Source organism: Enterobacter cloacae, from assembly GCF_013375935.1.
Classification (GTDB): Bacteria; Pseudomonadota; Gammaproteobacteria; order Enterobacterales; family Enterobacteriaceae; genus Enterobacter; species Enterobacter pasteurii.
On record NZ_CP056117.1, the window covers coordinates 288,358 to 401,527 of the forward strand.

Annotated in this window: 109 protein-coding genes, 3 tRNA genes, 7 pseudogenes and 1 other annotated feature (2 of these 120 running past the window's edge); of the genes and pseudogenes, 59 read left to right on the forward strand and 60 right to left on the reverse strand. The window is 57.7% G+C overall.

What is annotated here, in order from left to right; translation table 11 throughout:
- The 6 genes and pseudogenes from ispH to HWQ14_RS23180 all read right to left on the reverse strand — a co-directional run.
- Window positions 1–94, reverse strand: partial view of a 4-hydroxy-3-methylbut-2-enyl diphosphate reductase gene (gene ispH, locus HWQ14_RS01280; RefSeq protein WP_148420040.1) — the start only. The gene continues 857 nt to the left of window position 1, outside the view; only the first 94 of its 951 coding nucleotides appear in the window; the start codon lies at window positions 92–94; its stop codon lies beyond the left edge, outside the window.
- 1 nt (window position 95) lies between these two features.
- The gene (fkpB, locus tag HWQ14_RS01285; protein WP_148420039.1) at window positions 96–545 is read right to left on the reverse strand and encodes an FKBP-type peptidyl-prolyl cis-trans isomerase; all 450 of its coding nucleotides are present in this window, start codon (window positions 543–545) and stop codon (window positions 96–98) included.
- A 96-nt stretch (window positions 546–641) separates the two neighbouring features.
- Window positions 642–1,142, reverse strand: a complete 501-nt coding sequence (lspA, locus tag HWQ14_RS01290) for a signal peptidase II (protein WP_176608737.1) — start codon at window positions 1,140–1,142, stop codon at window positions 642–644.
- A complete protein-coding gene (gene ileS, locus HWQ14_RS01295) occupies window positions 1,142–3,958 on the reverse strand; it encodes an isoleucine--tRNA ligase (RefSeq protein WP_176608738.1) in 2,817 nt (938 codons plus the stop codon). Before ileS ends, lspA begins: the two co-directional genes overlap by 1 nt.
- Before the next feature lie 45 nt (window positions 3,959–4,003).
- Entirely contained in the window at window positions 4,004–4,930 is a 927-nt protein-coding gene (gene ribF, locus HWQ14_RS01300) for a bifunctional riboflavin kinase/FAD synthetase (RefSeq protein ID WP_148420037.1), read from the reverse strand.
- A gap of 7 nt (window positions 4,931–4,937) precedes the next feature.
- A pseudogene (locus tag HWQ14_RS23180) lies at window positions 4,938–5,143 on the reverse strand (DUF2575 domain-containing protein); the annotation flags it as partial.
- A gap of 115 nt (window positions 5,144–5,258) precedes the next feature.
- Between HWQ14_RS23180 and rpsT the strand changes: the two are divergent.
- Window positions 5,259–5,522: a 30S ribosomal protein S20 gene (gene rpsT, locus HWQ14_RS01310; protein WP_003856458.1), complete on the forward strand. Its 264-nt coding sequence runs from the start codon at window positions 5,259–5,261 to the stop codon at window positions 5,520–5,522.
- 58 nt (window positions 5,523–5,580) lie between these two features.
- Here rpsT and nhaR read toward each other — a convergent pair whose 3' ends face one another.
- From nhaR to dnaK, 4 genes are all read right to left on the reverse strand, one after another.
- Window positions 5,581–6,480, reverse strand: a complete 900-nt coding sequence (nhaR, locus tag HWQ14_RS01315; RefSeq protein WP_176608739.1) for a transcriptional activator NhaR — start codon at window positions 6,478–6,480, stop codon at window positions 5,581–5,583.
- Between the two features lie 57 nt (window positions 6,481–6,537).
- On the reverse strand, window positions 6,538–7,713 hold the full coding sequence (gene nhaA, locus HWQ14_RS01320; protein WP_176608740.1) for a Na+/H+ antiporter NhaA: 1,176 nt from the start codon (window positions 7,711–7,713) through the stop codon (window positions 6,538–6,540).
- A 173-nt stretch (window positions 7,714–7,886) separates the two neighbouring features.
- Window positions 7,887–9,032, reverse strand: coding sequence for a molecular chaperone DnaJ (dnaJ, locus tag HWQ14_RS01325; protein WP_148420034.1), 1,146 nt, complete (start codon window positions 9,030–9,032; stop codon window positions 7,887–7,889).
- 87 nt (window positions 9,033–9,119) lie between these two features.
- Entirely contained in the window at window positions 9,120–11,033 is a 1,914-nt protein-coding gene (gene dnaK, locus HWQ14_RS01330; RefSeq protein WP_176608741.1) for a molecular chaperone DnaK, read from the reverse strand.
- Between the two features lie 294 nt (window positions 11,034–11,327).
- Between dnaK and satP the strand changes: the two genes are divergently transcribed.
- Window positions 11,328–11,894 (forward strand): acetate uptake transporter, encoded by a 567-nt coding sequence (gene satP, locus HWQ14_RS01335; protein ID WP_148420032.1) that lies wholly within the window; start codon window positions 11,328–11,330, stop codon window positions 11,892–11,894.
- Here the strand turns inward: satP and HWQ14_RS01340 are convergent.
- The 3 genes and pseudogenes from HWQ14_RS01340 to tal all read right to left on the reverse strand — a co-directional run bounded on the left by HWQ14_RS01340 (window position 11,871) and on the right by tal (window position 14,970).
- Window positions 11,871–13,194 (reverse strand): annotated as a pseudogene (locus tag HWQ14_RS01340) (MFS transporter). The gene satP and the pseudogene HWQ14_RS01340 sit on opposite strands and share 24 nt — an antisense overlap.
- A gap of 122 nt (window positions 13,195–13,316) precedes the next feature.
- Window positions 13,317–13,904 (reverse strand): molybdopterin adenylyltransferase, encoded by a 588-nt coding sequence (gene mog / locus HWQ14_RS01345; RefSeq protein ID WP_176608742.1) that lies wholly within the window; start codon window positions 13,902–13,904, stop codon window positions 13,317–13,319.
- Between the two features lie 112 nt (window positions 13,905–14,016).
- Complete coding sequence (gene tal / locus HWQ14_RS01350) at window positions 14,017–14,970, reverse strand: transaldolase (RefSeq protein WP_148420029.1); 954 nt, start codon at window positions 14,968–14,970, stop codon at window positions 14,017–14,019.
- 262 nt (window positions 14,971–15,232) lie between these two features.
- Here tal and HWQ14_RS01355 point away from each other — a divergent pair, with 262 nt between their 5' ends.
- Together HWQ14_RS01355 and yaaA are read left to right on the forward strand one after the other, a co-directional pair.
- On the forward strand, window positions 15,233–16,663 hold the full coding sequence (locus tag HWQ14_RS01355; RefSeq protein WP_176608743.1) for an alanine/glycine:cation symporter family protein: 1,431 nt from the start codon (window positions 15,233–15,235) through the stop codon (window positions 16,661–16,663).
- Between the two features lie 66 nt (window positions 16,664–16,729).
- Window positions 16,730–17,503: a peroxide stress protein YaaA gene (gene yaaA, locus HWQ14_RS01360; RefSeq protein ID WP_176608744.1), complete on the forward strand. Its 774-nt coding sequence runs from the start codon at window positions 16,730–16,732 to the stop codon at window positions 17,501–17,503.
- Window positions 17,504–17,534: 31 nt separating this feature from the next.
- Here yaaA and HWQ14_RS01365 read toward each other — a convergent pair whose 3' ends face one another.
- The 7 genes from HWQ14_RS01365 to yjjY all read right to left on the reverse strand — a co-directional run bounded on the left by HWQ14_RS01365 (window position 17,535) and on the right by yjjY (window position 24,341).
- Window positions 17,535–17,822 carry a DUF2502 domain-containing protein gene (locus HWQ14_RS01365; protein ID WP_176608745.1) on the reverse strand — a complete coding sequence of 96 codons (288 nt, stop codon included), beginning with the start codon at window positions 17,820–17,822 and terminating at the stop codon, window positions 17,535–17,537.
- 247 nt (window positions 17,823–18,069) lie between these two features.
- Complete coding sequence (thrC, locus tag HWQ14_RS01370) at window positions 18,070–19,356, reverse strand: threonine synthase (RefSeq protein WP_148420025.1); 1,287 nt, start codon at window positions 19,354–19,356, stop codon at window positions 18,070–18,072.
- Window positions 19,357–19,359: 3 nt separating this feature from the next.
- Window positions 19,360–20,289 carry a homoserine kinase gene (thrB, locus tag HWQ14_RS01375; RefSeq protein ID WP_148420024.1) on the reverse strand — a complete coding sequence of 310 codons (930 nt, stop codon included), beginning with the start codon at window positions 20,287–20,289 and terminating at the stop codon, window positions 19,360–19,362.
- A gap of 1 nt (window position 20,290) precedes the next feature.
- On the reverse strand, window positions 20,291–22,753 hold the full coding sequence (gene thrA / locus HWQ14_RS01380; RefSeq protein WP_176608746.1) for a bifunctional aspartate kinase/homoserine dehydrogenase I: 2,463 nt from the start codon (window positions 22,751–22,753) through the stop codon (window positions 20,291–20,293).
- A 25-nt stretch (window positions 22,754–22,778) separates the two neighbouring features.
- Window positions 22,779–22,896, reverse strand: a sequence feature (Thr leader region).
- Window positions 22,835–22,903: a thr operon leader peptide gene (thrL, locus tag HWQ14_RS01385; RefSeq protein ID WP_015572623.1), complete on the reverse strand. Its 69-nt coding sequence runs from the start codon at window positions 22,901–22,903 to the stop codon at window positions 22,835–22,837. Its footprint overlaps the feature before it by 62 nt.
- A gap of 211 nt (window positions 22,904–23,114) precedes the next feature.
- A complete protein-coding gene (locus HWQ14_RS01390; protein ID WP_176608747.1) occupies window positions 23,115–23,801 on the reverse strand; it encodes a tRNA/rRNA methyltransferase in 687 nt (228 codons plus the stop codon).
- Between the two features lie 399 nt (window positions 23,802–24,200).
- On the reverse strand, window positions 24,201–24,341 hold the full coding sequence (gene yjjY, locus HWQ14_RS01395) for a protein YjjY (protein WP_001303782.1): 141 nt from the start codon (window positions 24,339–24,341) through the stop codon (window positions 24,201–24,203).
- A gap of 95 nt (window positions 24,342–24,436) precedes the next feature.
- Between yjjY and arcA the strand changes: the two genes are divergently transcribed.
- Window positions 24,437–25,153: a two-component system response regulator ArcA gene (arcA, locus tag HWQ14_RS01400; RefSeq protein ID WP_176608748.1), complete on the forward strand. Its 717-nt coding sequence runs from the start codon at window positions 24,437–24,439 to the stop codon at window positions 25,151–25,153.
- A gap of 50 nt (window positions 25,154–25,203) precedes the next feature.
- Here arcA and creA read toward each other — a convergent pair whose 3' ends face one another.
- On the reverse strand, window positions 25,204–25,674 hold the full coding sequence (gene creA, locus HWQ14_RS01405) for a protein CreA (protein ID WP_148420021.1): 471 nt from the start codon (window positions 25,672–25,674) through the stop codon (window positions 25,204–25,206).
- A gap of 214 nt (window positions 25,675–25,888) precedes the next feature.
- Between creA and robA the strand changes: the two genes are divergently transcribed.
- Window positions 25,889–26,758, forward strand: coding sequence for an MDR efflux pump AcrAB transcriptional activator RobA (gene robA / locus HWQ14_RS01410; RefSeq protein ID WP_148420020.1), 870 nt, complete (start codon window positions 25,889–25,891; stop codon window positions 26,756–26,758).
- Here robA and gpmB read toward each other — a convergent pair.
- A complete protein-coding gene (gene gpmB / locus HWQ14_RS01415) occupies window positions 26,755–27,402 on the reverse strand; it encodes a 2,3-diphosphoglycerate-dependent phosphoglycerate mutase GpmB (protein WP_176608749.1) in 648 nt (215 codons plus the stop codon). The genes robA and gpmB overlap by 4 nt on opposite strands.
- A 49-nt stretch (window positions 27,403–27,451) precedes the next feature.
- Between gpmB and yjjX the strand changes: the two genes are divergently transcribed.
- Window positions 27,452–27,967, forward strand: a complete 516-nt coding sequence (gene yjjX, locus HWQ14_RS01420) for an inosine/xanthosine triphosphatase (RefSeq protein WP_176608750.1) — start codon at window positions 27,452–27,454, stop codon at window positions 27,965–27,967.
- On the opposite strand, the gene trpR is transcribed toward yjjX, so the two are convergent.
- Window positions 27,958–28,287, reverse strand: coding sequence for a trp operon repressor (gene trpR, locus HWQ14_RS01425; protein WP_176608751.1), 330 nt, complete (start codon window positions 28,285–28,287; stop codon window positions 27,958–27,960). The genes yjjX and trpR overlap by 10 nt on opposite strands.
- A gap of 55 nt (window positions 28,288–28,342) precedes the next feature.
- On the reverse strand, window positions 28,343–30,280 hold the full coding sequence (gene sltY, locus HWQ14_RS01430; RefSeq protein ID WP_176608752.1) for a murein transglycosylase: 1,938 nt from the start codon (window positions 30,278–30,280) through the stop codon (window positions 28,343–28,345).
- 226 nt (window positions 30,281–30,506) lie between these two features.
- On the opposite strand from sltY, the gene ettA reads away from it, so the two are divergent.
- Complete coding sequence (gene ettA, locus HWQ14_RS01435; protein ID WP_006810191.1) at window positions 30,507–32,174, forward strand: energy-dependent translational throttle protein EttA; 1,668 nt, start codon at window positions 30,507–30,509, stop codon at window positions 32,172–32,174.
- 92 nt (window positions 32,175–32,266) lie between these two features.
- Here ettA and HWQ14_RS01440 read toward each other — a convergent pair whose 3' ends face one another.
- Window positions 32,267–33,166 (reverse strand): LysR family transcriptional regulator, encoded by a 900-nt coding sequence (locus tag HWQ14_RS01440; RefSeq protein ID WP_176608753.1) that lies wholly within the window; start codon window positions 33,164–33,166, stop codon window positions 32,267–32,269.
- Between the two features lie 108 nt (window positions 33,167–33,274).
- Here HWQ14_RS01440 and HWQ14_RS01445 point away from each other — a divergent pair, with 108 nt between their 5' ends.
- Window positions 33,275–34,276, forward strand: a complete 1,002-nt coding sequence (locus HWQ14_RS01445; protein ID WP_176608754.1) for a zinc-binding alcohol dehydrogenase family protein — start codon at window positions 33,275–33,277, stop codon at window positions 34,274–34,276.
- 114 nt (window positions 34,277–34,390) lie between these two features.
- Here HWQ14_RS01445 and nadR read toward each other — a convergent pair whose 3' ends face one another.
- The 3 genes from nadR to serB are packed head-to-tail and all read right to left on the reverse strand — an operon-like array spanning window position 34,391 to window position 38,024.
- On the reverse strand, window positions 34,391–35,623 hold the full coding sequence (gene nadR, locus HWQ14_RS01450) for a multifunctional transcriptional regulator/nicotinamide-nucleotide adenylyltransferase/ribosylnicotinamide kinase NadR (protein WP_148421962.1): 1,233 nt from the start codon (window positions 35,621–35,623) through the stop codon (window positions 34,391–34,393).
- 35 nt (window positions 35,624–35,658) lie between these two features.
- Window positions 35,659–37,044, reverse strand: a complete 1,386-nt coding sequence (gene radA / locus HWQ14_RS01455) for a DNA repair protein RadA (RefSeq protein ID WP_176608755.1) — start codon at window positions 37,042–37,044, stop codon at window positions 35,659–35,661.
- A gap of 11 nt (window positions 37,045–37,055) precedes the next feature.
- Window positions 37,056–38,024 carry a phosphoserine phosphatase gene (gene serB / locus HWQ14_RS01460; RefSeq protein ID WP_148421964.1) on the reverse strand — a complete coding sequence of 323 codons (969 nt, stop codon included), beginning with the start codon at window positions 38,022–38,024 and terminating at the stop codon, window positions 37,056–37,058.
- A gap of 117 nt (window positions 38,025–38,141) precedes the next feature.
- Here serB and HWQ14_RS01465 point away from each other — a divergent pair, with 117 nt between their 5' ends.
- From HWQ14_RS01465 to HWQ14_RS01475, 3 genes are all read left to right on the forward strand, one after another.
- Window positions 38,142–38,786 carry a YtjB family periplasmic protein gene (locus tag HWQ14_RS01465; RefSeq protein WP_148421965.1) on the forward strand — a complete coding sequence of 215 codons (645 nt, stop codon included), beginning with the start codon at window positions 38,142–38,144 and terminating at the stop codon, window positions 38,784–38,786.
- 39 nt (window positions 38,787–38,825) lie between these two features.
- Window positions 38,826–39,842 (forward strand): lipoate--protein ligase LplA, encoded by a 1,017-nt coding sequence (gene lplA, locus HWQ14_RS01470; protein ID WP_176608756.1) that lies wholly within the window; start codon window positions 38,826–38,828, stop codon window positions 39,840–39,842.
- 152 nt (window positions 39,843–39,994) lie between these two features.
- Window positions 39,995–40,684: a DUF1120 domain-containing protein gene (locus HWQ14_RS01475; RefSeq protein WP_176608757.1), complete on the forward strand. Its 690-nt coding sequence runs from the start codon at window positions 39,995–39,997 to the stop codon at window positions 40,682–40,684.
- 52 nt (window positions 40,685–40,736) lie between these two features.
- Here the strand turns inward: HWQ14_RS01475 and deoD are convergent, their stop codons facing one another.
- From deoD to deoC, 4 genes are all read right to left on the reverse strand, one after another.
- Complete coding sequence (gene deoD, locus HWQ14_RS01480) at window positions 40,737–41,459, reverse strand: purine-nucleoside phosphorylase (RefSeq protein ID WP_032643987.1); 723 nt, start codon at window positions 41,457–41,459, stop codon at window positions 40,737–40,739.
- Between the two features lie 129 nt (window positions 41,460–41,588).
- A complete protein-coding gene (deoB, locus tag HWQ14_RS01485) occupies window positions 41,589–42,812 on the reverse strand; it encodes a phosphopentomutase (RefSeq protein ID WP_148421971.1) in 1,224 nt (407 codons plus the stop codon).
- Between the two features lie 53 nt (window positions 42,813–42,865).
- Window positions 42,866–44,188: a thymidine phosphorylase gene (gene deoA / locus HWQ14_RS01490; RefSeq protein ID WP_176608758.1), complete on the reverse strand. Its 1,323-nt coding sequence runs from the start codon at window positions 44,186–44,188 to the stop codon at window positions 42,866–42,868.
- A gap of 100 nt (window positions 44,189–44,288) precedes the next feature.
- A complete protein-coding gene (gene deoC / locus HWQ14_RS01495) occupies window positions 44,289–45,068 on the reverse strand; it encodes a deoxyribose-phosphate aldolase (protein WP_032644972.1) in 780 nt (259 codons plus the stop codon).
- A 262-nt stretch (window positions 45,069–45,330) separates the two neighbouring features.
- Here deoC and HWQ14_RS01500 point away from each other — a divergent pair, with 262 nt between their 5' ends.
- Together HWQ14_RS01500 and HWQ14_RS01505 are read left to right on the forward strand one after the other, a co-directional pair.
- Window positions 45,331–46,866, forward strand: coding sequence for a YjjI family glycine radical enzyme (locus tag HWQ14_RS01500; protein WP_176608759.1), 1,536 nt, complete (start codon window positions 45,331–45,333; stop codon window positions 46,864–46,866).
- Complete coding sequence (locus HWQ14_RS01505; protein WP_176608760.1) at window positions 46,841–47,701, forward strand: YjjW family glycine radical enzyme activase; 861 nt, start codon at window positions 46,841–46,843, stop codon at window positions 47,699–47,701. Before HWQ14_RS01500 ends, HWQ14_RS01505 begins: the two co-directional genes overlap by 26 nt.
- Here the strand turns inward: HWQ14_RS01505 and HWQ14_RS01510 are convergent.
- The 8 genes from HWQ14_RS01510 to HWQ14_RS01545 all read right to left on the reverse strand — a co-directional run bounded on the left by HWQ14_RS01510 (window position 47,696) and on the right by HWQ14_RS01545 (window position 54,066).
- Window positions 47,696–48,478, reverse strand: coding sequence for a TatD family hydrolase (locus HWQ14_RS01510; RefSeq protein ID WP_176608761.1), 783 nt, complete (start codon window positions 48,476–48,478; stop codon window positions 47,696–47,698). The two genes, HWQ14_RS01505 and HWQ14_RS01510, sit on opposite strands and share 6 nt — an antisense overlap.
- Window positions 48,475–49,527: a patatin-like phospholipase family protein gene (locus HWQ14_RS01515; RefSeq protein WP_176608762.1), complete on the reverse strand. Its 1,053-nt coding sequence runs from the start codon at window positions 49,525–49,527 to the stop codon at window positions 48,475–48,477. Before HWQ14_RS01515 ends, HWQ14_RS01510 begins: the two co-directional genes overlap by 4 nt.
- Window positions 49,528–49,649: 122 nt before the next feature.
- Entirely contained in the window at window positions 49,650–49,811 is a 162-nt protein-coding gene (locus HWQ14_RS01520; protein ID WP_003856556.1) for a DUF1328 domain-containing protein, read from the reverse strand.
- Between the two features lie 127 nt (window positions 49,812–49,938).
- Window positions 49,939–50,556 (reverse strand): molecular chaperone OsmY, encoded by a 618-nt coding sequence (gene osmY, locus HWQ14_RS01525; RefSeq protein WP_148421982.1) that lies wholly within the window; start codon window positions 50,554–50,556, stop codon window positions 49,939–49,941.
- Window positions 50,557–50,860: 304 nt separating this feature from the next.
- Entirely contained in the window at window positions 50,861–52,450 is a 1,590-nt protein-coding gene (gene prfC / locus HWQ14_RS01530; protein ID WP_176608763.1) for a peptide chain release factor 3, read from the reverse strand.
- 92 nt (window positions 52,451–52,542) lie between these two features.
- Window positions 52,543–53,220, reverse strand: coding sequence for a pyrimidine 5'-nucleotidase (gene yjjG / locus HWQ14_RS01535; protein ID WP_176608764.1), 678 nt, complete (start codon window positions 53,218–53,220; stop codon window positions 52,543–52,545).
- A gap of 20 nt (window positions 53,221–53,240) precedes the next feature.
- Entirely contained in the window at window positions 53,241–53,684 is a 444-nt protein-coding gene (rimI, locus tag HWQ14_RS01540; protein WP_176608765.1) for a ribosomal protein S18-alanine N-acetyltransferase, read from the reverse strand.
- Window positions 53,653–54,066: a DNA polymerase III subunit psi gene (locus tag HWQ14_RS01545; RefSeq protein ID WP_148421989.1), complete on the reverse strand. Its 414-nt coding sequence runs from the start codon at window positions 54,064–54,066 to the stop codon at window positions 53,653–53,655. Before HWQ14_RS01545 ends, rimI begins: the two co-directional genes overlap by 32 nt.
- A gap of 102 nt (window positions 54,067–54,168) precedes the next feature.
- Between HWQ14_RS01545 and rsmC the strand changes: the two genes are divergently transcribed.
- The 4 genes from rsmC (at window position 54,169) to HWQ14_RS01565 (ending at window position 55,665) form a co-directional block, all read left to right on the forward strand.
- The gene (gene rsmC / locus HWQ14_RS01550) at window positions 54,169–55,197 is read left to right on the forward strand and encodes a 16S rRNA (guanine(1207)-N(2))-methyltransferase RsmC (protein ID WP_176608766.1); all 1,029 of its coding nucleotides are present in this window, start codon (window positions 54,169–54,171) and stop codon (window positions 55,195–55,197) included.
- A gap of 148 nt (window positions 55,198–55,345) precedes the next feature.
- A tRNA-Leu gene (locus tag HWQ14_RS01555) sits at window positions 55,346–55,432 on the forward strand.
- 28 nt (window positions 55,433–55,460) lie between these two features.
- Window positions 55,461–55,546 (forward strand) — tRNA-Leu (locus HWQ14_RS01560).
- 32 nt (window positions 55,547–55,578) lie between these two features.
- Window positions 55,579–55,665, forward strand: a tRNA-Leu gene (locus HWQ14_RS01565).
- A 41-nt stretch (window positions 55,666–55,706) separates the two neighbouring features.
- Here the strand turns inward: HWQ14_RS01565 and HWQ14_RS01570 are convergent.
- The gene (locus HWQ14_RS01570) at window positions 55,707–55,937 is read right to left on the reverse strand and encodes a DUF1435 domain-containing protein (RefSeq protein ID WP_176608767.1); all 231 of its coding nucleotides are present in this window, start codon (window positions 55,935–55,937) and stop codon (window positions 55,707–55,709) included.
- Window positions 55,938–56,193: 256 nt separating this feature from the next.
- Here HWQ14_RS01570 and HWQ14_RS01575 point away from each other — a divergent pair, with 256 nt between their 5' ends.
- Window positions 56,194–57,258 (forward strand): GGDEF domain-containing protein, encoded by a 1,065-nt coding sequence (locus tag HWQ14_RS01575; protein ID WP_176608768.1) that lies wholly within the window; start codon window positions 56,194–56,196, stop codon window positions 57,256–57,258.
- A gap of 95 nt (window positions 57,259–57,353) precedes the next feature.
- Window positions 57,354–58,142 (forward strand): siderophore-iron reductase FhuF, encoded by a 789-nt coding sequence (fhuF, locus tag HWQ14_RS01580; protein WP_176608769.1) that lies wholly within the window; start codon window positions 57,354–57,356, stop codon window positions 58,140–58,142.
- 68 nt (window positions 58,143–58,210) lie between these two features.
- Here the strand turns inward: fhuF and HWQ14_RS01585 are convergent, their stop codons facing one another.
- On the reverse strand, window positions 58,211–59,557 hold the full coding sequence (locus tag HWQ14_RS01585) for a PTS sugar transporter subunit IIC (RefSeq protein ID WP_176608770.1): 1,347 nt from the start codon (window positions 59,555–59,557) through the stop codon (window positions 58,211–58,213).
- 328 nt (window positions 59,558–59,885) lie between these two features.
- Here HWQ14_RS01585 and HWQ14_RS01590 point away from each other — a divergent pair, with 328 nt between their 5' ends.
- Window positions 59,886–60,344, forward strand: coding sequence for a YbaK/EbsC family protein (locus HWQ14_RS01590; protein WP_148421999.1), 459 nt, complete (start codon window positions 59,886–59,888; stop codon window positions 60,342–60,344).
- A gap of 37 nt (window positions 60,345–60,381) precedes the next feature.
- Here HWQ14_RS01590 and bglJ read toward each other — a convergent pair whose 3' ends face one another.
- Together bglJ and HWQ14_RS01600 are read right to left on the reverse strand one after the other, a co-directional pair.
- On the reverse strand, window positions 60,382–61,017 hold the full coding sequence (bglJ, locus tag HWQ14_RS01595; protein ID WP_176611138.1) for a DNA-binding transcriptional activator BglJ: 636 nt from the start codon (window positions 61,015–61,017) through the stop codon (window positions 60,382–60,384).
- Complete coding sequence (locus HWQ14_RS01600; RefSeq protein ID WP_148422001.1) at window positions 61,014–61,751, reverse strand: helix-turn-helix transcriptional regulator; 738 nt, start codon at window positions 61,749–61,751, stop codon at window positions 61,014–61,016. The genes bglJ and HWQ14_RS01600 overlap by 4 nt, the downstream gene beginning before the upstream one ends.
- Before the next feature lie 389 nt (window positions 61,752–62,140).
- On the opposite strand from HWQ14_RS01600, the gene HWQ14_RS01605 reads away from it, so the two are divergent.
- The 17 genes from HWQ14_RS01605 to HWQ14_RS01685 all read left to right on the forward strand — a co-directional run bounded on the left by HWQ14_RS01605 (window position 62,141) and on the right by HWQ14_RS01685 (window position 76,636).
- Window positions 62,141–62,917 (forward strand): threonine/serine ThrE exporter family protein, encoded by a 777-nt coding sequence (locus HWQ14_RS01605; protein ID WP_176608771.1) that lies wholly within the window; start codon window positions 62,141–62,143, stop codon window positions 62,915–62,917.
- Window positions 62,908–63,381: a threonine/serine exporter gene (locus HWQ14_RS01610; protein ID WP_176608772.1), complete on the forward strand. Its 474-nt coding sequence runs from the start codon at window positions 62,908–62,910 to the stop codon at window positions 63,379–63,381. The genes HWQ14_RS01605 and HWQ14_RS01610 overlap by 10 nt, the downstream gene beginning before the upstream one ends.
- A gap of 44 nt (window positions 63,382–63,425) precedes the next feature.
- Window positions 63,426–63,878: a MarR family winged helix-turn-helix transcriptional regulator gene (locus HWQ14_RS01615; protein ID WP_148422006.1), complete on the forward strand. Its 453-nt coding sequence runs from the start codon at window positions 63,426–63,428 to the stop codon at window positions 63,876–63,878.
- A gap of 84 nt (window positions 63,879–63,962) precedes the next feature.
- Window positions 63,963–64,391, forward strand: a complete 429-nt coding sequence (locus HWQ14_RS01620; RefSeq protein WP_176608773.1) for an organic hydroperoxide resistance protein — start codon at window positions 63,963–63,965, stop codon at window positions 64,389–64,391.
- Window positions 64,392–64,515: 124 nt separating this feature from the next.
- Window positions 64,516–65,061 carry a primosomal protein DnaT gene (gene dnaT / locus HWQ14_RS01625; protein WP_176608774.1) on the forward strand — a complete coding sequence of 182 codons (546 nt, stop codon included), beginning with the start codon at window positions 64,516–64,518 and terminating at the stop codon, window positions 65,059–65,061.
- The gene (dnaC, locus tag HWQ14_RS01630; RefSeq protein ID WP_148422010.1) at window positions 65,058–65,795 is read left to right on the forward strand and encodes a DNA replication protein DnaC; all 738 of its coding nucleotides are present in this window, start codon (window positions 65,058–65,060) and stop codon (window positions 65,793–65,795) included. Before dnaT ends, dnaC begins: the two co-directional genes overlap by 4 nt.
- Before the next feature lie 84 nt (window positions 65,796–65,879).
- Complete coding sequence (locus HWQ14_RS01635; RefSeq protein ID WP_176608775.1) at window positions 65,880–66,362, forward strand: DUF2501 domain-containing protein; 483 nt, start codon at window positions 65,880–65,882, stop codon at window positions 66,360–66,362.
- A gap of 272 nt (window positions 66,363–66,634) precedes the next feature.
- On the forward strand, window positions 66,635–68,926 hold the full coding sequence (opgB, locus tag HWQ14_RS01640) for a phosphatidylglycerol--membrane-oligosaccharide glycerophosphotransferase (RefSeq protein WP_176608776.1): 2,292 nt from the start codon (window positions 66,635–66,637) through the stop codon (window positions 68,924–68,926).
- 179 nt (window positions 68,927–69,105) lie between these two features.
- Window positions 69,106–69,744, forward strand: coding sequence for an EAL domain-containing protein (locus HWQ14_RS01645; protein WP_176608777.1), 639 nt, complete (start codon window positions 69,106–69,108; stop codon window positions 69,742–69,744).
- Window positions 69,741–70,283, forward strand: coding sequence for a helix-turn-helix transcriptional regulator (locus HWQ14_RS01650; protein ID WP_176608778.1), 543 nt, complete (start codon window positions 69,741–69,743; stop codon window positions 70,281–70,283). Before HWQ14_RS01645 ends, HWQ14_RS01650 begins: the two co-directional genes overlap by 4 nt.
- Window positions 70,284–70,315: 32 nt before the next feature.
- A complete protein-coding gene (locus tag HWQ14_RS01655) occupies window positions 70,316–70,813 on the forward strand; it encodes a Csu type fimbrial protein (protein WP_176608779.1) in 498 nt (165 codons plus the stop codon).
- 2 nt (window positions 70,814–70,815) lie between these two features.
- Window positions 70,816–71,592 (forward strand): fimbrial biogenesis chaperone, encoded by a 777-nt coding sequence (locus tag HWQ14_RS01660; protein WP_148422020.1) that lies wholly within the window; start codon window positions 70,816–70,818, stop codon window positions 71,590–71,592.
- Complete coding sequence (locus HWQ14_RS01665; protein ID WP_245166431.1) at window positions 71,513–73,807, forward strand: fimbria/pilus outer membrane usher protein; 2,295 nt, start codon at window positions 71,513–71,515, stop codon at window positions 73,805–73,807. The genes HWQ14_RS01660 and HWQ14_RS01665 overlap by 80 nt, the downstream gene beginning before the upstream one ends.
- The gene (locus HWQ14_RS01670) at window positions 73,798–74,754 is read left to right on the forward strand and encodes a Csu type fimbrial protein (RefSeq protein WP_176608780.1); all 957 of its coding nucleotides are present in this window, start codon (window positions 73,798–73,800) and stop codon (window positions 74,752–74,754) included. Before HWQ14_RS01665 ends, HWQ14_RS01670 begins: the two co-directional genes overlap by 10 nt.
- A gap of 130 nt (window positions 74,755–74,884) precedes the next feature.
- Window positions 74,885–75,625, forward strand: coding sequence for a winged helix-turn-helix domain-containing protein (locus HWQ14_RS01675; protein WP_148422023.1), 741 nt, complete (start codon window positions 74,885–74,887; stop codon window positions 75,623–75,625).
- A 1-nt stretch (window position 75,626) separates the two neighbouring features.
- Window positions 75,627–76,100 (forward strand): hypothetical protein, encoded by a 474-nt coding sequence (locus HWQ14_RS01680; RefSeq protein WP_148422025.1) that lies wholly within the window; start codon window positions 75,627–75,629, stop codon window positions 76,098–76,100.
- Between the two features lie 29 nt (window positions 76,101–76,129).
- Window positions 76,130–76,636 (forward strand): GNAT family N-acetyltransferase, encoded by a 507-nt coding sequence (locus HWQ14_RS01685; RefSeq protein WP_176608781.1) that lies wholly within the window; start codon window positions 76,130–76,132, stop codon window positions 76,634–76,636.
- Window positions 76,637–76,706: 70 nt separating this feature from the next.
- Here HWQ14_RS01685 and tsr read toward each other — a convergent pair whose 3' ends face one another.
- Both tsr and hpaR read right to left on the reverse strand, forming a co-directional pair.
- Window positions 76,707–78,371, reverse strand: a complete 1,665-nt coding sequence (gene tsr, locus HWQ14_RS01690) for a methyl-accepting chemotaxis protein (protein ID WP_176608782.1) — start codon at window positions 78,369–78,371, stop codon at window positions 76,707–76,709.
- A gap of 84 nt (window positions 78,372–78,455) precedes the next feature.
- Window positions 78,456–78,896, reverse strand: a complete 441-nt coding sequence (hpaR, locus tag HWQ14_RS01695; RefSeq protein ID WP_176608783.1) for a homoprotocatechuate degradation operon regulator HpaR — start codon at window positions 78,894–78,896, stop codon at window positions 78,456–78,458.
- Between the two features lie 268 nt (window positions 78,897–79,164).
- On the opposite strand from hpaR, the pseudogene hpaG reads away from it, so the two are divergent.
- The 13 genes and pseudogenes from hpaG to yjiA all read left to right on the forward strand — a co-directional run bounded on the left by hpaG (window position 79,165) and on the right by yjiA (window position 93,026).
- Window positions 79,165–80,443: pseudogene (gene hpaG / locus HWQ14_RS01700) on the forward strand (4-hydroxyphenylacetate degradation bifunctional isomerase/decarboxylase).
- Window positions 80,440–81,906 (forward strand): 5-carboxymethyl-2-hydroxymuconate semialdehyde dehydrogenase, encoded by a 1,467-nt coding sequence (gene hpaE / locus HWQ14_RS01705; protein ID WP_176608784.1) that lies wholly within the window; start codon window positions 80,440–80,442, stop codon window positions 81,904–81,906. The pseudogene hpaG and the gene hpaE overlap by 4 nt, the downstream one beginning before the upstream one ends.
- Window positions 81,907–81,908: 2 nt before the next feature.
- Complete coding sequence (hpaD, locus tag HWQ14_RS01710) at window positions 81,909–82,760, forward strand: 3,4-dihydroxyphenylacetate 2,3-dioxygenase (RefSeq protein WP_176608785.1); 852 nt, start codon at window positions 81,909–81,911, stop codon at window positions 82,758–82,760.
- Window positions 82,761–82,769: 9 nt separating this feature from the next.
- Window positions 82,770–83,150 (forward strand): 5-carboxymethyl-2-hydroxymuconate Delta-isomerase, encoded by a 381-nt coding sequence (locus tag HWQ14_RS01715; protein ID WP_176608786.1) that lies wholly within the window; start codon window positions 82,770–82,772, stop codon window positions 83,148–83,150.
- A 122-nt stretch (window positions 83,151–83,272) separates the two neighbouring features.
- Window positions 83,273–84,076 (forward strand): 2-oxo-hept-4-ene-1,7-dioate hydratase, encoded by an 804-nt coding sequence (hpaH, locus tag HWQ14_RS01720; protein ID WP_176608787.1) that lies wholly within the window; start codon window positions 83,273–83,275, stop codon window positions 84,074–84,076.
- A 10-nt stretch (window positions 84,077–84,086) separates the two neighbouring features.
- Entirely contained in the window at window positions 84,087–84,881 is a 795-nt protein-coding gene (gene hpaI / locus HWQ14_RS01725; RefSeq protein WP_176608788.1) for a 4-hydroxy-2-oxoheptanedioate aldolase, read from the forward strand.
- Between the two features lie 21 nt (window positions 84,882–84,902).
- Window positions 84,903–86,246, forward strand: coding sequence for a 4-hydroxyphenylacetate permease (gene hpaX, locus HWQ14_RS01730; RefSeq protein WP_176608789.1), 1,344 nt, complete (start codon window positions 84,903–84,905; stop codon window positions 86,244–86,246).
- A pseudogene (gene hpaA, locus HWQ14_RS01735) lies at window positions 86,218–87,105 on the forward strand (4-hydroxyphenylacetate catabolism regulatory protein HpaA); the annotation flags it as partial. The gene hpaX and the pseudogene hpaA, both read left to right, overlap by 29 nt.
- Window positions 87,106–87,231: 126 nt before the next feature.
- Window positions 87,232–88,794, forward strand: a complete 1,563-nt coding sequence (gene hpaB / locus HWQ14_RS01740) for a 4-hydroxyphenylacetate 3-monooxygenase, oxygenase component (RefSeq protein ID WP_176611140.1) — start codon at window positions 87,232–87,234, stop codon at window positions 88,792–88,794.
- Window positions 88,795–88,811: 17 nt separating this feature from the next.
- Entirely contained in the window at window positions 88,812–89,321 is a 510-nt protein-coding gene (locus HWQ14_RS01745) for a 4-hydroxyphenylacetate 3-monooxygenase reductase subunit (RefSeq protein ID WP_148422047.1), read from the forward strand.
- Between the two features lie 283 nt (window positions 89,322–89,604).
- Window positions 89,605–91,758, forward strand: coding sequence for a carbon starvation CstA family protein (locus tag HWQ14_RS01750; RefSeq protein ID WP_148422049.1), 2,154 nt, complete (start codon window positions 89,605–89,607; stop codon window positions 91,756–91,758).
- 100 nt (window positions 91,759–91,858) lie between these two features.
- Entirely contained in the window at window positions 91,859–92,062 is a 204-nt protein-coding gene (locus HWQ14_RS01755; protein ID WP_003856610.1) for a YbdD/YjiX family protein, read from the forward strand.
- A gap of 10 nt (window positions 92,063–92,072) precedes the next feature.
- Complete coding sequence (yjiA, locus tag HWQ14_RS01760) at window positions 92,073–93,026, forward strand: GTPase (protein ID WP_176608790.1); 954 nt, start codon at window positions 92,073–92,075, stop codon at window positions 93,024–93,026.
- A 78-nt stretch (window positions 93,027–93,104) separates the two neighbouring features.
- Here yjiA and HWQ14_RS01765 read toward each other — a convergent pair whose 3' ends face one another.
- A complete protein-coding gene (locus tag HWQ14_RS01765) occupies window positions 93,105–94,463 on the reverse strand; it encodes an esterase-like activity of phytase family protein (RefSeq protein ID WP_176608791.1) in 1,359 nt (452 codons plus the stop codon).
- Window positions 94,464–94,874: 411 nt separating this feature from the next.
- Here HWQ14_RS01765 and HWQ14_RS01770 point away from each other — a divergent pair, with 411 nt between their 5' ends.
- On the forward strand, window positions 94,875–95,420 hold the full coding sequence (locus HWQ14_RS01770) for a YfaZ family outer membrane protein (protein ID WP_176608792.1): 546 nt from the start codon (window positions 94,875–94,877) through the stop codon (window positions 95,418–95,420).
- Window positions 95,420–95,740: a hypothetical protein gene (locus HWQ14_RS01775; protein ID WP_176608793.1), complete on the forward strand. Its 321-nt coding sequence runs from the start codon at window positions 95,420–95,422 to the stop codon at window positions 95,738–95,740. The genes HWQ14_RS01770 and HWQ14_RS01775 overlap by 1 nt, the downstream gene beginning before the upstream one ends.
- A 47-nt stretch (window positions 95,741–95,787) precedes the next feature.
- Here HWQ14_RS01775 and HWQ14_RS01780 read toward each other — a convergent pair whose 3' ends face one another.
- Window positions 95,788–97,158 carry an NAD-dependent succinate-semialdehyde dehydrogenase gene (locus HWQ14_RS01780; protein WP_176608794.1) on the reverse strand — a complete coding sequence of 457 codons (1,371 nt, stop codon included), beginning with the start codon at window positions 97,156–97,158 and terminating at the stop codon, window positions 95,788–95,790.
- Window positions 97,159–97,296: 138 nt separating this feature from the next.
- Between HWQ14_RS01780 and HWQ14_RS01785 the strand changes: the two genes are divergently transcribed.
- The 3 genes and pseudogenes from HWQ14_RS01785 (at window position 97,297) to HWQ14_RS01795 (ending at window position 100,017) form a co-directional block, all read left to right on the forward strand.
- Window positions 97,297–98,049 carry an AraC family transcriptional regulator gene (locus tag HWQ14_RS01785; RefSeq protein WP_148422058.1) on the forward strand — a complete coding sequence of 251 codons (753 nt, stop codon included), beginning with the start codon at window positions 97,297–97,299 and terminating at the stop codon, window positions 98,047–98,049.
- A gap of 38 nt (window positions 98,050–98,087) precedes the next feature.
- The gene (locus HWQ14_RS01790) at window positions 98,088–98,741 is read left to right on the forward strand and encodes a LysE family translocator (protein ID WP_148422060.1); all 654 of its coding nucleotides are present in this window, start codon (window positions 98,088–98,090) and stop codon (window positions 98,739–98,741) included.
- Between the two features lie 3 nt (window positions 98,742–98,744).
- Window positions 98,745–100,017: pseudogene (locus tag HWQ14_RS01795) on the forward strand (DUF445 domain-containing protein).
- Here the strand turns inward: HWQ14_RS01795 and HWQ14_RS01800 are convergent.
- The 7 genes and pseudogenes from HWQ14_RS01800 to HWQ14_RS01830 all read right to left on the reverse strand — a co-directional run bounded on the left by HWQ14_RS01800 (window position 100,014) and on the right by HWQ14_RS01830 (window position 104,744).
- The gene (locus HWQ14_RS01800) at window positions 100,014–101,090 is read right to left on the reverse strand and encodes a DUF2955 domain-containing protein (RefSeq protein ID WP_148422064.1); all 1,077 of its coding nucleotides are present in this window, start codon (window positions 101,088–101,090) and stop codon (window positions 100,014–100,016) included. The pseudogene HWQ14_RS01795 and the gene HWQ14_RS01800 overlap by 4 nt on opposite strands.
- Window positions 101,080–102,147: pseudogene (locus HWQ14_RS01805) on the reverse strand (HlyD family secretion protein). The gene HWQ14_RS01800 and the pseudogene HWQ14_RS01805 overlap by 11 nt, the downstream one beginning before the upstream one ends.
- Window positions 102,144–102,614 carry a MarR family winged helix-turn-helix transcriptional regulator gene (locus HWQ14_RS01810; RefSeq protein WP_176608795.1) on the reverse strand — a complete coding sequence of 157 codons (471 nt, stop codon included), beginning with the start codon at window positions 102,612–102,614 and terminating at the stop codon, window positions 102,144–102,146. Before HWQ14_RS01810 ends, HWQ14_RS01805 begins: the two are co-directional and overlap by 4 nt.
- A 136-nt stretch (window positions 102,615–102,750) precedes the next feature.
- Window positions 102,751–103,446 (reverse strand): ArsR/SmtB family transcription factor, encoded by a 696-nt coding sequence (locus HWQ14_RS01815; protein ID WP_176608796.1) that lies wholly within the window; start codon window positions 103,444–103,446, stop codon window positions 102,751–102,753.
- A complete protein-coding gene (locus HWQ14_RS01820) occupies window positions 103,421–103,816 on the reverse strand; it encodes an amino acid-binding protein (protein ID WP_176608797.1) in 396 nt (131 codons plus the stop codon). The genes HWQ14_RS01815 and HWQ14_RS01820 overlap by 26 nt, the downstream gene beginning before the upstream one ends.
- Window positions 103,809–104,132 carry an antibiotic biosynthesis monooxygenase family protein gene (locus HWQ14_RS01825; RefSeq protein WP_148422074.1) on the reverse strand — a complete coding sequence of 108 codons (324 nt, stop codon included), beginning with the start codon at window positions 104,130–104,132 and terminating at the stop codon, window positions 103,809–103,811. Before HWQ14_RS01825 ends, HWQ14_RS01820 begins: the two co-directional genes overlap by 8 nt.
- 132 nt (window positions 104,133–104,264) lie before the next feature.
- Window positions 104,265–104,744: a carboxymuconolactone decarboxylase family protein gene (locus HWQ14_RS01830; protein ID WP_176608798.1), complete on the reverse strand. Its 480-nt coding sequence runs from the start codon at window positions 104,742–104,744 to the stop codon at window positions 104,265–104,267.
- 102 nt (window positions 104,745–104,846) lie between these two features.
- Here HWQ14_RS01830 and HWQ14_RS01835 point away from each other — a divergent pair, with 102 nt between their 5' ends.
- Window positions 104,847–106,235 (forward strand): PLP-dependent aminotransferase family protein, encoded by a 1,389-nt coding sequence (locus HWQ14_RS01835; RefSeq protein WP_176608799.1) that lies wholly within the window; start codon window positions 104,847–104,849, stop codon window positions 106,233–106,235.
- A gap of 39 nt (window positions 106,236–106,274) precedes the next feature.
- On the opposite strand, the gene HWQ14_RS01840 is transcribed toward HWQ14_RS01835, so the two are convergent.
- Entirely contained in the window at window positions 106,275–106,436 is a 162-nt protein-coding gene (locus tag HWQ14_RS01840; RefSeq protein ID WP_148422134.1) for a DUF1127 domain-containing protein, read from the reverse strand.
- A 176-nt stretch (window positions 106,437–106,612) separates the two neighbouring features.
- Between HWQ14_RS01840 and HWQ14_RS01845 the strand changes: the two are divergent.
- Window positions 106,613–108,029, forward strand: a pseudogene (locus tag HWQ14_RS01845) (PLP-dependent aminotransferase family protein).
- A gap of 63 nt (window positions 108,030–108,092) precedes the next feature.
- Here the strand turns inward: HWQ14_RS01845 and foxA are convergent.
- From foxA to HWQ14_RS01860, 3 genes are all read right to left on the reverse strand, one after another.
- The gene (gene foxA / locus HWQ14_RS01850) at window positions 108,093–110,201 is read right to left on the reverse strand and encodes a ferrioxamine B receptor FoxA (RefSeq protein ID WP_176608800.1); all 2,109 of its coding nucleotides are present in this window, start codon (window positions 110,199–110,201) and stop codon (window positions 108,093–108,095) included.
- A gap of 121 nt (window positions 110,202–110,322) precedes the next feature.
- Entirely contained in the window at window positions 110,323–111,273 is a 951-nt protein-coding gene (locus HWQ14_RS01855) for a helix-turn-helix transcriptional regulator (protein ID WP_148422082.1), read from the reverse strand.
- Window positions 111,274–111,423: 150 nt separating this feature from the next.
- Window positions 111,424–111,657 carry a DUF2171 domain-containing protein gene (locus HWQ14_RS01860; RefSeq protein ID WP_176608801.1) on the reverse strand — a complete coding sequence of 78 codons (234 nt, stop codon included), beginning with the start codon at window positions 111,655–111,657 and terminating at the stop codon, window positions 111,424–111,426.
- Between the two features lie 228 nt (window positions 111,658–111,885).
- Here HWQ14_RS01860 and HWQ14_RS01865 point away from each other — a divergent pair, with 228 nt between their 5' ends.
- Window positions 111,886–112,071: a DUF2767 family protein gene (locus HWQ14_RS01865; RefSeq protein ID WP_148422086.1), complete on the forward strand. Its 186-nt coding sequence runs from the start codon at window positions 111,886–111,888 to the stop codon at window positions 112,069–112,071.
- 38 nt (window positions 112,072–112,109) lie between these two features.
- Here HWQ14_RS01865 and HWQ14_RS01870 read toward each other — a convergent pair whose 3' ends face one another.
- On the reverse strand, window positions 112,110–113,170 hold the 3' portion of the coding sequence (locus tag HWQ14_RS01870) for a cupin domain-containing protein (protein ID WP_176608802.1). Its footprint extends 61 nt past the window's final position; 1,061 of the gene's 1,122 nt are visible here — the last part of the coding sequence; its start codon lies off the right edge, out of view — the gene reads right to left on this strand; the stop codon is at window positions 112,110–112,112.

Below are 113,170 nucleotides of genomic sequence, written 5' to 3' on the forward strand. Positions count from 1 at the left end.
GCGCGCCGTAAATCTCCAGCGCGTTTTCAACAATGCTGATAGCGCGGTCTACACCGGCGCAGAAGCCGCGCGGGTTAGCCAACAGGATCTGCATTTCAGGCCTCCAGTGCCGGATCGATCTCCAGCACTTCTACATCAAAATGAACGGTACGCCCGGCAAGCGGATGGTTGAAGTCAACGGTAATCGAGTCGCCGTTGATTTCGCGGATCACGCCAGGCATTTCGCTGCCGTCCATAGCGGTGAAGAGCATAATCGCCCCGATTTCCGGTTCGCCCGCGTCCATAAACTCACGGCGCGAAAAGTACTGAATCAGGTCCGGGCTTGGTACGCCGAATGCCGCATCCGGCTCCAGCGAGAACGCCTTTTTTTCACCCTCTTTCAGGCCGAGAAGCTGTTGCTCCAGCCCTTCAGAGAGGGAGGTGTCGCCCAGGCGAAACAGCGCGGGTTTACCGTTGTTGCGGGTGGACTCAGCAGTGGAGCCATCGTCCAGCTTCAGCGTGAAGTGAACGAGGAGTGCGCTGTTGCTCTGTACGGATTTAGACATGCAAATTGCTCGCTGGTTTTCGCCCGGCGGCGCTACGCTTGCCTGGTCTGCGATAACCGCAGGCCGGTGCAGGCGAAGCGCCGCCGGGCAGGTTTGTTACGCCTGCTCTTTCGCCGCCGGTTTAGGCAAGAAGCCTTCCAGCACGATTAACGCCGCACCGATACAAATTGCGCTATCGGCGAGGTTAAAGGTCGCGAAGTGCCAGTTGCCGACGTAGAAGTCGATCATGTCGACCACAAAGCCGTGCCACAGGCGGTCAAACAGGTTGCCCAGTGCGCCACCAATGATCAGCGCATAGGCGATATTATTCAGCTTTTGTGTTACCTTCGAGCGGTACATCAGCACCGCCAGCACGACGCAGATACCCATTGCGATACCTGCGAAGAACCAGCGCTGCCAGCCACCGCTGTCAGCAAGGAAACTAAACGCCGCGCCGTAGTTACGTGCATAGTGCAGGTTAAGCGACGGGAACAGCGGGACCGTATCCCCCAGAGCGAAATTCTGGAGGATCAGGAACTTGCTGCCCAGATCGATAATCAGCACCACCACAACCAGCCACAGCCAGCGCAGTCCTGTTGAACAGAGAGTTTTACTCATCAGGCAAACTTACGTTTTTCGCCGTCACCGGCGACGTTGCTTACACAGCGTCCGCAGATGTCTGCGTGTTCCGCCACCTGACCGACATCGGTAGTGTAATGCCAGCAACGCGGGCATTTCTCACCGTCGGCTTTGCTCAGCGCGACCTTCAGTCCTTTGAGCAGTTCGCTCTGCTGAGCATCAGCAGAAGCATCGGCATAATCCGCAACTTTCGCACCGGAGGTCAACAGGACAAATCGTAATTCATCGCCCAGCGCCGTCAGTTTTGCCGCCAGCTCCGGTTCGGCGTACAGGGTCACTGCCGCTTCCAGGGAGCCGCCGACTTTCTTGTCAGCTCGCGCCTGCTCGATAACCTTGTTCACTTCGCCACGCACCTTCAGCAGCTCGTCCCAGAAGGCGTCGTTCATCGCTTCAGTGCTGGAGAGATCGAACAGACCTTCGTACCACTCGCCGGTGAAGACATACTTCTCGCGGTCGCCTGGCAGGTAGCCCCAGATTTCATCCGCGGTGAAGGACATGATAGGCGCCATCCAGCGCACCAGCGCTTCTGCGATATGGTACAGCGCAGACTGACAGCTACGGCGCGCCACGCTGTCCGCTTTCGCGGTGTACTGGCGGTCTTTGATGATGTCGAGGTAGAACGAGCCCATCTCGATGGAGCAGAAGCGCATCAGGCGCTGCACCACTTCATGGAAATCGTAAGACTCATATGCCTTAACGATGTCTTCCTGCGCCGCTTTCGCGCAGCTGACCGCCCAGCGATCCAGCACCACCATCTCTTCCGGCTTCACCATGTCTTTCACCGGATCGAAACCGTTCAGGTTCGCCAGCAGGAAGCGCGCGGTGTTACGGATACGACGATAGCTGTCGGCAGCACGCTTCAGGATCTCGTCAGACACCGCCATTTCGCCGGTGTAGTCGGTAGACGCCACCCACAGACGCAGAATATCTGCGCCCAGCTTGTTCATCACGTCCTGCGGAGAAACGGTGTTACCGATGGACTTGGACATCTTGCGGCCCTGGCCATCAACGGTGAAGCCGTGAGTCAGAACCTGACGGTAAGGCGCTTTGCCCTTCATGGCGGTGGAGATCATCAGGGATGACATGAACCAGCCGCGGTGTTGGTCGGAACCTTCCAGATACATGTCGGCAGCGTGACCGGCAAACTCAGGGCGCACGTCAACCACGGAGGCGTGAGTCGATCCGGAGTCGAACCACACGTCCAGGGTATCGGGCACTTTCTCGTAGTTATCCGCGTCCGCGCCCAGGATGTCGCGGGCGTCGAGATCCCACCACGCCTGAATGCCGTCGATTTCGACGCGCTTCGCCACTTCTTCCATCAGCTCCAGCGTGTTTGGATGCAGTTCCTGCGTCTCTTTATGCACGAACAGAGACATCGGCACGCCCCAGGTACGCTGACGGGAGATACACCAGTCAGGACGGTTAGCCACCATGGATTCAATACGCGCCTGACCCCAGTCCGGGATCCACTGCACGCCCTTGATCTCCTTCAGAGACTGCTCGCGCAGGCCCTTCTGATCCATGCTCACGAACCACTGCGGCGTAGCGCGGAAGATGATCGGCGACTTGTGACGCCAGCAGCACGGATAGCTGTGCTGCATTTTCTCAACGTGCAGCAGCGCGCCGCGCTCACGCAGCATCTCAACGATGATGTCGTTCGCCTTGAAGACGTTGATACCGTCCAGCGCCGGGTAAGTACCTGGCAGGTATGAACCGTCCGGACCAACCGGGTTAGCGATTTCCAGACCGTATTTCAGGCTGATGTTGTAGTCGTCGGGACCATGGCCACCGGCGGTATGTACCGCACCGGTACCCGCGTCCAGCGTGACGTGGTCGCCCAGGATCGCCGGAACGTCGAAGTCCAGGAACGGATGTTTAAAGCGCATCAGCTCCAGCGCGTCACCTTTTACTGTGCCCAGCACGGCGTAGTCGGTGATGTTCGCGCGTTTCAGCACGCTTTCAACCAGATCTTTCGCCAGAATCAGCGCACGACCTTCAACCTGCACCAGCGCATATTCGAACTCAGCGGACAGGGAGATAGCGCGGTTCGCCGGCAGGGTCCACGGGGTGGTGGTCCAGATAACCAGAGAGATCGCGCCGTTTACGCCAGGCAGGCCGAATTTACCTTTGATCGCATCCTGATCGACCGCTTCGAACGCCACGTCGATTGAAGGCGAGGTTTTGTCGTAATACTCAACTTCCGCTTCTGCCAGGGCAGAACGGCAGTCCACGCACCAGTGCACCGGCTTCGCACCTTTGTGCAGGTGTCCGTTACCGATGATTTTGCCCAGCGCACGGATGATGTTGGCTTCGGTTTTGAAGTCCATGGTCAGGTACGGGTGTGACCAGTCGCCCAGCACGCCCAGACGGATAAAGTCCGCGCGCTGGCCGTCAACCTGGGTGGCAGCGTATTCGCGGCACTTCGCGCGGAACTCTGCGGCGGTGAACTTCTCACCCGGCTTGCCAAACTCTTGTTCCACCTTCAGCTCGATTGGCAGACCGTGGCAGTCCCAGCCCGGAACGTAAGGCGAGTCATATCCCGCGAGCCCTTTGGACTTCACGATAATGTCTTTCAGAATCTTGTTTACAGAGTGACCAATATGAATGCTGCCATTCGCATATGGAGGGCCATCATGCAGAATGAAGGTTTTTTTGCCTTTTTTGGCTGCACGAATGATGCCGTACAGATCATCATCGGTCCAACGCGCCAGCATTCCCGGTTCGCGCTTGGCGAGATCGCCGCGCATCGGGAACCCTGTTTCCGGCAAATTCAGGGTTGATTTATAGTCACTCATCAGATTCTCGGTTCCGTATTTATCACGTAGGCAGTTAAGCCGGTTCTAAAGCCCAAAAAACTCGCGGGCCGTTAATTCATCTCGCGCGATTTGCGCCTTAAGTTCATCCAGCGAAGCGAATCGCTGCTCGTTGCGTATTTTTTTACGCAGTATCACATCTATATGGCGACCGTAGAGGTCCATTACAACGTCCAGCAGGTGTACTTCTAACTGTTGACGTACACCGGCAACCGTTGGACGTGTGCCAATGTTGGCGACACCGTAGAAAGGCTTATCGCCCAGTCCTGCCACTTCCACCGCATACACCCCTTTCACCGGGGAGACCTGACGGCGCAGCGGTATATTCGCCGTCGGGAAACCTATCGTGCGGCCCAGCGCATCGCCATGAACCACACGGCCTGAAATCGTGAACGGATGGCCCAGCAGCGTTTCTGCCGTATCCAGTTCATCATTCGCCAGCGCCTGGCGTACCGCCGTGCTGCTGACGCGAACGCCGCCCTCGCAGAAGGTCATCGTACTGGTGACGTCAAACCCGTACTCCAGGCCAGCCTTCTGTAATAACAAGAAATCGCCCTGACGACCAGCGCCAAAGCGGAAATCATCGCCCACGGCGAGAAACTGCACGCCAAGCTGTCTGACCAGCAGGTCGCTGACAAAGTTTTGTGCGGTCAGTGCGGCAAAGCGACGATCGAATCGTACGCACAGGACGTAGTCCACACCTGACTCTGCCAGATAGCGTAACTTCTCGCGCAGACGGGTCAGGCGTGCGGGTGATTTTTCGCCTGCAAACAGCTCCAGCGGCTGCGGTTCGAAAATCATCACCACGACGGGCAGGCCACGCGCCTCGCCTTCTTTACGCAATCCCTGCAGCAGCGCCTGATGCCCACGATGCACGCCGTCGAAATTACCAATGGTCAGCACGCACCCGTGCGGGGCTTGACTGAGATTATGTATGCCGCGTATCAGCTTCATGACTGGCTCAAGACAGTGAAAATCGCCAAAGTATACCTTGTACAGCGGTTAAGGTTAACCGGCGATTGTTCACGCTAAACAGAAAGCCGTATGATTTCATCGCGCTGACCTTTCACAGCAAAAAAATCTGCCCGCGAACTGCGATTTTTACGCCGAAAAGCTGTATTCACGAACGACAAGCTGGTAGAATCCTGCGCCATCACTACGTAACGTAGCGTCGCCATATTAACGGCGCTTATTTGCACAAATCCATTGACAAAAGAAGGTATAGAGGGCATATTCCTCGGCCTTTGAATTGTCCACATAGATCATATTTGGGAGTTGGACCTTGGCTAATATCAAATCAGCTAAGAAACGTGCCGTTCAGTCTGAAAAGGCTCGTAAGCACAATGCAAGCCGTCGCTCTATGATGCGTACTTTCATCAAGAAAGTATACGCAGCAATCGAAGCTGGCGACAAAGCTGCAGCGCAGAACGCATTTAACGAAATGCAACCAATCGTGGATCGTCAGGCTGCTAAAGGTCTGATCCACAAAAACAAAGCAGCGCGTCATAAAGCAAACCTGACCGCGCAGATCAACAAACTGGCTTAATCGCTACTTGTTGTTGCTTGTTTGAAAGAACCCGCTTAACGCGGGTTTTTTTATGTCTTCAGAACGCCGGCGGCGTAAACAGCGACGAGTAGTCACGGTTGCAGATACGCTGCACCGCAGGATGCTGAATCATCCTTTCGGCGAATATGGCGTGATACTCCTCCATCACGTTATCCACTCTGCCAATCTCCGTAATTTTATCGTCTGAATAGAGATCGTGCGCGTACAGCGTCGGGGCAACGAAGATAGCGTTGTGCGCCTCGCCGAAGGCTTTCATCAGCGCGGCATCGTCGAACTCGCCGAGGATTTCCACGTTCAGCCCCTGCGAGTTAAACCAGTTCAGCAGCTTACGTCCGAGCATGGAGCGTCTTCCCGGCACCAGCAGGCGGCGCTCTTCCAGGCAGGCCGGGAACGGTTTTTCCGGCGGCGGATTAATGCACCAGAAGCTGACGCCGCACTCGCCAATTTTCACCGAGAACAGCCCTTCCTGCTGCGTGGAGTCGATCGGGCAGTCCGAGATAATCATATCCAGCTTGTGCTGGCTCAGCTGTTCCAGCAGCATCTCGTGAGTGGATTCGAAGCAGCGCAGATGAATCTGCTCATCTTCCACTACCGCCGCATCCAGCACGCCGCTTACCAGCCGTTTTGACAGCGCATCCGCCACGCCCACGTCAAACAGCAGGTTGGACTCTTTGCGGTAGTTGACGATATCCAGCATCTCCTGGCTTAGGGTGAACATTTTGTCCGCGTAGCGGAAAACCAGCTCGCCCAGCTCGCTCGGCTCAATCCCGCGCCCTTTCCGCTTGAACAGTTTTCCCTGCAGGCGCTCTTCCAGGGCCTTGATTTGCCCGGTGATGGTCTGCGGCGTCAGGTAGAGCGCCTCAGCGGCTCCCACGACGGATCCCTGCTTGTAGACATGCCAGAAGTAGTAGAGATGGTTGTAGTTCAAATGAGACATCACGTTTTCACTCCCTGATAGCCGATCGGGAGAAGGCTTCCCTTCTCCCGGCTCCCGTTATGCCCGGACAGCCTGTCCGGACAGCTTAACCTTCAATAAGGTATAACCCACCACCGCGGCCAGTAACGACCCGATAAGAATGCCCAGCTTCGCCCAGACGATAAGCTCGGGCGCGTTTGCGCCAAACGCCAGCGTCGAGATAAAGATCGACATGGTAAATCCAATACCGCACAGCACGCCGACCGCCATAATCTGACTAAACGAGGTCCCGTTTGGCAATGACGCCAGCTTCAGCTTCAGCGCCAGCCAGCAGAACAGGCTGATCCCCAGCGGCTTGCCGATAAACAGCCCGGCAATAATACCCAGCGGCAGCACGGAGGTGAGCCCCTCCAGCGTAACCCCGCCAAGGGAAACGCCCGCGTTGGCAAACGCAAACAGCGGCAGGATCATAAAGCCAACCCACGGGTGAAGCACGTGTTCCAGCTGTCCGGCAGGTGATTTGCCATCCTGCTCCTTCAGCGGGATAAAGAAACCAACGATGACGCCGGCCAGCGTGGCGTGCACGCCGGATTTCAGCACCGCCGTCCACAGCACCATGCCCACCAGAATATAGATACCGGTGCGTCGGACGTTAAAGATGTTCATCAGCGCCAGCGCCGCAATCGCCACTGCCGCCACGCTCAGCGACAGAATCGACAGCTCGCTGGTGTAGAACAGCGCGATAATCACGATAGCGCCCAGGTCATCGATGATCGCCAGCGCCATCAGGAAAATTTTGAGTGCTGCGGGGACGCGGCTTCCGAGCAAGGCCAGCACCCCAAGGGCAAACGCGATATCCGTTGCAGCCGGGATCGCCCAGCCGTCACGCGCAATCGGATCCTGCCAGGCAAACGCGAGGAACAGCAGCGCCGGCACCACCATCCCGCCAATCGCAGCGATCACCGGAAACGCCGCCCGCTGACGGCTGGCAAGCGAGCCAATCACCAGCTCACGTTTGACCTCCAGCCCCACCAGCAGGAAGAACACCGCCATCAGCGCATCGTTGATCCACAGCAGCATGTTCTTGTTAATCTCCAGCGGCCCGACCTTAAGCTCGACGGGGGTTTCCAGAAATGCGTGATAGAGATCGCGAGTCATGCCCATGTTGGCAAGCAACATGGCGGCCGCAGCAGCGATTATCAGGATAACGCCGCCGGATGCCTCACTGCTAAAGAAACGGTGTAGTAATTTCACGTTAATTCTCTCTTTTACAACAATACCTCGATAAAACCATAATATCAGCGCAAACAAATCGGTAAAAACAGATTAATATTGAAGATAAACTCAGTTTAACCGAGCATTTAATACAGAAATAAAAAAGCCCGGAATCGCTTCCGGGCTTTAAAGGATAGTAACCAGCTGGCGGTTTAGCGGGTCAAATCGTCGAAGAATTTTTTGACGCCATCGAAGAAGCTTTTGGAGCGTGGGCTGTTTTTCTCGCCCGTTGGGCCGCCAAAGCTCTCCTGTAGCTCTTTCAGCAGCTGTTTCTGCTTGTCATTCAGGCCGACCGGCGTTTCCACCACCACGCGGCATAGCAGGTCGCCCTGCGCGCCACCGCGAACGGATTTAACGCCTTTGCCGCGCATGCGGAACAGCTTGCCGGTCTGCGTTTCACCAGGCACTTTCAGGTTCACGCGCCCGTCCAGCGTCGGCACTTCGATTTCGCCGCCCAGCGCCGCCATCGCAAAGTTGATCGGCACTTCGCAGTACAGGTTGTTACCTTCACGCTCGAAAATGGCGTGCTGTTTCACCTGTACCTGAACGTACAGATCGCCTGCCGGTGCGCCGTGCTCGCCGGCTTCACCCTCGCCTGCCAGGCGGATGCGGTCGCCCGTATCAACGCCTGCCGGGATCTTAACGGACAGGGTTTTGGTTTTCTCAACGCGACCGTGACCGTGACACTTGTTGCACGGATCTTTAATCAGCGTACCGCGACCATGACAGTGTGGACAGGCCTGCTGTACCGCGAAGAAGCCCTGGCGCATCTGCACCTGACCGGAACCGTGACAGGTTGGACAGGTCTGTGGCTGAGTCCCCGCTTTCGCGCCGCTGCCGTGGCAAACGTCACACTCTTCCAGCGTCGGGATACGGATCTCTTTGGTGACGCCACGAACCGCTTCTTCCAGCGTCAGCTCCATGTTGTAGCGCAGGTCTGCGCCGCGCGCCGCGCGCTGACGACCACGGCCGCCGCCGAAGATGTCGCCGAATACATCACCAAATATATCGCTGAAATCAGCGCCGCCACCGAAGCCGCCGCCACCAAATCCACCGCCGCCCATGCCGCCCTGTTCAAAGGCTGCGTGACCGTACTGGTCATAGGCCGCACGTTTTTGTGAATCGGTCAGGACTTCGTAGGCTTCTTTAATTTCTTTAAATTTAGCTTCAGCCTCTTTATCACCCTGATTGCGGTCCGGGTGATACTTCATGGCCAGGCGCTTATATGCCTTTTTGATTTCACGCTCTTCCGCAGTTTTCGGAACGCCTAAAATCTCGTAATAGTCTTGCTTTGCCATTGGTTTTTTTAAGCCCCTTAACATGCGAGCACGGGCGTGGAGAGTTCTCCTACGCCCGTGCCGATTAATTACCCTGCATCAGGGCGATTATTTTTTATCTTTCACTTCTTCGAACTCAGCGTCGACAACGTCGTCGTCTTTCGCGTTGTTCTGGGAAGCATCAGCGCCCGCCTGCTGCTGTGCGTGCTGCTGCTGAGCGATTTCCATCAGCTTCTGAGAAACCTGTGCCAGCTCCTGCATCTTCGCTTCGATATCCGCTTTGTCTTCGCCTTTCAGAGACGTTTCCAGCGCGCTCAGTGCAGTTTCGATAGCCGTTTTGTCTTCCGCTGGCAGTTTATCGCCCGCTTCCTCAACCTGCTTACGGGTGCTGTGCAGCAGATGGTCACCCTGGTTACGGGCCTGAACCAGCTCTTCGAACTTACGGTCGGATTCCGCGTTAGCTTCGGCATCACGAACCATTTTTTCGATTTCCGCTTCGTTCAGGCCAGAAGATGCCTTGATGGTGATCTTCTGCTCTTTACCGCTGTTTTTGTCTTTCGCAGACACGTGCAGGATACCGTCAGCATCGATGTCGAAGGTCACTTCGATCTGAGGCATGCCGCGCGGTGCCGGGTTGATACCGTCCAGGTTGAACTGACCCAGAGATTTGTTATCCGCCGCACGCTTACGCTCACCCTGAATCACATGGATGGTTACCGCAGACTGGTTGTCTTCAGCGGTAGAGAACACCTGGCTGTGTTTCGTTGGGATAGTGGTGTTTTTGTTGATGAGCGGAGTCATCACACCGCCCATGGTTTCGATACCCAGAGACAGCGGGGTAACGTCCAGCAGCAGTACGTCTTTCACTTCACCCGTCAGTACACCCCCCTGAACCGCAGCACCGATAGCAACCGCTTCGTCCGGGTTCACGTCTTTACGCGGCTCTTTGCCAAAGAATTCAGCTACTTTCTTCTGAACCATTGGCATACGGGTCTGACCACCTACCAGGATAACGTCCTGAATATCAGACACGGACAGGCCAGCGTCCTGCAGTGCAACTTTCAGCGGCTCGATGGAACGGTTAACCAGGTCTTCTACCAGGCTTTCCAGTTTCGCACGGGTCACTTTAATGTTCATGTGTTTCGGACCGGTCGCGTCTGCGGTGATGTACGGCAGGTTCACGTCGGTCTGCTGAGCGGAAGACAGTTCGATCTTCGCTTTCTCAGCCGCTTCTTTCAGGCGCTGCATGGCCAGCGGGTCGTTACGCAGGTCAATGCCCTGATCTTTCTTGAACTCGTCAACGAGGTAGTTGATCAGACGAGTATCGAAGTCTTCACCACCCAGGTGGGTATCACCGTTGGTTGCCAGAACTTCGAAGGTTTTTTCGCCGTCAACGTCGTCGATTTCGATAATAGAGATATCGAAAGTACCACCACCCAGGTCGTAAACCGCGATAGTACGGTTGCCAACTTCTTTATCCAGACCGTAAGCCAGTGCAGCGGCGGTTGGTTCGTTGATGATACGTTTTACTTCCAGACCTGCGATACGGCCAGCATCTTTGGTTGCCTGACGCTGAGCATCGTTGAAGTAGGCTGGAACGGTGATAACAGCTTCAGTTACCGGCTCACCCAGGTAATCTTCCGCGGTTTTCTTCATTTTTTTCAGCACCTCAGCAGAAATCTGCGGCGGTGCAGTTTTGGTGCCTTTCACATCAAGCCATGCATCGCCGTTATCTGCTGCGATGATTTTGTAAGGCATGATAGAAACGTCACGCTGAACTTCTTCGTCCTGGAAGCGGCGGCCAATCAGGCGTTTGATCGCAAACAGGGTGTTTTGCGGGTTTGTCACTGCCTGACGTTTAGCCGGCTGACCAACCAGAGTTTCACCATCCTGGGTATAAGCAATGATAGAAGGCGTGGTGCGATCGCCCTCGGCGTTCTCCAGCACACGTGCAGTAGTGCCATCCATAATCGCTACACAAGAGTTGGTAGTACCCAGGTCGATACCAATAATTTTACCCATCTAAACGTCTCCACTAAAAATTCAGTCAACATGTGGTTGTGTACCTGTAATAAGGGCAGAACGTGCTTTTTCAACTGCCCAGATTTGATTTTTTTCAGGTCCACACACTGCGGTTGCTTACAAGATGGGGTCGCAACGTCATCCATCAAGGGGGAGACATAAAAAAATTTTAATTTCACCCTGATGAGATCATAGACGGCGTCGATGCCGCCCATTATGATGCCGCGCCCCGTCAGGGAGAATTGACGCGGGTTTAACCATTTCACCATTTTGATGATGATTTTTTGAGGACTTATGGGCAACACTAAGTTGGCTAATCCGGCTCCGCTGGGCCTGATGGGTTTTGGCATGACCACCATTCTGCTGAACCTGCACAATATCGGGATGTTCCCGATGGACGGCATTATCCTGGCGATGGGCATTTTTTACGGCGGTATCGCACAAATCTTCGCGGGGCTGCTGGAATATAAGAAAGGCAATACCTTCGGCTTAACCGCCTTCACCTCTTACGGTTCGTTCTGGCTGACCCTGGTCGCGATTCTGCTGATGCCAAAAATGGGCCTGGCGGATGCGGCAAACGCCCACTTCCTGGGCGTATACCTGGGCCTGTGGGGCGTGTTCACCCTGTTCATGTTCTTCGGCACGTTAAAAGGCAACCGCGCGCTCCAGTTCGTCTTCCTGAGCCTGACCGTACTGTTCGCCCTGCTGGCAGTTGGCCACCTGGCGGATAACGAAGGCATCGTTCACGTTGCCGGCTGGATTGGCCTGGTTTGCGGCGCAAGCGCTATCTACCTGGCAATGGGTGAAGTGCTGAACGAGCAGTTCGGCCGCACCATTTTACCGATTGGTGAAAAACACTGATCCCTCTGTCGTGTCCGCCTCGCGGGCACGACATCCCTCTGACTGGCGCAGCCAAATCCCCAATACCAGCCCCATCAGCGATAACGCCAGCACGTACCAGGCAGGCGCCAGGGGTGACACGCCCATCAGTACCGTGACCACAATCGGCGTCAGCCCGCCAAAAATGGCATACGAGACGTTATAAGAGAAAGAGATCCCGGTGAAGCGAACCTCAGGCGGAAACGCGCGCACCATCACGTACGGTACGGCGCCCACCACGCCCACGCACAGCCCCACGATGCCGTACAGCATGAACAGCTGTTCAGGATGGCTGCCCGCAAGATGGTAGAACGCCCAGCTCGACGCGGCCAGCAGCAGGCTGCCGACAATAAAGGTCACGCTGGCCCCGAAACGATCCGCCGCCAGCCCGGCGGCCAGACAGCCAAAACAGAGCATAACGGTGGCGATACTGTTCGCCTGTAGCGTCACGGCAGGGGCGAAGCCGTACTGCTTTTGCAGCCAGACCGGCGACATTAAAATCACCACCACGATACCCGCCGACAGCAGCCAGGTCAGCAGCATCGACACCACCACCGCTTTTTTATGCCGCACCACCACCGTCTTCACCGGCAGCTCCCGGGCCAGCGCCTTGCGCTGCTGCATTTCCAGGAATATCGGCGTCTCCTGCAGCCAGCGGCGCAGATACATTGCCACCAGGCCAAACACCCCGCCCAGCAGGAACGGAATACGCCAGCCCCAGTCGTGAACGGCCTGCTGCGTCATGCTGGTATTGATGATGGTTGCGACCACGGAGCCAAGCAGGATCCCAATCGTCAGCCCTGCGGTCAGGGTTCCGCAAGCAATACCGATGCGGCGCGCAGGGACGTGCTCGGCGACAAACACCCAGGCGCCCGGCACTTCTCCGCCAATCGCCGCCCCCCTGAAGAATACGCATCAGCAGCAGCAATAGCGGGGCGATAATGCCCATTGAGTCATAGGTCGGCAGCAGGCCAATGGCCAGCGTCGGCACGGCCATCAGCAGGATACTGAGGGTAAACATCTTCTTACGCCCCACCAGATCGCCGAAGTGCGCCATCACAATACCGCCCAGCGGGCGCGCCAGGTACCCGGCGGCGAAAATGCCGAAGGTTTGCACCTGGCGCAGCCATTCCGGTATGTCCGCCGGGAAGAACAGTGCTCCCACCACGGCGGCGAAGAAGACGAAGATGATGAAGTCGTAAAACTCCAGCGCGCCGCCCAGGGCGGCGAGCGTAAGGGTTTTGTAGTCCTGGCGATTCAGAGGTCGGGTGTTATGTGGCATAGCGAACCATTGTGCATGTATTGTGGATTATTTTTTACAGTAATCGTAAAGAAAAAATTACTATATCGTAAATCCATTTACACGCTACTGCGGCTGGCGCTAATGTCACATTTTAGTTAACTTCAGGAGATTGTCTCGCGGCGAGCGCTTTTAGGGCGAAATGCTGCTACCACCTTGTCGTCCGTTTCCACGTACGGCCCGTCGAGCAACTGTATACAATACGGTACACTCGCGAATATACCGTGAACAATGACGCTGCCATCCTCGGCTTTTAACCCTTCCAGCGTCTCTTTGATCGACTTCGGCTGCCCCGGCAGGTTCAGGATCAGAGCCTGCTTGCGGATCACCCCGACCTGGCGGGAAAGAATTGCCGTCGGGACAAAGTGTAGACCGATCTGCCGCATCTGTTCACCGAAGCCCGGCATTTCACGGTCGGCGATTGCCAGCGTTGCGTCCGGCGTCACGTCGCGGCGCGCGGGGCCGGTTCCGCCGGTCGTCAGCACGAGGTGACAGCTCATCTCATCCACCAGCTCACACAGGGTCTGCTCGATGATCGGCTGCTCGTCGGGGATCAGGCGAGTCTGGATCTCGAACGGGGTGGTCAGTGCGCTGCGCAGCCATTCTTCGAGAGCAGGGATGCCTTTATCCTGATAAACACCGCTGGAGGCGCGGTCAGAAATCGACACCAGGCCGATGCGTAAGGTATTCATATCCAATTCATCCAAAAAGTACTGATTAACGGGAATGATACACGCAGAGAGGAATTTCAGACAGAGGCGGAGGGAGAAGACGCGTGACCGGCAGCCCGGTCACGCGGAATGATTACAGCAGGTCGCCGATCATTTTTTCCAGTTTTTCCTGGTCGACAGCAAACTTACGGATACCGTCCGCCAGTTTGTCTACCGCCATTGGATCCTGGTTGTGCTGCCACAGGAACTCGGATTCGGTGATGCGCTCAGGACGCGCCTTCACTTCGCCGGTGTAGGACAGCTTGCGCTCGATAGCACCTTCGCTTTCCGCCAGCTCTTTCAGCAGAGCAGGGGCGATGGTCAGGCGGTCGCAGCCCGCCAGCTCGATGATTTCACCGACGTTACGGAAGCTTGCGCCCATAACAACGGTTTCATAGCCGTGCTGCTTGTAGTATTCGTAGATTTCAGTTACGGAAATCACGCCCGGATCTTCAGACGCAGCGTACTCTTTCTTGTCGGTGTTGGCTTTGTACCAGTCCAGAATACGGCCCACGAACGGAGAAATCAGGTATACGCCTGCTTCAGCACACGCACGCGCCTGCGCGAAGGAGAACAGCAGGGTCAGGTTACAGTTGATGCCTTCTTTTTCCAGCTGCTCAGCAGCGCGAATGCCCTGCCAGGTAGAGGCCAGTTTGATCAGGATGCGGTCGTTGCTGATGCCAGCATCGTTGTACAGTTTGATCAGACGTTTTGCTTTGGCGATAGAGGCTTCGGTGTCGTAGGACAGACGTGCGTCTACTTCGGTAGAGATACGGCCAGGAACGAGTTTCAGGATTTCCAGACCGATGTTCACTGCCAGTTTGTCAGTGGCATCCACAACCTGCTGCGCGCGGTCATTGCTCTGTGCTTTCGCCCAGGTCACCGCCTCGTCGATCAGTTTGCGATACTCAGGGATCTGCGCAGCGTTAAGGATCAGAGAAGGGTTGGTTGTGGCATCCTGCGGCTGGTACAGCTTCATTGCCGCGATATCTCCGGTGTCAGCGACGACAGTGGTGAACTGACGAAGGGAGGTCAATTTATCCGTCATGATAGTGTTTCTCTTTTAACGTTCCCTGGATAATTCACACTACCGACAGCTTGCCAGCAGCGGAAAAATGACAGGTTTACTTGTTAGGGGGATGTAACCGGTCTGCCCTGATGATAACACGAGTGAGAGGCAGCGCAACCGCAGACAGTGCGCTTAGGCAGAGTATGATAAACTCAGAATATTAACAGGCTGCTAAGTAACGGCATGCCCAATCAGTGGTAGCGCTTACATATTCACGTTGGCATCAACAAGAGGGACGTTAGTGCCTGATTTCTTTTTCTTTATCAATGAAGTTCTCTGGGGTTCGATAATGATATACCTGCTTTCAGGAGCAGGTATCTGGTTTACGTGGCGCAGCGGGCTGATTCAGTTTCGCTATATCCGCAAGTTTGGCAGAAGTCTGAAAAACAGCGTCACTCCACAACCGGGCGGTCTGACCTCCTTTCAGGCGCTCTGTACCAGCCTCGCCGCCCGCGTCGGTAGCGGTAATCTTGCCGGCGTAGCGCTGGCAATCGGCGCCGGCGGCCCGGGCGCGGTATTCTGGATGTGGGTCACGGCCATCATCGGCATGGCCACCTCCTTTGCCGAGTGCTCGCTTGCGCAGCTCTACAAAGAAAAGGACGACAGCGGTCAGTTTCGCGGCGGCCCCGCCTGGTACATGGCTCGCGGGCTGGGAATGCGCTGGATGGGCGTCCTGTTCTCGATCTTTTTGCTGATTGCCTACGGCCTTATATTCAACACCGTACAGGCAAACTCCGTCGCCCACGCGCTGCGCTTTGCCTTCAACTGTCCCGAGTGGTTGACGGGCGGCGCGCTTGCCCTTCTCACCCTGCTGACCATTGTGACCGGGCTGAAAGGGGTTGCCCGCCTGATGCAGTGGCTGGTTCCCGTTATGGCGCTGCTGTGGGTGTCCACCAGCCTGCTGGTGTGCGCGATCCATATCGATGAGGTGCCCAACGTCATCGCCACCATCTTCAAAAGCGCGTTCGGCTGGCGCGAAGCGGCCTCCGGCGCGCTGGGCTACACCATTAGCCAGGCGCTCACGGCGGGCTTTCAGCGGGGGATGTTCTCAAACGAAGCGGGAATGGGCTCCACGCCGAACGCTGCCGCCACGGCCGCATCCTGGCCTCCGCACCCCGCCGCGCAGGGCATTGTGCAGATGATTGGCGTCTTCACGGACACGATTGTTATCTGCTCCGCCAGCGCGATGATAATGCTGCTGGCCGATGCCGTTGAGCAACCGTCCGGCACGGCCGGCATTCACTGGGTACAACAGGCGCTGGTCAGCCACGTCGGCGGATGGGGCGCGGGCCTTGTCGCGCTCGTGCTGGGGCTTTTTGCCTTCAGCTCCATTGCGGTGAACTATATCTATGCCGAAAACAACCTTATCTTCCTGAACGTCAATTCCCGCGTTAGCCGCACTGTACTTCGCGCGGGGGTGCTGGTAATGGTGATCGTCGGCTCCATGCTCAGCATGCCGATGGTCTGGCAGCTGGCGGACGTCATCATGGCGCTGATGGCCATCACCAACCTGACGGCAATCTTGCTCCTGTCGCCCGTTGTGACGCTCATCGCGCGCGATTATCTTCGCCAGCGCAAGCTCGGCGTTCCGCCCGTCTTTGATGCCTCGCGCTATCCCGAAATTGAGTCGCAACTCGCTCCCGGCACCTGGGATGATTTGCCGCGGCAATAACAGCTATCGATCAATTCAGGGCGATTTTTTGTTAAAGTCGCTCTAAATTTCCTGCAAGGACTGGATATGCTGATTCTGATTTCACCTGCAAAAACGCTCGACTACCAGAGCCCGCTCGCCACCGAGCGTTATACCCAGCCGGAACTGCTGGATTATTCACAACAGCTGATCCGCGAGGCGCGTAAGCTGTCCGCCCCGCAGATCGCCTCGCTGATGGGCATCAGCGATAAACTTGCAGACCTGAACGCCACCCGCTTCCATGAGTGGCAGCCGGACTTCACGCCGGCCAACGCCCGCCAGGCGCTGCTGGCCTTCAAAGGTGACGTGTATACCGGCCTGCAGGCAGAAACGTTTAGCGAAGCGGACTTCGATTTTGCCCAGCAGCATCTGCGCATGCTGTCCGGCCTGTACGGCGTGCTGCGCCCGCTGGATCTGATGCAGCCGTATCGTCTGGAGATGGGCATCCGCCTCGAAAACGCCAAAGGCAAGGATCTGTATCATTTCTGGGGCGATATCATCACCGGGACGCTTAACGCGGCGCTCCAGGCTCAGGGCGATAACGTGGTGATTAATCTGGCCTCCGATGAGTACTTCAAATCGGTGAAGCCGAAAAAGCTGAATGCGGACATTATCAAGCCGGTGTTCCTCGACGAGAAGAACGGCAAATTCAAAGTCATCAGCTTCTACGCCAAAAAAGCGCGCGGCCTGATGAGCCGCTACATCATTCAAAACCGCCTGACGAAGCCGGAGCAGCTTACCGGATTCAACAGCGAAGGCTATTTCTTTGATGAAGCATCGTCAGGGAAAAACGAGCTGGTGTTTAAGCGCCACGAGCAGTAAAACCAAACCCCGCCAGCTGGCGGGGTTTGCATTAATGGTGTTTGCGGTCCGGCCCCGGACGACGCTCGTCATGACGGTGATGGTCGTGACGGTCGCGACGTTCATCGTGCGGACGCCAGCGGTTATCGCGCCAGTCATAGTGTGCCTTCCACCAGTCATGGTCGCACCAGCGGCCGCCATCCCAGTAGTGCCCGCTATTGTCCCGATCGCCAATCTGCAGTTTTACCGCAGGCACGAGGGTGATCTCGGCTGCCTGCACCGCCATGGGAACGGCCAGCATCAGTGAAAGCGCGATGAGTGCAGGTTTCAGTGTAGACATCGATGACTCCTTATTCTTTTTGCCCAGCGTGGGCCGATGTAAGGAGAGTACGTGAAGGGAACGGGGGATGTTATTCTCTGCAATCCTAAACGCTAAGTGACCGCATTTATTGGGAATTTCTGCTTTTTTCCTGCTTATTTCCTCCTTAATTTCTTCACAAAAAAAAAGCCGGGTAGCGCTGCGCTTGCCCGGCCTCTGTTCAGAGCTGATGTGGATCGGGTCAGGCGTAGCCGCCACCCAACAAAAATTATCCGCGCGTCATCATCAGCTTACGCAGCGCCGCGAAATCTGCCGGCAGCTCATGGGAGAGTAGCGGCAGGTCGGCGCGCTCGGCCAGCTCTTTTGGCAGCGGCAGCGTTTCGCCCAGAATAGCTTCCACGCTCTCTTTGAACTTGGCAGGATGCGCCGTGCCGAGGAACAGGCCATACTCCCCCGGTTGAAGACTGTCGCGCAGCGCACGGTAGGCAATCGCCGCGTGCGGCTCAGAGGTATAGCCCACCGCCTTCAGCTCGCGCATGGTCGCTTTAGTGGTTTCGTCCGTCACTGCCGCATAGCCGAGGTCGCTCAGGCGCCAGATCTTGCGGCGGAAGAGTTCTTCCACGCGCGGCCAGTTGTTTGGCTGTGACACATCCATCGCGTTGGAGAGCGTCGCCTGGGTGGCGTTTGGCGCCCACTTACCGTCCTTCAGGAAGCGCGGCACGGTGTCGTTGGCGTTGGTGGCGGCGATAAAGCGCTTCACCGGCAGACCGAGCGATTTCGCCAGCAGGCCCGCCGTCAGGTCACCGAAGTTACCGCTTGGCACGGAAACCACCAGCTGATTGCGCGCCTCCTGCGGAAGCTGGGCCACCGCCTCGAAGTAGTAGCAGATCTGCGCCAGCAGGCGGCTGATGTTGATGGAGTTGGCGGAGTTCAGCCCCAGCGCTGCCTTCAGCTCTTCATCATCGAAGGCCTGCTTCACCAGCGCCTGGCAGGCATCGAAGTCACCGTCGATCGCCACGGTTTCAATGTTGCCGCCGAGCGTGCAGAACAGTTTTTCCTGCAGAGGGCTGATTTTGCCTTTCGGATAGAGGATCACCACGCGCACGTTTTTCAGGCCGTAGAACGCATGGGCGACCGCCGCACCGGTATCGCCGGAGGTTGCGGTCAGGATGGTCACCGGTTTGTCGCCGCTGATGTGGGTCAGCATCTGCGCCATAAAGCGACCGCCGAAGTCTTTGAACGCCAGCGTAGGGCCGTGGAACAGCTCCAGGCAGCCGACGTCCGGCTCCACCTGCTTAACCGGAGCCGGGAAAGCAAACGCCGCACGCACGCGCTCTTCCAGCAGCTCCTGTGGGATTTCATCCCCGATAAACGCGGAGAGAATTTTGGTGCTGCGGGTGACAAAGTCCTGCTTCAGCAGCTCGTCAATGTCGGTCAGCTGAAATTCCGGCAGGTCATGGGGGAAAAACAGCCCCTGATTTTTGCCCAGCCCCTGAGTCACCGCCTGCGCGAAGCTGACCTGCTCGTTATGATCTTTAAGGTTGTAGAGTTTCATTCGTTATCCCAGTACTCGTGCGCCAGCCGTGTCCAGACGGCAAATATGAACAAAGCCTTCCTGATTTTGCAGGTAGTGTTTAGAGAGCCAGTCCGCCACGCGCTGCGCGGTGTCTGGCTTGTCGCATAAGGCAAACAGCGTCGGGCCGGAGCCAGAGATGCCGCACGCCTGCGCGCCGATATCCATAGACGCCTGTCGCGCCTCGTTAAAGCCGGGCAGCAGCTTAGTGCGGTACGGCTCGGCAATAACGTCTTTCATCAGCTTCGCCGCCAGCTGCGGCTGACGGGTATAGCAGGCGTGGATAAAGCCCGCCAGATGACGGCCGTGGGCAATGCAGTCCTGACGACGATACTGCGCGGGCAGGATCGCGCGCGCTTCGGCGGTAGAAACTTTAATTCCCGGATAGGCCAGCACCCACAGCCACTCATCAAACCCTGGCACCTGCTGGCTGATGATGCCATTTTCTTCGATCATCAGCTGCATGCCGCCGAGGAAGCAGGGGGCGACGTTATCATAATGAATGCTGCCGGAGATGCGCCCTTCCAGCTCGCCCATCAGCGCCAGCAGGCGGCTGTTATTTAACGGCTTGCCGCAATGCTCGTTCATCGCCACCAGCGCGGCGACCACCGAGCAGGCGCTGGAGCCCAGCCCGGAGCCAATCGGCATGCTTTTTTCCAGCGTCATGGTCACCGGCACGCTTTTGCCGATCTCCTGACAAAAGCGCTCCCAGCACTGATAAACGATGTTCTCGCGCGGGTCAGACGGCAGCTTGCTGGCGAAGCGGCCCACGTTATTCAGGCTGAAGCTGTCTGCCGCTTCCACCGTAACCGTATCGCCCAGCAGCGAACCATCAACCGGCGTCACCGCCGCGCCCAGCACGTCAAACCCAACGCTCATGTTAGCGCTGGAAGCCGGGGCATAAACTTTGACCATGTTAAACTCCTAACTTCCATGACAGGGTACGCAGCAGATCGGCAAACACGCCCGCCGCCGTCACATCATTCCCTGCACCATAGCCGCGAAGCACCAGCGGCAGTGGTTGATAATAGTGGCTGTAAAACGCCAGCGCGTTCTCGCCGTTTTTCACCTTGTACAGCGGATCGTTGCCGTCCACTTCGGCAATCTTCACGCGGCACACGCCATCTTCCTCAATGTTGCCAACATAGCGCAATACCTTACCGTCATCACGGGCTTTCGCAACGCGAGCGGCAAAGGCGTCGTCCAGCTGAGGGAGTTTCGCCATAAAGGCATCAACGTCCCCGCTGCCGTCAAACTCCGCCGGCAGTACCGGTTCAATCACAATGTCCGACAGCTCCAGCTCGCGGCCGGTTTCGCGCACCAGGATCAGCAGCTTGCGCGCCACGTCCATGCCGGAGAGATCGTCACGCGGGTCCGGCTCGGTGTAGCCCAGCTCGCGCGCGGCGCGGGTGGCCTCCGACAGGCTCATGCCTTCATCAAGCTTGCCGAAGATAAACGACAGGGAGCCGGAGAGAATGCCGGAGAATCGCTGCAGTTCGTCGCCCGCGTTCAGCAGGTTTTGCAGGTTCTCGATGACCGGCAGACCCGCGCCCACGTTGGTGTCGTACAGGAACTTGCGGCGGGACTTGCTCGCCGCCAGGCGCAGCTGGTGATAGTAATCCATCGACGAGGTGTTGGCCTTTTTGTTCGGCGTTACCACGTGGAACCCTTCGCGCAGGAAGTCCGCGTACTGATCGGCAACCGCCTGGCTGGAGGTACAGTCGACGATCACCGGGTTAAGCAGGTGATACTCTTTCACCAGCCGGATCAGGCGGCCCAGGTTGAACGGCTCTTTTGCCTCTTCCAGCTCCGCCTGCCAGTTTTCCAGGTTAAGGCCATGAACGTTAGTCAGCAAAGCCCTGGAGTTAGCGATACCGCAGACGCGCAGATCGATATGTTTCTTCTTAAGCCACTCCTGCTGGCGCTTCACCTGCTCCAGCAGCGCGCCGCCGACGCCGCCGACGCCAACCAGGAACAGCTCGATCACCTGATCGGTGTTGAACAGCATCTGGTGAACCACGCGTACGCCGGTGGTGGCATCATCGTTATTCACAACCACGGAAATTGAACGCTCAGACGAGCCCTGCGCAATCGCCACGATATTAATATTGGCCCGCGCCAGCGCGGCAAAGAATTTGGCAGAAATACCGCGCAGGGTGCGCATGCCGTCGCCAACGACGGAGATCACGGCCAGACGCTCCTGAATGGAGAGCGGCTCCAGCAGCTCCTCTTTCAGCTCAAGGTAGAACTCTTCTTCCAGCGCGCGGCGGGCGCGCAGGCAGTCGCCCTGCGGCACGCAGAAGCTGATGCTGTATTCGGAAGAGGACTGGGTGATCAGCACGACGGAAATGCCGTTGCGGGACATGGCGGCAAACACGCGGGCTGCCATGCCGACCATGCCCTTCATCCCGGGGCCGGAGACGCTGAACATCGCCATATTGTTCAGGTTAGAAATGCCTTTCACCGGCAGGCCATCTTCATCCGAGCTGGCGCCAATCAGCGTGCCCGGCGCCTGCGGGTTACCGGTATTTTTAATCAGGCAAGGGATCTGGAACTGGGCAATCGGAGAGATGGTACGCGGGTGAAGCACTTTAGCGCCGAAGTAAGAAAGCTCCATCGCTTCCTGATACGACATCGACTTCAGCAGCCTGGCGTCCGGCACCTGACGCGGGTCACAGGTATAAACGCCGTCGACGTCGGTCCAGATCTCACAGCAGTCTGCGCGTAAGCAGGCCGCCAGTACGGCAGCAGAGTAATCGGAGCCGTTACGGCCCAGCACCACCAGCTCGCCCTTCTCGTTTCCGGCGGTGAAGCCCGCCATCAGGATCATATGGTCAGACGGAATTTTGCTCGCGACAATGCGGCGAGTCGACTCGGCAATGTCGACGGTGGATTCGAGGTAGTGGCCGACCGCCAGCAGTTTTTCAACGGGATCGATTACGGTCACGCCGTGTCCGCGCGCTTCCAGCACGCCCGCCATAATGGCGATAGAGAGTTTTTCACCCCGGCAGATCAGCGCCGCGTTGATGCTGTCCGGGCACTGGCCCAGCAGGCTGATACCGTGCAGGACGTGTTTGATCTGGGCAAATTCATGTTCAACGGTGGTTTTCAGCTGCGCCAGCGGGAAGCCTGGCTGAGCGTCTGCCAGCCCCTGCAGCAGTTCTGCAAAAATACGCTCGGCGTCGCTGATGTTCGGAAGTGCACCCTGGCCACCGATGGTTTTTTCAATCATCGCCACCAGGTGGTTCGTGATTTTGGCCGGGGCAGAGAGCACGGTGGCAACCTGCCCCTGCCTGGCGTTACTTTCCAGGATATCGGCAACGCGCAGAAAACGCTCTGCATTTGCCACTGACGTACCGCCGAACTTCAACACTCGCATGGGTTCTACCTCATTTCCTTTAGCCGAAAAAAAAGCCCGCACTGTTCAGGTGCGGGCTTTTTTCTGTTTTTCCTGTACGCGTCAGCCCGCATCGTTACCTGTGGTAATGATGATGGTTGTGGTAATGGTGGTGATGCTGATGCGTTTCATGGATGTTGTGTACTCTGTCATTATTATCTGTCTGTGCTGTATTCTTTTAGGGTTAAAGGATCGGGCACCTTAAGTCAATGAATTTTTAATTCGATCACAGTTTGGGACGTTCTCACGTCCCGCTGCGCGCAGATTTATTTTCATCGGAATAACCCAGATGCAACCCTAGACATCAGCACGATCGGCCATAATAAAAACCTATGACACTATTTTACTCGGCCAATTTTTTTTCAATATCATGCAGCAATCGGTGCAACATTGCCGTGTCGCGCTGTTCAAGTCGGCCTAATCGCTGCTGCAGCCAGTCCACCAGTTTTTGATCGTCCGCTACGCCCAGCTGCCCAAGCAGGTTTTCCACGCGCGCGCGCAGCGCAGCCAGCTGGTTTTCATCCGTTGCCGTCACTGGCGGCTGAGAAATTTGTATTAAGGATGCCAATTGATAGCAATAGACCATAACCGCCTGCCCGAGATTTAGCGACGGATAATCCGCCACCATTGGCGCGCCCGTCAGCACGTCAGCCAGCGCCAGCTCATCGTTGGTCAGCCCGGAATCTTCGCGGCCAAAAACCAGCGCCGCTTTCTCCAGCCACTGGCTTTTCTCGCTCAGCATCGGCACCAGCTCGGCGGGCGTGGCGTAGTAATGAAACTTCGCCCGGCTGCGTGCGGTCGTGGCGACGGTAAAAGAAATATCGTGCAGCGCGTCGGCGAGCGTAGCGTAAGTGGTTATATTATCGAGAATATCTCCCGAACCGTGCGCCACCCAGCGCGCGGCAGGCTCCAGATGCGCCGTGCTGTCCACAATACGCAAATCCGTAAAACCCATGGTCTTCATGGCGCGCGCCGCAGCGCCAATATTCTCGGCTCTTGCTGGCGCCACCAGCACAATCGACAGATGCATTTATGCTCTCTTTTTAAGCAGTTAGCGGATAAAAATGTGATTCACTTCAACATATTACGCAGCACGAATTTACAAAATTGCAACACAAATCACCGAAATAGCGTTTCATAACAAATTAAAAACGCTACACTATTTTGTGACTGAACAATTAGTTAGAATGTTAACAGAACCTGATTATCCTTATGTTTTATAATGATAATGAGCCTGTGAATACTCATTCTCAATTGGATTCGTACCGTTTATCAATTAATGTCCGCAACTAGTTGGTTTATTGAAAAATTGTGACAAAGGCTAGCATTCGGCTACGATGATTTCATCAAACTGTTAACGTGCTACAATTGAACTTGATATATGTCAACGAAGCGTAGTTTTATTGGGTGTCCGGTGTCACTTAGCCTGTTATGTTGCTGTTAAAATGGTTAGGATGACAGCCGTTTTTGACACTGTCGGGTCCTGAGGAAAAGTACCCACGACCAAGCTAATGATGTTGTTGACGTTGATGGAAAGTGCATCAAGAACGCAATTACGTACTTTAGTCACGTTAGGCCGATCATGTTAATTTGCGACATGCATCAGGCAGATCAGGGACTTTTGTACTTCCTGTTTCGATTTAGTTGGCAATTTAGGTAGCAAACATGCAGACCCCGCACATTCTTATCGTTGAAGACGAGTTGGTAACACGCAACACGTTAAAGAGCATTTTCGAAGCAGAAGGCTACGATGTCTTTGAAGCGACCGATGGCGCAGAGATGCATCAAATCCTTTCTGAAAATGATATCAACCTGGTGATTATGGATATCAACCTGCCGGGCAAAAACGGCCTTCTTCTGGCGCGCGAGCTGCGTGAACAGGCGAACGTCGCGTTGATGTTCCTGACAGGCCGTGACAACGAGGTTGATAAAATTCTTGGTCTGGAAATCGGCGCGGATGACTACATCACCAAGCCGTTCAACCCTCGCGAGTTAACCATTCGTGCACGCAACCTGCTGTCCCGTACTATGAATCTGGGCACGGTCAGCGAAGAGCGTCGTAGCGTTGAAAGCTACAAGTTCAACGGCTGGGAACTTGATATCAATAGCCGTTCGCTGATTAGCCCGAACGGTGAGCAGTATAAACTGCCGCACAGTGAATTCCGCGCGATGCTGCATTTCTGCGAAAACCCGGGCAAAATTCAGTCCCGTGCAGAATTGCTGAAGAAAATGACCGGCCGTGAGCTGAAGCCACACGATCGTACCGTTGACGTGACCATCCGTCGTATTCGTAAGCATTTCGAATCTACGCCTGATACGCCGGAAATCATCGCCACTATCCATGGCGAAGGTTATCGTTTCTGCGGCGATCTTCAGGAGTAATCCGGCTCGTCACGCAGTAAAAAACGGCGCTTTTAGCGCCGTTTTTTTTATCAGTGCCACGGCATAATCGGCACCGCGCTAATCGCGTTTTTCGGTGAGCCTTCCACCACTTTGTCCGAGTAGGCCAGATAAGCCAGGGTGTTGCGTTTCGCGTCATAAAAACGCACCACCTGCAGCTTTTTGAACACCAGCGAGGTCCGTTTCTGGAACACGACGTCGCCCTGCGCTTTGCCGTTTTTGATTTTGTCGCTTAGCTCAACCGGACCAACCTGCTGGCAGGAAATGGCCGCGTCGGAAGTGTCTTCAGCCAGCCCCAGACCGCCCTTAATGCCGCCCGTTTTCGCCCGGCTGACATAGCAGGTGACGTTTTTCACGTCCGGATCGTCAAACGCCTCCACCACAATTTTGTGGTCCGGCCCAAACATTTTAAACACGGTATCCACGGAGCCAATTTGCTCCGCCTGCGCCGCGCGCCCGGCCATCAAAGCCAGTGCCGCAAAGAGTAAAGCCTTGTATTTCATATTGTTACCATTCATAAAAATTACGCTGAGCGATTATTCAACAGGTGAGGCAAAAATGTAGCAAGATCACAGGATTAGAATATATTTGCGTATAAATCACCACAAAAAGCATTAATGCGCAAAAAAAACACTGAATGCTAAAACGTCAAAAAATGCTATTATCCGCTAACCTGTAATCAGGCACCTGCAGCAGTTTTAAGGATGAGGATAGTATATGGATCAGGCTGGAATTATTCGCGACCTGCTCACCTGGCTGGAAGGTCATCTCGACCAGCCTTTGTCACTGGATAATGTGGCGGCAAAAGCAGGCTATTCCAAGTGGCATCTGCAACGGATGTTCAAGGATGTCACCGGTCATGCTATCGGTGCCTATATTCGTGCCCGTCGTTTATCAAAATCTGCCGTCGCGCTGCGTCTGACCGCACGGCCGATTCTGGATATTGCCCTGCAATATCGCTTCGATTCGCAGCAAACCTTCACCCGCGCCTTTAAAAAACAGTTCTCGTTAACGCCGGCGCTCTATCGCCGCTCGCCCGACTGGAGCTCGTTTGGCATGCGTCCGCCGCTTCGTCTGGGCGAGTTTGCGATGCCAAAATATGAAATCGTCACCCTGCCGGAAACGCACCTGATCGGCACCACGCAGAGCTACGCCTGCTCTCTGGAGCAGATCTCCGAGTTCCGTCATCAGATGCGGGTTCAGTTCTGGCGCGAATTTTTAAGCCACGCCCCGGCTATTCCGCCGATTCTGTATGGCCTGAACGAAACGCACCCGAGTCAGGAAAAAGACGACGAGCAGGAGGTGTTTTACACCACCGCGCTCACCCCTGACATGGCAAATGGCTACATTCAGGGCGCTAAGCCTGTCGTGCTGGAAGGCGGCGAGTACGTCATGTTCTCCTACGAGGGCTTAGGTACGGGCGTTCAGGAGTTTATCCTGACCGTTTACGGGACCTGCATGCCAATGCTGAATCTGAATCGCCGTAAAGGTCAGGACATTGAGCGCTACTATCCGGCGCAGGACGCTAAGCCGGAAGAAGGCCCTATCAATCTGCGGATGGAATTCCTTATCCCGGTACGGCGTTAACGCTGCAATTCGTCCAGCGCAGGGGCATCGAGATGCGAAATGTCCCCTGCCATCTCAACCACCCAACCCGACGCAAGCCAGGCGCTTTCCTGATAGTCGATGCGGGAAATGGAGCAGTTGCGCAGTCGCAGTCGGCGTTCGGCATATGCCGGCAGCCCCAGAATAGTGCTCACCAGGCAACCCAGCGCGATGCCGTGACTCACCAGCAGCGGACGGCTACCTGCCGGAAGCTTCAGGCACTCGGCCAGCGCGGCATGCATGCGCACGCTCAGCTCCTGCATGGACTCTCCCTCAGGGATACGCCCCTCTTCCGTACCGTTCACCAGCGCACGACGCCAGCCTTCTTCGGTTTCCGTCAGCGTATCGATAGGGCGTTTTTCCAGCACGCCCATGTCCAGCTCGCGCAGGCGCGGCTCGAGAGTGACGTCGCAGCCGCAGGCATCAGCGATAATGCGTGCCGTCTGCTGCGTGCGGCCTAAATCACTGGAAATAATGTGAGTGATACCCAGCGTTCTGGCGCGTTCCGCCACCTGCCACGCCTGTTGCACCCCCTTCTCGGTGAGAGGACTGTCTGACTGGCCTTGAATACGTCGCTCGGCGTTCCACTGCGTTTCACCGTGGCGAACAAGGTATACCTGTAACATGCTTTTTTTCCGTTATACTGCGATGAGTTTTTTTGAATCGAGCTTAATTATGCACCATGTTGTCTCTGCTACCACCAATCCTGCCAAAATTCAGGCAATTCTAAGGGCATTTGAAGAGATCTTCGGCGAAGGATCCTGCCATATTGACGCCATCGGCGTCGAGAGCGGCGTACCGGAACAGCCGTTTGGCAGCGAGGAAACGCGCGCTGGCGCACGAAATCGCGTGGCGAATGCCAAAGCCGCCGCACCAGGCGCTGACTTCTGGGTCGCGATTGAAGCGGGGATCGACGAAGGCGCAACCTTCAGCTGGGTTGTTATCGAAAGCCGCGAGCAGCGCGGTGAAGCGCGTTCAGCCACCCTGCCGCTGCCGGAAATCATTCTGAATAAAGTGCGCGAAGGTGAAGCGCTCGGGCCGGTGATGTCGCAGTACACCGGCATTGACGAGATTGGCCGTAAAGAAGGGGCAATTGGCGTCTTCACCAAAGGCGTTTTGACCCGCTCAGGCGTGTATCACCAGGCGGTAGTTTTAGCGTTGAGCCCGTTTCATAACGCGATTTATCGCTGAGCGCCCAAGAGGATCTGCTCCAGCCACTGGCGCAGCTCAACCGGCGCAGATTTCAGGCTATTCGATCCGCGGGTGATTGTCGCAATGCCCGCGCCTAGCTCGTTTTTCAGCTCGCGCTGGCTCATTTCGCCGCGCAGCAGCTCTTCAATAATGCGTACCCGCGTGCCCAGCGCTTCGCGTTCATCGGGCGTCAGCATAAGCTGTAATAGCGGTAGATGCAGATCCTTGTCATAAGACTGGCGGAGCAACTCCACAAAACGAAGCCACTCCTGATGACGCTGTTCGGCCATTGCCGAGGAATACGGGGAATGCTGGGTCATGTTATGCTGCCTCTTGTACTCATTAACGAGTACAGCATAACACAACCCGCGCCGATCAGTAACGTCTCTGCCACTCGGCATCGCTCATCAGCGCATCTTTCTCCCCCATGAAGTGGCGATAGTAAGCGTCATAAGCCAGCACGTTCTTCACGTAGCCACGCGTTTCGGAGAACGGAATACTCTCGACGAACGCTACGGCGTCGATACGCCCTGCGCTGTTGCCAAGCCAGGTGCGCACGCGCCCCGGCCCCGCGTTGTAGGCCGCTGACGCGAAGATGCGGTTATTGCCAAACTGCTGATAGACGTACTGCAGGTAGCTGGTACCGATGTTGATGTTGGTCTCCAGATCCAGCAGCTGCGACGGGCTGCTGTAGCCTGGGATATTAAACATCTTCACCGTGTGCGTCGCGGTGCCCGGCATGATCTGCATCAGGCCGCTGGCGCCTACCGGAGAACGGACTTTCGGGTTCCAGGCGCTCTCCTGACGGGCAATGGCCATCGCGTAGCTTTGCGGAATATCTTTGCCGCTGGTGTAGCGCTCAAAGAGATCGCTGTAAGCCAGCGGGAAACGCTCCTCAAGGTGATCCCACAGCTTGCCGGAGATCGTCGCCTGCACGCTCAGATCCCACCAGCGGTTATCGAACGCATAGCGGGCAAGCTGCGCTTTCTCGTCCGTGGTGCGGCTGGTGACCAGATTGGCCCACTCGCTGCGCGCGGTGTTATCCAGATTCCAGTACATCAGCTCGCGAACGCGCGCCATTTCCGCCCCCTGCGTCAGCGTCGGGTTCGCGGTGGCTGGCGCTTTGTCGATCTTAAGCGTGTACGTCTCGCCCAGACGCTGCGCCGCCGCCATCGGGTAGAATCCGCGCTGCTGCATCAGGGAGTGAAGGATATCTTTGGCTTCGTCTTCACGACCGCGCTCCAGCAGCAGATCCGCCTGCCAGTAGCGCCATTCGTCTTTCTCTTTGGCGTCCATCGGCAGGCGCGCCAGCCAGGTATTCAGGCCGCGGCGATCGCCCGTTCCCAGCGCCATACGCACGCGACGCTCGACCAGCGAGACAGAGTTTGAGCGCATGACCGCATCGTCACGCCAGCGGGCCTGCTCATCGGTGACGTCTGCTCCCATCAGTCGCCACACCACAATGTCGCGCAGCTCCTGGGTTTGATCGTCATTGAGCTGTTGGGCCTGCACCAGCTGCGGGATCATCAGCCGCGCGTTTTCCACATCATCACGCGCCACGCTGGCAAAGGCGACTGCCGCCATCTGCCGGGTAAAATCGGTCGCGCCAGTGGTGCGCGCAAACGTCAGGACGGTGTTCGGATCGTTTGCCAGGCCGATAACGGCAGAAGCAATGGTCTGATAATCCGCCGGCATTTGCCCCGCCAGCACGGTGACCAGCCGCGTGTTCCCGGCCTTCATAGCCAGGCGGATGCGTTCGAGGTAGGAGAGCGGATCCTGCTGCCCCGACGCGCGCCAGGCGCTGAAAAGCGGATCGCAGGCGTTGGGCTGGCTTTTGCCCGTCAGCCACAGCTCTTTTGCGCCGGCCCACGCTTCTTCCTGCTGGCCGGTAGCCCATTTCGCGTAATAGTAATTACACTGCGCTTCCGTCGCGCCCGGCTTGTCCGGGCTGAACGCCAGCAGGCCGCGCCAGTCTTCGCGACGGGCAAGCTCGTTCACGAACCGGGACTTCAGGGTGCGCGCAGGCGGCAGGGTCGGGTTCGCCTGAATGAAGTTGTTCACGGTGACGGTTGGTTGATTCATCAGATCGTCAGTAATCTGGCGATACTCCAGATACGGATACAGCGGATAATCCTTCAACGTCGGCATCAGCGCCTGCACGGTATCCATCTGCCTGTTGTCCCATGCCTGCTTAATCTGGGCATAGCGGCTACGTTGTTCGTCCAGTGAATCGGCATGCACCGCCTGGCTTACCGCCATTACGCATACGCTGGCAGCCAGCAGACGCCAGACCACCCGTTTGGCTTTTTCCACAAGCTCTTCCTCATTGTTTTTCGTTAGTTGCAGCGTCTTGCCACGTCAAAGTCACATCAACTTATGCTAACCAGGCATCCCGCAACGCGCCACGTCATGGACACTTTTTTACCTTTCTTGCGCGTTTTAACACTCCCGACGTTCCTGGCTGGGATTAGGGCGTGAAAAAGGCTACACTTCGAGGCTGAAATTCATTCTCATCACGATAAAAGAGGCGAAGTCCAACGTGGCTCAATTCGTTTATACCATGCATCGTGTCGGCAAAGTTGTCCCGCCGAAACGTCATATTCTTAAAAATATCTCGCTGAGCTTCTTCCCGGGCGCAAAAATCGGTGTCCTGGGTCTCAACGGTGCCGGTAAGTCCACCCTGCTGCGCATCATGGCCGGCATCGATACAGACATCGAAGGTGAAGCCCGTCCGCAGCCAGGCATCAAGATCGGCTACCTGCCGCAGGAACCTCAGCTGAACCCGGAACACACCGTGCGTGAATCCGTTGAAGAAGCGGTGTCCGAAGTGGTTAACGCGCTGAAAGGCCTGGATGAAGTGTATGCCAAATACGCCGAGCCGGATGCGGACTTCGACAAGCTGGCCGCTCAGCAGGGCAAATACGAAGAGATTATCCAGGCGCACGACGGTCACAACCTGAACGTGCAGCTTGAGCGCGCGGCTGATGCCCTGCGCCTGCCGGACTGGGATGCGAAAATCGCTAACCTCTCCGGTGGTGAGCGTCGCCGCGTGGCGCTGTGCCGCCTGCTGCTGGAAAAACCAGACATGCTGCTGCTCGACGAACCGACGAACCACCTGGATGCAGAGTCCGTAGCGTGGCTGGAACGCTTCCTGCACGACTTCGAAGGCACCGTGGTGGCGATCACTCACGACCGTTACTTCCTCGACAACGTGGCGGGCTGGATCCTGGAGCTGGACCGCGGTGAAGGTATTCCGTGGGAAGGCAACTACTCCTCCTGGCTGGAGCAGAAAGATCAGCGTCTGGCGCAGGAAGCGTCTCAGGAAGCGGCGCGTCGCAAGTCTATCGAGAAAGAGCTGGAGTGGGTGCGTCAGGGTGCGAAAGGCCGTCAGTCCAAGGGCAAAGCCCGTCTGGCGCGCTTTGAAGAGCTTAACAATACCGAATACCAGAAACGTAACGAAACCAACGAACTGTTTATTCCACCTGGAGCGCGTCTGGGGGATAAAGTGGTTGAAGTGACCAACCTGCGTAAGTCCTACGGCGACCGCCTGCTGATCGACGACCTGACCTTCTCCGTACCGAAGGGCGCTATCGTCGGTATCATCGGTCCGAACGGCGCGGGTAAATCCACGCTGTTCCGCATGATGTCCGGTCAGGAACAGCCTGACAGCGGCTCTATCACCCTGGGTGAGACCGTGAAGCTGGCGTCCGTTGACCAGTTCCGTGACGCAATGGATAACAGCAAAACCGTGTGGGAAGAAGTGTCCGGCGGTCTGGATATCATGCGTATCGGCAACACCGAGATGCCAAGCCGTGCCTACGTTGGCCGCTTTAACTTCAAGGGCACCGACCAGGGCAAACGCGTGGGCGAGCTGTCCGGCGGCGAGCGCGGTCGCCTGCATCTGGCGAAGCTGCTGCAGGTTGGCGGTAACGTTCTGCTGCTCGATGAACCAACCAACGACCTGGACATCGAAACCCTGCGCGCGCTGGAAAACGCCCTGCTGGAGTTCCCGGGCTGTGCAATGGTTATCTCGCACGACCGCTGGTTCCTGGACCGTATCGCAACCCACATCCTGGATTACCAGGACGAAGGTAAGGTAGAGTTCTTCGAAGGTAACTTCACCGAATACGAAGAGTACAAGAAACGCACGCTGGGCGCAGACGCGCTGGAGCCGAAGCGTATTAAGTACAAGCGTATCGCGAAATAAAAGCAGAACGGCAACTTCGGTTGCCGTTTTTTATGTTTGTTCCCTCAGCCCCGAGGAAGAAGGTCAGGGTGAGGGCATCAGGCCGCACAGAACTACCTTCCTACGTAGTACCGCCTCACCTCATCAAACTGCATCGCAAACTCGATATAGCTCATCAGCGCGGGCGAATTGAGCTTACGGCTCGGATAGGCCAGCCACAGGTCGTTCCCCTCCACGCTCCACTCCGGCAGCACCTTCACCAGCGCCCCCTTTTCAACCTTGTCTTCCAGCAGAAATGCGGGCAACAGCGTGATCCCCGCCCCGGCAATCGCACACTCGCGGGCGTACACCAGGTTATCGGTTAAATGCGCGTTGTCCGGCAGGTAGCGATAGTCTTCGCTCTCGCTTCGCAGCAGCCACTCAGACCAGGACCTGTGGGTAATGCAGCGATGCTCCACCAGCTGACGCGGATGGACTAACGGCTCACGACGCGCCAGATAATCGGGCGATGCCAGCATATAGCGCGGGCAGTGCCCGATCATCCGGCCAATCAGGGATGAATCCTGCGGCTTGCCGGTACGTAGCGCCACGTCAAAACCGGACTCGACCAGATCCACCACGTCGTCAGAAATTGATACATCGAGCGAAACGTCAGGGTAGCGAAGCTGAAATTCGGCATTAAGATGTGCCAGAAGCGTTGCGCCGATCCCCGCAGGACAGGTGATCCGCAGCCGTCCGCTGGGGTTGTCGCGCAGGCGCTGGATGGCATACTCCGCCCGCTCGCTGGCCGCCAGCATCTCGCGGCAGTGCACCAGATAATGCTCGCCGGCAAAGGTCAGGTTGATCCTGCGCGTCGTCCGATTGAGCAAGCGGATCCCCAGCTGCTGTTCAAGCTGGCTAATGCGCTGGCTGACGCTGGATTTAGGCAGCTCCGCCTTCCGGGCCGCCGCGGTAAAGCTTCCCGTCTCCGCCACCAGCGCAAACAGCGCCATATCCTGAAGCTGTTTAAACATGATTGTTCATCCTGTACGAACGCTGAGTTCTCGATTGTCCATCTTATCACGCGCGTGACCACTTAATAGACTAGTCTCATCAAAACGCATGCCATTGAGGAGCACACCATGTCCGTTAAAGCCATTGCCGTTAACCCCGCCAATCCCTCCGCTTTCATTGAAATCGCCCCGCCGATGCCGCAGCCCGGCGAGCACGATCTGCTGGTGGAAGTGAAAGCCGTCTCCGTTAACCCGGTGGATACTAAGGTGCATGCAGGCCTTGTCAAAAATGGGCTGAAAGCGCCACGTATTCTCGGATGGGACGCCAGCGGGATCGTCAAAGCCGTTGGGGCAGGCGTCACCGGGTTCAAACCGGGCGACGAAGTGTGGTACGCGGGCGACATTACCCGTCCGGGCAGTAATACCACGCACCAGCTGATTGACGCGCGCATTGTTGGGCGTAAGCCTGCAAGCCTGGGCTGGGATGCGGCTGCCGCATTGCCGCTGACCGCGCTGACCGCCTGGGAAGGGCTGTTCGAGCGTCTGAACATTCAGGATGCCGGATCGGACAACACGCTGCTGATCGTCGGCGGTGCTGGCGGAGTGGGATCGCTGGCGATCCCGTTCGCAAAACAAGGCAGCAAGGTTAAGGTGATCGCCACCGCGTCGCGGGAAGACTCCGCCCGGTGGTGCCGCGATCGCGGAGCGGATCTGGTGGTGGATTATCGCGATCTTAAAGGTGAGCTGGCAAAGCAGGGCATTAGCTTTGTGGATTACATTTTCATTCTTAATGATACCGATGGCCACTGGGATACGGTCAGCGAACTGATTGCGCCGCAGGGGCACATTTGCTCCATCGTCGAAAATGCGCATCCGCTGAACCAGGATAAGCTGAAATCTAAGTCCGCCGCGCTGCACTGGGAATTTATGTATACCCGCAGCATGTACCAGACCGCCGATATGGCGCGTCAGGGTGAGATCTTAAACGAGGTGGCGAAGCTGGTGGATAACGGCGTGGTGACAAGTTCGCTGAGCGAAACGCTGCACGGTCTGAGCGTGGAAAGCATTACCGAGGCGCACCGCAGGGTGCTGGAAGGGCATATGCGCGGGAAGGTGGTGGTTGCGTTCTGAGTGGTTTGATTCCCCTCACCCTGCCCTCTCCCCAAGGGGGAGAGGGTAAAGACAGCTCCGTGCGATCCCCTCTCCCTTTGGGAGAGGGTTAGGGTGAGGGGCAAACCTGTGAATTTACCCCTGCTCCCCCATCATCTCCTTCACCAGCTCGACGCAGCGCAGGAAGCGGGTGTCGTAATCCGATGCTTCCACGTGCACAAACTCAACGTTGTTCTCGTTAAGCATCTCCACCAGCATCGTCTGGAACTCTCGCCTGTCCACCGAGCTGCCCAGGCTGCGCATGCCGTCGGCCACCCATGGCGTGTTGTTTTCCAGCAGGATCACCAGGTCGAAGCGATATTCATCAATCAGCGCCTGCACAAACGGGTGCTCGCGGCCTTCGTACTTTTTACAGAACGCCTGAGTGGTGACGAAATCGGTATCGATGAACGCCACTTTATTGGCGTACTTCACCGCGAAATCAATGTACTGGGCATGGCCGAGCGCGATTTTGTCGTAGTCGGAATACTGCAATGCCATCTCGTCACCGCCGAGATGTGAGAAAACATAATCGCGGCCATACTCCCACGCGCTGGTGGTGTTGAAGATGTTCGCCAGCTTATTCACCAGCGTCGATTTTCCGCTCGACTCGCCGCCAAGAATGGCTACCGTACGCACGAAGAACGGCTTTACTTCGGTTGGAATGTAGTCCCAGTAGCGGAACGGGTTCTCGCGGATCTGCGCCCCGCTGATGTTCATGAAGGTACGCTTCGGATCGATAAGCACCGTCTCGATGCCCAGATGCTCGCGGAACTGCGGCGCGTCGGATTCTTCAGAGGTGTAGATCCAGTTAGGCGCAATGCCCTTCTCTTCCATAAACGCTTTGATGCCGTTACTCCACACGTCCCAGCCGTGCGGATACGGCTCCATGCCCTCCTCGTTAAAGGCATGAATGCGAATGTTTTTTTGATACTTAAAGGTCTGAAGCAGCCAGCGCAGACGATCCGGCACCGTGGGCTGCTGCGACATGGCGCTGTCTTCAAACAGCAGGCGATCGCGGGTTTCATCGTAACCCATGATGATGTGCAGTTCGTCCACCTGGCTACAGGCGCGCTGGATCAGGTAGATATGCCCGGTATGCAGCGGGTAGAACTTACCGAACACCACGCCGATGTTCTTTTGCATGCGTGGAAATTCAAGCCCCAGAAAGCGGTGCAGCGCTTCGAGCTTTTGCGCGCTGGGGCTTTTGATTTTGGCGTTAAGCAGTTGGCTCAGGTAGCCTTTGGTCATTCCGCTGGCGTCCGCCACCTGCTGCAGCGTGCAGCCCTTCTGGCGGATTGCGGTCTTGATGTAGTCAAATGATGACATAAATTACGGTGCCTCCTGCAAAATCGAATACGTAATTATAAGTCGTCAAAGACATTTAACGCATCTGCGAGTTTCTTAACGCCAAAGACCTGCATCCCTTCCGGGATTTTTTTCGGCACGTTGGCGGCAGGAACAATCGCGCGGCGGAAGCCATGCTTTGCCGCTTCGGAGATGCGCTCCTGGCCGCTCGGCACCGGGCGGATCTCGCCAGCCAGCCCCACTTCGCCAAATACAACCAGATCCTGCGGCAGCGGCCTGTCGCGCAGGCTGGAGACCATCGCCAGCAGCAGCGCCAGATCCGCGCTGGTCTCTGAAACCTTCACGCCGCCGACCACGTTGACGAACACGTCCTGATCCGCCATCTGCAGGCCGCCGTGGCGGTGCAGCACCGCCAGCAGGATCGCCAGACGGTTTTGCTCCAGGCCGACCGCCACGCGACGGGGGTTGCCCATCATGGAGTGATCCACCAGCGCCTGAATTTCCACGAGCAGCGGACGCGTCCCTTCCCACAGCACCATCACGGAGCTGCCGGAGGTGACCTCATCGCCACGGCTCAGGAAGATGGCCGAGGGGCTGCTGACCTCGCGAAGCCCCTGCTCGGTCATGGCAAATACGCCCAGCTCGTTCACCGCACCAAAGCGGTTTTTATGGCTGCGCAGGGTACGGAAGCGGGAGTCCGCGTCGCCGTCGAGCATGACGGAGCAGTCAATACAGTGCTCAAGCACTTTCGGCCCCGCCAGCGAGCCGTCTTTGGTGACGTGGCCGACCATCACAATCGCCACGCCGCGGGTTTTGGCGAAGCGCGTCAGGTAGGCGGCGGTTTCGCGCACCTGCGCCACGCTGCCCGGCGAGGACTGAATGTCCGCCATGTGCATGACCTGAATGGAGTCGATCACCATCAGCTTCGGCTGCTCTTCTTCGGCGATCATGCAGATCTGCTCGATGCTGGTTTCCGAAAGCATATTCAGGTTGCCCGTCGGCAGGCCAAGACGATGGGCGCGCATCGCCACCTGCTGGAGTGATTCCTCGCCCGTGACGTAAAGGGTTTTCATCTGCTCGGCAAGCTTGCAGAGCGTTTGCAGCAGGAGCGTCGATTTACCCGCGCCCGGGTTACCGCCGATCAGAATGGCGCTGCCCGGCACTACGCCGCCGCCGAGCACGCGGTCAAACTCCTTGAACCCGGTGGAGAAGCGCGGCAGCGCTTCCAGGCTAATATCAGAAAGTTTTTGTACCTTCGACACGCCTGCATTGCCCGCATAGCCGCTCAGGCGTTCGTTGCGGGCCACGCTCGGCGAAGCCGCCACACCACGCACTTCGGTGATGGTGTTCCAGGCATGACAGGCGCTGCATTGCCCCTGCCAGCGCGGATAATCCGCACCACATTCATTACAGACAAATGCGCGTTTTGGAGCTTTCGCCACGGTTTACCTCGTTATTTCTGGTTAATGCTGCCGGAGAGAATGCAGAACACCCCCATCAGATCGGCATGACGGACAGTGACTTCCGTCTTTTCATTCACTTTCGGCTTAGCATGGTAGGCAATGCCAAGACCGGCAACTTTAATCATCGGCAGATCGTTCGCGCCATCGCCGATGGCGACGGTCTGCTCGACCGGAATCTCATATTTCTGCGCCAGACGCGTCAGCGTGTTGGCTTTGTACTGCGCGTCCACGATGTCGCCGGTGACCTGTCCGGTCAGCCTGCCGTCCACGATCTCCAGCTCGTTAGCCACAACCGTGGTCAGGTGCAATTTTTCCCGCAGATAATCCGCGAAGAAGGTAAAGCCCCCGGAGGCGATGGCCACCTTCCAGCCCAGAGACTGGAGCTTTAATACCAGCTGCGTCAGCCCGGGCATCAGCGGCAGCTCATCGCGCACCTGACGCAGAATAGTGGCGTCGGCCCCTTTGAGGGTTGCCACGCGCTGCCTCAGGCTGGCGGTGAAATCCAGCTCGCCTCGCATCGCGCGCTCGGTGACTTCAGCCACCAGCTCACCGCTCCCCGCCAGCCTGGCGATCTCGTCGATACATTCGATCTGGATGGCGGTAGAGTCCATATCCATCACCAGCAGGCCCGGCGTTTTCAGGTGCGGGATCTTGCCGAGTGGCGCAACGTCCAGCCCAGCGTCGTGCGCCAGCCGCGTGGCACGCTGCGTCAGGGAACCCGCCAGGCGGATGACCTGGTAATCTTCCACGCACCAGGCGGCAACGATAACCATCGCCGCGCCGAGCGTGGTTTGATACTGGGTGAGACGTTGCTTATCCAGGCCGCGTCCATACAGCAGCCAGCCGCTACGGCCAGCGTGGTAATCCAGAGGCATCACCTCATCGCCACTTAACGAGAGCGGCAATCCTGGCCATAAAGAGACATCCGTTGGCAGGTCACACCAGGTAATGTTCGGCATTAAAGCTCCTGTAATTTGGTTCGCGCCGGAAGGTTCCAGAGGGAAAATAACGCATGAGGCTACCCTGTAACCATCACTTCTGGCAACATTAAGCCGTAAATTTTAAGCAGGTGGAATATGGCTCGCGCAAAACTGAAATTCCGGCTTCATCGCGCCGTGATTGTCCTGATCTGTCTCGCACTATTAGTGGCGCTGATGCAGGGGGCATCCTGGTTTAGCCAGAATCACCAACGGCAACGCAACCCGCAATTTGAAGAGCTGGCCCGCACCCTGGCGCGTCAGGTAACGCTCAATATTGCCCCGTCAATGCGTACCGAAACGCCGGACGAGAAGCGCATATCCCAGGTATTACGCCAGCTTACGGAAAACAGCCGCATTCTGGATGCAGGCGTGTACGATGAGCAGGGCGACCTGATCGCCCGCGCCGGTGAACATGTCGAGGTGCGCGATCGGCTGGCGCTGGACGGTAAAAAAGCCGGCGGCTATTTCAACCAGCAGATCGTCGAACCGATTCAGGGCAAGAATGGTCCGCTGGGGTATCTGCGCCTCACCCTTGATACCCATACTCTGCCCACCGAAGCCAAACAGGTGGACAATACCACCAATATTCTGCGCCTGATGCTACTCCTCTCGCTGGCAACAGGCGTGGTGCTGGCGCGCACGCTGCTCCAGGGCAAGCGCACCCGCTGGCAGCAGTCACCGTTCCTGTTGACCGCCAGCAAGTCGGTTCCCGAAGACGAAGAGAGCGAGAAGAAGGAATAGTGATAAAGTAGGCAGACGATTCGGAAAAGGAACTTTGCCATGACGACGTTACGCCTGCTTATCTCTGACTCTTACGATCCCTGGTTTAATCTCGCGGTGGAAGAGTGCATCTTCCGCCAGATGCCCGCCACGCAGCGCGTGCTGTTTCTCTGGCGCAACGCCGATACGGTGGTCATTGGCCGCGCGCAAAACCCGTGGAAAGAGTGTAATACCCGCCGCATGGAAGAGGACAACGTGCGTCTGGCGCGCCGGAGCAGCGGTGGCGGCGCGGTGTTTCACGATCTGGGAAATACCTGCTTTACCTTTATGGCAGGCAAGCCGGAGTATGACAAAACCATCTCAACGTCCATCGTCCTCAACGCGCTCAATTCGCTCGGTGTAACCGCCGAGGCCTCTGGGCGTAACGATCTGGTGGTCAAAACGCCCGACGGGGATCGCAAAGTATCGGGTTCTGCCTATCGCGAAACGATGGATCGCGGCTTCCATCACGGCACCCTGCTGCTTAACGCCGATCTGAGCCGTCTGGCGAACTACCTTAATCCCGACAGGAAAAAGCTTCAGGCCAAGGGGATCACCTCTGTGCGCGGCCGCGTGGCGAATCTGGTGGAGCTACTGCCGGGGATTACGCACGAGCAGATTTGCGATGCGATCCGCGAGGCGTTCTTTGCGCACTACGGCGAGCGCGTGGAGGCGGAGGTAATTTCTCCTGATAAAACCCCGGACCTGCCCAACTTTGCTGAAACCTTTGCCCGCCAGAGCAGCTGGGAGTGGAACTTCGGCCAGGCGCCGGCGTTCTCCCATCTGCTGGACGAGCGTTTTACCTGGGGCGGCGTGGAACTGCATTTTGACGTAGAGAAAGGCCACATCACCCGCACGCAGGTATTCACGGACAGCCTTAATCCCGCGCCGTTAGAGGCGCTGGCAGCGCGTTTGCAGGGCTGTTTGTATCGGGCGGATACGCTGCAGCAGGAGTGCGATGCGTTGACAGGTGATTTTCCCGGACAGGAAACCGAATTACGGGAATTATCGGCATGGATTGCAAGAGAGGTAAAATAATTGAGAATAATAATATTCTGTAAAGGCTTTTTTAAAAAAAGCACATTTATAATGTAAATAGATTAAATAGACGGAATAGCTCAGCGCGTAAGAAAATCCTGACGCAGGGGGAACAATTAATGTTCCCTTTAATTATACGTTAAGGATGAAACGTGAAAAAAATTCTATTAGCAGCGTCTGTTATTTTAGCGATGTCGTCTGCCGCTCACGCGGCGGGAACCGCAGAATTAAAGGTTACCGGGGTATTAACCAACTCCGCGTGTACGCCCACGTTAAGCGGTGGGGGTATCGTTGATTTTGGCACGACCAATATTGGTAATATGTCTGCCACAGCGACTAACCAGCTCGGCAATAAAGATCTTTCCCTCTCCATCAGCTGCGTTGCCCCGACAAAAGTAGGCTGGAGCATTATCGACGACCGTGCGGATTCTAAACAGAACCTGATCGTCGAAAATACCGACTGGAGCGGCTCAGGTTCCGTATGGAGCAGTAATAGCCTGTTCGGCGCGGGGAAAACCGCGGGCGGCGTCAATCTGGGCGCTTATTCCGTCACGATGCAGTTGAGCAACGTCACTGCGGACGGAAAAACCACCGGTATGATTTCGGGTGCCAATTCCACAGGAAGTTATTCATGGGGCCAGATGGTGGGCGACAGCGCACCCGTTCGTAATGACGGCATAGTTTACACGGTTGCGGGTGACGCAAGCGTCGATCCGCTGGCGTTTACCAGTGCGGTATTCCCGCTGCGCGTCGCGCTGGCCGTACAGGATACGACGACGCTTGCCCTGACCGATGACACGCAGATTGACGGACAGGCAACAATCAGTCTTGTTTATCTGTAAGGTGTGAACAGTAAAAAAGAGTGTAGCCAGGGCTACACTCTTTCTTTTTATATTACGCTTTGTCGCCCAGAAGAACGGATTCCAGCGCGATTTTGATCATGTCGTTGAAGGTGGTCTGACGCTCGGCAGCCGTGGTCTGCTCATGGGTACGGATGTGATCAGACACGGTGCAGATGGTCAGCGCTTTCGCGCCAAACTCAGCCGCGACGCCGTAGATACCTGCCGCTTCCATTTCCACGCCCAGGATGCCGTATTTTTCCATCACGTCGAACATCTCGCCGCCGTCTGGTGCGTAGAACAGGTCAGCAGAGAAGATGTTACCCACGCGCGCCTCAACGCCCAGCGCTTTTGCCGCGTCAACCGCATCACGCACCATGCCGAAGTCCGCAATCGCGGCGAAGTCATGATCTTTAAAACGCATGCGGTTAACTTTCGAATCGGTGCAGGCACCCATACCGATAACGATATCGCGCAGCTTAACGTCCATGCGCACCGCGCCGCAGGAGCCGACGCGGATGATTTTCTTCACGCCGAAATCGGTGATCAGCTCTTTGGTGTAGATGGAGCAGGATGGGATACCCATGCCGTGGCCCATAACGGAAATTTTGCGGCCTTTGTAGGTACCGGTGAAGCCCAGCATGCCGCGAACGTTGTTCACTTCACGCACGTCTTCAAGGAAGGTTTCTGCAATGTGCTTCGCGCGCAGCGGGTCGCCAGGCATCAATACGACGTCAGCGAAATCACCCATTTCTGCATTAATGTGAGGAGTTGCCATCTTCAGTTCCTTTTCATTTAGTATCTCCCTCTCCCTGTGGGAGAGGGTTGGGGTGAGGGCATCAGGCCGCACCCGTATCTCTCGAGGGAGAGGGTTGGGGTGAGGGCATCAGGCCGCACCCCTTATCATTCAGAACATAGCCTTGCCATATTCCATGTCAGACGTGCCAAAGTATTTCGCAATGGTCTGGCCGATGTCTGCGAAGGTGTCACGGTGGCCCAGCGAACCTGGTTTCACTTTCGGGCCGTACACCAGCACCGGAATATGCTCGCGGGTGTGGTCGGTGCCGGTCCAGGTTGGGTCACAACCGTGATCCGCGGTCAGGATCAGAATGTCATCTTCACCCACCAGCTCCATCAGCTCCGGCAAGCGGCGGTCGAACAGCTCCAGACCGGCAGCGTAGCCTGCGACGTCGCGACGGTGGCCCCAGGAGGAGTCGAAGTCCACGAAGTTGGTGAAGACAATCGTGTTGTCGCCCGCTTCCTTCATCTCTTTGACGGTAGCGTCGAACAGCGCGTCCAGACCGGTCGCTTTCACTTTTTTGGTGATGCCGCAGTTTGCGTAGATGTCCGCGATTTTACCCACGGAAACCACGTGACCGCCCTTCTCGTCGACCAGTTTTTGCAGCACGGTGGGTGCCGGTGGTTCAACGGCCAGGTCGTGGCGGTTGCCGGTACGCTGGAAGTTACCCGCTTTGTCGCCGATAAACGGACGCGCGATAACGCGGCCAATGTTGTAGCCGCCTTCGGTCAGCTCTTCACGGGCGATTTCGCACAGCTCGTAGAGTTTATCCAGACCAAACGTCTCTTCGTGGCAGGCAATCTGGAACACGGAGTCAGCAGAGGTGTAGAAAATCGGCTTGCCGGTTTTCATGTGCTCTTCGCCGAGCTGATCCAGAATCACGGTACCGGATGAGTGGCAGTTACCAAGGTAGCCCGGCAGGTTGGCACGCTTCACCAGCTTATCGAGCAGCTCCTGCGGGAAGCTGTTCTCGTGATCGGAGAAGTAGCCCCAGTCGAACAGCACCGGCACACCGGCAATTTCCCAGTGACCGGACGGGGTATCTTTACCGGAAGAGAGCTCGTGCGCCCAGGCGTAAGCGCCCACCACTTCCGCGTTGCCGTCCATACCGGCTGCGATTTTACCGGTAGAGCCTTCATGCGCTTTCACCAGACCGAGGCGGGTCAGATTTGGCAGGTTCAGAGGGCCTTTACGACCGTTATCCGCTTCGCCTTTTGCACAGGCTTCCGCGATGTGACCCATGGTATCGGAACCCACGTCACCAAAACGTTCTGCATCTTCGGTTGCGCCGATGCCGAATGAGTCCAGCACCATAATAAATGCACGTTTCATAATTGTTCTCCGTACTTAGTGCTTCATAAAAATGCGATCAGATCAGTATACCGCTATTCGGTGATACGACGATAGACCGTCGGTGTGGTTTCCGGTGCTTTATCGTCAAGAGATATTGCCGCTTTCACCGCTTTCGCCGCGTCCTGCCAGCTGGCTTCGTCTTTGGCGTGGATCACCGCCAGCGGACGTTGGCCGTCAACGCTGTCGCCCAGACGGGCCATATCGGTAAAGCCAACGCTGTAATCAATGGTGTCGGACGCCTGACGACGACCGCCGCCCATTGAGACCACCGCCATGCCGAGCGCGCGGGTATCCATTGCGGAGACAAAACCTTCGCTGTCCGCGTAGACCGCTTTGCTGAGCATCGCGGTTGGCAGATATTTGGCGTAGTTTTCCACGAAGTCGGTCGGGCCTTTCTGCGCCGCCACCATACGGCCAAAAATCTCCGCCGCTTTACCGTTGTCCAGAACCGCCTGAAGCTTCGCGCGGGCTTCCGTATCGTTTTTGGCAAGCTTGCCGGAGATCAGCATCTCCACGCACAGCGCCATGGTCACGTCGAACAGGCGCGGGTTGCGGTATTCACCCGTCAGGAACTGCACGGCCTCGCGCACTTCCACGGCGTTACCGGCGCTGGATGCCAGCACCTGGTTCATGTCCGTCAGCAGTGCGGTAGTGCGCACGCCCGCGCCGTTGGAGACGCCAACGATCGCTTCAGCCAGCGCTTCAGAGAGCTCGTAGGTCGGCATAAACGCGCCGCTGCCTACCTTCACGTCCATGACCAGCGCGTCCAGACCTTCCGCCAGCTTTTTGGCGAGGATAGAGGCGGTGATCAGCGGGATGGAGTCTACGGTTGCGGTAATATCGCGGGTCGCGTAGAAACGCTTGTCTGCCGGAGCAAGCGAGCTGGTCTGGCCGATAATCGCCACACCAACGTCTTTAATAATGTCGCGGAAGCGGTTGTCGTCCGGGAAGATATCGAAGCCCGGAATGGCTTCCAGTTTGTCGAGCGTACCGCCGGTATGACCCAGGCCACGCCCGGAGATCATCGGGATGTAGCCGCCGCAGGCTGCGACCATAGGGCCAAGCATCAGCGACGTCACGTCACCCACGCCGCCGGTGGAGTGTTTGTCCACAATCGGCCCGTTGAGGTTAAGGCTCTTCCAGTCCAGCACGGTTCCTGAATCTCGCATCGCCATGGTCAGCGACACGCGCTCAGGCATCGACATATCGTGGAAGAAAATGGTCATCGCCAGGGCAGCAATCTGACCTTCAGAGACGGTGTTGTCGCGAATGCCTTTGATAAAGAAGCGGATCTCTTCGTCGCTCAGGGCAAGACCATCACGTTTTTTACGAATAATTTCTTGTGCGAGAAACACGGTAACCCCCATGCGGAATCGGGTGAATTGTGGCGGGCAGCGCCCGCCCTACGTTCCTGTAGGCCGGATAAGCGAATCGCCATCCGGCATTTTTTAGCTATTAGTAGCTGCTTGCGCTCTTACCGTCGCCATGGCCCAGCGCTTTCAGCAGGCTCGCCAGCAGGCTGGAGGCGCCGAAGCGGTAGTGGCGGGAGTCCGCCCACTCTGCGCCGAACAGCTCGTCGGCAATCGCCAGGAACTGCTGCGCGTCTTCGGCAGTGCGTACGCCGCCAGCCGGTTTGAAGCCCACGGTTTTGGACACGCCCATATCGCGGATCACTTCCATCATGATGCGCGCGCTTTCCGGCGTGGCGTTAACCGGCACTTTACCGGTAGAGGTTTTAATGAAATCAGCCCCGGCTTTGATGGAGATTTCAGACGCTTTACGGATCAGCGCCTCTTCTTTCAGTTCACCGGTTTCGATGATCACTTTGAGCAGCACGTTTGCCGCCGCGCACGCGTCTTTACAGGCCTTCACCAGGTCAAAACCGACCTGCTCGTTGCCGGCGATCAGCGCGCGGTACGGGAACACCACGTCAACTTCGTCTGCGCCGTAAGCAATTGCCGCACGGGTTTCTGCCAGGGCGATCTCGATGTCGTCATTGCCGTGCGGGAAGTTAGTCACGGTTGCAATGCGCACGTCCGGCGTGCCCTGCTCTTTCAGCGTCTTGCGGGCAATCGGAATAAAGCGCGGGTAGATACAAACGGCGGCGGTGTTACCCACTGGCGTTTTCGCCTGATGGCACAGGGCGATGACTTTTTCATTGGTATCGTCATCGTTCAGGGTGGTCAGGTCCATCAGCTTCAACGCGCGCAGGCTGCTTGCAGTTAAATCGGTCATAACATTCTCCAACGGCAGTGCCGTATCAATTTTACCTTGCGGGTCTGTGAGTATTCTAACATTCACCCGCATCCACACTTCGACATTCATCACAGTTAATGAAAACTGCGTGCAAATTTGCATTACTGTAATGAGATCTTCTTCAAACTTTAGCGTACAGGTTGCTGACTAAAGCAGCGATACCCCCTGCCGGATCAAAAGCCCCGCCAGGCTGGCTTCCTACAATTCATTCACCATCCGCAGAATTATCCAGGAAGTGAACATGCCCGACGCCCTGCAACAACGTTGCCAGCACATTGTGACAAGCCCGGTGTTAACCCCGGAACAAAAACGTCATTTTCTGGCGCTGGAAGCAGAGAACAATCTGCCTTACCCTGCTCTGCCAGAGGCGGCACGCGCCGCGCTGGACGAAGGATTTATCTGCGACATGTTCGAAGGGCATGCGCCCTACAAACCGCGCTACGTGCTTCCGGACTACGCTAAATTCCTGGCAAACGGCTCAGAGTGGCTGGAGCTGGAAGGGGCGAAAGATCTGGATGATGCCCTCTCGCTGCTCGCTATCCTCTACCATCATGTTCCGTCCGTCACATCGATGCCGGTCTATCTGGGCCAGCTCGATGAAATCCTCACTCCATATGTTAAAATTCTAACACAGGATGAAATCGATAGCCGAATAAAACGTTTCTGGCGCTATCTCGACAGAACCCTGCCTGATGCCTTTATGCATGCCAATATCGGCCCGGCGGATACGCCCGTTACGCGTGCCGTTTTGCGAGCGGACGCAGAGCTGAAGCAGGTCGCGCCGAACCTTACCTTTATTTACGACCCGGACGTCACCCCTGACGATCTGCTGCTGAGCGTGGCGAAAAACATTTGCGAGTGCAGTAAACCGCATATTTCCAATGGCCCGCTGAATGATAAAATTTTCACAAAAGGCCGCTATGGCGTGGTGAGCTGCTACAACTCCCTGCCGCTGGCGGGCGGCGGCAGCACGCTGGTGCGCCTTAACCTGAAAGCGATTGCAGAGCACAGCCACTCTCCCGAAGACTTTTTCGCCCGTACCCTGCCGCACTACTGTCAGCAGCAAATGGCGATCGTTAACGCGCGCTGCGATTTTTTATATGAACAATCCGGCTTCTTTGAGAATAGCTTCCTCGTAAAAGAGGGGCTGATTGATGCCGATCGTTTCGTGCCGATGTTCGGCATGTACGGGCTGGCCGAAGCGGTGAACGTGCTGTGCGAAAAAGCAGGTATTGCGGGGCGTTACGGAAAAGACGAGCAGGCCAACGCGCTGGGCTACCGCATCAGTGAACAGCTTGCGGCATTTGTTGAGAACACGCCGGTGAAGCACGGCTGGAAGCACCGCGCGATGCTGCATGCCCAGTCTGGCATCAGTTCTGATTCGGGCACCACGCCGGGGGCGCGCCTGCCTTACGGCGACGAGCCGGATCCCATCAGCCACCTGCTGGCCGTGGCGCCACATCACCAGCACTATCACTCGGGGATCAGCGATATTCTCACCCTGGATGAGACGGTCAAACGCAATCCTCAGGCGGTGGTACAGCTTTGCCTGGGGGCGTTTCGCGCCGGTATGCGCGAATTTACCGCCAACGTCGCCGGAAACGACCTGGTGCGCGTCACCGGGTATATGGTGCGGCTCTCCGATCTGGAAAAGTACCGGGAGGCCGGTTCGCGCACCAACACCACCTGGCTCGGCGAGGAGGCCGCGCGCAATACCCGCATTCTGGAACGTCAGCCACGCGTGATTAGCCATGAACAGCAGATGCGCTTTAGTTAGTCAGGTTATTCCCTTCTCCTGCGTGGACGGGCCGGGCAGCCGCCTGGCGCTGTTCCTCCAGGGCTGTAACCTGCGCTGCAAAACCTGCCACAACCCGTGGACCATCGGGCGCTGCAACGACTGCGGGGACTGCGTGCCCCGCTGCCCCCACGATGCGCTGACCATGCAGGCTGGGCGCGTCTGGTGGCAGGAGAGCGACTGCCACCAGTGCGACACCTGCCTGCGCCTGTGCCCGCGGCAGGCCACGCCGATGGCGCAACGCTTTAGCGTAGAGGAGATCCTCATCCAGGTTCGCAAGTCCGCGCCTTTTATTGAAGGCGTGACCGTCAGCGGGGGCGAGGCCACCACGCAGCTGCCGTTTGTGGTTGCGCTATTCAGCGCAATGAAGGCCGATCCGGCCCTGCGGCATCTGACGTGTCTGGTGGACAGCAACGGCCTGTTAAGCGAAACCGGCTGGCAAAAGCTGCTGCCGGTGTTTGACGGCGCGATGGTGGATCTGAAGGCCTGGGGCAATGAGCATCACCGCTTTCTGACCGGGCGCGAAAATACGCAAATCAAGCAGAGCATTCGCTGGCTGGCTGAACATCATCGTCTTGCCGAGCTGCGCCTGCTGGCGATCCCCGAGCGGTGCGATTATCTGCAAAATCTGCCTTCACTGACCGCGTTTATCCATAGCCTGGGGAATATTCCGGTGCGGATTAACGCCTTTCACGCTCACGGGGTTTACGGGGAGGCGGCGCTCTGGCGGAGCGCCACGCCGGAGGATATCGAGCCGCTGGCGCTGGCCCTGGAACAGCAGCAGATTACGGTGATCCGCCCGGCGCTGTATCTATAGCGTGATGCCGAAGACCGCACGGGTATTTTCCAGTAGCGCGCCGGCAATGACGTCCTCAGGCTCCTGGCGCAGCTCACACAGCACGTCAAAAACGCGCGCCGCCTGCTCCGGTCGGTTCGGCTGGCCCTGAAAACCATTCAGCGGCATATCGGGCGCATCCGTTTCAAGCAGCAGCGAAGACAGCGGGAGTTGCGCCATCACGTCGCGGGTTTTGCTGGCGCGCGGGTAGGTAATGGTGCCGCCGACGCCAATTTTATAGCCCAGGTCGATAAAACGCTGCGCCTGCTGAAGGCTGCCTGCGAAACCGTGCACGACGCCCCTGCGCGGCAGATCGATGCGCTTCAGGTGCATCGCCAGCTTGTCATGGGTGCGTCGGGAGTGGAGGATCGCCGGCAGGTCGTGACGTTTTGCCAGCCTGAGCTGCGCGTCCAGGATCGCCTGCTGGCGTTCAAAGTGCGGATCCTCGCGATAGAGATCGAGGCCGATCTCACCGACGGCAACCAGCTTCTCACCCGCTGCCTGCAGCGCGGCATCAAGCCTGTCGAGGTGTTCATCAAGATGGTGCTCAATCACGATCGGATGCAGCCCCAGCGCCGCATACAGCGCGTCGTGATGGCGGGCGAGCGCCAGCACGGTATCAAACCGCGCCGCTTCAATGGCGGGCACAATTATGGCTTTTACGCCTGCCTGCGCCGCCCGTTCGATGGATGATGCTTCCTCGCCGCTGAACGGCGGAAAATCAAAGTGGCAATGGGTATCAATAAAGCCGTGCCTCACGCCAGATCCTCATTATCCAGTAAGCCATCGTTCGCCTGCGGAGCATCCACCAGCGGCATCGCCACCGCGTCATTAGCCACTACCGCAGGCGGCAAAATAATACGCTTATGCCGGTGAAGCGGCGGCTGGCCGGCCAGCATTTTACCCACCGTCGCGAGGAAGTAGCGACCGCAGAGCCGCCCCGTTTTGTAGTCCATACGCAACGCCGGCAGGCGGCTGCCCAGCGCCATGCTTAGCAGCGGCCTGGGCGGATAAATTTCAAAGATGCGCAGCTTGCCCGGCGGCTTTTCAATAAAGCGCTGCATCGCGCCGTAGGTCGTTTCATGCTGTTTTGCGATATTCACCAGCGGCTGCAGGCTGCTGTCGCCCAGCCAGCGCTCCATGCGCTTAAACCACTGCGGGGTGTAATACATCTGCGAAGGCACCGTGCGGATCACCACGATAGTTTTGGCCCCACGCCGCGCGGCCTCCTGCACCGGCACCGCGTCGCTGATGCCGCCGTCAAGATAGTTAACTCCCTCCAGCAGCGCGCCGGTACGGTAGAAACCGGGGATCGCGCTTGAGGCGCGAATGATATCCAGCCAGTTCTCTTTCTGCGGCGAAAAATAGCCCGGGGAATAGTCGTCGCCACGGCTGGCGCACATCCAGAACGACTTTCCGGCGTCGAACAGCCGCGACGCGGTATCCATTGCCAGCGGCATCTGGCTGGAGGTGGCATCCAGTAACCAGTCGAGATCGATCAGGTTCCCGCCGCGCACGAAGCGCACCGGGTTAAAAAATTCTTTGGACGTGGTGTAGCGCATAATAACTTTGCGCGCGTAGCCGGGCTGGTTGCAGACGTAGGCCGAAAGATTCTGCGCCCCGGCAGAGGTACCGAAATAGAGATCGAACGGGTTGAACTGTGCGCGCATAAATTCGTCGAGCACGCCAGCGGTGAAAATACCGCGCTGACCGCCCCCTTCACAGACCAGCGCAAGCTGGCCTGCATGAAACGGTTTTAACGTCAGCGGCGCAATATTGCCGAGCGTAACGGGAATTCGTTGCCCCACCTCTGCCTTCCTGTTTTCGTTATTTTGATAAGACACAGTAACGCACATCCCCGCCACTTCTCAAACGAGAAAAAGCCAGTCACAAGGACTGGCTTTAGTTTGTTTAATCAATATTGCGTTTGCTACGGGCGACGTCGGCCCGTAAACAGGCTGACCAGGAACAGAATAATACCTACGACGAAGACAATTTTAGCTGCCCATGCCGCTGTACCCGCCAGTCCACCAAAGCCCAATGCGGCGGCAATTAACGCGATAACCAGAAAAATAATGCCCCAACGAAACATAAGCCTCTCCTTTACCATAGTTAATGTCGGCCGCTAAACGTGAGCGCTCAGGTCACTCACCGGCGATTTTCCAGAGTCGTTTTTATTTCGCCCGCAGGGCTAAGCCTGACGGGCGAGTGGTGTTGCTTTACTTCGTTTTCAGATCGTTTTTAACGCTTTTCACACCATCAATCGCTTTCGCAATTGACTCAGCACGATCGCTTTGTGCCTGGTTCTCTACCGTACCGGACAGCTGTACCACGCCATCGGTGGTTTCAACTTTCACCATACGGGACGGCACGATGTCGTCAGCTAACAGTTTAGCTTTGATTTCGCTGGTGGTTGCTGCATCCCCGGCATAACCCTTCACCGAAGATTCTTTACTGTCACGTACGTGCAGTTTGTCGCTGACGGAGCTTACGCCTTCAACGCCTTTGGCCACTTTCACGGCCTCTTCAGCCTGGGTCTGGCTTTCAACGAAACCACTCAGGGTGACAACTTTGTTGTCGGTTTTGACGGAAATGTCGGTGCTCTTGATGGCTTCATGATCCACCAGTGCGGCTTTCACTTTTGCTGTGATAGAGCTGTCATCCATGAAATTACCGACTTTATTCATAGAGCTATCGATTTTTTCCCCTGCGGTATTAGCGGTGTTTTGCGCTTTATCCATGGTGCTGGTTTCCGCCAGAGCAGAACCGCTTACCAGGACGCTACCTAACGTTACAGCCAGCAGAGTTTTAGAAATCTTCAGTCTTGTCATATTCATCGATTTATTCCTGTGTTTTGCCCGTTATTTGGGCGACATACTTCCCTAAATCTTGGTTTTATATATTGCGAATTAACACACGGGCGAAATGGAGAACCAGTGGACATGCATTGAACAGTTAATTCATCCACGCCCGGTGCTAAACACTGAGTTAAATATAGATCACAATTACGGAGGTGCATTCAGAATTGGGGAAAAAACGAACGAATAGCGAAAAATTGCGTTGAATTAAGAACATTCCGCAAGGGTTTAATAACACAGGGATTAAAGCAGAGCACGGCGGCTGCCGTGCTCTGAGAGGGGATTAATGCTCGCGGGTTTTGCGGAACCGAACGTCAGGATAACGCTCTTGCGTCAGGTTCAGGTTAACCATGGTCGGGGCGATATAGGTCAGGTTGTCGCCGCCGTCCAGCGCCAGCTGAATTTCGTTCTTACGCTTAAATTCTTCGAATTTCTTCACGTCTGAACACTCAACCCAGCGCGCGGTCGCCACGTTCACCGATTCGTAAATCGCTTCCACGTTGTACTCGCTCTTCAGGCGGGCAACGACCACGTCAAACTGCAGCACGCCCACCGCCCCAACGATCAGATCGTTGTTGGCGATTGGCCGGAACACCTGGACTGCCCCCTCTTCGGAAAGCTGTACCAGGCCTTTCAGCAGCTGCTTCTGCTTCAGCGGATCGCGCAGGCGAATGCGGCGGAACAGCTCCGGCGCGAAGTTCGGGATACCGGTGAACTTCATCATCTCGCCCTGCGTGAAGGTATCGCCGATCTGAATGGTGCCGTGGTTGTGCAGGCCAATGATGTCGCCCGGATAGGCTTCTTCCACGTGCGAACGGTCGCCCGCCATAAAGGTCAGCGCGTCGGAGATCACCACGTCTTTACCGATACGTACCTGACGCAGCTTCATGCCCTTCTCGTACTTACCGGACACCACGCGCATAAAGGCAACGCGGTCGCGGTGTTTCGGGTCCATGTTGGCCTGAATTTTAAAGACGAAGCCGGAGAACTTCTCTTCCTTCGCTTCCACTTCGCGCGTGTCGGTTTTACGCGGCATCGGCTGCGGCGCCCACTCAACCAGACCGTCGAGCATATGATCGACGCCGAAGTTACCGAGCGCGGTACCGAAGAAGACCGGGGTGATTTCACCGCTCAGGAACAGCTCTCTGTCGAACTCGTGAGACGCGCCTTTAACCAGCTCAAGCTCGTCGCGCAGCTGCGCGGCCAGCTCTTCACCGACGGCGGCGTCCAGCTCCGGGTTATCCAGACCTTTTACAATGCGCACTTCCTGAATGGTGTGGCCTTTACCGGTCTGGTACAGATAGGTTTCGTCTTTATAGAGGTGGTAAACCCCTTTGAACAGCTTACCGCAGCCGATTGGCCAGGTGATTGGCGCGCAGGCAATCTTCAGCTCGTTTTCCACTTCATCCATCAGCTCCATCGGATCGCGGATGTCACGGTCGAGTTTGTTCATAAAGGTGAGGATCGGCGTATCGCGCAGGCGGGTTACTTCCATCAGCTTGCGGGTACGATCTTCAACACCTTTCGCGGCGTCGATCACCATCAGGCAGCAGTCGACCGCCGTCAGAGTACGGTAGGTATCTTCGGAGAAGTCTTCGTGACCCGGGGTGTCCAGCAGGTTCACCAGGCAGTCGTGATACGGGAACTGCATCACGGAGGTGGTAATCGAAATACCACGCTGCTTTTCCATCTCCATCCAGTCGGATTTTGCGTGCTGGCTGGAGCCACGGCCTTTCACCGTACCGGCGGTCTGGATCGCCTGTCCGAACAGCAATACCTTCTCGGTGATGGTCGTTTTACCGGCATCCGGGTGCGAGATAATGGCAAAAGTGCGGCGTTTGGCCACCTCTTGCAGATAAGGAGACAACGTCATAATCAAATCTTCTTAGGTAAGCGCGGCAGCAGGCCGCGCATCATGGAATACGAAAAATGCGGCTATTTTACCCATCAGCAGGGGGCAGGCAATCATTGTTTACACAGGAGCTGCTCCAGTTCGTTCAATGACGTAACGGTCCAGGTCGGCTCGATGCCTTCCGGCAGCACGCGACCGTGCGCGTTCAGCCAGACGGTCGACAGACCCGATCTCATACCACCAAGAATATCAGATTCTGCGGTATCCCCCACCATCAGCACGCGATCGCGGTCAGGATTTCCGGCCTGCGCCAGCGCATAATCGAAAATACGCGGATCCGGCTTCGGTACGCCTACCTCTTCGGAGATCACCAGCGCGTCGAAATGATCGCGCAGGCCGGTGCGCTCAAGGCGGATCTGCTGCAGGGCGGTAAAGCCGTTGGTGATGATCCCGAGCTTCACCTTCCCTTTCAGCGAATCCAGCAGAGAAACGGCACCGGGTAGCGGCGCGCAGATATCCGCCATTGCGTTGAGGAAGGCCTCGTTCAGCGCTCCCGGGCTGACCTTCAACCGTTCAGCCCACACGTCAAAACGCTGATGCTGAAGCTGTAACGCGGTGATGGCTCCATTCTGGTAATCCACCCAAAGCGGTTTGTTCACCGCCTGATAGTTCTGAAAATCTTCAGCGGTGAAGGTCACGCTATAGTCGAGAAACATCCGCTGCAGGCCACCGAACGAGTCAAACGTAAACAGCGTTTCGTCGGCGTCAAAGAAAATCCAGTCCCATTTCATCGTTACAACCTTATTTTTCGTTATCCAATCGGCAGAGCCATGATAATGGCGTCTTCACGTCCCTCTGCGGTGGGGTAGTAGTTACGGCGGATTGTCGCCTCGTTGAAGCCTAAGCTTTCATAGAGTGCGATGGCGGCGACATTCGACGCGCGCACCTCCAGCCACAGGGTGAAAACGTCACGGGTCTCAAGCTCGCGAATGAGGTGCTCAAGCAGTTCCCTGCCCAACCCGCGGCGTTGATAAGCAGGATCGACCGCGATATTAAACAGCGTCGCCTCGTCCAGAACGACCTGGGTTATGGCAAACGCGGCCATCGTACCGGCTACGTCCAGGCGGAGATTTAAATAGCGGTCGCCCTGATTGCTGGCAAACGTCTTTTCGCTCCACGGAAAGGCATGGGCGCGCGTTTCAATCGCGAACGCGGTGGACAGGTCAGCCGTCGTGAGGGAAGAAATCGTGTTCATATTCGCAAATTTGTTGCCATAGCGCGCAGCGCGCTTTTGGGTTGGCCTTCAGTTCATCCAGCGCCGGGGAGCTGATCTGGCTCCCTTCGAGGGGTAGCGCATCAACCGTCCCGATTCGCCAGCTGTTACAGCGGCTGTCAGGAGGAAGCATCGCGACGCTTTCGGGCGCCAGCTGTAGTACCTGATCGGCCGTCAACTTCAGGCTGCGAAGGACATCTCCGATAAGGGGGTCATTCAGGGCGGGCAGCGCTTCTGCCACCATCACCAGGCGGACATGCGCAGGGATGGAGATTGCGATTTCGCCGCGCAACGCCGTCGGGCGACGCAAAGCCCACTGGGTGATGCCCAGCTGCTGCAACTGCCAGTCTCGTCGGGATGTCATAGCGAAAACTCCTGTCTCTCAGGCGCGCAAATATAGCAAATGTGTCGAAACTGCGCCATCTACCTACTATAATCCCCGCCTGAGTTTATTGAGGAACAATTCATGTCTGCATTTACCCCGGCAAGTGAAGTCTTGCTGCGTCACAGTGATGATTTCGAAGAAAGCCGTATTCTGTTTGCCGGAGATATGCAGGATGACCTGCCCGCGCGTTTCGACTGTGCTGAAAGCCGTGCCCACACCCAATACTATCACCACTGGCAGGTGCTGAGCCGCCAGATGGGCGAGCGCGCGCGCTTTAGCCTGGCGGCGGAGCAGAGCGATATTGCTGACTGCGACACGCTGATTTACTACTGGCCGAAAAACAAACCGGAAGCCCAGTTCCAGCTGATGAACCTGCTTTCTCTGCTGCCGATCGGCTGCGACATTTTCGTTGTCGGTGAGAACCGCAGCGGCGTGCGCAGCGCAGAGCAGATGCTGGAGGAGTACGCGCCGCTGACCAAAATCGACAGCGCCCGCCGCTGCGGCCTGTATCACGGGCGTCTGGAAAAACAGACCGCCTTTGATGCCAACGCCTTCTGGGACGAGTACCAGCTTGACGGCCTGACCATTAAAACCCTGCCGGGCGTATTCAGCCGTGACGCACTGGATACCGGCAGCAAGCTGCTGCTTTCTACCCTGACGCCACATACCAAAGGCAAGGTGCTGGACGTGGGCTGCGGCGCGGGCGTGCTTTCAACGGTTCTCGCCAGCCACTCGCCAAAAGTCCGTTTAACCCTGTGCGACGTGAGCGCCCCGGCGGTAGAGGCCAGCCGCGCCACGCTTGCAGCTAACGGCATTGAAGGCGACGTGATTGCCAGCAACGTCTTCTCCGACGTGACCGGCCGCTTTGACATGATCATCTCTAACCCACCGTTCCACGACGGAATGGAGACCAGCCTGGAAGCCGCGCAGGCGCTGATCCGCGGTGCGACCCGCCACCTCAACAGCGGCGGTGAGCTGCGTATCGTGGCAAACGCCTTCCTGGCCTACCCGAAAGTGCTGGATGAGACCTTTGGCTTCCACGAAGTGATCGCCCAGACTGGCCGCTTTAAGGTCTATCGCACCGTAATGACGCGCCAGGCGAAAAAGTAAGACTCGCCCTGCACCGGCGATGGCTGACGCTGCCATCGCCCATTTTTGCAGCAATCAAAACAACGCGCGCATTTTTCTGTTGACGTAAAGCTGAAAACATCTAGAATGCGCCTCCGTGGTTACGATACTTTTACAGTATCGATGGTATGCGAAGGTGGCGGAATTGGTAGACGCGCTAGCTTCAGGTGTTAGTGTCCTTACGGACGTGGGGGTTCAAGTCCCCCCCCTCGCACCATAAATCACGTTGATATTGCTCGCACTGGGCGAAGGTGGCGGAATTGGTAGACGCGCTAGCTTCAGGTGTTAGTGTCCTTAGGATGTGGGGGTTCGAGTCCCCCCCCTCGCACCAACGAGGCGATATCAAAAAAGTAAGATGACTGTGCGAAGGTGGCGGAATTGGTAGACGCGCTAGCTTCAGGTGTTAGTGTCCTTACGGACGTGGGGGTTCAAGTCCCCCCCCTCGCACCAATTATCTTACATCCCTTCAGCAACACCTCTGATTTTCCCTTTTATTTCAAACTCATCATAATCACCAGTATTGCACTGACCAGCGCAACGCATGACGGCAGCAGCACGTAATGCCGTAACTGTTTGTGCCAAATCATCGCGGACGTCACCAGCAGCCCTGAAACAATCATTGCTTTCCATACATCAATGGGGAGATCGGCGAACGTCAGGCCACCGATGATGGAGCCGGGCAGCAAAATACCCCACCCACTTCCCAGCGCTTTGCTCAACATGGTTTAACCTCTCGCATCGATAATGATAACCAATATCATATGATAGTAATTATCACTTGTCAGCATGCGAAGCAAGAAATAGCACCGACAATTTGCTTTCCTATAATGACAGAGAATGTGTAAGGTGATAAATTGCCCACCTGTTAACTTCTCATAAAGTTTTTCTGATAATAAAAATTCAATTGAGTTGCATCTAATATTACATAACAACACCTTGCTTCTTGTTTTAATTGAGTTTTAATAAAAACGCACGCATATGACATCACAAACCTGGCGGTCTTTAGTCGATAAGAAATATCAGTTATCTTTACGTTTGTTCTTATTTCTGAATGCCGCATCCGCCCTGTTCTCGGTAACAAACCCGCTGTATTCCGTTCGCGTGTTATCCGTTCCCCTGTTTGCGGTATTTATTTTCAGCTCAGGCTTACTTATCTGGCACTGGAAAAACTGCGCGCGAAAAATAAATATCCCTGTTGTTTCAGGTATTTTCGGGTTTTTATGGGCCTGGCAGATCGTCTCTAAATTTTCGTTAATTACGCACGATCACGCGAATTTTTTAATGATGGCCCTATTAACGGTGCTTTTTATAGGGTCTCTGGCGTTTGCCAGTAATATCAGGGCATTTACGCTCCATTCATTTCCCGCTTTTATTGCCTGCCTGTGGCTTAGCGATTCCGAATACTGGCTGAGAATGGCGTATTCTTTCGCCCTGCCGGTGGTAGCCATCGGCATTCATCACGTTCTTCAGCGGCGCAACGACCGTTTCGCCCAGGAACTCCTCTCCGAACTGCTGGAGGAGCGCGAAACCCTGACCGATCTCAGCATGATGGATCCGCTCACCGGCCTGTATAACCGCCGCGGGCTGCAAAGCCGGCTGGAGAATCTTCCCACCCCGGACAGCGGCGAGCACTTTGTGCTGCTGATGGATATCGACCACTTCAAAGCCTACAACGACCATTACGGCCATATGATGGGCGATCAGGCCTTGATCAGGGTCTCGGCTGCGATTCGCGACGCCGTGCGTTCACGCGATATTGTCGCCCGCTTCGGTGGAGAAGAATTTATGGTGCTGCTCAGCAATATCCCGATTGAGCAAGCGCGGCAGACGGCGGAACGCATCCGGCAGAAGGTGTACGACCTTAAGATCCCGCACATGTTTAATGAAAGCGTTGCCACCAACGTGACCATCAGTATCGGCATCGCCATGTTTGAAGGCGAAGACGTGGAAGGCGCGCTGGCGAAGGCGGATAAAGCCCTCTACGAAGCCAAGCATATGGGACGCAACAGCATATTGCTGAGCGAGGAGCTGCACACCGCCTGACGGCGCGTTCACAGAGCCAGGATAAAAGTCTTGCGCTCGGTTTTATCTATAGTTAGGATTGGCAATCATTATCATTTAGATTTGTAATCCACACTATGGCTACTCGTACCGCACACATCGTTGAGCCCTTACTCTGGCGAGCGCCGCTCTCCGCCGGGGAGACAACGCTTGCGGAAGCCATACGCGAAAAAATTGCCGTTACCCGCGCCCACCTGCTGGATTTCATCAAGCTGGATGAAGCGCCTCCGCACCATGCGCTGACGCTGGCGCAGTGGCAGCGCCCTGCAGAGCTTCGCTCGCTGCTGGCAACCTATTCCGACCATATTTACCGTAATCAACCGACGCTTGCGCGGGAAAACAAACCGCTGCTCTCCCTCTGGGCGCAGTGGTACATCGGGCTGATGGTTCCCCCGGTCATGCTGGCATTGTTAACCCAGGAGACCGTGCTCGACCTGTCGTCAGAACATTTTCACGTCGAATTTCATGAAACCGGGCGCGCCGCCTGTTTCTGGATCGACGTCCATGAAGATCCGAGCGCGATTCACCTTTCCGCGCAGGCGCGTATGGAAATGCTGATCGCCAGAGCGCTGGTTCCGGTCGTTGACGCGCTGGAAGCGACGGGCGAGATCAACGGGAAGCTGATCTGGAGTAATACCGGGTATCTTATCCACTGGTATTTAACCGAGATGAAGCCGCTGCTTGGCGACGAGAAAGTGGAGGCGCTGCGCCAGAGCTGTTTCTTTGCCAGACAGCTTTCGGATGGGCGCGATAATCCTCTTTACCGCACCGTGGTCCCGCGCGAGGGACTTCTGGTCCGTCGCACCTGCTGCCAGCGCTATCGCCTGCCGGATGTACAGCAGTGCGGCGACTGCACGCTGAAATAGTCGGGCAGGAAAACCCTCTCGTTAAACAACGCTGAAAGCGGCAACCGACGCTGCCGCTTTGCGTTTACTCAGGCAATCTGCTGATTTTCCTCTTCCGCGTTACGCTGTGCTTCTTCCGCTTCCTGCTGGAGGAGCTGTTTCTCGTACACCTTGAAGAACGGGAAGTAGATGATGGCTGAAACGCAGGCCAGCACCAGCACCAGAATAGCGGCACGGAAATCCCAACCCAGCGCCCAGGCTGCACCAACCGGAGCCGGCGCCGTCCACGGCACAACGGAAATCACGCGGCCAATCAGATCGAACTTCATCGCCGCCCACGCCAGCACGGCGTTAACCATCGGCGCCAGCAGGAAAGGAATGAAGAATACCGGGTTCATCACAATCGGCGTACCAAAAATGACCGGTTCATTGATGTTGAAAATGCTTGGCACCACGCTCAGGCGGCCAATCGAGCGCAGGTGCGCGGAGCGGCTGCGCAGGTAGCAGAACACCAGCCCCATCGTCGCCCCTGACCCGCCGATCACGATAAAGAACGTCCAGAAGGCTTCCATGAAGATGTGCGGCAAAGGCAGGCTCGCCGCAAGCGCGGTCTGGTTCGCCCCCAGATTCGTCAGCCAGAACATTTGCAGCATCCCGGAGACAATCGCGGCGCCGTGGATCCCGGCAAACCACAGCAGGTGCCCAATCAGCACCGCCAGCAGTATCGCAGGCAGAGAGTCAGCGGCGGACACCAGCGGTTTAAAGATCGACATAATCGCCTGCGGGATCAGCATACCGAAGTGCGACTGAATCAGCAGGCTCAGCGGATAGAGCGTCAGCACCACCACCAGCACCGGAATCAGCAGATCAAACGAGTTTTTGATCATCGGTGGAACCTGGTCCGGCAGGCGAATCCCGATGTTGTGTGCTTTCAGGAAGCGCATCATCTCAACGCAGTAGATCGCCACCAGAATCGCGGTAAAAATACCGGTTCCGCCGAGGCTATCAACCGGCAGCGTGCCCTTGGTTTTAGGGGCTGCCACCAGCAGAAACGCCATCAGCGACAGCATCGCGCACATAAACGGATCCAGCTGATGCGTTTTAACGTAATGCTTGCCCAGGTTATAGGCGATGGCCGCGCAGATATAGAGGGACATCACGCCCATCGTCATATCAAACGGCGTCAGAATTTGGCCTTCAAACTGCTTCGCCATATCCAGCCAGGCGCGAGCAAAGCCCCACGTGGTATCAGGCGAAAAAGGTGGGTAAGCAAACACTAACAAGAATGAGCCTACAATCATGAACGGCATCGCCGAGATAAATCCGTCACGAATAGCCATAACATGACGCTGGGAAGAGATCCGCCCGGCAATCGGACTGACGTAATTCTCAACGAAACGGAAAATCAGATTAAACGCAGCATGGTTGGCAGACATATCAGATCTCCTTTCAGACGTTCGTTTCAGGCGTGTTCACGCCACACGCTGTGCCATAAATCCACTTCACAACCTTGCCGGATCGTGTACCAGCGGTACTGCTCAAACGGATTGGTTTCATAATTAGCTCTTATTATTAGATACAGGGGAAGTTACACCCTCAGTATTAATCTCTGCATCACGCTCTGCAACCGGTTACTGTAACCGGTTTCTGTGAATGTGAAGGCGATCCAGAAATCGCCCCTGACGGATATTTGTTACTTAAGGGATATTTACAGCGACTAATTTGTTGTGACAGATTACGCAGGATATTTGTCAGGAGGAATCAATGAGTTTGCAGTCTGTACAGCAGTTTTTTGCCGACAACGCTCCGGATATAGAGATCATTGAGCTTAACCAAAGCACGGCAACCGTTGCGCTGGCTGCGGCAGCGCACAACGTTGAGCCAGGCCAAATTGCCAAGACCCTGTCGCTGAAAATTAAGAATGACGTGATTCTGGTGGTCGCCAAAGGGGATGCGCGTCTGGATAACAAAAAGCTCAAAGAGACATTCGGCGCGAAAGCCCGCATGCTCAGCAGTGATGAAGTGGTTACCCTGACGGGCCATCCTGTCGGCGGCGTCTGCCCTTTCGGACTGGAGAATCCTCTTTCGGTTTATTGTGACATCACGTTAAAACAGTACGCGGAAGTGTTACCCGCAGCGGGTGCCATCCACAGTGCGGTGCGAATATCGCCCGACAGGATGGCGGAACTGACCGCGGCAAAATGGGTGGATGTCTGTATCTGAACATTGCGCCAGAAGTGCTCTGGCGCATCACGCGTTTCTACGAGAATGACGGAACGGTGTGAGCGGAACGACGCACTTCCCGCGCGGGAAGATGCGCGAGAATATCCGCCGCATCCAGTAACCCTACGTCAGAATTGACGCCCAGCTTTACCATCGCGTTAAACTTGTGCGCGCGGATGGTTTTGATATTGCGCTCAAGCTGTGCCGCTATTTCAGGTATCGAATAGCCAGACGACATGTAACGCAGTATTGCCCGCTCCGTTGGGCTCAGCATGCGGTTCTGGTTCACGCACCAGTGATTATAAATATTGTCATTCACCCGATGCGTCTCGCTGAGCAACGTCTCAAGCTCCTCAACCATCTGCTTCAGCGGAACCGATTTACTGATTATCCCATGCAGCTGGGACGGCGACAGATGGCTCACCAGCCTCGCCTCCATCTCATCCGAAACCAGCACGATACGCTGAACGCCGCCGTGAGTGAAGGTAAGGTCACGCAAGCAGGCCAGACAGTTTCGGCGCTCCTCACGCGCATCGGACAAAGAATAGATTACCGCAAAAAATGAGGTATCAGAGAGCGCCGCTTTAAAGCTGTCGAATCCGCTAAACAGGTGCACCTGATAATGGCGCAGGGCCGGCATCGCAAAAAGATGCTTCAGCCCCACGGCGCTCATTGAGCAGCTTTCGATGACGGCGATATATCCTGGTGCAGTGGTTTTTTCCATTCCTCAAACTCTCCATAAGCCGACATTAAACTGAGTTCTCGCATTCCCTGGGTACTGCTAATCCAGGCGTACATATCGGCATTGCTGCGAAGCGACAAACGGCGCATGGCACTGTTTTTCTGTGCGCTGATCGTTTTATTACTTTTCTTCAGCAGCGTCGCAATTTGGTTAATTCCCCAGCCCTTGCCTAACAGACGCAAAACCTTGCGTTCAGAGTGGGTGAGCGCAATCATTTGCTCACTCTCTTCTTCAATATCGGGATTTTCCGGCATTAATAGCGTCTGGCTTATTCGCTCAGCACGTTCGCTGCCCGCGCGAATGGCGTTAATCACGCCTTCAATAGGCTCCATATCCGACAGTAAGGTGCTTTCCGGACGCATAAGTAGCTCTACCGCCAGCGGATAAAGAGGACGAGAGACGAGGAAAATCCAGTGAATATCCCTGTATTGATTCATTAATCCATAATATTGCTCAAGCGTGCCGCGCGGATTACGGTACTCCCCTGAAATATCGGCAATCACAACCCCAGCACGACGCAATTGAAGTAGCGTTAACTCCTGCATGGAACGGCAGTACGTCAACTCAAATTCCGGAAAATGGCGGGCCATTAAGCCACCCAGCCCATTTTGCATAACCGGTACTCTACTAATCACCACTCCGTGTTTACCATTCAATGGCAACATAGACCCTCCATGTCATTAATTCATTATTTAAGAACGAGCTAACCCTACGAGATAAAACATATTTGCATCCCTAAGAACAAAACGGCTTAATACTCGTAAACGATAAAAATGTCATATAGGTTAAGAAACGCCCAATACAGGCTTAATATCGCATAAATACTATCGAAATTTAATTGAAGTTGCCTTAAAAGATCGAAAATATGAAATTAGAAATACTTAATATATTGCTTTTATAAATCCTTATTTCATATTCATTAGGCAAATAACAAGCCTGTCCCCTCCCGGCGCTGGCCACGCCACCGATCGCATAAAAGTTGATCTGGCCCAGCGCAATGGGCCCTGCACTTTGTGTTAAAAGTAAGCAATCTCTCTTCTCTTCAGGGCATTACATGCAGGCAGATCGGTCTACGCAGCGGGCTACCACGCGGCTATGTATTCAGTGCGGGCTTTTTCTCTTACAGCACGGAGCAGAAAGCGCCCTCGTCGAAGAACTTTCCACGCGCCTTGGGCTGGCGCTGGGAATGGACAGCGTCGAAAGCTCCATCTCGTCAAATGCCATTGTGCTGACCACCATTAAAGACGGGCAGTGCCTCACCTCGACCCGTAAAAATCACGACCGCGGCATTAACATGCACGTCGTAACGGAGGTGCAGCACATCGTGATCCTCGCCGAGCATAAGCTGCTCGATCTTCATGAGATTGAAAAACGTTTCAATCAAATCAAGCCGCTTCGCTACCCGCGCTGGCTGGTTGTGCTGATGGTAGGGCTTTCCTGCGCCTGTTTCTGCAAGCTCAATAACGGCGGCTGGGACGGCGCCGTCGTGACCTTCTTTGCCAGCAGCATCGCGATGCATGTCCGCCAGCTGTTAACGCACAGGCAGCTGCATCCGCAGATTAACTTCTGCATAACGGCCCTTGTGGCGACAACCGTCTCCGGCCTGCTCCTGCGCCAGCCCGTCTTCGCCAGCACGCCTACGGTTGCGATGGCCGCCAGCGTGCTGCTGCTGGTACCGGGGTTTCCCCTCATCAACGCCGTCGCCGATATGTTTAAAGGCCATATCAACACCGGTCTTGCGCGCTGGGCGATAGCCAGCCTGCTGACGCTGGCGACCTGTATCGGGGTAGTAATGGCAATGACGATGTGGGGGTTACGCGGATGGGCGTAATTGATTTTCTGCTTGCACTGGCGCAGGACATGCTCCTGGCAGCCCTACCCGCCGCTGGATTTGCGATGGTGTTTAACGTCCCACAGCGGGCGTTACCCTGGTGCGCGCTGCTCGGCGCCATTGGCCACGGCTCGCGTATGGCGATGATGACCGCTGGCTTTAATATCGAATGGTCGACCTTTATCGCCGCCATGCTGGTCGGAAGCATTGGTATTCAATGGTCCCGCTGGTATCTGGCACACCCAAAAGTGTTCACCGTGGCGGCAGTCATTCCCATGTTTCCCGGCATTTCGGCCTATACCGCGATGATTTCCGCCGTAAAAATCAGCCACTTTGGCTACAGCGAACCGCAAATGATCCTGCTGCTGAGTAACTTCCTCAAAGCCTCGTCAATCGTGGGCGCGCTCTCCATCGGCCTGTCGATCCCCGGCCTGTGGCTTTACCGCAAGCGTCCACGCGTTTAATAAAATCGCTTGCAATTATATCGTGCACTATCTATATTCATCCCATGGACGCAAAAATGAACGACACCACCGACGCGCTACTGCTGGATAACCAGCTCTGCTTCGCCCTTTATTCGGCGAACCTGGCGCTTAACAAGCTGTACCGGCAGCTGCTGGCACCGCTGAACCTGACCTACCCGCAATACCTGGTGATGCTGGTGCTGTGGGAGCAGGATGATATTACGGTGTCAGACATCGGCGAGCGGTTGTTCCTGGATTCCGCCACGCTAACGCCCCTGCTGAAGCGCCTGGAAAGCGCAGGATTGATCCTCCGCCAGCGTTCCCGTCAGGATGAACGTCAGGTCGCCGTAACCCTGAGCGACGCGGGCCGCAAGCTGCAACAGCAGGCCGTAGCCATCCCACACGCCGTGGGTTGTGCTGCGCAGTGTGATACCGACACCATGCTGGCGCTCAAGCAACAGCTCGAACTGCTGCGCCAGCAGCTGCATCGCGCGTAAGGCTATACTTTACGCGTCTTTATTTACCTTAAAACATCGCACGCTATTTAATAGCGCACTTAAATACAAGATGAGGAACCTGCCATGTCTTTAGAAAAAGTTGTCTACACTGCCAAAGCCAAAGCAACCGGGGGCCGCGACGGCCGCGCCACCTCTTCCGGTGGCGTTCTGGACGTCAAGCTGGGCGTGCCAAAAGAGATGGGCGGCATGGGTGGCGAAGTGACTAACCCTGAACAGCTGTTCGCCGCGGGCTACTCCGCCTGCTTCCTGGGTGCGATGAAGTTCGTTGCGGCACGCGATAAGTTCGCGCTGCCAAAAGACGCCTTTATTGAAGGTGAAGTCGGCATTGGCCCGCTGCCAACCGGTTTTGGTATCGAAGCGAAGCTGAACATCCACGTTGAGGGGATGGACGCAGCGGAAGCCAAAAAGCTGGTGGATGCAGCGCACATTGTCTGCCCTTACTCTAACGCGACGCGCGGCAATATCGACGTGACGCTGAACATCATCGCATAATCAGCCTCTGTGACTGTAGCCCCGGTACGCGTAGCGCTACCGGGGAAATCCTCTCCTTTCCTGCCCTCTCTCTGTGCTACCATAACCCTCAATCACGCCCGTAGTAATCAGTTGAGAAAGTGTTATGTCCTCCAGAATTCTGACCACCAGCATTGCTGGCATTGATGCCTTTATGCGCGATCCTCGCGGTGTGTTGACGCACGCCGAAGGCGGCACGCTCGCGGTATTTGCCGACAACGCCCCGGCGTTTTACGCGGTTACGCCGGAACGTCTGGCACAGCTTCTGGATATTGAAGCGCGGCTGTCGCGCCCGGCGAGTGACGTCACGCTGGACAATCAGTTTTTTGATGAACCCACCAGCACCCCGGTAGCCGTTCCGATGGGTAAATTCCCCATGTACGCCGGGTGGCAGCCGGACGCCGATTTTCAGCGCCAGGCGGCACTCTGGGGGATTGCCCTCTCGCAGCCCGCGACGCCGGAAGAGCTGGCGGCCTTTACCGCCTACTGGCAGGCTGAAGGGAAAGTATTCCATCACGTTCAGTGGCAGCAAAAGCTCGCACGAAGCCTGCAAATCAACCGCGCCAGCAGCAACGGCCAGTCAAAGCGTGATATTAATGCCTTTTCAGAACCGGATAAAAAAATCCCTGATGGATTCCGAGGTGCGAAATGAAAAACGTCGGCGACCTGATGAAGCGCTTGCAGAAGATGATGCCAGCCAACGTGAAGCCTGCCTTCACCACGGGCGAAGAGCTGCTGGCGTGGCAAAAAGAGCAGGGTGAAATCCGCGCGGCTGCCCTCGCCCGCGAAAACCGCGCGATGAAAATGCAGCGCACCTTTAACCGCTCGGGCATTCGTCCGCTGCACCAGAACTGCTCCTTCGAGAACTACAAGGTTGAGTCGCAGGGGCAGATGAACGCGCTTAGCCAGGCGCGCCAGTACGTGGACGAATTCGACGGCAACATCGCCAGCTTCATCTTTAGCGGAAAACCCGGCACCGGGAAAAATCACCTCGCGGCCGCTATCTGCAACGAGCTGCTGCTGCGCGGGAAGTCGGTGCTGATTATCACCGTGGCCGATATTATGTCCGCCATGAAGGACACCTTCAGCAACCGCGAAACCAGTGAAGAACAGCTGCTGAACGATCTGAGCAACGTAGACCTGCTGGTCATCGACGAGATCGGCGTCCAGACGGAATCCCGCTACGAAAAAGTGATCATTAACCAGATTGTCGATCGCCGTTCATCGTCGAAACGCCCAACCGGCATGCTGACGAACCACAATATCGACGAGATGACCCGGCTCCTGGGCGAGCGGGTTATGGATCGCATGAAGTTGGGCAACAGCCTGTACGTCATCTTCGACTGGGACAGCTACCGCAGCCGCGTCACCGGCAAAGAGTATTAAGATATTTCCAGGGAATACCGGTGGAGCGGAGGTATATACTGGACTCCCCTCCGGCTCAAAACGGACCTTTTCGGGTAAACCATTATGAAAAAACAGTTTCTTATCAGCGTTATTTCTGGCGTTCTGCTGGTGACGGGCGCAGCGCAGGCCGCGTCATGGCAGGAGTCGCTCTCCAGCGCAGCAGGTGAGCTTACCAAACAGAGCAGTGGCACCCAGGGCGGCCTTTCCGCGTCAACCCTCACCAGCCTGCTGGGTAACAGCTCCCAGAGCCTGAGCGCCGGTACGATGAACAACGCGGCGGGTATCCTGGAATACTGCGCGAAGCAGAAGCTGGCTTCCGTCACCGATACCGAAAACATCAAAAATCAGGTGCTGGGTAAGCTTGGCCTGGACACCCAGGAGCAGAAGGCGGACACCAACTATATGGACGGCATTCAGGGCCTGCTGAACGCCCAAAACGGCCAGCAGCTTAACCTCAGCACCCTGGGCAACTCCTCTCTGGCGAAACAGGTGAAAACCAAAGCCTGCGATCTGGTGCTGAAACAGGGCGTTAATTTCCTCTCCTGATCGCCCCCCCCTTTTCGGCCCCTACACGCCCGGTTTCTCAGGTAAGTTTGAAACCGCGGCGTGAAGCGCGCCTTTTTACGCCTCGCCACCGCCTCAGCATCCGTATGCCACGATGCGACGGCTTTCAAATAAACGATTTTATAAACCAAATCCTAACAACAGCACACTTTCGTGACACTAAAATTGCAGCTATACGACATCGCAATTACATTGTCTTACCCAAAAAATAATCAGTTAGCCGGCCGAGCGTCCGGCATGATGAGGATGTGCTGTTGTCAGAGTTAATGTCCCTTGTCCTTTTTCTGGCTTCGGTTGGCGTTTACGCCTGGAAAGCCGGTCGTCACACCTGGTGGTTTGTTGCCACCCTGGCGGTGCTCGGCATTTTTATTATTTTGAACATTACGCTATATGCCAGCGATTACTTTACCGGCGACGGTATTAACGACGCCGTGCTCTACACCCTCACCAACAGCCTGACCGGCGCGGGCGTTGGTAAGTACATACTTCCCGGTCTGGGACTGGTGGCTGCGCTGGTGGGTATCTTCGCCGCGCTGGCCTGGGTGCTGCGCCGTCGCCGCCACCGTCCACATCATCATGGCTACAGCCTGCTGGCGCTGTGTCTGGCGCTGGCCTCCGTCGACGCCAGCCCGGCGTTTCATCAGATTACCGAGCTGGTAAAATCTCAGTCGCGCGATGGCGATCCGGACTTTGCCGCGTATTACAAAGAGCCCTCGAAGAAGATCGACAACCCCAGGCTCAACCTGGTCTATATCTATGGCGAGAGCCTGGAGCGCACCTATTTTGATAACGAGGCTTTCCCGAACCTGACGCCGGAACTGGGCGCGCTGAAGAACGAAGGCCTCGACTTCAGCCACACCATGCAGCTGCCCGGTACGGATTACACCATTGCCGGGATGGTGGCCTCCCAGTGCGGCATTCCCCTGTTTGCCCCGTTTGAAGGAAACGCCTCCGCCTCGATGTCGAGCTTCTTCCCGCAAAACGTTTGTCTTGGCGATATCCTGAAAAACTCGGGCTATGAGAACTACTTTATGCAGGGCGCCAACCTGCGCTTTGCCGGGAAAGACGTGTTCCTGAAGTCCCACGGTTTCGATCATCTTTATGGTTCAGAAGAGCTGAAAACCACCGTGGCCGATCCGGCTTACCGCAACGACTGGGGCTTTTACGACGACACCGTGCTGGATGAAGCCTGGAAGAAATTCGAGGAGCTTTCCCGCGCCGGTAAACGCTTTTCGCTGTTTGCGCTGACCGTCGACACGCACCATCCGGATGGCTTCGTCTCGCGCACCTGCAAGCGTCAGCGCTACGACATCGACGGCAAAAACAACACCTCGTTCAGCGCCGTGACCTGTAGCCAGGAGCACATCGCGGCGTTCGTTGAGAAAATCAAAGCATCGCCTTACTTCAAAAATACGGTCATCGTCGTTTCGTCAGACCATCTGGCAATGAAAAACAGCGCCTGGGACGAGCTGAGCAAGCGGGATCGCAGCAACCTGTTCTTTGTGCTGCGCGGCGACCAGCCCCGGCAGGAGGTTATCGCCACCAAACGTAACTCGATGGACAACGGCGCGACGGTGCTGGATATTCTGGGCGGCGATAACTTTATTGGCCTGGGCCGCAGCACGCTGTCAGGACAATCCCTGTCGGAAATCTTCCTCAACATGAAGGAAAAAATCCTCGCCTGGAAGCCGGACATCATCCGTCTGTGGAACTTCCCGAAAGAGATACAGGATTTCACCATCGATCGGGATAAAAAAACGATCGCCTTTTCCGGCAGCCATTTCCGCCTGCCGCTGCTGCTGCGGGTGTCAGACAAGCGCGTCGAGCCGCTGCCTGAAAGTGAATACTCTGCGCCACTGCGCTTCCAGCTGGCGGATTTCGCCCCGCGCGATAACTTCGTCTGGGTCGACAGGTGCTACAAAATGGGGCAGCTCTGGTCGCCTCAGCTGTCACTCTCCACCGACTGGTGCGTCTCTCAGGGGCAGCTCGGCGGTGAGCAGACCGTACAACACGTCAGTAAACCAGTGTGGCAGGGTAAAACCGCGTTCAGGGATACGGTTATTGATACCGCCCGCTATCAGCGCAACGTCGATCTGCTGAAGGTCGTCGACAACGATATTCGTTACAAAGCGGACAGCTTCATCTTTAACGTGGCCGGCGCGCCGGAGGAGGTGAAGCAGTTCAGCGGTATTTCACGTCCTGAATCGTGGGGGCGCTGGTCCAACGCGCAGTTGGGCGACGAGGTGAAAATCGAATATAACGAGCCGCTGCCGGAGAAATTCGACCTGGTGATCACCGCCCGGGCATTTGGCCCTAACGCCAATAAGCCCGTACCGGTACGCGTGGGCGATCGGGAGCAGACGCTGACGCTTGGGAACGAGGTCAGCACTCACACGCTGCACTTCGAGAACCCCTCGCGCAGCAATACGCTGGTCATTGTGCCGCCAGACCCGCAGGCCACAAACGAAGGGAATATTCTCGGCCACTCTCCGCGCAGGCTGGGCATTGGCATGGTGGAGATCAAAATCGTCAGTAAAGCTGGCTAATGATGCAGCGCCCGGCCAAAAGCCGGGCGCTTATGAAAATAAATAATCCTATAAAAACCTTATAAATTAGCTAAAAACACCATATTTAAGCCTTTTTATTTTATAAATATCCCGCCAAAACCGTAATTCATAAAATATGCAGCTCCTTAACACACCACGGGGAGTGATGCACTTTTATCATGCTAACCGGCTATAAGTTCGAATCCATCCGGGCGCTGCGCAGTGAAATAGTGATTGCGTGGGAGGTATTGTCCACGGCCAAGCCTCACGTCAATCTCGAAGACTACTTTTGCGCGATGCCCGCGACGCAGCGTAAAGCGCATTTCTTTGCGCAGCTTCGTCATGCCATGTTGCGCGAAGAAGGCAAAAAATATTATCTCAACGCGACATCGGATTTACTGCTGGAAACGGACTTCCTCGACAGGCTGAAAGAAGAAACGCCCCGCCCGGAGAGGCTTGCTATCGAAGTTACCGATCTTCATCGCATCGTACAGCTTGATGATGACAAAAGCCGGGCCCTGCGGATATGCATCGCCACGCTGCATCAGCGGGGTATCGAAGTGTGGGCAGACGACGTCTGCGAAGATCTCATTCCGGCTCTGCTTGCCAGCCAGATCCGCTTCTGCGGCGTCAAAATTGACAAGCATACTTTCTGGAGCGGCCGCGTCGAGCGGGAAAAGTTTCTGCACCTCACCCGCCAGTGCAAGCGTCTCGCCAGTAAGGTGTTGATAGAGGGCATCGAAACCGCGGGTGATTTCGCGCTGGCCCGCGCCAGCGCGGCCGATTACGGCCAGGGCTACCTGTGGGGCAACTCATGACGCCTTGCATTATCAACGCGGGCTTTCGGGTCATCATCCTGAGCGAAAACGCCTATTTATGCCTTGGGCTCAAGTCGATTATCGCTACCGCCGTCGCCCCACGTCCCGAGATTTACTGGATTAACGACGTTAATCCCGAAGGGCTTCTGCACCTGCAGGAGCACCTCCTGAATACCCGCGCCGGGTCAGACTGGCTGGTCTTTACCGATGCGGCCCGCGTGGATGAGATTAACGCTTTCCTGCGCGGCGAGCGCGCCAGAGTGGTGGCGGACAATCTGACGCTTGCTCAGCTGAGCCGCTGCTTTAGCGACACGACATACGCTTTCGAAAACCTCGCCACGCTCACGTATCAGGAGATGCGGGTTTGCATGCTGTTTCACAAAGGATTCAGCCCGGTTCGTATCGCACAGGTCTTTGGTAAGTCACCTAAAACGATTTACACCCACAAGCGTAACGCGATGAACAAATTTTGCTGCCAGAACCTGGCGGAATTCCATCGAAAACTCTGCCTGCTGGACGCTCAGCTCTCATCTCTGTAATTGCACCGTTAACCACGTTAGGAAATAAGATCATGAGAATTATCCCCACTGTTGTATGTTGTTCGGTTCTCCTGCTTCCTGCCGCTGCGATCGCAGCAGACAGCACCGCAAGCGCGACGATGCACGTCTCGCTCGAGGTGGTTAAATCCTGCACCCTCAACGCCAACGACCTTAACTTCTCGCGCCACGGTTCGGATGAAACCAGTGAAATTCAGGCCAAAACCCAGGTCGATATCGTCTGTACCAACGGTACGCCGTTCACGCTCTCCGCGACCAGCAACGATAGCAGCGAAAACGGCACCTTCTGGCTGAAGCCGGATAACGGCGAAACGGGCGCCCAGAAAATTGCCTGGAAACTGTTTGCTGACGAGGGCAAACAGACGCAAATCACCGGCACTGACGGGCTCACCGATACCGGCAACGACATGAAACAGGAAGAGACGCTGTACGGTGTTATTGATGCAGGCGCCCTGACGGCCGCGCAGGCAGGCACCTATAGCGACGATATCACCTTAAACCTGGTGTACTGATCGTGCGACGCTATCTTCCCTGCTTCATTATCTGGCTCATGATGCTGGCGCTGCTGTCACGCTACGCGCTGGCCGCCACGCTTCAGGTCGCCCCTGTAACGCTGGATCTCCAGAGCGGGCAAAGAGCAACGGCGGTTTACCTCACTAACAGCGGGAAATCGGCCATCCATGCGCAGATACGGGTGTACGAGTGGAGCCAGAAAAACGGTAAAGACGTCCTGGCCGCCACCGAGGAGGTGGTCAGCAGCCCGGCGATGACCTCGCTGGCGCCGGGCCAGCAGCAGCTGGTGCGTATTATCGTCATGCGCCCGGGCCTGAATGAACAGGAGCAAAGCTACCGGCTGGTCATCGATGAGCTGCCGGATGCAGCGGCCCGCGCGGCCAGCCCCAACGCGGTGCATTTCCTGCTGCGCTACTCAATTCCGGTCTTCATTGCCGGAAACCAGACAGCGCCCGTCAGCCGCGATGCCCTGAGCTGCGAACAGGCGGACACCCCGGCGACTATCCGCTGCTATAACGCCGGAAACAGCCATATTCGCCTTAGCCACCTTCAGGCCCTGACGGCCAGCGGGCAGGCTGTGGCCTCGATTAAAGGCCTGGCGGGCTACGTACTGCCGGGACAGACCGCGCTTCTGACATTCAGGCACGCTCCACGCCATACGCTCAGCGCGCTACGCGCCTACATCAATGACGATCACAATGCCAGCCAGATACCTCTGCGCCCGCTTGCCGCTCGCGCTCCTGCTTTGGCTACCGCTCATGCTGTCAGCCCGGGCTGAATCCACCGCTGACACCGTGCAATGGCTGGCCATCACCGTGAACCACGCCCCGCGTGGCGAGCTGTGGGCCTGCCGGGTAGCGGGTGACGCGTTGTGGATTAGCCGCAGCGACATGCAAAAACTGGGGCTTCGCGCCCCGGATAACCACAACGAGTGGATTGAACTGACGTCCCTGCCGGACCTCAGGGTCAGCCTCGATTTACTTTCTCAGCAGGTGTCAATTACCGCCGGAGCGAAGGCGCTCGCGGGGCAACAGCACCTGGCTTTCGGGAGGCCGCCCTCGCCGTACCGCTATCCTGAGGCACAGCCCATCAGCGCGCTGACGCTCGGCTACGCGCTCTATGCCAGCGAGTCAGAGGGGAAACGACAGCTTAACGCCCAGACCATGCTGACCGCCTCCGGAATGCTGCCCGGCACCTTCAGCAGCAGCTTTTCCAGCCATGCCGGAGAGGAAAACAGCGCGGGACGGCCCGCCCACACGCGTCTTGAAACCCGCTGGCAGCGGGACAACACGGACTCGCTCACCAGCCTGGCGCTGGGGGACAGTATCACTACCGGCACCCGCTGGAGCCGACAGGTACGCTTTGGCGGACTGCACTGGGCACGTAATTTTGAGCTGAATCCCCAGCTCAATACCGAACCGCGCAGCCGCTACAGCGACACGGCCGTCCTGCCCTCAACGGTCGATCTTTACATCGATGGGCTTAAGCAGAGCAGCCAGCGCGTAACGCCGGGAGATTTTCTGCTGGATACCCTGCCCTCTTTTACCGGCAGCGGGCAGGCGCAGGTGGTCATTACCGACATCAACGGCCAGCGGCGCACCGTCCAGCTCGATCTGTACGGCGCGCCGGGAATGCTGGCGGAAGGGCTGAGCAGTGGCTCACTGGATATCGGCTGGATGCGGCAAAACTACGCCCTGCGCTCCAATGACTATGCCGCCCCGCCTATGCTCGACGCCGGCTGGCGTTATGGCGTGAATAACCAGCTGACGATGGCGCTGCATACGGAACAGCAGCGAAAGCTGCGTAACGCGGGCGCCGGCGCGGACTGGCTGATCTCCCCGGCTACGGGCATTCTCAGCCCGCACATCGCCCTAAGCGACAGCCCCTACGGTAAGGGAATGCAGTGGGGTCTTGGCTGGCAGTGGAGCGGTAACGGGACGGGCATTTCCGCCAGCACCGTTCGTACCGATGCCGCGTTCGCCGATAACGCTCGCATGAGCGGTGCCGTCCCCGTCAGACGCAGCGATAGCGTCTGGGTAAGCCACGCCGTTCCCCACGTCGGTACGCTGGGTGCGGGCTGGGTTCAACAACATTTCCAGGGCAATACCCAGCGCTACCTCAACGCCTCCTGGACCGTCTCGCTGCCTGCCCACCTCTCCAGCACGCTGAGCTACACGCGCTCGTTTACGGACTCGTCGAGTAACGTTCAGCTTATGCTCTCCGTTCCGTTTGGCCATCATGACACGCTTTCCGCTCAGGCTAGCCGGGAGTCCCCGCGCATGGATTATCGCCATCAGCCAGACAATCAGGCTGGCGGCTGGTCCTGGCAGCTGGGACAGGGCTTTGGCAAAAATCGGGAAAGGTATGCAGACGTGGGCTACCTTGGCCGCGCCGGAGAGTGGCACGCCGGGCTGGAGCAGGGCGCTAACACAGGCAGCCAGTACGCCTCCGCCGAAGGCAGCGTAACGCTGCTGGACCACAGCCTGCACGCGCTGCGCTACAACCAGCAGGGGCTGGCGCTGGTCTCCACGCGCGGTATCGGCCACGTGCCGGTGATGCTGGAAAACCGCCGGGCAGGCGAAACCGATGAGCGCGGGTACCTTCTGCTGACCGACCTGCCCCGCTATCACAACAGTAAAGTCACCATCGATCCGCTGGATCTGCCCCCCCCCGACGCAATCGCGCCCGTCACCGACATGTATGCCAGGCCGGGCAACGGCAGCGCGGTGAAAGTCGATTTTAACGTCCATTACGCCGTGACGGTTCAGGCCCGGCTGGTGGACGCGCGCGGCCGGCCGCTGCCGCTGGGCAGCGTCGTGTCAACGCCGCACGGCGCCACCATCGTGGGACGCGACGGGTTTATCTGGCTTGAAGATCCGCCCCTGCCCGGTGAGCTGGTGGTGAAAACCGGTGAGGGCGAGTGCCGGGTCACGCTTCCGGCCCCGCGCGCCGCGTCAACCGTAATGAATATTGGAGAACAGCCGTGTCATTAAAAGCGTCGTTACTGCTGCTGCCCGTGCTTTCCATGAAGGCGATGGCGGCGGCATGCTGGATAACCTCGCCCGCCGTCATCAACTTTGGCAATGTCGTGGCGGGCAACGCTGCCTCGACCAGCACCGAGGTAAAATTTAGCTGTCAGGCCGACAACTACGGCACGTCAGAGTATATCAACGTCTGCCTGAGCAGCATTGACGCCCCGCCCTTTCAGATGCTCTCGCTGGGCGACGGGGACGGTAAACAATATACCCTGCTGTTTCGCCTGCTTAACGGCATCGCGCGCGCCCAGGAGCTGGGTCCCGCCAGCAGCGGAAATCTCATCCAGCAGACCGTCATGGCGCAAAGCAATGCCAGCGTCAGCGGCAGCTTTCCGCTTATCGCCACCCTTCCGGCGGGGCAGAGCCAGCTCCCCGCGACCCACTATTACAACTACAACATGAATCTGCGCATCGCCTGGCACAGCGCCACCCGCCGGGACGCCTTGCAAAGCTGTGCAGACGGCTCCGCGGAGGGGGAACAGGTGCAGGGCGGGAGCAATGCCCAGGCCGAAATCAGCGAAGGGTGCTACATAGAGCGCGTCACCCCGCTCAACTTCGGCACCTTAACCAGCGCCGCCACGCTGCGCCCGACTCGCTCCACGGCAACCCTCACCACGCGCTGTCCGGCCGGAACCGCATTCACGCTCGCCATGGGAAAAGGCAATCATGCCAGCGGCGATCGGCGGCAGCTTTGCAACGATGAGGGCCAGTGCCTGCGCTATACGCTCTGGCAGGATGCCGCGGCCACGCAAAGCTGGGGCGATCAAAGCAGCGGCGATGCGCTGCAGGTCACCAACCCCGCCGGCGGCACGCAGAACTTCACCGTTTACGGAGAAGTACCGGCCCAGCCCCTGAGCGGTACGGGCGAGTTTATTGACGACGTGATAATTACGCTGACTTATTAAACGACACAAAAAACCGTCTGGATCAATGTTATCGGTAACAATGGCGCTAAAATAACCAGCAGTTCCGCTTAGGAAGGCGTAATGCCTTCTCTTTTTTAATTAATTATCTCTGTCTGCATTACAACAAATTATGAAATACCTGCTCGCTGATGCCCTCGTTTACAACGACGAGGACGGTACCGTTACTCCCGTTAATGCGCTGGAAGAGGATGCGCAGCTCCTCACCTGTACGGCCAATACCATCCTGAAGCTGCTGGTAAAGCATCATGGGAACGTCATCGAACGGGAAACGTTTCTCCGTGAGGTCTGGGATAAGCGCGGGCTTCAGGGATCCAACAACTCGTTAAACCAGTACATCAGCATCCTGCGCAAAATGCTGGCCAGCCTGCTCCCCGACGTGCTGTTTATCGTTACGGTGCCTAAAACGGGCTTTATGCTCTGCGCGGACGTCACGGTAACGGCGCTGGAAGAGGAGGCCCCGGCGGCCGAAACGGCGAAACCCGCCTGGCGCATTCGGCCTGAACTGCTGTTCTGCGGCGCGCTCACGCTCGCTATCGTCGCGCTGTGCGTCTGGATAACGGCCGTCAAGCCAGAAGCCCCGCAGAGCGAAATCCATTTGCTCACCCATATCGGCGCGTGTCCGGTCTACACCTTTACGCCGCTGGCAGATGTGTTTCACGGGAGGGCGGTTGCGCTGGCGCAAACCCTTCAGCGAGACGGTCATTTGCCGTGCCTGAAAAATTCAATCTTCTACATGCACATTCAGAGAACGCTGTTCTACGGTCACGAAGGGCGGCTGGTGCTATCCCAATGCTCCCTTGCCCGGGGTAAAGCCAGCGCCTGCCGGACGCTTTTCTATTACGAGTGGTGATATGAGACAGAAAAAAGTTTGGCTAATACTGGTACTCAACCTGTTGCTTCTGGGCTCCGCGCTGGCGTGGTACTTTTACACGCCTCCGCTGTCGGTGGCCTGCGATGGAAACCTGACGTTCTCCGACAAACGTGACAGCCATGCCTTCACGTTTGACGGCGAGGTTATTATGCGTTTTCAACCCGATAAAACGGGCTACATTACGCTAAACGGTAACGTTGAGAACGCCCCCCAGAGCTGGGAAGTGTCTCGTCAGGAGATGTTTAAGTGGCGCCAGGTGGAGGGAGAACTGTATGAAATCGTCATTCAAAAAGTGGAGCGCTTTAGCCATGACGCCATGCCGCCGGGAGTATTTGAAAAGTATGTCGCCGGCCTGACGCTGGGGAAAAAAAGGCTCCTGACGATAGAGCGCACGCCCCAGGGCGCGCTGGTCATTAGCAATTTTTATTCGCCCGTGCTGATCTGCTCAGTGTAGCGTCGGCCGCTCAGGCTATACTTCCAGCCATGAACATTCGCATTCGCCCCACTTTTGTCAACGACGTTGCCGCCCTGCCCGCCATCGAGCGCGCGGCGGGCCGGCGTTTTCGCGACTATCCGGCGCTGGCCTGGCTGGCCGAAGGCGACGTTATTTCCGTTGAAGTGCACCTCGGTTACGTCGCGCGCGGACTAAGCTGGCTGGCGCTGGCAGACGATCGCCCCGTGGGCTTTATCCTCGCAGAAGCCCATCCAACGTCGCTGTTTATTGAGGAACTCTCGGTCGATCTGGACTGGCAGGGAAAAGGGGCAGGACGCCAGCTCATCGCCCGCGCCGCCGCCCATGCCCGCAGCCTCGGCCTGCGTTCGCTGACGCTAACAACCTTTTGCGAGGTACCGTGGAATGCGCCATTTTATGCCCGGCTGGGCTTTGAAAGGGTGACGACGCTGACGCCGGAGCTGCGCCAGAAAAGGGAAGAAGAGACCGCGCACGGGTTAGCGTCAGACGACCGCTGCGCCATGCGCCTGCCTCTCTAATATCGCCCGGTAGCGCTGCGCTTACCGGGCCTCGGGCACACTCAAACCGTCACCGGCGAAACGCGCGGCGTCAGAACGTTTCCCAGTTATCGCCCGCGTCCGCGGTCGCCGGTTTACGCGCCGCTACCGGTGCCGCAACGCTTTTCGCGGAAGCGAACTCGCGCGCTTTCTGCTGTTCCTGCTGAATGCGGAACACCGCCACGGCCTGCGTCAGACGGCTCGCCTGCTCTTCCAGCGCCGCTGCCGCAGCAGCAGACTCCTCTACCAGCGAGGCGTTCTGCTGGGTCACGCGATCCATCTCCGCTACCGCCAGGCCGACCTGGTCGATACCGCGGCTCTGCTCGTCAGACGCAGACGCAATCTCGCCCATGATGTCCGTCACGCGGGTGACCGCATTCACGATTTCACCCATGGTTTCACCGGCGCTTTCCACCAGCGTAGAACCCACTTCGACACGGCCCACGGAGTCTTCAATCAGGCTCTTGATTTCACGGGCGGTCTGGGCGCTGCGCTGCGCCAGGTTACGCACTTCACCCGCAACAACCGCAAAGCCGCGGCCCTGCTCGCCCGCACGCGCCGCTTCTACCGCCGCGTTCAGCGCCAGGATGTTGGTCTGGAAAGCAATGCCGTCGATCACGCTGATAATATCGGCGATTTTCTGCGAGCTGCCGGCGATATCGCGCATGGTTTGCACCACGTTATCCACCACCTTCCCGCCTTTCTGCGCGGTTTCGGATGCGCTCAGCGCCAGGTTGCTCGCCTGACGGGCGTTCTCGGCGTTTTGCTTCACGGTCGCGGTCAGCTGCTCCATGCTGGCTGCGGTCTCTTCCAGCGACGCCGCCTGCTGCTCGGTACGGGAAGAGAGATCGTTATTGCCCATCGAGATTTCGCTCGCGCCGCTGTAAATGGCGTTCGCGCCGTTACGCACGTCGCCCACGGTGCGGACCAGCTCGCCCTGCATGTGGCGCAGGGAGTCGGCCAGCTCACCCATCTCGTTGGTGCCTTCCACGTCGATGCGCTTCACCAGGTCGCCGCTGGCGATATGGCGAATGCTGTCGATCAGACGGGTCATCGGAGAAATGAGCGCCTGACGAATGCCGAGCCAGACGGCTACAATCACCACCAGCACCGCAACCAGAACGCTAATCAGCACCCAGATAGCCTGGTGATAAGAGCTGTTGCTGTCTTCAACCGCGGTCTGATACAGCGCGTCGTTCTGCTGCAGATAGCTGACGTACTGCTTCTCAAAGCCATCCTGATAGCTCTGGGTCGGCTGGTCGAAGAACTCGTTGATTTTGCCGGCACCCAGCAGCTGGATCAGCTCAGCCAGCGCGCCGTGGTAGATATCGTAGTTACGTTTAATTTCAAGCGCCGCAGCGTCGCTCTGGCGCGGGTCGCGCGGCAGCGCTTCGTAATCCGCCCAGTTTTTTTCCGCCTGCTTCAGAGACGCGGAGGCAATCTGCATCAGCTCGGCGACGGTTGAGCCGCTGCCGATATTGTTCTGATCCATCATGTAGCGGATACCCGCGCGGTTCAGGGTATTACGGGTTTGCAGCAGCGCCACCCAGCTGCCGTTCAGGGTGGACTGCTGCTGGCGAATGGTTTGCAGGATGGTGAAATTCTCTTTGTCGTGCTTCAGGGCATTGAAGAAAAGACCACCGGACGTGAGTTGTAAAAGGCCAAATATCGCTAAAACCAGCATTAAGCTGGTGACAATCTTGATACGGTTTAACATGTTTTCGTTTTCCTCAGACAGATAACAGAATTTTCGGCCTGGTAAGGGAAAACTTTACGAAAATCATCCTGGAATTTAGGGTTTTTACTCTTCGTCCCGCGCGGCAATATGCCGGTTTCCGAGTTCAATAAACTCTTCCAGCAGCGCCGTCAGCTGCTTCATCTTCTCCGGCGTATACTCCGCCTCAATCTGCTGGTACGCCTCTTCCACCTGTGCCTGAGCTCGCTGGTACAGCGCGCTACCCTCTCTGGTGAGCGACACGTACAGCTTGCGCTGGTCGTTCACCGGCTTTAAGCGCAGCACCAGGCCGTCGCGCTCCATGCGCGTCAGAATGCCGGTCAGGCTCGGGCGCAAAATGCAGGTGCGAAAGGCCAGGTCGTGAAAATCCATGGAGGGATGCTCGGCCAGCACGCGCACAATACGCCACTGCTGCTCGGTCAGGTTATGCCGCTTCACAATCGGGCGGAAGTAGCCCATCGCCGCTTCCCGCGCCTGCAGCAGCGCGATGGTTAATGAATCATGCATAGCCTTCCCCTCACATCATTAACAAGTAAACAATCCAAAAAAGACGTTTTTATAAACAACACGTTTTAACTCAAAAAGTCTAACAGAATCAGCGCTATTTTTTTAACGCGTTAATTTTAATAGCTTTTAATTCTTATATGTAAATTTATTGTTATTCATATCACAAATTATTCACTTCTGATTGCGAAACGAACAGCAAAAGCATAAAACCAGATCATTAACATATTAATGAAATCAAAACCGGTCATCCGGCCCGAGGAGTATGTCAATGAAAGGTACCGTTTTTGCCGTGGCGCTGAACCACCGAAGCCAGCGAGAAGCCTGGGCTGACGCCTTTGAAAAAGCCCCCTACAACGCGCCGCCACAAACGGCGGTATGGTTTATCAAGCCGCACAACACCGCGATCCGCGCAGGCGAACCGATCCCCTTCCCGCAGGGCGAAACGGTGCTAAGCGGCGCGACGGTCGCGCTGGTGGTGGGTAAAACCGCCAGCAGGGTACGGGTGGAGGATGCCGCAGCGTACATCGCGGGATATGCGCTGGCCAACGAGGTGAGCCTGCCGGAAGAGAGCTTCTACCGCCCGGCCATCAAGGCCAAATGCCGGGACGGGTTTTGCCCGACTGGCGAGCTGGCTGCCGTCGGCAACGTCGATAACCTGACCATCGTCACCGAAATCAACGGCCGCGAAGCGGATCGCTGGAGCACCGCCGATCTGCACCGCAGCGCCGCCGAACTGCTGAGCGCCCTGAGCGAGTTTGCCACCCTGAACCCCGGGGATGCGATATTGCTCGGCACCCCGCAAAACCGCGTTGAGATCCGCCCGGGCGATCGGGTACGCATTCTGGCAGAAGGTTTCCCGCCGCTGGAAAACCCGGTGGTTGATGAACGCGACGTCGCCCTCGCGCAAAGCGCGCCCCCGCACCCCACGCTGTTTGCCCTCGGCCTGAACTATGCCGATCACGCCAGCGAGCTGGACTTCAGGCCGCCGACCGAGCCGCTGGTGTTTATCAAAGCGCCGAACACCTTCAACGGCGACAGCCAGACCTCGGTGCGCCCGAACGGCGTTGAATACATGCATTACGAAGCGGAGCTGGTGGTGGTCATCGGCAAAACCGCGCGCAAGGTCAGCGAAGCCGAGGCGATGGACTATGTTGCGGGCTATACGGTCTGCAACGACTACGCCATCCGCGACTACCTGGAAAACTACTACCGCCCGAACCTGCGGGTAAAAAGCCGCGACGGGCTGACGCCCATTTCCCCCCAACATCGTGCCGAAAGCGGCGATCCCCGACCCGCACAGCCTCACCCTGCGCACCTTCGTCAACGGCGAGCTGCGTCAGGAAGGCACCACCGCAGATCTCATTTTCAGCATCCCGTACCTGATTGCGTACCTGAGCGATTTTATGACCCTGCAGCCGGGCGACATGATTGCCACCGGCACGCCGAAGGGGCTGTCCAACGTGGTACCGGGCGATGAGGTGGTGGTGGAAGTGGAGGGCGTGGGCCGCCTGGTGAACCGCATTGTCAGCGAGGAGACAACAAAATGAAAAAGATTAACCACTGGATCAACGGTAAAAACGTCGCCGGAAGCGAGTACTTCCACACCACTAACCCGGCCTCCGGCGAGGTATTAGCGGAAGTGGCCTCCGGCGGTGAAGCCGAGGTTCATCAGGCCGTCGCCGCCGCCAAAGAGGCGTTCCCGAAATGGGCCAACCTGCCGATGAAGGAGCGCGCGCGCCTGATGCGTCGCCTGGGCGATCTGATTGACCAGAACGTGCCGGACATTGCCGCGATGGAAACCGCCGATACCGGCCTGCCGATCCACCAGACCAAAAACGTGCTGATCCCCCGCGCCTCGCACAACTTCGAGTTCTTCGCCGAGGTGTGCCAGCAGATGAACGGCAAAACCTACCCGGTCGACGACAAGATGCTCAACTACACCCTGGTGCAGCCGGTGGGCGTCTGCGCGCTGGTGTCGCCGTGGAACGTGCCGTTTATGACCGCCACCTGGAAGGTCGCCCCCTGCCTCGCGCTGGGCAATACCGCGGTGCTGAAGATGTCTGAACTCTCCCCGCTGACCGCCGACCGTCTGGGCGAGCTGGCGCTGGAGGCGGGCATTCCGGCGGGGGTGCTGAACGTGGTTCAGGGCTACGGCGCGACGGCAGGCGATGCGCTGGTGCGCCATCACGACGTGCGGGCCGTCTCCTTCACCGGCGGCACCGCCACCGGGCGCAACATCATGAAAAACGCCGGGCTGAAGAAATACTCCATGGAGCTGGGCGGCAAATCCCCGGTGCTGATTTTTGAGGATGCGGACATCGAGCGCGCGCTGGACGCCGCCCTGTTCACCATCTTCTCCATCAACGGCGAGCGCTGCACCGCCGGCTCGCGCATCTTCATCCAGCAGAGCATCTACCCGGAATTCGTGAAGCGCTTCGCCGAGCGCGCCAGCCGCCTGCGCGTGGGCGATCCGACCGATCCCAACACCCAGATTGGCGCGCTGATTAGCAAGCCACACTGGGAGAAAGTCTCCGGCTATATCCGCCTCGGCATTGAGGAGGGCGCGACCCTGCTGGCGGGCGGCCCGGACAAGCCGACCGATCTGCCCGCGCACCTGAAGGGGGGTAACTTCCTGCGACCAACCGTGCTGGCGGACGTCGACAACCGCATGCGCGTGGCGCAGGAGGAGATCTTCGGGCCGGTGGCCTGCCTGCTGCCGTTCAGGGACGAAGCGGAAGGCCTGCGCCTCGCAAACGACGTGGAGTACGGCCTGGCGTCGTACATCTGGACCCAGGACGTCAGCAAGGTGCTGCGCCTGGCGCGCAGCATCGAAGCGGGCATGGTGTTCGTGAATACCCAAAACGTGCGCGACCTGCGCCAGCCGTTCGGCGGCGTGAAGGCCTCCGGGACCGGGCGCGAAGGCGGCGAGTACAGCTTTGAAGTCTTCGCGGAGATGAAGAACGTCTGCATCTCCATGGGCGACCATCCGATTCCAAAATGGGGGATCTGACAATGGGCAAGTTAGCGTTAGCGGCGAAAATTACCCACGTACCGTCGATGTATCTTTCTGAACTGCCGGGAAAAAACCACGGCTGCCGCCAGTCGGCCATCGACGGGCATAAGGAAATTAGCAAGCGCTGCCGCGAGCTGGGCGTGGACACCATCATCGTGTTCGACACCCACTGGCTGGTGAACAGCGCCTATCACATCAACTGTGCGGACCATTTTTCAGGCGTCTATACCAGCAACGAGCTGCCGCACTTTATCCGCGATATGGCCTACGACTACGACGGCAACCCGGAGCTCGGCCAGCTGATCGCCGACGAGGCGGTAAAGCTTGGCGTGCGCGCCAAAGCGCACAACATTCCGAGCCTCAAGCTGGAGTACGGCACGCTGGTGCCGATGCGCTACATGAACGCGGATAAGCACTTCAGGGTGGTCTCCATCTCGGCGTTCTGCACGGTTCACGACTTCGCCGACAGCCGCAGGCTGGGCGAGGCCATCGTCAGCGCCATCAAAAAATATGACGGCACCGTGGCGGTGCTCGCCAGCGGCTCGCTGTCGCACCGCTTTATCGACGACCAGCGGGCGGAAGAAGGAATGAACAGCTACACCCGCGAGTTCGACCGCCAGATGGACGAGCGGGTAGTGAAGCTGTGGCGCGAGGGCCAGTTTAAGGAGTTTTGCAGCATGCTGCCGGAGTACGCCGACTACTGCTACGGCGAGGGCAACATGCACGACACGGTGATGCTGCTGGGTATGCTCGGCTGGGACAACTACGACGGCAAGGTGGAGTTCCTCACCGAGCTGTTCGCCAGCTCCGGCACCGGCCAGGTCAACGCCGTTTTCCCGCTGCCCGCATAAGGAGCCGCCATGCCGCACTTTATAGCCGAATGTACCGACAACATCCGCGAGCAGGCCGACCTGCCGGGGCTGTTCGCCAAAGTGAACGAGGCGCTGGCCGCCACCGGCATTTTCCCCATCGGCGGTATCCGCAGCCGCGCCCACTGGCTGGATACCTGGCAGATGGCCGACGGCAGGCACGATTATGCCTTTGTGCATATGACGCTAAAGATTGGTTCCGGGCGCAGCCTTGAGAGCCGGCAAGCGGTGGGTGAAATGCTGTTTACGCTGATCAAAGCGCATTTTGCCGACCTCATGGCCGCCCGCTATCTGGCGCTGTCGTTTGAGCTCGACGAACTGCACCCGACGCTCAATTACAAACAAAACAACGTGCACGCGCTGTTTACGTAACACCGTCCCCTCTCCCTTTGGGAGAGGGTTAGGGTGAGGGGATACCTCTGCGGCCCGATGCCCTCACCCCGTCCCTCTCCCACGGTGAGAGGGAGAAAACAAACATAAAACAGGATATCGCCATGCTCGATAAACACACCCATACCCTGATCGCCCACCGCCTGCATCAGGCGGAGCAGTCCCGGGAGCAGATCCGCGCGATCTCGCTGGAGTACCCGGAGATCACGATTGAAGACGCCTACGCCGTACAGCGCGAATGGGTGAACCTGAAAATCGCCGAAGGCCGCGTGCTAAAAGGCCACAAGATCGGCCTCACCTCAAAAGCAATGCAGGCCAGCTCGCAGATCAGCGAGCCGGACTACGGTGCACTGTTGGACGATATGTTCTTCCACGACGGCAGCGACATCCCCGTCGATCGCTTTATCGTTCCGCGCATTGAGGTGGAGCTGGCGTTCGTGCTGGCCAAGCCGCTGCGCGGCCCGAACTGCACCATCTTCGACGTCTACAACGCCACGGATTACGTCATTCCCGCGCTGGAGCTGATCGACGCCCGCTGCCACAACGTCGACCCGGAGACACGGCGCCCGCGCAAGGTGTTCGACACTATTTCCGATAACGCCGCCAACGCGGGGGTGATCCTCGGCGGCCGCCCGATTAAGCCCGACGAGCTGGATCTGCGCTGGATCTCCGCCCTGCTCTACCGCAACGGCGTCATCGAAGAGACCGGCGTCGCCGCGGGGGTGCTCAACCACCCGGCCAACGGCGTGGCGTGGCTGGCGAACAAGCTTGCGCCGTACGACGTGCAGCTTGAGCCGGGGCAGATCATCCTCGGCGGCTCCTTTACCCGCCCGGTGCCCGCCAGCAGAGGCGACACCTTCCACGTGGACTACGGCAATATGGGCTCCATCAGCTGCCGCTTTGTGTAAGGAGACATTCATGCAAAACGCATTCAAAGCGGCGCTGCAGGCAGGCCGCCCGCAAATCGGCTTATGGCTGGGGCTGACCAGCAGCTACAGCGCCGAGCTGCTGGCCGGGGCAGGCTTCGACTGGCTGCTGATCGACGGCGAGCACGCGCCGAACAGCGTGCAGACCGTGTTAACCCAGCTGCAGGCCATCGCCCCTTATCCAAGCCAGCCGGTGGTGCGCCCGTCGTGGAACGATCCGGTGCAGATCAAACAGCTGCTGGACGTGGGGGCGCAAACCCTGCTGGTGCCGATGGTACAAAAGGCCGAGGAGGCCCGTCTGGCGGTCCGTTCCACGCGCTATCCGCCCGCGGGCATTCGCGGCGTCGGCAGCGCCCTGGCGCGGGCCTCGCGCTGGAACCGCATCCCGGACTACCTGCACCAGGCCAACGACGCCATGTGCGTGCTGGTGCAAATCGAAACCCGCGAGGCGCTGAAAAACCTGCCGCAGATCCTGGACGTGGACGGCGTCGACGGGGTGTTTATCGGCCCGGCGGATCTAAGCGCCGACATGGGCTATGCCGGTAATCCGCAGCACCCGGAGGTGCAGGCGGCCATTGAGCAGGCCATCGCGCAGATCCTGAGCGCGGGAAAAGCGCCCGGGATCCTGATGGCCAACGAGCAGCTGGCCAAACGCTATCTCGAACTCGGCGCGCTGTTCGTTGCGGTCGGCGTGGATACCACCCTGCTCGCCCGCGGCGCGGAAGCGCTGGCAGCCCGCTTTACCGACGTCACCACAGCTGTTGATAACAATAAATCCGTCTACTAAACGTACGATGTGGAGCGCAACATGACGACCTCAACCCTGCAAAACAAAGCTGTTGAACATCGCGTTATAAATAAGCTGTTCCGTCGTTTAATCGTGTTTCTCTTTATCCTGTTTGTTTTTTCGTTTCTCGACCGCATCAACATCGGCTTTGCCGGGCTGACGATGGGCAAAGATCTGGGCCTTACGTCGACCATGTTTGGCCTGGCCGCGACGCTCTTTTACGTCACCTACGTGCTGTGCGGGATCCCGAGCAACATCATGCTGGCGAAGATCGGCGCGCGCCGCTGGATCGCCGGGATCATGGTGGTGTGGGGCATCGCCTCCACCTGCACCATGTTCGCCACCAGCCCGGAAACGCTTTACGTGCTGCGCATGCTGGTGGGCATTGCTGAAGCGGGCTTCCTGCCGGGGATCCTGGTCTACCTCACCTGGTGGTTCCCCGCGTACCACCGCGCCCGCGCCAACGCGCTGTTTATGATCGCCATGCCGGTAACCATGATGCTCGGCTCGATCCTCTCCGGGTACATCCTGGCGATGGACGGGCTGTGGAACCTGAAGGGCTGGCAGTGGCTGTTTCTGCTGGAAGGACTGCCGTCGGTGGTGCTCGGCGTGGTGACCTGGTTCTACCTCAACGACACGCCGGATGAGGCTACCTGGCTGGATGATGACGAAAAGCAGGCGCTGAAAACGATGATCGCCCGCGAGCAGGAAATGGCGATTGCGCACGCCGTCACGCCGCGCTCGACGCTTCGCGAGGTACTGACGCCCGCCGTGCTGCTCTATACCCTGGCCTACTTCTGTCTGACCAACACGTTAAGCGCCATCAACATCTGGACGCCGCAGATCCTGCAAAGCTTCAACACCGGCAGCAGCAATATCACCATCGGCCTGCTGGCGGCGATCCCGCAGTTTTGCACCATCCTCGGGATGATCTGGTGGAGCCGCCGCTCCGACAGGCTGAAAGAGCGAAAAAAGCACACCATCCTGCCGTACCTGTTTGCGGCGGCAGGCTGGATGCTGGCCTCGGCGACCGATCACAGCATGATCCAGCTCCTTGGCATCATCATGGCCTCAACCGGATCGTTTACCGCCATGGCGATATTCTGGACCACGCCGGATCGGGTTATCAGCCTGCAGTCACGCGCGGTAGCCCTGGCGGTGATCAACGCCATCGGTAACGTGGGTTCCGCCGTCAGCCCGTTGCTGATTGGGATCCTGCGCGACGCGACCGGCAGCTTCAGTTCAGGGCTGTGGTTCGTGGCCGGGCTGCTGCTGGTGGGCGCGCTGGTGCTGACGCGCATCCCGATGACGCAGCGGGATCAACAGAGGAACGATCATGTGCCAGAGCCCCATCGCCAACATTGATATCAGCAAGGAGTACGACGAAAGTCTGGGCACCGACGATGTGCACTATCAGTCGTTCGCCCGCATGGCGGCCTTTTTTGGCCGCGACATGCAGGCGCATCGTCACGACCAGTACTTCCAGATGCACTTCCTCGATACCGGGCAGATTGAGCTCCAGCTCGACGATCACCGCTACTCGGTGCAGGCGCCGCTGTTTGTTCTGACCCCGCCGTCGGTGCCGCACGCGTTTATTACCGAATCCGACAGCGACGGCCACGTGCTGACGGTGCAGGAAGATCTGATCTGGCCGCTGCTGGAGGTGCTCTACCCCGGCACGCGGGAAGCGTTCGGCCTGCCGGGGATTTGCCTCTCGATGGCCGACAAGCCTGACGAGCTGGCGGCGCTCAGGCACTACTGGCAGCTGATCGCGCGGGAATCCACCTCCCGGCTGCCGGGGCGTGAGCACACGCTGGTCCTGCTGGCGCAGGCGGTGTTTACCCTGCTGCTGCGCAACGCGAAGCTCGACGACCACGCTTCAGGCGGAATGCGCGGCGAGCTGAAGCTGTTCCAGCGCTTTAACCAGCTCATTGATACCCACTATCACCTGCACTGGACGGTGCCGGAATACGCCTGCGAACTGCACCTGACCGAATCCCGGCTGACGGACATCTGCCGCCGCTTCGCCAACCGCTCACCAAAACGGCTGATCTTCGACCGCCAGCTGCGGGAGGCCAGGCGCCTGCTGCTGTTTTCCGACAGCGCGGTCAGCGAAATTGCCTGGCAGCTGGGGTTTAAGGATCCGGCCTATTTCGCCCGTTTTTTCAATCGCCTGACCGGGTGCTCGCCAAGCGCGTATCGGGCGCAGAAAGTACCGGTTTCCCCTCACCACCCGAAAAGTACCCGCCGTTGTCCCAATCGTCCCTTCACGGTCCGCCCTTCTCACGCTTCAATTAAACAACAAAAACAAAACATAAATTTAACAAACATCTTCCGATACGAGGTCCCTATGAAGCCTGAAGAGTTCCGCGCCGATGCCAAACGTCCGTTAACGGGTGAAGAGTATTTAAAAAGCCTGCAGGACGGTCGTGAGATTTACATCTACGGCGAGCGCGTCAAAGACGTCACTACCCATCCGGCATTCCGCAACGCGGCGGCGTCCATCGCGCAGATGTACGACGCCCTGCACAAGCCGGACATGCAGGATACGCTCTGCTGGGGCACCGACACCGGCAGCGGCGGCTATACCCATAAGTTCTTCCGCGTGGCGAAAAGCGCCGACGACCTGCGCCAGCAGCGCGACGCCATCGCCGAGTGGTCGCGCCTGAGCTACGGCTGGATGGGCCGCACGCCGGACTATAAAGCCGCGTTCGGCTGCGCGCTCGGCGCTAACCCGGCCTTCTACGGCCAGTTCGAGCAGAACGCCCGGAGCTGGTACACCCGCATTCAGGAAACCGGCCTGTACTTTAACCACGCTATCGTTAACCCGCCGATCGACCGCCACAAGCCGGCGGACGAGGTGAAAGACGTTTACATCAAGCTGGAGAAAGAGACCGACGCCGGGATTATCGTCAGCGGCGCAAAAGTGGTGGCCACCAACTCGGCGCTGACCCACTACAACATGATCGGCTTCGGCTCCGCGCAGGTGATGGGCGAAAACCCGGACTTCGCGCTGATGTTCGTCGCGCCAATGGACGCCGAGGGCGTGAAGCTGATCTCCCGCGCCTCTTACGAAATGGTGGCAGGCGCCACCGGCTCCCCGTACGACTACCCGCTCTCCAGCCGCTTCGACGAGAACGACGCGATCCTGGTGATGGATAACGTGCTGATCCCATGGGAAAACGTGCTGATCTACCGTGATTTCGACCGCTGCCGCCGCTGGACGATGGAAGGGGGCTTCGCCCGCATGTACCCGCTTCAGGCCTGCGTGCGTCTGGCGGTGAAGCTCGACTTTATCACCGCCCTGCTGAAGAAATCGCTGGAGTGCACCGGCACCCTTGAGTTCCGTGGCGTGCAGGCGGATCTGGGCGAAGTGGTCGCCTGGCGCAACATGTTCTGGGCGCTGAGCGACTCCATGTGCTCCGAAGCCACGCCGTGGGTCAACGGCGCGTACTTGCCCGATCACGCGGCGCTGCAGACCTACCGCGTGATGGCGCCAATGGCCTACGCGAAGATCAAGAACATCATCGAGCGCAACGTCACCTCCGGGCTGATCTACCTGCCGTCCAGCGCGCGGGATCTGAACAACCCGCAGATCGACCAGTACCTGGCGAAATACGTGCGCGGCTCCAACGGCATGGATCACGTCGAGCGCATCAAGATTTTGAAGCTGATGTGGGATGCCATCGGCAGCGAGTTTGGCGGCCGTCACGAGCTGTACGAAATCAACTACTCCGGGAGCCAGGACGAAATTCGCCTTCAGTGCCTGCGCCAGGCGCAGAGCTCGGGCAACATGGACAAGATGATGGCGATGGTCGACCGCTGCATGTCCGAGTACGACCAGCACGGCTGGACCGTACCGCACCTGCACAACAACACCGATATCAACATGCTGGATAAGCTGCTGAAATAACGCAGCGGGAGGTTTCAATGCAATCAGAAGAACGCCTGCGTTTTCGCGACGCGATGGCCAGCCTGTCGGCGGCGGTCAACGTCATCACCACCGAGGGCGAGGCCGGTCGCTGCGGCATTACCGCCACCGCCGTCTGTTCCGTTACGGACACGCCGCCGTCGCTGATGGTGTGCATCAACGCCAGCAGCGCCATGAACCCGGTCTTTCAGGGCAACGGCAAGCTGTGCGTTAACGTGCTGAACCACGAGCAGGAGATCATGGCCCGCCACTTTGCCGGGATGACGGGCATGGCAATGGAGGAGCGCTTTGCCCTCTCCTGCTGGCAGAAAGGCCCGCTGGCGCAGCCGGTACTGAAAGGGGCGCTGGCAAGCCTGGAAGGGGAGATAGCCCAGGTGCAAACTATCGGCACCCATCTGGTTTACCTCGTTGAAATTAAGAACATCATCCTCAGCGGCGAGGGACACGGCCTGATCTACTTCAGGCGCCGTTTCCATCCGGTGATGCTGGAGATGGAAGCCGCGGTGTAATGCCGTTGCGCAAAAAACGCTGAGGTTCCGCGCGAGTGTGGGCGGCCACGCCCGGCAGTGCTGGATTATTCTTAGTGATCTCAATCACATATTTCCCTCCACTGAGGGCGAGTCCTGACCACTCGCCCTCGCTTTTGACCGCTCACGCATCGCTTTCAACCACTCACCCATTTACCGTCCTTTACGCGCGCGAGGATCTGGCACGATCGCTCCAGCATTAATCAATACCTCCTCACAACGAACCCTGACCCTTTTTTCTTTACATAAAAAACCAGGTCTTACTATGGATACTAAAAAACTACTGAAGCACGTGCCCTGGGCCTTACTCGGGATCCTCGGCGCTTTCTGTCTGGCGGTTGTCGCATTACGCCGGGGCGAGCACGTAAGCGCCCTGTGGATCGTGGTCGCGTCGGTTTCCGTCTACCTTGTGGCTTATCGCTACTACAGCTTATACATCGCGCAGAAGGTCATGAAGCTCGACCCGACGCGCGCCACCCCGGCGGTCATTAACAATGACGGCCTGAACTACGTGCCAACCAATCGCTACGTGCTGTTTGGCCACCACTTTGCCGCCATTGCAGGCGCTGGTCCGCTGGTCGGCCCGGTGCTGGCCGCGCAGATGGGCTACCTGCCGGGTACGCTCTGGCTGCTGGCGGGCGTGGTGCTGGCGGGGGCGGTGCAGGACTTTATGGTGCTGTTTATCTCCTCGCGCCGTAACGGCTCGTCGCTGGGTGAGATGATCAAAGAAGAGATGGGCCGCGTGCCGGGCACTATCGCCCTGTTTGGCTGCTTCCTGATTATGATCATCATCCTGGCGGTGCTGGCGTTAATCGTGGTGAAAGCGCTGGCCGAAAGCCCGTGGGGCGTCTTTACCGTCTGCTCTACCGTACCGATTGCGCTGTTCATGGGCATCTACATGCGCTTCCTGCGCCCTGGCCGCGTGGGCGAGGTGTCGGTAATCGGTATCGTGCTGCTGGTCGCCTCTATCTACTTCGGCGGCGTGATTGCGCACGACCCGTACTGGGGCCCGGCGCTGACCTTCAAGGACACCACCATCACCTTCGCGCTGATCGGTTACGCGTTCATCTCTGCCCTTCTGCCGGTGTGGCTGATTCTGGCACCGCGCGACTATCTGGCGACCTTCCTGAAAATCGGCGTAATCGTCGGGCTGGCAATCGGTATTGTGATCATCAACCCGGAGCTGAAAATGCCGGCGGTGACCCAGTACATTGACGGCACCGGCCCGCTGTGGAAAGGCGCCCTGTTCCCGTTCCTGTTTATTACTATCGCCTGCGGTGCCGTGTCTGGCTTCCACGCGCTGATTGCCTCCGGCACCACGCCGAAGCTGATGGCCAACGAAACCGACGCGCGCTTCATCGGTTACGGCGCGATGCTGATGGAGTCCTTCGTGGCGATCATGGCGCTGGTTGCGGCATCTATTATCGAGCCAGGCCTGTACTTCGCGATGAACACGCCGCCGGCGGGGCTGGGCATCACCATGCCAAACCTGCATGAAATGGGCGGCGAAAATACCGCAATGATTATGGCCCAGCTGAAAGAGGCCAGCGTACACGCGGCGGCGACCGTCAGCTCCTGGGGCTTTGTGATCTCGCCTGAGCAGATCATGCAGACCGCGAAAGACATCGGCGAACCGTCCGTGCTGAACCGCGCAGGTGGTGCACCGACGCTGGCGGTGGGTATCGCTCACGTGTTCCATAAAGTGCTACCGTGGGCGGACATGGGCTTCTGGTACCACTTCGGTATTCTGTTCGAAGCGCTGTTCATCCTCACCGCGCTGGATGCCGGTACCCGCGCGGGCCGCTTCATGCTGCAGGACCTGCTGGGTAACTTCGTGCCGTTCCTGAAGAAAACCGACTCTCTGGTGGCGGGCGTTCTCGGTACGGCGGGCTGTGTCGGCCTGTGGGGCTACCTGCTGTATCAGGGCGTTGTTGACCCGCTTGGCGGCGTTAAGAGCCTGTGGCCGCTGTTCGGCATCTCTAACCAGATGCTGGCGGCAGTGGCGCTGGTGCTTGGTACCGTTGTGCTGGTGAAGATGAAGCGCACCAAATACATCTGGGTCACCGTGGTGCCTGCGCTGTGGTTGCTGCTCTGCACCACCTGGGCGCTGGGTCTGAAGCTGTTCAGCAGCAACCCGCAGCTGGAAGGCTTCTTCTACATGGCTAACCAGTACAAGGAGAAGATCGCCGCAGGCGGCGCGGATCTGACCGCGCAGCAGGTTGCCAACATGAACCATATCGTGGTGAACAACTACACCAACGCGGGCCTGAGCATTCTGTTCCTGGTAGTGGTGTACAGCATCATCTTCTACGGCATCAAAACCTGGATGAAGGTGCGTAACGCTGATGGTCGTACGGATAAAGAGACCCCGTACGTGCCGGTGCCGGAAGGCGGCGTGAAGACCTCTTCCCACCATTAATCCGCAATCCTCCCCCTCTCCCTTTGGGAGAGGGCTGGGGTGAGGAGAACACAAGCCCAGCGGACTCACATCGCCGGGCTTTTTCTTATCAGGACCCGTTATGTTTGGTAACTTAGGCGAAGCAAAAAAATATCTCGGTCAGGCGGCGAAAATGCTGATTGGCATTCCGGACTATGACAACTACGTTGAGCATATGAAGACCAACCATCCGGATAAGCCGTACATGACCTACACCGAATTCTTCCGCGAGCGTCAGGAAGCGCGCTACGGCGGAAGTGGAGAAGGCGGCGTCCGCTGCTGCTAAAGGAGAGACCATGACCCCGATTGCCGTTACCCTGCTGACCGGTTTTCTCGGCGCCGGTAAAACCACCCTGCTGCGCCACATTCTGAACGAGCAGCACGGCTTTAAAATCGCCGTCATTGAGAACGAGTTCGGCGAAGTCTCCGTTGACGACCAGCTGATTGGCGATCGCGCCACCCAGATCAAAACCCTGACCAACGGCTGCATCTGCTGCACCCGCTCCAGCGAGCTGGAAAACGCCCTGCTGGACCTGCTCGACAGCCGCGATCGCGGTGAAATCGACTTTGACCGTCTGGTGATCGAGTGCACCGGCATGGCCGACCCTGGCCCGATCGTTCAGACCTTTTTCTCCCACGATATTCTTTGCCAGCGCTACCTGCTGGACGGCGTCATCGCCCTGGTTGATGCGGCCCACGCCGACGAGCAGATGAACCAGTTCACCATCGCCCAGTCCCAGGTGGGCTACGCCGACCGCATCCTGCTGACCAAAACCGACGTGGCGGGCGAAAGCGTTAAGCTGCGCGAGCGCCTGACGCGCATTAACTCCCGCGCGCCGATTTTCACCGTGACGCACGGCGATATCGACCTGTCCCGGCTGTTCAACACTAACGGCTTTATGCTGGAAGAGAATATCACCGCGAAACCGCGCTTCCACTTTATGTCCGACAAGCAAAACGACGTGGCGTCGATTGTGGTGGAGCTGGACTACCCGGTAGATATCGGCGAGGTCTCCCGCGTGATGGAGAACCTGCTGCTGTCGTTTGCGGATAAGCTGCTGCGCTATAAGGGCATGCTGTGGATCGACGGCGAACCAAACCGCCTGCTGTTCCAGGGCGTGCAGCGCCTCTACAGCGCCGACTGGGACCGCCCGTGGGGCGAGGAAACGCCGCACAGCGTGATGGTGTTTATCGGTATCCAGCTGCCGGAAGAAGAAATTCGGGCGGCGTTTGCGGGGCTGAAGAAATAACCTCTCCGTTTAACTACGCGCACCGAACAATCCCCTCTCCCTTTGGGAGAGGGTTAGGGTGAGGGGTAAGAGATAAACTTATTTCAACGCCTCCGGCAGCGTCACAATCCACAACTCGCTTTCTGATTCCGGTTTCTTCAGCGGCTTCACGCTGAGCGTGGTTTCCACCGGCTTATCATCCAGCGTCAGCGCACCCTGCGCGTTCACCCGATAATCCTTGAGCTTCTTGCCCTCGACCGGCTTTTGCATCGCCACCTTCACGCCAAAGTCGTTATCATTCGCCACCGCCAGCGTTTTACCGTCAATCAGCGCCAGCCCTTCGGCCTTTTCCTGCTGCCAGCCCAGCGCGCGCAGGTCGACCACCTGCGTTTTTTTAGCAAGCGTAATGCCGCGCTGCGCCAGCGTTTTCGCGTCATCAAACTCCGGGTACTCGCCCGGCCTGTCGAACGCCGTCAGGTCGCTCGCGTTGCGCAAATCGACCCTGTAAATGAGGTTGCGCATCGCGTCGTTTTTATCTTCGCCCTGTTCAATCAGCAGGACAGAGTGGTCATCCAGCGCCACGATGTCGCCAATTTTGGCGTCGCTGTTCTTACCGTAAACGTCACTGTCGACGGGGTAGCCGTACATCGCGGTTTTGCCGGTCGCCGGATCGAAGCTCACCAGACGCGTAAACAGCGCCTGCTTTTTGCTCTTACCGTCGATATCCAGCGTGCTTTGCACGGCGGCGATAATACGTCCGTCCGGCATCCGGGTTAGCCCTTCAAAGCCCCGGTTTGCCTGACGCCATTTGATAACGTTGGGCAAACCGCCCGCAATGGATTTCTCCCCTTCAGCCGCCTGCGGGCCGTGGATCGCCAGAATTTTACCCTTGCTGTCAACGTTGATCAGGAACGGGCCGTACTCGTCGCACAGCCAGTAACCGCCCTTCCCGTCCGGCGTGATGCCTTCCGTATCCAGCCCGCGGTTGTCGCCCTTGAGCACCTTTAAAGCGTCGCTGAACGCCACTTCGTTGGTCGAGCCAATCACGCCGTTTTCCAGCGGCAGGCCGTTAATCTCGCCTTTATCGTCATGCAGCGGGCGCGCATCCACGGCCTCCGCTTTGCCGTTTTGCACGCGAATCGTCATCAGCATCGGGGCGAAATCCGGCGTCACGAAGATCTTGGCGTCGTTTTTCCCCACCTTTGGCGAATCCGCATTGGGACCGCGGTCGGTGACGGTCGCGAAGGTCAGGGTATCGCCCTGCCTGCCGGTAAACAGCAAGCCAGAGCCAATCCCCACCGGAAGCCCGTTCGGAAACGCGCCGGCAAACGCACCGCTGTATTTTACGTGCGAGCCGTCGGGAAAGCTGACCACGTAGCGCTCAGCGGTTGGCTGTGCCGCCAGGCCAGAGAAAGAGAGCGCACAGCCGATAAGCACAGGAATGATTTTTCTTTTCATATTGTTAGCATCCATAAAGTGAAGCCAACAACGTAATGAAGAAACGTGTCAGAAAAATGACATGGCGGGCGCACGGATCTGCCCGAAAGGGTGTATATCAATCACCAGAAATGTAAACCTCTGTCTTTATCTGTGACAGTTGAAATACTTTTGGAAATTATTAGAAACCCAATTAATTCACCCTGAATGACTATTTGCGCCTCGTTCATTCACCGTTTAGCCAGAAATATAAACTGTACCTAAACGCGAATTTATTGCGCATTGACGACAGGCCAAACAAACATTCATGCAACATTTAAGATTCAATAAATATATATAATCAGCATAAAACCGCGATATGCATCACATTTGCAGTCATAAACATCGCTTGTTAAGGTGCCCTCAGATTAATTTGATGACGAGGGCATACTCATGAAAAAACTTAACGTTCTGATCCTTTCCGCACTGACCGCCGTATCAGGCTCCGCGCTGGCCATGGGCGGCAGCATCGAGCAGGGTAAAAACTTTACCAACCTGAACGTGGAAATGGGTAAATCCACCTCCGGTCTGTACACCGAAGGCAACTGGCTGAAAAACACCGATGACGGCACCCAGACCGGCGGCGTGGGCGCAGGCTACAACGTCGAAGTCGGCCCGGTGATGCTGAACGCTGGCGCGAAGGCTATCTACATCGGCCCGAAAAAAGGCGATAACGGCGTGGCGTTCCCAGTCGGCGGCGGCGTGAACGTTGCTCTGACCGACAGCATCCGCGTGTTTGGTGAAGGTTACGTTGCGCCGGACGGCCTGAACAACAGCGTGAAGAACTACGTTGAAGCCAACGGCGGCGTTAGCTGGACTCCGATCAAACCGGTAACGCTGAAGGTGGGCTACCGCCACGTGAGCGTTGACGGTAAAGACGGCCGTCCAAACCACACGCTGATCGACGGCGCCTACGTGGGCGGTGGAGTGAGCTTCTGATGAAACCCCGCATAGCCGCGCTTTGTGTTTTAAGCATCACGGTCATGCTTGCCGGTTGTGTCCAGTACAAATGGGTTAAGCCAGGCGTCAGTGATGCTGAGATGAATAAGAAGCTCACGGAATGCGAAGCGCAGGCGCTTATCGATCTGCCCCCGGATAACGTCGTGACCGGTTCAAGCTCGGAAAAAACGGACAAGAAGCATAAGAAAAAGGATGTTTCAACGAGCTACATGGTGGAAGACGCGAATGAATATCGCCGGGATACGCTCGTTGACAGCTGCATGTTCAAAAGCGGCTGGGACAAGATTGAAGTGCAATAAATTTCCTGAAAAAAACCTGCCGGATGGCAGGTTTTTTTATTACCGCGTTACTTGCGCACCACCACCAGCTTCTGGTTCACAAACTCTTTGATCCCCAGATCCGACAGCTCGCGTCCGTAGCCGGAACGCTTCACGCCGCCGAACGGCAGCTCGGGCGCGGTGTCGGTGAGCCAGTTGATGTAGACCATCCCCGTCTCAATGCGCGACGCCATCTTCTTCGCCCGCTCGATGTCCTGGCTGAATACCGCCCCGCCCAGACCGTAGTGGGAGTCGTTCGCCAGGGCGACCGCCTCGTCGTCATTTTTCACCACATAGATCTGCGCCACCGGGCCGAAGAACTCTTCGAAATACGCCGGGTTGTCGCGCGAGATGTGGGTCAGGATCGTTGGTTCGAAGAAGCTCCCGTCGCCCTGTACCGGCCTGCCGCCGTAGTGCAGCGTCGCCCCGTTTTTCACCGCTTCGTCGACCTGTTTGGTCAGCGTTTCAAGCGCGTCTTTAGACGATAGCGGCCCCAGCGTGGTGCTTTCATCCAGCGGATCGCCTATCTTCACCTGCTTAAACGCCTCGGTGAATTTGCTCAGGAACGCGTCGGCAATGTTTTCGTGCAGGATAAAGCGCTTCGCCGCGGTACAGACCTGTCCGGCATTGTTGAGCCGCGCGCTAACGCCTGTCTTCACGGCTTTCTCCAGGTCGGCATCGTCCAGCACCACGAACACGTCGTTACCGCCCAGTTCGAGGGTCGATTTTTTAATGTGCTTTGCTGCCTGCGCTGCCACCACGCTCCCCGCTTTTTCGGAACCCGTGAGCGCCGCCCCCTGTACGCGATCGTCGGCGATAATGTTTGCCACCTGCTCAGACGAGATAAACAGGTTGGTCCACGCCCCTTCCGGCGCGCCCGCTTCACGCACCAGCTGCGCAAAGGTCTCGGCACAGTGCGGTACGATGCTGGCGTGCTTGGCCAGAACCGGGTTACCCGCCGCCAGGTTTGGCGCCAGAACGCGCATCAGCTGGTAATACGGGAAGTTCCACGGCTCGACGGCCATCACCACACCGATGGGGTGATGTTCAACCCACGCTTCCCCGAGTTCGGACTGGTACTTCACCGGGGCAAGGAACTGCTTCGCGTTGTCGGCATAGTAGCGGGCGATTTGCGCGCACAGCTTCACCTCGCCACGGCTTTGTTCGATGAGCTTACCCATCTCCTGGCTGGCAATCTTCGCCAGATCCTCCGCGCGCTCGTCAATCAGATCGGCCAGCTTATGCAGCACCGGCAGACGCTGGCTTATATCGCCCTTCGCCCAGTCGGAGTGATAGAGCGCATCGGCTGCCTTCAGCGCCGCCTCAACGTCAGCGTCAGTGTGGGAGGGATATTCTTTGACGAGCTGGTTAGTGGCAGGATTTACTGTCTGGTAAGCCATATCGAATCTCCTTGTTTTACCGCTTAGGGTTTTAAGCGTAGTCAAAATGACTGGCGATGGAGGTAAAGTTGGGTATATACGGAGGGTTCTTAGTGGGGCACGGGCATGGTATAAAAAACATACCCGACAGGAGCGCCTATGACCCATACCCGACACGTCCGCCAGAACTTTAACCGCATCTCGGGCCTTGAGCTGCGCAGCACGTGGCAGAGCACCGTGGCGTATAAACGCCATTGTCATCCCCAGCTCTCGATTGGTGCGATAGTGGAAGGCCAGACCTGCTGCGTGTGTCATGGCAGAGAGTACATCCTTCATCCCGGGGACCTCATTGCGATCCCAGCCTATGCGCCGCACAGCTGCAATCCCGTCGCCGGGCAACCGCGCAGCTACCATATGCTCTATATCGACACGGACTTTCCGCTGGCAGAACAGGTCATTCGCGACCGCACGCTATTTGCGCTTTACCTGAACGTTGTTGAGAACATGTCGGCTAATTCCCTGAACGCGCTGATTTCTGCCCTTCCGCGCTGCGCCAGCCGCACGGGTGAGCTACGTTCAACCAGCCAGCACGTTCAGCAGGCTTTGCTTTCCGACCTTGCCGCACCGCCCTCGCTTGATGACCTTGCCCAACGCTTCTCGCTCCGCAAGGAGACGCTGATCCGCACCTTCAGGCAGGACACCGGCCTGACGCCGGGCAGCTTTCTCAACATTTCCCGCGTGGAGTACGCCAAAGCGCGGCTGCGCGCCGGGGACGATATCGCCGACGTTAGCTATCAGAGCGGCTTTGCAGACCAGAGCCATTTCCACAAGACCTTCGTCAGCTATACCGCCGCCACGCCGCGCCAGTACGCCACGGGCCGATCAATATCAGACAATAATCAGGATAAGTAACATCGTAAGGTGGCCTCAGTTAATGCAACGAGGTCACTATGGAAACGTTCTTCCCTTCCGCTTTTTTCGCCCTGGCGCTGGCGCATTTTGTTGCCCTGCTAAGCCCGGGTCCCGATTTTTTCCTGCTGGTGGGCTACGCGGCGCGCTACCGGCTGCGCGGCAGCGCTGGACTGTGCTTCGGCATCGCCGCGGGCAACGGGGTGTATATCCTGCTGGTGATTATCGGCTGGAGCGCGCTGCGCCAGTTTACGTGGCTGTTTACCCTTATCGAGCTTTGCGGGGCGCTGTACCTGCTGTGGATAGGCTCGCACCTGGTACGCAGCCGCCCGCAAGCGCTGGCGCTGAATGAAACCCATCAGCGCTTTCCCTCGCTGCGCAAGCAGATCCTGCTGGGGCTCGGCTCGGCGCTGTTAAATCCAAAGAACGCCCTGTTCTATCTGGCGCTGATGACGGCGCTGCTGGGGCCGAACGTCACGCTGCTTCAGCAGTCGACCTGCGGCGTCTGGATGGTGATGGTGGTGCTGGCATGGGATCTGGCGCTGGTGTCGCTGATGGGGCTACCCGCGGTGCAGCAGAAGCTCAGCCGCTCGCTGTGGCTGATTGAGCGCACGGCAGGGGTGGTGCTGATGGCGTTTGGCGGGTGGGTGCTGTGGCGGTTTTTGCACTTTCCCCCCGTCTCCCTCTATCCTTAACCCATGGAAAAAATAGCTGAACTCAAACGCGCCAAGCTGCTGGCGCTGTCGCTGCTGCTGATTGCCGTCGCGGCGTTTATCACCACCCTCTTCCTGCCGCAAACCTTCTGGGTGCGCGGCGTGAAGGCCATTGCCGAGGCGGCGATGGTCGGCGCGCTGGCGGACTGGTTCGCGGTTGTCGCGCTGTTTCGCCGGGTGCCCATTCCGTTTATCTCGCGCCATACGGCGATTATTCCGCGCAATAAGGACCGTATCGGCGATAACCTCGGCCAGTTCGTGCAGGAGAAGTTTCTGGATACCCAGTCGCTGGTGGCGTTGATCCGCCGCTATGAACCAGCAAAAATGATCGGCACCTGGTTCAGCCAGCCGGATAACGCGCAGCGCGTGGGGCAGCATCTGGTGCAGGTGATGAGCGGTTTTCTGGAACTGACCGACGACGGGCGCATTCAGCGCCTGCTCAAGCGCGCGGTGCATAAGGCTATCGACAAGGTCGATTTAACCGAGACCAGCGCCGTCATGCTGGAGAGCATGACCAAAAACAACCGCCATCAGGTGCTGCTGGACGCCATCATTAACCGGCTGATTACCCTGATCCAGCGGGAAAGCACGCGGGAATTTATTTCCGACCAGATCGTCCACTGGCTTAAGACCGAGCATCCGCGCAAGGCGATAGTGCTGCCCACCGAGTGGCTGGGCGACCAGAGCGCCGAGATGGTGTCAAACGCGGTAAATACCCTGCTGGACGACATCAGCCACGATCGCACGCACCAGATCCGTCAGGCGTTCGACCGCGCCACCATCAGGCTCATCGACAATCTGAAAAACGATCCGGAGATGACGGCAAAAGCCGAAAACATTAAGCACTACCTGAAAAATGACGAGGCCTTTAACCGCTATCTGGGGGGAGATGTGGGCCGACCTGCGCCAGTGGCTGAAAAATGACATGCAGAGCGACGACTCACGCGTGAAGCAGCGCATCGCCAGCGCCGGGCTGTGGTTTGGCGAAACGCTGACCAACGACGCCAGCCTGCGCGCGTCCCTGAACGAACATCTGGAGCAGGCCGCGCACCGCGTGGCGCCGGATTTCGCCGCGTTCCTGACGCGACATATCAGCGACACGGTGAAAAGCTGGGACGCCAAAGATATGTCGCGTCAGATTGAGCTCAACATCGGTAAAGATCTTCAGTTCATTCGCGTTAACGGCACCCTGGTGGGCGGAACGATTGGTCTGATCCTGTTTCTGCTCTCGCAGCTGCCCGCCGTGCTGGGGCATTAATCCGCTTTTGGCGGCGCGATAACGTAGCGCGTCGCCTCGAAGCGGTTGAGGATCAGGTGCACCAGAAAGACCATCGTCAGCGTGACCACCAGCGCGAAGGTGACGGAGGTGATGCGGTACAGATCGCTGAACACCAGGTCGCTGTCCGGGTGCATGTTCTGCCCGAACATAATGCCGATGGTGGTAATACTGGCGAAGCCCACCCCGGCACCCACCTTCTCCATCACGTGCAGACGCGCGCCAAAGGCCAGCCCAAGGCCAATCAGCGGCATCATCAGCAGCATGTGGCTGCTGTGATCGTACAGAATAAGCTGGACGACAAGGATATAAAGACACCCCAGCACCACGCCAACCACGCGCCAGATGGAGCTGATCACCGAGCCGCGATAGTGCATCGGGAACAGGATCAGAATGCCCGCCATCAGCGCCGACAGGGAATCGCTTAAATCGCTAATCTGAAACACCACGAAAATCAGCGTCGCCACGGTGCCGGAGAGCAGCGACTCGTGGCGCACGCGGGCGTCGTTTTTCTCGATCAGCGGCGGCGGCTTGCGCGGCTCAACGTCCGGCAGCAGGTAATTCATCAGCGCGCTCAGGCACACCGCCATCACGCTCGCTTCAATGTTGGAGAATAAAAGCGTGTGCCAGCTGGTCGTGGGATAGCTCATAAAGTTGAGCATCACGCTCTGGCACACCACCCCCATCGAACCGAACAGGAACAGCGGCCCCTTGCTCATAAAGCGAAACCGCATCACGTACAGGGCAAATACCACCAGCGTCATGATGACCGGCCACTGCGACAGATAGCCGATGATAAGCACCATCTCCACGCAGTTTAGCGAAGCGCTGAACACAAACTGCTTCGCCACGTGGCGGTTAAACACCGGCACCAGCGACAGCAGCATGATCGGATAAACCACAAAAAACACGCCGTAGCTGGTGTTGTAAAAGCTCGACACGCTGAGCGCAATCATCCCGGCAAAGACGATGCGCAGGGTCTGGCGAAAGTCGTTTGCCGTGTAGACGATGTTGCCGTGCGGGGTAAAGACCCGCGCCAGAGTGCTAATAGACATAGTGAAGCAGGCTCACCAGATGAATTTGCATCCCGGAGAAGAAGCGCGCAAACGGCCCTTCGCTGTTGTAGAGCTGAACGGTGGCGCGCGCGCCGGTCGGCAGCGGCTTCGGTATGGCCTCGTCCAGCGCCACGTGAATGCGCATACGCTGAGCGTCACGCACCCAGCGGTTGGAGGTTTCCGGCTGTGACAGCTGGCCGTTAACGGCCTCCTGTCCGGCGAGGATCCCCGCGTCGCTGCTGGTGACGTGGGCGCGGAACACCTGCCCCGGGAAGGCGTCAAACACCACGGCGGCATCGGTGCCCTGGTGGGTATGGCGCAGGCTTTTCTCGCGGAAATCGGCCACGATATCCGTCTGCGTGTTCACCAGCGCCAGCGCGGCGGAGCCGGACGAGGCGTAAAAGCCGGGGCTTAACTGCAGGTTACTGACCGTACCGTCCGCCCCGGCGTAAACCTTCGTCCAGCCCAGATTCAGCTCCGCCTCCTCCAGCGCGTTGCGGTATTTTTGCAGCGTCACGTTGCGGTGCTCATCCCGCTCCCCGCGCTGAATGCGCAGGTTATGGATGTTGGCCTGAATCGCGCTGACGGACTGCTCGCTGCTCTGCCAGGCGGTGCGGACTTTGTCCAGATCCGCCTGCGAAACGTTCTGCATCGTGCTCAGCTTCCGGTAGCGGTCGAAGGTCACCTTATCGTTACGCGCCGTCAGCACGGCGGTTTTCAGGCTGGCCTGCGCGGCGGCAATCTGCGCGTCCAGCTACTCGTTAGACAGGCGGGCCTGCTCCAGCGCGATGCGCGCCGCGTCGACCCGGTTGCGAAACGGCGTGTCGTCGAGCTCAAACAGCAGATCGCCTCTCTTCACCTGGCTGTTGTTATGGACATGGACCGCCGCCACATAGCCGGAGACGCGCGCCGACACCGGCGTCACCACGCGCATCACGGTGGAGTCCGGCGTCAGCGGGATCCAGATATCCGCGACGATAAAGTAGACAAACATCAGCAGGAAAGAGGCAATACTCACCCTTACCCAGCGGGCAAACTTTTGTTCAGGAGTCATTATTTTTCGGTCTTGTTATCTTCTTCGCGGATTGTCCGCAAATTGCAGGCGATTTGATTTAACGTGGCGCTGAAAATATCGATATGTTCCGGCGCGATGTTTTGCGATACGCGCGCCTGAAGCGTCTCGATCACCCGAGTGAGCCGTTGAAGAACGGCCTTTCCTTCGGGCGTCAGCGTCAGCAGCCGGATGCGCCTGTCGTATGGAGAGACGGTGCGCAGCAGGTAGCCCTGCTTTTCCAGCTGCGTCAGCGTGCGCATCAGCGGGGGCAGTTCAATACCCTGCACTTCCGCCAGCTCGCTGACCGAGACGTTATCCCCAAGCTGATGAAGCTGCATCATTACCGTCCAGCTCGACTGGGTTAACCCGGTGTCGAGAATGGCGTCGTCGATCACCGCGCGCCACTGGCGCACGATCATCGCCATCCGCATGCCCATCGGCCTGCGGCTAAACAGATCGTCTTCACTCATGGGGAGTTCCTCTCGTATTACCCCAACACGATAATAGTTATCAGGGTAAGTATCAAGAAACGATAATCTAAAGCGCAGGAATTGCGAAAGGCTGGCTGCCTCTCCTGTGGGTGAGGGGATCGGGCCGCAATGGCGTTTAGCGACTAAAGTACTTCCTGACGGCCGCCTTCCCTGCGCCCGTAACCACTACCTCCCTGTATCCCGCCACCCGCTGGATCCACCCTTTGCTTTCCAGATGCATGAGCAGCGCCGCCCCCGCCTCTCCGCCCAGATGAAACCGCCGCTCGCTCCAGTCCAGGCAGGCGCAGCAGGCTTTCCGGCGCGGATGCGCGCTTAACGGAACGCCGAGCTTCAGGAACTGCTCCCGGCCATACAGCGTCAGCGCGGAGCCGTCCGCCTCAAGCCAGCCTTCCGCCTGCATGAACTCATAGATCTGCACCGCCACCGTTCCGGCAAGATGGTCGTAGCAGGTCCTGGCTTCACGCAGGGCTTTTGGCGCGGAGGTTTCCGGCGGCGTAATGCGGCTCCAGGAGAGCCCCATCATCTGCTCGACCAGCGCCGCCACGTCGTGCCCCGCCAGACGATAATAGCGATGCCGCCCCTGCGACAGGCAGGTAATCAGCCTCCCTTCCACCAGCCGGGCGAGGTGCCCGCTGGCGGTCGACGGCGCCACGTCGGCGGCAGCGCTCAGCTCCGTGGCGGTCCAGGCCCGTCCGTCCATCAGCGCGCAGAGCATCTTCACGCGCGACGGATCGGCCATGGCTGCCGCCACCGCGGCAATGGCCCGCTCCAGCGCCGCGCTGCCGTCAGGAGGTAAGTTCGTCTTTAACATTCGTTGCCCAGGGTTCGGTGATCTCTGCGGCCAGCTTATCATCATCCGTCAGCAGAATAAGGTGATTCGCATGGTCGCTGTACTGGGTAAGGACAGACACGCCCCGTGCGGCCAGCGCGGCAGCCAGCTCGCCCAGCTCGCCGGGTCGCTCCTGCTTGAGTTTCCTGATTACCGGTTTACGTACGGCCAGCACGGTAAACCCACCCTCAGCCAGCACGCGGCGGGCTTTTTCACCATCCTCCACCAGAAAATGAGCATCGGTGCCGAATACGCCGCCGCCTTCCAGCCCCACGCCGTTGCGCCCCAGAAGTTGCCCAAAGCGCGCCAGCTCGCCGGGAACAGCGTTAAACACGACATGAACGTCATACATCCGCGTGCCCTCCGGTTTCGGAGGCGTACTCCCGCGTGACCTGCGCCACCCGAATACGGTAGTACGCAAAAATCGACTCCCGCCCTTCGGCCTGCGCGGCCTGATGAAAGACGTTCTGCTTCCAGCTGCGGACAGCCGCTTCATCCCGCCACCAGGAGAGCGAGAGGATTTTGCCGTCGGTGGTCAGGCTCTGGAAACGTTCGATATCGATAAACCCGTCGATACCCGCCAGCAGCGGCTTGAGCTCAGCGGCCAGCTGCAGGTAACGCGCCTGATGGACGGGGTTGGCTTTGGCTTCGAAAAGGACTGCGATCATGGTTGTCTCTCCGTTGTGAGGTTACGAAGAGCATGCGGGAACAGAATGGGCGATGCTTCGGCAGGGAGCGAAATGTGGTGGCGCGGCGCTTATCGGTCTACGGCAGGCCCGGTAAGCGCCGCGTTATTGTGATTATTCCAGGTTAGCCTTGTTCAGCCCGTAAGCCGCATCCAGCGAGCCGGGCGCCATGCGCGACGTAATGCCCAGACGGTTCCAGGCGTTGATCGCTGCGATGGCGAAGTTCAGCTCCGAAATCTCCACGTCCGAGAAGTGCTCCGCCACGCTGCGGTACAACGCGTCGCTCACGCCGTGAACGCCAATCTGGGTCAGCGCTTCGGTGAAGGCCAGCGCGGCTTTCTCGCGGGCGCTGAACAGCGGGGATTCGCGCCAGGCCGCCAGATGGTACAGGCGCAGCTCGCGCTCGCCGGCGATTTTTGCCTCTTTCGAGTGCATATCCAGGCAGAAGGTACAGCCGTTCAGCTGCGACACGCGAATGTCGATCAGGTGCTTCAGCGCCGGGTCGATGGAGGTTTTCGCCACCTCCATGCTCAGGGCGGAGAGGGCGTTGGCGAGGGCAGGTGTGGCTTTATGGTGGTTTACGCGGGTGCTCATTGTCTTTCCTCTGTATTGTGCGGTTTATGTCGCGCGATGAGGCAAATCTACGCCGTTCATGACATAGTAAAAAGATACAAAAAGCGTGAAATGAGGTAGGACATGAAGCCAGGCTATCACGACATCTATGCCCGCTATCGCGACAACATCACGCGCGGCGTGCTGAAGCCCGGCGATAAGGTGCCTGCCATCCGCGTGCTGGCTGAGGAGCTGAAGGTGGCGCGCAAAACCGTCGAAACGGCCTATGCCATCCTGACGGGCGAAGGGTACCTGGTAAGCCAGGGCGCCCGCGGCACGCGGGTAAACCCGGATCTCCTGCTTCCGGCTACACCCGCTCCGGCGGAGCAGACCACCGGCACGCTCCCGGCATCGCTTATCAGCCAGCGTGAGCGGGCCGGCTTTCTGCGCCCCGGCATTCCCGCGCTCGACAGCTTCCCGTACAAAAAATGGCTGCTGCTGGCGGGCCAGGCGACGCGCGCCATGCGTCAGGATGAAATGCTCAACCCGCCGGTGTCGGGCTGGTACCCGCTGCGCGAGGCGATCGCCCGCTATCTGAATATCTCCCGCGGGCTCTCCTGCAACGCCGACCAGGTGCTGATCACCAGCGGCTACAGCGGCAGCCTGCGCCTGATCCTCGACACGCTTGCGAGCCGCAGCGACAAGGTGGTGTTTGAAGATCCGGGCTATTTTATGGGCCAGCAGCTGCTCAGGCGGATCGTGCCGCGTCTGCACACCGTGCCGGTCGATCGCTGCGGGATCGACACGGAATACCTGCTCCGTCACCATCGCGACGCCCGCTTTGCCATCGTCACCCCGTCGCACCAGAGCCCGCTGGCGGTAACGCTCTCCCTGCCGCGCAAACAGCAGCTGCTCGACTGGGCTTCGCAGAACGAGGCGTGGATTATTGAAGACGATTACGACGGGGAGTTTCACTACACCCGCAAGGTGCTGCCGTCGCTGAAAAGCCTCGACCGGCATGACCGGGTGATCTTTATGGGCACCTTCAGTAAAACCATTATGCCGTCGCTGCGCATGGGCTACGTGGTCATGCCCGCGCGCACCGTTAGCGCTTTTACCGACTGCGCGGAAATCACCACCAGCGGCCAGCCGGTACTGACGCAAAAGATCCTCACCGCGTTTCTCAACGAGGGGCATTTTTTCCGGCATCTTAAGAAGATGCGTGCCCTCTACCAGACCCGGCGCGACTGGATGATTGCCGCCCTGCGTGAGGTGTATGGCGACCTGTTCTTCACCGAGCAAAACGACGGCGGGATGCACATTGTGGCGTTTCTCAGCACAGGAAGCCGTGACCGGGAGGTAGCGCGCTGCTGGCAGGCACACCAGCTGCAGGTTAACGCGCTGTCCGAGTGGTATTGCGGGTCGGGAAAACGCTACGGGCTGGTAATGGGCTATAACAACGTGCGGTCGTATCAGGAGGCGGTTGAGCTGCTGGAGAGGCCGAAACGGCGGACGCTTGCACTACTGGGCTGAGCCTTGCCCGGTGGCGCTACGCTTGCCGGGCATTAACGGTCAGAAATCATGCCGCGACAGCCCCACGTCCCTGAGCTGCTCGTCGCTCATTTTACTCAAAATGCGGCGGGTACGATTAATCCGGTACCAGTTACGCAGCGTTTTCGCGATCCAGACAAACGCGATAAAAGGTTGCCTTGCGCGGTTCTCGTTAAATTCCATCATGCTCTCCTCACTGTGCCAGTGAGGCTATCATCGTGCAAATCAGCCCGTGCAATACAGATTAAAAAACACCTTTTGTTTAACATACAGATCCGCTAAAACGGTATCTGCTTGCCGTTTTTTGCAGCAATCTGTACTGGTTTATTAAACTGTATGGTAATAACAAAGGATACAGCATGACGCGCTACCAGCATCTGGCCAATCTTCTGGCGGAACGCATCGAGCAAGGGCTGTACCGCAGCGGCGAACGCCTGCCGTCGGTGCGCGCGCTGAGCCAGGAGCACGGCGTAAGCATCAGCACCATACAGCAGGCCTATCACATCCTTGAAAACCTCCAGCTCATCACGCCCCGGCCGCGTTCCGGCTATTTTGTTTCAACACGGAAGGCTCAGCCCCCCCGTACCGGCGATGACGCGCCCGGTGCAGCGCCCCGTGGACGTTACCCAGTGGGATGAGGTGATGATGCTGCTGGACGCCCGCGCCGATAAAGAGATGATCTCCTTCGGCGGCGGCTCGCCGGACGTTAACCAGCCGAGCCTGAAGCCGCTCTGGCGCGAGATGAGCCGCATTGCGCAGCACAATCCGGGCGAGATGCTGAGCTATGACGTGCTAGACGGGCGCCTGGAGCTGCGCGAGCAGATCGCCCGCCTGATGCTGGACGGCGGCTCCACCGTGGCGGCAAACGAGATTGTGATCACCAACGGCTGCCACGGCGCGCTGTCTATCGCCCTGCTGTCGATCTGCAAGCCGGGAGATATCGTAGCGGTCGAGTCCCCGTCGTTTCACGGCACCATGCAGATGCTGCGCGGCTTCGACATCAAGGCGATTGAAATTCCTACCGATCCTGAAACCGGCATCAGCATCGAAGCCCTGGAGCTGGCGCTGGAGCAGTGGCCGATCAAGGCGGCGATCCTGGTGCCCAACTGCAATAACCCGCTCGGCTTTATCATGCCTGAAGCGCGGAAAAAGCAGGTGCTGGTGCTCGCCCAGCGGCACGATATTGTGATTGTGGAGGACGATATCTACGGCGAGCTGGCGGCAGAATACCCTCGTCCGCGCACCATTCACTCCATGGATATCGACGGCCGCGTGATCCTGTGTAGCTCGTTTACCAAGACCGTGGCGCCGGGGCTGCGCGTCGGCTGGATTGTTCCGGGCCGTTATTACGACCGGGTGATGCACATGAAGTATGCCGCCGGCGGATTCAACGTGCCGGGTACGCAGATGGCGGTGGCGGCCTTTATTCGCGACGGGCATTACCATCGCCACGTGCGGCGTATGCGCCAGATTTATCAGCAAAATATGGAAACCTATACCTGCTGGGTGCGGCAATATTTTCCGGCAGAGATATGCGTCACGCGGCCTCAGGGAAGCTTCCTGCTTTGGGTCGAACTGCCGGAGAAGGTAGATATGGTGTGCGTGAGCAAGCAGCTGTGCCGCCTGAAGATCCAGGCGGCGGCCGGGTCGCTGTTTTCCGCCTCCGGCAAGTACCGCAACTGCCTGCGCATCAACGTGGCGTTACCGCCTTCGGAAAAGCATCGCGAGGCGTTGAGAAAAATGGGGGAAGCGATTGTGATTGCGATGGAGGAGTAGTGCGGCCTGATGCCCTCACCCCGGCCCTCTCCCACGGGGAGAGGGCGAAAAGGGGCTAACGCCTCAGAACGTCCAGGAAACGCTGCCCACAATGCTGCGTTCTGCGCCAAAGTAGCAGTACGAAAGCGAGTTACACGCCGCCACGTAGCTTTTGTCCGTGAGGTTATTGACGTTCAGCTGCGCGCTCACGCCCTTCAGCCCCACCTTCGACAGATCGTAGCCCACCACCATATCCACCAGCGTATAGGACGGCAGCGTGTGGGTGTTCTGGCGATCGCTGGTAATACCGTTTACGTAGCGCACGCCGGAGCCGACGGTCAGGCCGTCCAGCGGACCGGTTTTAACGTCGTAGCTCAGCCAGGCGGAGGCCATATTGCGCGGGGCATAGACGGCGCGCTTGCCCTCCTCTTCCGGGCTGCTCTTCTTATAGCGAATATCGGTATACGTATACGCCGCCTGCACGCGCAGGCTGTCGGTTAGCTGGCCAATCGCCTCCAGCTCAACGCCTTCGGATTCGATTTCACCGATGGAACGATACGGATCGGTCGGCTCCTCTTTGGTGGCGATGTTCTTCTGGTTGATGCGGAACACCGAGGCACTGAACTGGCTGTTCATCCCCTCCGGCTCGTACTTGACGCCCGCTTCCCACTGCCTGCCCTTCATCGGATCAAGGATCTTACCCTGCTCGTCGGCAAAGCTGGTCGGCGTAAAGGCGGTAGAGTAGCTCACGTACGGCGCAACGCCGTTATCAAACAGATACAGCAGCGCCGCGCGGCTGCTGAAGTTGTTCTTGTCCAGATCGCTGCGGGTATGGTTGAAGTTGTCGATATTCGACACGCTCACCTGGTCGTACCGTCCGCCCAGCGTCAGGCGCCAGCGGTCAATGGACATCTGATCCTGAAGGTAGTACCCGGTCTGGCGCAGCTTGTGCTTTTCCCGGCTGTACTGGGTGATGTAGTCGGGCTTCGCGCCGTACGCCGGATGGAAGGCGTCGATCGGCGGGAAGCCGCCGTAGTAGCCCGTCACGTTGTTGGTGCGATCCTGATAATCCATGCCGATCAGCACCCGATGGTTCACCGCCCCGGTGTCGAAGCTGCCGTCCACCTGGTTATCCAGGGTGATGGCGTTCATCTTCTCGTCAGAGCCGGAGTAGCCCCGGTTCAGTTCGCTGTCGTTCAGCCAGCCCGCGGCATACACCTGATTCAGCTCCACTTTGGTATGCAGGTAGCGCAGCTTCTGGCGCACTGACCAGCCGCTATCGAACATATGCTCGAAGTTGTAGCCCACCATATTCTCGCGGCGATCGTATTTGTCGTAATCGTCTTCCCCTTCATAGAAGGTGTTGGCGATCTTCCTGCCATGGTGCGGCACGACGGTGCCTTCATACGGCAGACCGGAGTGGCTACCGCCCTCCGGATCCCGGTGCAGGTAGGCCATCAAATCCAGACGGGTGCTGTCGGTGATGCGCCAGGTCAGGCTCGGCATCAGCGCGTAACGCTCCTCCTTCAGCGGGTCGAACTGGGAATCGGCGTAGCGGGTCATGCCGCTGAGGCGCGCCGCCACGCGGTCGTTATCGTCCAGCGGGCCGGTGACGTCAAACATCGCCCCGCGCTGGTCGTTATTCCCGGCAAAGAGCTTGATCTCCCCGCCCGGATCGAACGACGGCTTACGGGAGGTCAGCGCCACGATCCCGCCGGGGGATGAACGGCCATACAGCACGGAGGCCGGGCCGCGGACCACCTCAACGTTTTCCAGGAACCACGGATCGACCACCAGCGAGCTGTGGGAATTGGTGTCCCCCATCATCTTCAGGCCGTCGAGGTAGATATTATCCAGGCTGCCGTCAGAGAAGCCGCGCAGCACGATGTAGTCGAAGCGGTTTGAGGCCCCAATCTGGTTGCTGTACACGCCCGGCGTATAGCTCACCGCCTGACGCACGCTGGTGGCCCCCTGCTCTTCAAACTGCTCGCGGGTGACGACAGAGACCGACTGCGGGGTTTCAATATCCGGCGTTTCAATTTTGGTGGCGGCTGACTGCATCTGCGAGGTAACCACAACGGTTTCGGTTTTTTGGGCATCCTGTGCCAGCAAAGGAAAAGCGACGCTACCGGTAACCCATCCCACCAGCAGTGCCAGACGCGACTTAGCAAACATGATCCTCTCCAAAGGCATTTCTTATTGTTAATAAGAATTATTACCTTTTTCATTCCGCAAACAGCTATGCGCGCCGCCAGGTTTCGTATGCGCGATGGCAAACCGCACGGATCGCGTTCGCAGGAACAGAAAAAATGGGTTAGCGCGGCTGGCGCACTTCGCCGGGAGAGACGCCGTAGCGGCGACGAAACGCGGTCGAGAAATTGGTGGCATGCTGGTAGCCGGACATCCACGCCGCCTGCTGCACGCTGTAGCCTTCAAGAAGGTAGCGGCGCGCCAGCGAAAGGCGGCAGTCGCGCAGATAATCAAATACCGTACAGCCGTAGCGCTGACGAAACTTGCTGCGCAGGCTGCTCTGGCTCATTGCCGCGAGGGCGGCCAGTTCGGCAAGGGTGTGATTCAGTTCGGGCGACTGTTCCAGCATGCTCCGCACGCGTTCCAGACGCGCATGCTCTGGCCGGCACAGGCCATGCTGCTGGCGCTGGCTCAGGCCATGTCCCAGCAGCTGATACATCAGCCCTTCCAGAAGCAGCCTTCGGGAGAGCGCACTTACCCCCTGCCGTTGCGCATGCTCAATGCCGGAAAGCACGTGGTCCGGAACCTGCCAGATAAACCCCGGTATCTTCTGGTTTTGCCATTCCAGAAGCAGCGACTCCAGCAGGCCTTCACGTCTGGCATCGGAAGGGTAGACGCCGAACGACAGCGTCTTCAGGGTGCAGTCGGCATCGTGTCGCGCGCCCATCACCTGCTCTTCGCTGAGGCGGGCGCTGAACGCCATCCCGGATCGCACCACGTATTCATCATCCCCGAGCGTGAGCGTGACGCATCCCTCCAGCACCACCAGCATATAGAGCGGGCTGCTGTGGCGGGAGGTGGTTTCGTAGGGCTGCAGTACGTGAACGTCGGAATGGGTCAGGGAAATCCCTGAAGAGAGCGTCATCTCCTCCACATCGCCGCGGAGCACCGGGCTGGTGGCCTGCGTCTCCTTGAGCTGCGGGAAATGGTAGTCGATGCCGTAGCGCTCGCCAAATACCTGAAAATCCGCCACAAGGTAAAGGCGTTTCGCTGGGGTATTTGCATTCTGGCGCATCGTGAGGAGCCTGCATCGGATAAAAGACGAAGGGAAACAGTACCATTCATTTATCGTGGCGGCAATGCGGCGTTTTTAATGCGGGTTTAATAGCACAAAGCCCCGGCCTGAGCCGGAGCCTGATAATATATTTTCAGGAAAGAAATATATTTATGCTTCCTGCCATTCAGCAAAGACCGCGTTATGGTCTTTGGTCAGAATAACTTTATTATCATCCACTTTGTCGACCCAGCCGAGCGGAATATAGTGATGCTTGCCGCCGGATTCAGGATCGCTTTTCGCAAGCTTAATGCGCTCGCCGTCCAGATGGTCCACAACGCCGACATGCGTACCGCAGCTGGCTACAACCTGGGTATGATCCTTAATTGCGCTTTTATCTACCATGTTGATTCTCCTGTTTCGGTTATATGGCTGTTGCACGTCATTAACTGTAGCGTATAAAAATCTGCTTGCGGCCTGTATTAGCATTTTGAAACATCATTGACATAATCACTTATTCAGTCTATTTGGCGATTCCTATTTACACTGTTCCTGATAAGAATTAGATGAATTATTTCCAGCTCGTTATTTCTCTTTCATAATTTAATTAACGCAAACCACGAGGAGGCATTTATGGCGATTCGTAATAATCGGGCTGAAATTTCACAGGCCCTTGGTGAAGCGGTATTAGATATTGTCCAAAAAGGGCATGAAGTGTCGCGGGAAAATCTGGCGCAGGCGATGAAGATCAAAGCCGAAAAAGAACGCGATGATGAACGGCTTCTGAACTACTGGAAAGCCTGCAATATGCTGGTCTGAACAACGCGGCGTTTAGCCTGGCTAAACGCCGCCCTTCGTCATTCGTCGAAGTACCAGTAGCCCTGGTTAATCAATCCGGTCAGCTCTTCCACAAACGCCGGATTATTCAGTGCGTCACCCAGCTCGGCCTGGCCCAGCTCGGTGTAGCGGCACAGCGCATCCGCGCCCTTCGCGTCCACTGTTTCCAGCTGCTCGCTGTTGATGAAGAAGCTGCCGTTAACGTTCAGCACGCGCAGGCCGCTCAGGCGTGACAGCGTTTCACCGCCCTGCAGCGCATCCAGCACCTCTTCCGGCGCATACGGCGGTTCAGCGGCGGCGATATCCAGCTCGTGGCGCGGCGTGGAGACGAAGCTGCCAAACCATTTCGTGAAATCTTCCGTTTTGCCGATCGTGTCGATCATCATCTGGCGAATGCGATCCAGCTCGTACTGCTCCACGCGCCCGGGATGTTCGCGACAGGTCAGATCCGGATCGCTGTAGTGTTCCCCGCCCAGATCGTTTTCCAGCACGTAGTCGGCGAAGCTGCTGATCAGATCCCGGCCGTTTGGCCCGCGGAAGCCGACGGAGTAATTGAGCGCGGTCTCATGGGTAAAGCCGTCGTGCGGGAATCCAGGTGGGATATAGAGGATATCGCCAGGCTCAAGATCTTCGTCGATGATCGGCTCGAACGGATCCACGTGCAGCAGGGCCGGATGCGGGCAGAACTGGCGCATCGGCAGCTTGTCGCCCACGCGCCAGCGGCGGCTGCCCATTCCCTGAATGATAAACACATCGTACTGATCGATATGCGGCCCTACGCCGCCGCCCGGGACGGAGAAGGAGATCATCAGATCGTCCAGACGCCAGTCCGGCAGCACGCGGAACGGGCGTACCAGCTCCGCCGCAGGCATATGCCAGTGGTTCACCGCCTGCGCCAGCAGTGACCAGCCGGTCTCGCCGAGATGGTCAAAATGCTCAAACGGGCCGTTGCTCGCCTGCCACTTGCCGTTAGCATGGCTCACCAGGCGGCTATCCACTTCCGGCTCCATCGCCAGCCCAGCCAGCTCGTCCGGGGTAATCGGATCGACAAAATTCGGGAAGGCATTTTTCAGCACAACGG

Bases quoted from the DNA above. Each gene is read 5' to 3' on its own strand.
- fkpB (WP_148420039.1), bottom strand. From the start codon at position 545: ATGTCTAAATCCGTACAGAGCAACAGCGCACTCCTCGTTCACTTCACG.
- lspA (WP_176608737.1), bottom strand. From the start codon at position 1,142: ATGAGTAAAACTCTCTGTTCAACAGGACTGCGCTGGCTGTGGCTGGTT.
- ileS (WP_176608738.1), bottom strand. From the start codon at position 3,958: ATGAGTGACTATAAATCAACCCTGAATTTGCCGGAAACAGGGTTCCCG.
- ribF (WP_148420037.1), bottom strand. From the start codon at position 4,930: ATGAAGCTGATACGCGGCATACATAATCTCAGTCAAGCCCCGCACGGG.
- nhaR (WP_176608739.1), bottom strand. From the start codon at position 6,480: ATGTCTCATTTGAACTACAACCATCTCTACTACTTCTGGCATGTCTAC.
- dnaJ (WP_148420034.1), bottom strand. From the start codon at position 9,032: ATGGCAAAGCAAGACTATTACGAGATTTTAGGCGTTCCGAAAACTGCG.
- dnaK (WP_176608741.1), bottom strand. From the start codon at position 11,033: ATGGGTAAAATTATTGGTATCGACCTGGGTACTACCAACTCTTGTGTA.
- satP (WP_148420032.1), top strand. From the start codon at position 11,328: ATGGGCAACACTAAGTTGGCTAATCCGGCTCCGCTGGGCCTGATGGGT.
- mog (WP_176608742.1), bottom strand. From the start codon at position 13,904: ATGAATACCTTACGCATCGGCCTGGTGTCGATTTCTGACCGCGCCTCC.
- tal (WP_148420029.1), bottom strand. From the start codon at position 14,970: ATGACGGATAAATTGACCTCCCTTCGTCAGTTCACCACTGTCGTCGCT.
- yaaA (WP_176608744.1), top strand. From the start codon at position 16,730: ATGCTGATTCTGATTTCACCTGCAAAAACGCTCGACTACCAGAGCCCG.
- HWQ14_RS01365 (WP_176608745.1), bottom strand. From the start codon at position 17,822: ATGTCTACACTGAAACCTGCACTCATCGCGCTTTCACTGATGCTGGCC.
- thrC (WP_148420025.1), bottom strand. From the start codon at position 19,356: ATGAAACTCTACAACCTTAAAGATCATAACGAGCAGGTCAGCTTCGCG.
- thrB (WP_148420024.1), bottom strand. From the start codon at position 20,289: ATGGTCAAAGTTTATGCCCCGGCTTCCAGCGCTAACATGAGCGTTGGG.
- thrA (WP_176608746.1), bottom strand. From the start codon at position 22,753: ATGCGAGTGTTGAAGTTCGGCGGTACGTCAGTGGCAAATGCAGAGCGT.
- HWQ14_RS01390 (WP_176608747.1), bottom strand. From the start codon at position 23,801: ATGCATCTGTCGATTGTGCTGGTGGCGCCAGCAAGAGCCGAGAATATT.
- arcA (WP_176608748.1), top strand. From the start codon at position 24,437: ATGCAGACCCCGCACATTCTTATCGTTGAAGACGAGTTGGTAACACGC.
- creA (WP_148420021.1), bottom strand. From the start codon at position 25,674: ATGAAATACAAGGCTTTACTCTTTGCGGCACTGGCTTTGATGGCCGGG.
- robA (WP_148420020.1), top strand. From the start codon at position 25,889: ATGGATCAGGCTGGAATTATTCGCGACCTGCTCACCTGGCTGGAAGGT.
- gpmB (WP_176608749.1), bottom strand. From the start codon at position 27,402: ATGTTACAGGTATACCTTGTTCGCCACGGTGAAACGCAGTGGAACGCC.
- yjjX (WP_176608750.1), top strand. From the start codon at position 27,452: ATGCACCATGTTGTCTCTGCTACCACCAATCCTGCCAAAATTCAGGCA.
- trpR (WP_176608751.1), bottom strand. From the start codon at position 28,287: ATGACCCAGCATTCCCCGTATTCCTCGGCAATGGCCGAACAGCGTCAT.
- HWQ14_RS01440 (WP_176608753.1), bottom strand. From the start codon at position 33,166: ATGTTTAAACAGCTTCAGGATATGGCGCTGTTTGCGCTGGTGGCGGAG.
- HWQ14_RS01445 (WP_176608754.1), top strand. From the start codon at position 33,275: ATGTCCGTTAAAGCCATTGCCGTTAACCCCGCCAATCCCTCCGCTTTC.
- nadR (WP_148421962.1), bottom strand. From the start codon at position 35,623: ATGTCATCATTTGACTACATCAAGACCGCAATCCGCCAGAAGGGCTGC.
- serB (WP_148421964.1), bottom strand. From the start codon at position 38,024: ATGCCGAACATTACCTGGTGTGACCTGCCAACGGATGTCTCTTTATGG.
- HWQ14_RS01465 (WP_148421965.1), top strand. From the start codon at position 38,142: ATGGCTCGCGCAAAACTGAAATTCCGGCTTCATCGCGCCGTGATTGTC.
- lplA (WP_176608756.1), top strand. From the start codon at position 38,826: ATGACGACGTTACGCCTGCTTATCTCTGACTCTTACGATCCCTGGTTT.
- deoD (WP_032643987.1), bottom strand. From the start codon at position 41,459: ATGGCAACTCCTCACATTAATGCAGAAATGGGTGATTTCGCTGACGTC.
- deoB (WP_148421971.1), bottom strand. From the start codon at position 42,812: ATGAAACGTGCATTTATTATGGTGCTGGACTCATTCGGCATCGGCGCA.
- deoC (WP_032644972.1), bottom strand. From the start codon at position 45,068: ATGACCGATTTAACTGCAAGCAGCCTGCGCGCGTTGAAGCTGATGGAC.
- HWQ14_RS01500 (WP_176608759.1), top strand. From the start codon at position 45,331: ATGCCCGACGCCCTGCAACAACGTTGCCAGCACATTGTGACAAGCCCG.
- HWQ14_RS01505 (WP_176608760.1), top strand. From the start codon at position 46,841: ATGAACAGCAGATGCGCTTTAGTTAGTCAGGTTATTCCCTTCTCCTGC.
- HWQ14_RS01520 (WP_003856556.1), bottom strand. From the start codon at position 49,811: ATGTTTCGTTGGGGCATTATTTTTCTGGTTATCGCGTTAATTGCCGCC.
- osmY (WP_148421982.1), bottom strand. From the start codon at position 50,556: ATGAATATGACAAGACTGAAGATTTCTAAAACTCTGCTGGCTGTAACG.
- prfC (WP_176608763.1), bottom strand. From the start codon at position 52,450: ATGACGTTGTCTCCTTATCTGCAAGAGGTGGCCAAACGCCGCACTTTT.
- yjjG (WP_176608764.1), bottom strand. From the start codon at position 53,220: ATGAAATGGGACTGGATTTTCTTTGACGCCGACGAAACGCTGTTTACG.
- rimI (WP_176608765.1), bottom strand. From the start codon at position 53,684: ATGAACACGATTTCTTCCCTCACGACGGCTGACCTGTCCACCGCGTTC.
- HWQ14_RS01545 (WP_148421989.1), bottom strand. From the start codon at position 54,066: ATGACATCCCGACGAGACTGGCAGTTGCAGCAGCTGGGCATCACCCAG.
- rsmC (WP_176608766.1), top strand. From the start codon at position 54,169: ATGTCTGCATTTACCCCGGCAAGTGAAGTCTTGCTGCGTCACAGTGAT.
- HWQ14_RS01570 (WP_176608767.1), bottom strand. From the start codon at position 55,937: ATGTTGAGCAAAGCGCTGGGAAGTGGGTGGGGTATTTTGCTGCCCGGC.
- HWQ14_RS01575 (WP_176608768.1), top strand. From the start codon at position 56,194: ATGACATCACAAACCTGGCGGTCTTTAGTCGATAAGAAATATCAGTTA.
- fhuF (WP_176608769.1), top strand. From the start codon at position 57,354: ATGGCTACTCGTACCGCACACATCGTTGAGCCCTTACTCTGGCGAGCG.
- HWQ14_RS01585 (WP_176608770.1), bottom strand. From the start codon at position 59,557: ATGTCTGCCAACCATGCTGCGTTTAATCTGATTTTCCGTTTCGTTGAG.
- HWQ14_RS01590 (WP_148421999.1), top strand. From the start codon at position 59,886: ATGAGTTTGCAGTCTGTACAGCAGTTTTTTGCCGACAACGCTCCGGAT.
- bglJ (WP_176611138.1), bottom strand. From the start codon at position 61,017: ATGAGCGCCGTGGGGCTGAAGCATCTTTTTGCGATGCCGGCCCTGCGC.
- HWQ14_RS01600 (WP_148422001.1), bottom strand. From the start codon at position 61,751: ATGTTGCCATTGAATGGTAAACACGGAGTGGTGATTAGTAGAGTACCG.
- HWQ14_RS01605 (WP_176608771.1), top strand. From the start codon at position 62,141: ATGCAGGCAGATCGGTCTACGCAGCGGGCTACCACGCGGCTATGTATT.
- HWQ14_RS01610 (WP_176608772.1), top strand. From the start codon at position 62,908: ATGGGCGTAATTGATTTTCTGCTTGCACTGGCGCAGGACATGCTCCTG.
- HWQ14_RS01615 (WP_148422006.1), top strand. From the start codon at position 63,426: ATGGACGCAAAAATGAACGACACCACCGACGCGCTACTGCTGGATAAC.
- HWQ14_RS01620 (WP_176608773.1), top strand. From the start codon at position 63,963: ATGTCTTTAGAAAAAGTTGTCTACACTGCCAAAGCCAAAGCAACCGGG.
- dnaT (WP_176608774.1), top strand. From the start codon at position 64,516: ATGTCCTCCAGAATTCTGACCACCAGCATTGCTGGCATTGATGCCTTT.
- dnaC (WP_148422010.1), top strand. From the start codon at position 65,058: ATGAAAAACGTCGGCGACCTGATGAAGCGCTTGCAGAAGATGATGCCA.
- HWQ14_RS01635 (WP_176608775.1), top strand. From the start codon at position 65,880: ATGAAAAAACAGTTTCTTATCAGCGTTATTTCTGGCGTTCTGCTGGTG.
- HWQ14_RS01645 (WP_176608777.1), top strand. From the start codon at position 69,106: ATGCTAACCGGCTATAAGTTCGAATCCATCCGGGCGCTGCGCAGTGAA.
- HWQ14_RS01650 (WP_176608778.1), top strand. From the start codon at position 69,741: ATGACGCCTTGCATTATCAACGCGGGCTTTCGGGTCATCATCCTGAGC.
- HWQ14_RS01655 (WP_176608779.1), top strand. From the start codon at position 70,316: ATGAGAATTATCCCCACTGTTGTATGTTGTTCGGTTCTCCTGCTTCCT.
- HWQ14_RS01665 (WP_245166431.1), top strand. From the start codon at position 71,513: ATGCCAGCCAGATACCTCTGCGCCCGCTTGCCGCTCGCGCTCCTGCTT.
- HWQ14_RS01675 (WP_148422023.1), top strand. From the start codon at position 74,885: ATGAAATACCTGCTCGCTGATGCCCTCGTTTACAACGACGAGGACGGT.
- HWQ14_RS01680 (WP_148422025.1), top strand. From the start codon at position 75,627: ATGAGACAGAAAAAAGTTTGGCTAATACTGGTACTCAACCTGTTGCTT.
- HWQ14_RS01685 (WP_176608781.1), top strand. From the start codon at position 76,130: ATGAACATTCGCATTCGCCCCACTTTTGTCAACGACGTTGCCGCCCTG.
- tsr (WP_176608782.1), bottom strand. From the start codon at position 78,371: ATGTTAAACCGTATCAAGATTGTCACCAGCTTAATGCTGGTTTTAGCG.
- hpaR (WP_176608783.1), bottom strand. From the start codon at position 78,896: ATGCATGATTCATTAACCATCGCGCTGCTGCAGGCGCGGGAAGCGGCG.
- hpaE (WP_176608784.1), top strand. From the start codon at position 80,440: ATGAAAAAGATTAACCACTGGATCAACGGTAAAAACGTCGCCGGAAGC.
- hpaD (WP_176608785.1), top strand. From the start codon at position 81,909: ATGGGCAAGTTAGCGTTAGCGGCGAAAATTACCCACGTACCGTCGATG.
- HWQ14_RS01715 (WP_176608786.1), top strand. From the start codon at position 82,770: ATGCCGCACTTTATAGCCGAATGTACCGACAACATCCGCGAGCAGGCC.
- hpaH (WP_176608787.1), top strand. From the start codon at position 83,273: ATGCTCGATAAACACACCCATACCCTGATCGCCCACCGCCTGCATCAG.
- hpaI (WP_176608788.1), top strand. From the start codon at position 84,087: ATGCAAAACGCATTCAAAGCGGCGCTGCAGGCAGGCCGCCCGCAAATC.
- hpaX (WP_176608789.1), top strand. From the start codon at position 84,903: ATGACGACCTCAACCCTGCAAAACAAAGCTGTTGAACATCGCGTTATA.
- hpaB (WP_176611140.1), top strand. From the start codon at position 87,232: ATGAAGCCTGAAGAGTTCCGCGCCGATGCCAAACGTCCGTTAACGGGT.
- HWQ14_RS01745 (WP_148422047.1), top strand. From the start codon at position 88,812: ATGCAATCAGAAGAACGCCTGCGTTTTCGCGACGCGATGGCCAGCCTG.
- HWQ14_RS01750 (WP_148422049.1), top strand. From the start codon at position 89,605: ATGGATACTAAAAAACTACTGAAGCACGTGCCCTGGGCCTTACTCGGG.
- HWQ14_RS01755 (WP_003856610.1), top strand. From the start codon at position 91,859: ATGTTTGGTAACTTAGGCGAAGCAAAAAAATATCTCGGTCAGGCGGCG.
- yjiA (WP_176608790.1), top strand. From the start codon at position 92,073: ATGACCCCGATTGCCGTTACCCTGCTGACCGGTTTTCTCGGCGCCGGT.
- HWQ14_RS01765 (WP_176608791.1), bottom strand. From the start codon at position 94,463: ATGAAAAGAAAAATCATTCCTGTGCTTATCGGCTGTGCGCTCTCTTTC.
- HWQ14_RS01770 (WP_176608792.1), top strand. From the start codon at position 94,875: ATGAAAAAACTTAACGTTCTGATCCTTTCCGCACTGACCGCCGTATCA.
- HWQ14_RS01775 (WP_176608793.1), top strand. From the start codon at position 95,420: ATGAAACCCCGCATAGCCGCGCTTTGTGTTTTAAGCATCACGGTCATG.
- HWQ14_RS01780 (WP_176608794.1), bottom strand. From the start codon at position 97,158: ATGGCTTACCAGACAGTAAATCCTGCCACTAACCAGCTCGTCAAAGAA.
- HWQ14_RS01785 (WP_148422058.1), top strand. From the start codon at position 97,297: ATGACCCATACCCGACACGTCCGCCAGAACTTTAACCGCATCTCGGGC.
- HWQ14_RS01790 (WP_148422060.1), top strand. From the start codon at position 98,088: ATGGAAACGTTCTTCCCTTCCGCTTTTTTCGCCCTGGCGCTGGCGCAT.
- HWQ14_RS01800 (WP_148422064.1), bottom strand. From the start codon at position 101,090: ATGTCTATTAGCACTCTGGCGCGGGTCTTTACCCCGCACGGCAACATC.
- HWQ14_RS01810 (WP_176608795.1), bottom strand. From the start codon at position 102,614: ATGAGTGAAGACGATCTGTTTAGCCGCAGGCCGATGGGCATGCGGATG.
- HWQ14_RS01815 (WP_176608796.1), bottom strand. From the start codon at position 103,446: ATGTTAAAGACGAACTTACCTCCTGACGGCAGCGCGGCGCTGGAGCGG.
- HWQ14_RS01820 (WP_176608797.1), bottom strand. From the start codon at position 103,816: ATGTATGACGTTCATGTCGTGTTTAACGCTGTTCCCGGCGAGCTGGCG.
- HWQ14_RS01825 (WP_148422074.1), bottom strand. From the start codon at position 104,132: ATGATCGCAGTCCTTTTCGAAGCCAAAGCCAACCCCGTCCATCAGGCG.
- HWQ14_RS01830 (WP_176608798.1), bottom strand. From the start codon at position 104,744: ATGAGCACCCGCGTAAACCACCATAAAGCCACACCTGCCCTCGCCAAC.
- HWQ14_RS01835 (WP_176608799.1), top strand. From the start codon at position 104,847: ATGAAGCCAGGCTATCACGACATCTATGCCCGCTATCGCGACAACATC.
- HWQ14_RS01840 (WP_148422134.1), bottom strand. From the start codon at position 106,436: ATGGAATTTAACGAGAACCGCGCAAGGCAACCTTTTATCGCGTTTGTC.
- foxA (WP_176608800.1), bottom strand. From the start codon at position 110,201: ATGCCTTTGGAGAGGATCATGTTTGCTAAGTCGCGTCTGGCACTGCTG.
- HWQ14_RS01855 (WP_148422082.1), bottom strand. From the start codon at position 111,273: ATGCGCCAGAATGCAAATACCCCAGCGAAACGCCTTTACCTTGTGGCG.
- HWQ14_RS01860 (WP_176608801.1), bottom strand. From the start codon at position 111,657: ATGGTAGATAAAAGCGCAATTAAGGATCATACCCAGGTTGTAGCCAGC.
- HWQ14_RS01865 (WP_148422086.1), top strand. From the start codon at position 111,886: ATGGCGATTCGTAATAATCGGGCTGAAATTTCACAGGCCCTTGGTGAA.